Here is a 107,825-nt window from a genome sequence, read left to right as displayed (position 1 = left end):
AGAGTTACGGCGGCCATAGCGGAGGGGAAACGCCCGGTCCCATTCCGAACCCGGAAGCTAAGCCCTCCAGCGCCGATGGTACTGCACTCGACAGGGTGTGGGAGAGTAGGACACCGCCGAACACCTTTTCAGTGAGGGCCCCCACCAATAGGTGGGGGCCCTCACTGCTTTCTGTACCCCTTTTGTGGGGAGACGACCGGTCGACCGGATCGACCGAGGCATGTCCGATCCACTAGGGTGGGCCGAGTGCGTCTTGTGATTGCTCGTTGCCGTGTCGACTACGTCGGTCGTCTCACCTCCCATCTGCCGATGGCCCGACGACTCCTGCTGATCAAGGCGGACGGCTCGGTGAGCATTCATGCCGACGACCGCGCCTACAAGCCGCTCAACTGGATGAGCCCCCCGTGCTGGCTCGCCGAGACCACCACCGACGGCGCAGACAGTGCCGGTGACGGGGCGTCCGAGAACCAGCTGTGGGTCGTCACCAACAAGGCCGGCGAGGAACTGCGGATCACCATCGAGGAGATCGAGCACGACTCGAGCCATGAACTCGGCGTCGACCCGGGTCTTGTCAAGGACGGCGTCGAAGCGCACCTGCAGGAGCTCCTCGCCGAGCACGTCGAGACGCTGGGGGATGGCTACAGTCTCATCCGCCGCGAGTACATGACGGCGATCGGGCCCGTCGACCTGCTGTGTCGGGACGCCGACGGGGCGACCGTCGCCGTCGAGATCAAACGGCGCGGGGAGATCGACGGCGTCGAACAGCTCACCCGCTACCTGGAACTGTTGAACAGGGATCCGCTGCTGGCGCCGGTGGCCGGCGTGTTCGCCGCCCAGCAGATCAAGCCGCAGGCCAAGACTCTCGCCACCGATCGGGGCATCCGTTGCCTCGTTCTCGACTACGAGGCGTTGCGCGGCACCGAGAGCACCGAGTTCCGGCTGTTCTGATCGTCCTCGGGGTCGCCCCTAGACTGGACGTCGTGCCGCGTCGAAAACAGTCCAGCAGAACGCCCCGTCGTGCCGACCATTCGGTGGACGGGCCGACATACGGGAACGCGTTGGCCCGGGAGGAATCCGGTCCCGCCGGCTACGGCGACGAGCAGTACGTCGTCCGGCAGATTCCCGGGGCCCGGGCCGTCAAGACGTATCGGTGCCCGGGATGTGATCAGGATGTGCGGCCCGGCGTCGCGCATGTCGTCGCGTGGCCGTCCGATCCGGGTGGGGCCGACGATCGTCGGCACTGGCACACCGGATGCTGGGCCGGACGACGCACGCGTGGCATCACCCGACGCTGGTCGTGACCGTCAGGACCGGGCGGGAACCTCCGCGCCGTCGCTGACCGGGGTGGCGTCGTCGAGCAGTTCGCCCTCCTTGTCGACGGACGCGAGCATTGCCGGCACCGAATCGAGCTGACCGCGAATTCCCAGGAGCTGCTCCAGGATTCGGCTGCGCAGGACCCGCAGTTCCTCCGCGAGTTCCTTGGCGTGAGCGATTTTACGTTCGGAGACCTCGGTGGCGTCGGTGACGCGTCGGCGTGCCTCCGCGGTGGCGTCGCTGACCCGGCGGTGCGCCTCGGCCTTGCTGGTGTTTTCGCGGTGCTCGATCTCGGCGAGAGTCTTCGCGCGATGTTCGGACATCGTGATCTCGAAATCCTGGTGTTCCTGGGCGCGCTTGGCCTCGGCCTCGGTGGTGAGCCGGTCGCGTTCGGCGGTGGCGGCGTCGACGATGCGGGTGGCCTCGGCCCGCGCGGTCTCCATGGTGCGGGCGTGCTCGCGTTCGAGGGCGGTCCGGCGCCCCTCGAGTTCGGCGGTCTTCGCCTCGTATTCACGGCGCATGCGGGCGCTGTCCTGCTCGGCGAGGGACACCATCTCGGCGGCATCGGCCTCGGCCTTCGCGCGGACCTCGGAGGCCTCGTCGGACGCGAGCCGGAGCATGCGGGAGATACGTTCGCTCATGCCCTCGAGCGTTGTCGGCGGCACCGACAGCCGGTCGACGTCGCGTCGTAGCTCGTCGATCTCGTCGCGGGCGTCCTCGAGCTGAAGGGCCAGTTCACGGGCCTGAGCGGCCGCCGCGTCACGGTCGGTCGCCGTCAGACGCAACTCGGCGTCGAAACGGGAGAAGTAGCGTCGAACCTCGTCCTTGTCGTATCCCTTGCGGACGATGGTGAACGGCATGCCGCGGTCGTGATCGTAGGCCATGCCTGCCAATCTACCGGCGGCGACGCCGACACGACGCGTGTGGAGTGGGGCCGGGCTCGGCGCGTCGGCCCCACTCGGTCACATCGGACGAAGTCTGGCGAGAATCGCCGTCAGTGATCGCTGTTCGAAGCGGGCTCGACCAGCTCGACCAGGACGCCGCCGGCGTCCTTCGGGTGGATGAAGTTGATGCGCGAGTTCGCGGTGCCGCGGCGCGGGGCGTCGTACAGCAGACGGACGCCGTCGGCGCGCAGCTGGGCGCTGATCGCGTCGATGTCGGTGACCCGGTAGGCGAGCTGCTGCTGGCCGGGACCGTTGCGGTCGATGAACTTGGCGATCGTGGAGGTCTCGTCCAGAGGGGCGAGCAGCTGGATGGCGGGGGCGCCGGCGGGCGAGCCGACCACCGACAGCATGGCCTCACGCACACCCTGCTCCTCGTTGACCTCCTCGTGGGTGGAGACCATGCCGAGGTGCTTGCTGTACCAGGCGATGGCGACGTCGAGGTCCGGGACGGCGATGCCGACGTGGTCGATGGCGGTCACGAGCTGCGAGGACAGGCTGTTCGCGGCGGGGGTGGGGGACGAAGATGTCATGCCTACAGACGGTAGCGCTACCGTTTGAGGTGTTCTTTCCCGGCCACGGCAATGCGTGTGGCCCGGGCCAAGCTCGACCGCTGGAGGAATCTTGACCACTTCTGTGATCGTTGCCGGGGCGCGTACCCCGGTCGGACGACTGCTCGGCTCCCTGAAGGATCTGTCGGGTTCCGACCTCGGCGGAATCGCCATCAAGGGCGCCCTGGAAAAAGGTGGCGTCGCCCCCGAGCAGGTCGAGTACGTCATCATGGGCCAGGTCCTCACCGCGGGCGCCGGCCAGATCCCGGCCCGCCAGGCCGCCGTCGCCGCCGGCATCCCGATGGACGTGCCCGCCCTGACCGTCAACAAGGTGTGCCTGTCCGGCATCAACGCGATCGCGATGGCCGACCAGCTGATCCGCGCCGGCGAGTTCGACGTCGTCGTCGCCGGCGGCATGGAATCGATGTCACGGTCCCCGCACCTGCTCGAAAAGTCCCGGGAGGGCTTCAAGTACGGCGACGTCGCGATGCGCGACCACATGGCGTTCGACGGCCTGTACGACATCTTCACCGACCAGCCGATGGGCAACCTCACCGAGTCCGCCAACCACGGCGACCGGTTCGTCTCCCGCGAGGAGCAGGACGCGTTCTCCGCGGCATCGCACCAGCAGGCGGCCCGCGCCTGGAAGGACGGCCTGTTCGCCGACGAGGTCGTGTCGGTCAGCGTGCCGCAGCGCCGCGGCGAGCCGGTCGTAGTCACCACCGACGAGGGCATCCGCGCCGACACCACCGCCGAGACCCTCGCGAAGCTGCGTCCGTCGTTCAGCAAGGACGGCTCCGTCACCGCCGGTAACGCGTCGCAGATCTCCGACGGCGCGGCCGCGGTCGTTGTGATGTCCAAGACCAAGGCCGAGGCGCTCGGGCTCGAGTGGATCGCCGAGATCGGTGCCGCCGGCGTCGTCGCCGGACCGGATTCGACGCTGCAGTCGCAGCCGGCGAACGCGATCGTCAAGGCGTGCACGCGGGAGGGTATCGACCCGAAGGACCTCGACCTGGTCGAGATCAACGAGGCGTTCGCGGCCGTCGGAATCGCGTCGACCCGGGAACTGGGTATCGACCCGGCCAAGGTCAACGTCAACGGCGGCGCGATCGCGATCGGTCACCCGCTCGGCATGTCCGGCGCCCGGATCGTGCTGCACCTGGCGCTCGAGCTGCAGCGCCGCGGCGGCGGCATCGGTGCAGCCTCGCTGTGTGGCGGCGGCGGCCAGGGCGACGCCCTGATCGTGCGAGTGCCGAAGAAGTAGCCCGAAAGCGCGAACGACGCCCCGTGGTGGAGCCTGGTGTGACCAGGATCAACTACGGGGCGTCGTAGTTTCTCGGGCACAATGGCGGCCATGGCAAACATCTTCGACCTCAGCTCCTGGCCCAAGCGTTTCCGTTTCGTGGCCGTTCTGGAAGCCTTCAGCTGGGCCGGCCTGCTCATCGGCATGGCGTTCAAGCACCTGCCGGAGGAGGGCCCGGAGATCGGCGTGAAGATCTTCGGAGCTCTTCACGGCGCGATCTTCGTCGCCTACATCGTCATCGCGTTCGTCACTGCCCGCGTCCTGAAGTGGAACTTCACGACCCTCGCGTTGGCGATGGTGTCGAGCGTGCCGCCGTTCATGACCGTGTGGTTCGAGAAGTGGGCCGCCGGCAAGGGCCTGCTCGGGGAACTGTCGACGGGTGCCACCGCCGCCCCGCAGCCGGCCGTGACACACTAGACTCCGTGACTCGACCCGGTTCCCGTCCGTCCTCTGCCCTCGCCGCGGCCATGTCCGGTGCCGTCGATCTCTCCGGCCTCAAGGAGCGTGCGATGCAGCCGCCGGCCGCCCCGCCCGCACCCGCGGCCGACGGGTCGGCCCCGGTGAGCAGCACCGGCCTCGCACCCGTCGTCGACGTCACCGATGCGACGTTCCAGACCGAGGTGCTCGAGCGGTCCATGCAGGTCCTGGTCGTCGTCGACCTGTGGGCCACCTGGTGTGAGCCGTGCAAACAGCTGTCCCCGGTGCTCGAGAAGCTCGCGCACGAGGGCGGCGGGAACTGGGTACTCGCCAAGGTCGACGTCGACGCCAATCCGGGCATCGCGCAGGCGTTCGGGGTGCAGTCGGTGCCGACCGTCGTCGCACTGGCCGGCGGGCAGCCGCTCGCCGACTTCGCCGGCGCCCAGCCGGAGGCGCAGCTGCGGGAGTGGATCGCCGCGCTGCAGCAGGCCGTCGCCGGCAAACTGTCCGGTCCGCCGTCCGCGGGACCGGCCGAACCCGAGCCGGAGGATCCGCGGTTCGTGGCCGCCGAGACCGCGCTCGAGGAGGGCGACTTCGAGGGTGCGATGGCCGCCTACCGGCTGGTCCTCAACTCCGAACCCGGCAACACGCAGGCGCAGGCGGCACTGCGTCAGGTCACGTTCCTCGCCCGCGTCCAGGAACTGCCGCAGGACGTGTACGCGGCTGCCGAGGCGCAGCCCGACTCGATCGACGCGCAGTTCGCGGCCGCCGACGCCGAGATGTACTCACAGCGGCCCGAGGCCGCCTTCGATCGGCTCGTCGCGCTGGTGCGTCGCACCGCCGGCGACGACCGGACGCAGGTCCGGACGCGGCTGCTCGAACTGTTCGAACTGTTCGATCCGGCGGAACCGATCGTGATCGTGGCCCGCCGTAAACTCGCGTCCGCGCTGTACTGATTTTTTTCTACCGGTAGCGGCCGGCTCTGTCCTGACTTACACAGGTTTAGTGCCCCGGTCCGCGGGCCGTTAGGTCCAGTGCAGCGAGGACGGCTGCGGCATCCGGGGTGATGGGACTGCCCCACTTCAGTTGACTCATGGGGTGGAGAGGCTCAAGCCGCGTGTGCGGCCTGATTGATTGTCTCAAACTCGATCGGGGTGAGCTTCCCCAGGCGCCGCTGGCGGCGCTTGCGGTGGTAGGTCTTCTCGATCCAGGTCACGATTGCCAGTCGGAGTTCCGCTCGGGTCGACCAGCGTTGCCGGTCGAGGACGTTCTTCTGCAGGAGAGCGAAGAACGACTCCATCGCGGCATTGTCACCACATGCCCCAGGGCCCCGGAAAGGTCGGATGAGGTGGCTGTGACCTGCGGATTCGCAGAGACGGGGCCGAAGGTTTGACCTGACTTAGGACATTTCGGTTAGTGCCCCGAATCGCCGACTCGCGATCCCACTACCAGTGTAAACGCCAGCCGAAACCGGAAATCCCCGTCGACCTGTGCAAGTCAGGTCGAACTGTTCGATCCGGCGGAGCCGATCGTGATCGCGGCCCGCCGCAAACTCGCGTCCGCGCTGTACTGAGTTTTTACCGGTAGCGGCCGGTGCAGGCGTCCTGCCCGCCCAGGACGCCGGTGCGGAACGCGTCGACGCGGGAGAAGCCGCTGGGCACGGTGACCCCGTCGACGTCGCTGGCGGCGAGACCGTCGGACAGCAGCCCGGAGATGGCCTCGTCGAGGTCGCCGGGGGACAGCCACACCCGCGCCGCGATGTCGGCGGCCCGCGGGTTGCCGGGGCTCAGGGCGGCGGTGACGGCGCCGGACAGGCATGCGGCCCGCAACGCCGTCTGCGGCCCGGACAGCGACATCCCGGACGCCTTCTGCACCGCGAGCGTGTACCGGGACGCGAGCAGCACGTAGGCGCTGTAGTCGCCGGTGACGTCGACGTTGACGATGGCGTCCCGGGTGCCGTCGCCGGCGGCGGGGCGTCCACGTTCGGCCAGGGCGGGCAGGTCCACGCCGATCGTGTTCGTGGTGGGGCAGTACGACACGGGTGCGGTGGCGTCGGCGTCCGCGCAGCCGGTGTCGATGCCGGACAGGTCCAGCTGCGGCGGGTCTGCGAGCGCGAACACCGCGGCGAACGAGTCGACGATGGCGCGCACCGATTCCTCGGTGACGGGGAGTTCGCCGTCGTCGCTGCGTCCCTCGTAGTGCCGGGGCAGGTCGGTGCGGCGGGAGATGATCTCGTCGGCGTCGATGCCGGTGCAGGCGGCGGGGCCGTCGGTGAAGCCGATCTGCACGGCGGTGACCCGCTCGAACGCGGAGCCGTGGACGGAGTCGGCGGCGCCGGGTTCGGTGTCGCGGACAGCGACGGTGGCGGCGAGGACCGAGTTGAGGCCGTCGGCGGTGTTGAGGGTGAAGTGCGGGGCGTCGCCCTCGGCGACATGCCGGACGAAGGCGCCGGAGAAGCAGTCGGCCTGCTGTTCGAGGACGATGCCGGGGTCGTCGTCGCCGACGAGGCCCGCCTTCTGCTGGATGGCGTGCCCGTACTCGTGGGCGAGGACCATGACGACGGCCATCGGGCCGAACGCGTCGATCAGGGCGGGCAGCAGGTAGGTGCGATCCCAGCCGACGACGTCCTGCCGGGTGCAGTAGGCGGCGTTGACGAGGTCGTCGGTGCCGATGCCGCAGAAGCGGGGGCCGTCGGTGTCGTCGGGATCCCACGACATCAGCTCGGACACCGGCGTGAACGTGCCCGCGAAGATCGTCGGATACTGCTGCGCCCAATAGCTTTCGATGTCGGTGATCGCGTTGGCGGCGAGCCGGTCGACGGCGCCGCCGTCACTGCCGACGACGGCGCGGACGGCGTCGGGGGTGCCGGCGCGGGGGCCGCTGGGGCCGTCGCGGGCGGGCAGGCCGGCGACGGTGAACGGGTCGTCGTAGATGGAGACGGCGCGGCCGTCGGTCGTCGTCGCACATCCGGTGGCGGCGACGGCGACGAGAGCGAGCACCGCGGTGAGCAGGCGCGGCCGTCTCACCGCTCGAGCCTCAGCCAGATCGCCGCGTTCGCGGGCAGTGTCACCGCGGCGGACGCGGGACGTCCGTGCCACGGCGTGTCGAGGGCGGTCACGGCACCGAAGTTACCGACCCCGGTTCCGCGGTAGTCGCTCGCGTCGGTGTTGAGGATCTCGGACCAGACGCCGACCTCGGGCAGGCCGATCCGGTAGTCGGTGTGCACGGCGCCGGAGAAGTTGAACAGGCACGCCACCACGGAGTCGTCGCTGCCGTAGCGCAGGAAGCTGAGCACGTTGTGGGTGGTGTCGTCGGCGTCGATCCACGAGTAGCCGCCGGGGGAGGCGTCGAGCGTCCACAGGGCGGGGGCGGACCGGTAGACGGCGTTGAGGTCGCACACGAGGGCGTGGATGCCGCGGTGCAGGTCGCCGGTGACCGGATCCTCGAGGTCGTGCCAGTCCAGGCCGAACTGCTCGGACCATTCGGCGCGCTGCCCGAACTCCTGGCCCATGAACAGCAACTGCTTGCCGGGATGCGCCCACATGTAGGCGAGCAGCATCCGCACCCCGGCGGCCTTGGCGGTGTCGTCGCCCGGCATCCGCGTCCACGGGGTGCCCTTGCCGTGGACGACCTCGTCGTGGCTGATCGGCAGCAGGTACTGCTCGTTCCACGCGTACATGAGGGAGAACGTGACCTCGTCGTGGTGGAAGGCGCGGTGGGCGGGGTCGCGGCGCAGATAACCGAGGGTGTCGTGCATCCAGCCCATGTTCCATTTCATGGTGAACCCGAGGCCGCCGACGCCGGTGGAGCGGGTGACCCCGGGCCACGACGTGGACTCCTCGGCGATCGTGACGACCCCCGGATACCGCTGGTGGACGGTGGCGTTGAGTTCCTGCAGGAATTCGACGGCCTCGAGGTTCTCCCGGCCGCCGTGGACGTTGGGCGTCCACTGCCCGGGTGGGCGTGAGTAGTCGCGGTAGAGCATCGAGGCGACGGCGTCGACACGCAGGCCGTCGACGTGGAATTCGTCGCACCAGAACAGGGCGTTGGCGACGAGGAAGTTGCGGACCTCGCGGCGCCCGTAGTCGAAAACATATGTGCCCCAGTCGAGTTGCTCGCCGCGCTGCGGATCGGGGTGCTCGTAGAGGGCGGTGCCGTCGAACCGGGCCAGCGCCCAGTCGTCCTTGGGGAAGTGGGCGGGCACCCAGTCGACGATCACCCCGATACCGGCGTGGTGCAGGCGGTCGACGAACGCCCGGAACTCGTCGGGCGTCCCGAAACGGGCGGTGGGCGCGTAGTAGGAGGTCACCTGGTAGCCCCACGAGCCGCCGTACGGGTGCTCGGCGATCGGCAGCAGTTCGACGTGCGTGAACCCGGATTCGACGACGTAGCGGGACAACTCGTCGGCCAGTTCGAGATAGCCCAGGCCGGGCCGCCACGACCCGAGGTGCACCTCGTAGACGCTCATCGGCTCCCGGACCGGGTCGTGCCCGGCGCGGGCGGTGATCCAGTCGCTGTCGGTCCAGACGTGCTCGGACGCGGCGACGATCGACGCGGTCGCGGGCGGCACCTCGGTCGAGCGCGCCATCGGGTCGGCCTTGTCGCGGATGACGCCGTCGCGGCCGTGGACCCGGAACTTGTACAGGGCGCCGGGGTGGACGTCGGGCACGAACACCTCCCACACGCCGGTGGAGCCGAGGGCGCGCAGCGGGAACGTGCGTCCGCCCCACAGGTCGAAGTCGCCGAGCACGCTCACCCCGCGGGCGGCGGGCGCCCACACCGCGAACGACGTGCCCGTCACGATGCCGTCGGGGGTGTCGTAGCGGCGGGGGTGCCCGCCGAGGATCTCCCACAGCCGCTCGTGCCGACCCTCCGCGAACAGGTGCAGGTCCATCTCGCCGAGGGTGGGCCAGAACCGGTAGCCGTCGGCGGTGACCTCGACGTGGTCGTGCGGGTAGGCGACGACCAGCCGGTAGTCGGGCAGCTGCTCGAACGGCAGCAGCGCACTGAACACGTCGTGCCCGACCGGGTGCAGGTCGTGGTCGACGCCGTCGACCCGCACTGCCACCGACAGTGCGCCCGGCCGCAGTGCCCGCACGACGGTGCCGTCGGATCGCGGGTGCGCGCCGAGTACCGAGTGCGGATCGTGGTGGACGCCGTGCCGGAGCAGCGTCAGATCGTGCGGGTCCGGCGGGCAGGCCGGTGTCGTCACGGACGGTGCTCCCGGTCGGCGAGTCGGGCCCGCAGCTCCCGCGGCACCGTCGGCAACGCCAGGATGTGCGCGCACGCCCGCCACGGTTCGAGGCGGACGAAGTTGCGCTGCCCCCACTCGTAGTGTTCGCCGCTGACCGTGTCGTGCACCGTCATCCGGTCGTGCCAGTCGCGGCCGATCGCCGGCATGTCGATGGAGATGTGGCCCTGCTGCGCGTGGGACGGGTCGAGGTTGACGACGATCAGGACGGCGTCCCCGGTGACCGGGTCGATCTTCGAGTACGCGATGAGGGCGTCGTGGTCGACGTGGTGGAACCGCAGGTTCCGTAGCTGCTGCAGCGCCGGGTGCGCGCGGCGGATCCGGTTGAGCGTCGTCAGCCACGGTTCGAGGGATTCGCCGCGGGCCCGCGCCCCGGCGTAGTCGCGGGGACGTAGCTGGTACTTCTCCGAATCCAGGTATTCCTCGCTGCCGGGGGCGACGGCGACATGCTCGAACAGCTCGAACCCGGAGTAGACGCCCCACGTGGGGGCCAGGGTCGCGGCGAGCGCGGCCCGCACCGCGAACATGCCCGGCCCGCCGTGCTGCAGGCTCGCGTGCAGGATGTCGGGGGTGTTGACGAACAGGTTGGGGCGGGCCTCGTCGGCCTTCGCGGCCAGTTCGACACCGAACTCGGTGAGCTCCCACTTGTGCACCCGCCACGTGAAATACGTGTACGACTGCGTGAACCCGCGTTTGGCGAGCCCGTACATGGGGGCGGGCCGGGTGAACGCCTCCGACAGGAACAGCACGTCCGGGTCGGTGCGGGTGACCTCCGCGATCAGCCACTCCCACAGGTCGACCGGCTTGGTGTGTGGATTGTCGACCCGGAAGATGGTGACGCCCAACGTGATCCAGTGCCGCACGACGCGCAGCACCTCGGCGGACAGGCCGGCCGGGTCGGTGTCGAAGTTCAGCGGATAGATGTCCTGATACTTCTTCGGCGGATTCTCCGCGTACGCGATGGTGCCGTCCGGCAGGCGGGTGAACCATTCGGGATGCTCGCTCGCCCACGGATGGTCGGGAGCGCACTGCAACGCCAGATCGAGCGCCACCTCGAGCCCCAGCCGGGACGCCTCCGCCACGAACGCGACGAAGTCGGCCTCGGTGCCGAGCGCCGGATGGATCGCGTCGTGCCCGCCGTCGGCGGACCCGATCGCCCACGGGGAGCCGACGTCGTCGGGGCCGGCGGTGAGGGAGTTGTTGGGGCCCTTGCGGTTCACCACCCCGATCGGGTGGATCGGCGGCAGGTAGACGACGTCGAAGCCCATCGCCGCGATCCGCGGCAGCTCGGCCGCCGCCGTCGCGAACGTGCCGTGGACGGGGGCGCCGCGGGAATCGCGTCCGCCGGTGGAGCGGGGGAAGAACTCGTACCACGATCCGACCAGGGCGCGGCGCCGGTCGACGGTGACGTCGAAGCTGCGGGACGACGTCACCAGCTCACGTAGCGGACGCACCCGCAGGGCGTCGGCGATGTCGGTGGCGAACGCGGGTGCGACGCGGGCGGGGAGTTGCCGCCCCGAGCGCAGTGCGGTCGCGGCGGCGAGGAGACGTCCCCGATGGTGCGGGTCGGCGTCGGCGGCGGCGCGTTCGAACAGGCGGGCACCCACCTCGAGATCGTTGGCGAGATCCTCCGGGCCCTGCCCGACAGCCAGTTTCGCCTCCACCGCGTGCCGCCACGTGGACAGTGGATCGCCCCACGCCTCGATGCGGTACGTCCACCGGCCGACGCTCGTCGGGGCGAAGGAGGCATGGAACACGTCCAGTTCCGGGCCGGGACGCATCGGGATCGCGAGCGTGTCCGCCGGATGCCCCGCCCGTTCGACGACAAGGGTGGTGGCGACCGCGTCGTGGCCTTCCCGCCACACCGTCGCCGACACCGGGAACACCTCACCGACGACGGCCTTCGCCGGGAACCGGCCACCGTCGAGGCACGGCAGCACGTCGTCGATGGCGAGGCGACCTGACACGCGGGCTCCGTTCGTTGACCGGCTGATACGTCAACGGTAGTTCAGCGGTCGGCGGTGCCGGTGGAATCGTCGAGCACGAGTCCCGGTGCGGGCGGGATCGATCGGTACAGTGTCGAGATGGGGGAGACTCGAACACGAAGCCCGGAGCCCACCGAGATGGCGGCGCCGAACAAGGTGCCCGGCCCGGCCGTCCTGGCCGTGACGAGTATCGCGGTGGCTGTGCTCGTCTGTATCCACTACGACTGGTGGCCGTCCCGGTTCGGTGACCAGCGGTGGGCCGATCCGCTGCTGTTCGCCGGTGGCGCTCTCCTCGTCCTCGCGGTGACGGGTCTCGTCTGGGCGATCCGAAGCCTCTACGTCATCGGCCAGGATCGGCGATGGTCGTGGTGGATCGCCGCTGCGCCCGCCGTTGTCGGGGTGGCAGCGCCCGTCGCGGTGCTGTTCCCGCCCGCCGGGTTCGATGACCTGCGACCGGAGTTCGAGCGCATCGCGCTCGAGGTGCGCGCGTCACCCGAGCGGTCACGCACCAACGTCGAGATCGGGCGCTTCGACTTCCTCTACGCCCGCAAGGACACACGCGGTGCCGTCTACTTCGTCGAGGCGGGTGGCCTCGGGCTCATGGCGAGTTCGGGATGGGTCTACTCGCCGGACGGCCCGCCGGCCGGGTTCGACGACTTCTCCGCCACCCATATCGGTGGGGCGTGGTACGAGTTCACCGCGGTCTGGCGGGACTGACGCACCGTCGCGCGGCCTCGAATGTGGGTAGTGTTCGCGGCGTGAAAGCCCTGCGCCGGTTCACCGTCCGAGCCCATCTGCCCGAGCTGCTCGCCGCGCTGGGGCCGCTGTCGACGAATCTGCGGTGGTCGTGGCATCCGCAGACACAGGACCTGTTCGCGTCGATCGACCCCGACCGTTGGACGGCGGTGCGGCACGATCCGGTGCGGATGCTCGGCGAGGTGGATCCCTACAGGCTGGACGCGTTGGCCGCCGACGAGGGGTTCCTGGCGGCGCTGGCGACGGCGTCCGCCGACCTCGACGACCATCTGGCCCGACCGCGCTGGTATCAGGAGCAGGTGCGCCGCGGCGCCGACCTGCCGACCGGGATCGCGTACTTCTCGATGGAGTTCGGGGTCACCGAGGTGCTGCCGAACTATTCGGGTGGGCTCGGCATCCTGGCCGGGGACCATTTGAAGGCGGCGTCGGATCTGGGGTTGCCGCTGATCGGCGTCGGCCTGCTGTACCGGTCCGGGTATTTCCGGCAGTCGCTCACCGCGGACGGCTGGCAGGCCGAACACTATCCGTCGCACGATCCGCAGGGGCTGCCGCTGCGGCTGCTCACCGACGGCGGCGCGCCGGTGCTGGTGCACGTCGGGATGCCGGGCGGTCGGGTGCTGCGGGCGCGGGTGTGGATCGCGCAGGTGGGGCGGGTGCCGCTGCTGCTGCTCGACTCGGACATCGCGGAGAACGATCCGGATCTGCGGGCGGTGACGGACCGGCTGTACGGCGGCGACCAGGAGCATCGGATCGCGCAGGAGATCCTCGCCGGGATCGGCGGGGTGCGGGCGGTGCGCGCCTACACCCGCAGCCACGGCCTGCCCGACCCCGAGGTGTTCCACATGAACGAGGGGCATGCCGGGTTCCTCGGGCTCGAACGCATCCGCGAGTTCATCACCGGGGCGGGCGTCGACTTCGACACCGCGCTCGCCGCGGTGCGAGCCGGGACGGTGTTCACCACCCACACCCCGGTGCCGGCGGGCATCGACCGGTTCCCGATGGAGTTGGTGCGCCGCTACTTCGGGGGCGGGGAAGGTCAGACGGAGTCGACGCTGCTGCCCGGCCTGCCCGTCGACCGGATGCTGGGGCTGGGCGCCGAGAACGATCCGGGCGTGTTCAACATGGCGCACATGGGGTTGCGGCTGGGGCAGCGCGCCAACGGCGTCTCCCAGCTGCACGGTGAGGTGAGCCGCGGCATGTTCGAGTCGCTGTGGCCGGGATTCGATGTCGCGGAGGTGCCGATCGGGTCGGTCACCAACGGCGTCCACGCCCCGACGTGGGCGGCCCGCGAGTGGATGGATCTGGCGCGCAGCCTCGTCGGCCCCGATCTACTGGAGGAGGCCCGCGGCTGGGAGCGGCTGCGGGACGTGGCGCCGGCCCGGCTGTGGTCGACCCGCAACCGGTTGCGGGCACAACTGGTGGACGAGGTGCGACGGCGGGTGCGGGCGTCGTGGCTCGAACGCGGTGCGACGGACGCCGAATTGGGGTGGACGGCACAGGTGTTCGACCCGGACGTGCTGACGGTCGGGTTCGCGCGGCGGGTACCCACCTACAAGCGGTTGACGTTGATGCTGCGGGACGAGGAGCGCTTGCGGGCGCTGCTCCTCGATCCGGACCGGCCGGTGCAGTTGGTGGTGGCGGGTAAGAGTCATCCGGCGGACGAGGGCGGGAAGGCGCTGATCCAGCAGGTGGTGCGGTTCGCGGACCGCCACGATGTGCGGCATCGGATCGTGTTCCTGCCGGACTACGACATGTCGATGGCCCGCTACCTGTACTGGGGGTGCGATGTGTGGCTGAACAATCCGTTGCGTCCGTTGGAGGCGTGCGGGACGTCGGGGATGAAGTCGGCGCTCAACGGTGGCCTGAATCTGTCGATTCCGGACGGCTGGTGGGACGAGATGTTCGACGGCGAGAACGGCTGGTCGATCCCGACGGCGGGCGGGGTGGTGGACGAGGTGCGCCGCGACGACCTCGAGGCGGCCGCCCTGTACGAGTTGTTGGAACGCTCGGTGCTGCCCCGTTTCTACGAGCGGGACGACGCGGGGGTGCCGGGCCGGTGGATCGAGATGGTGCGGCACACTCTGCAGAGTTTGGGGCCGAAGGTGCTGGCGTCGCGGATGGTGCGCGACTATGCCGTCGAGTATTACGCGCCGGCGGCGGTGTCGGCCCGGAACATGCTGCCGGACAACTTCGCCGGGGCTCGGGAGGTGGCCGAGTATCGGCGGCGGGTGCAGGCGGCGTGGCCGGGTGTGCAGGTGGTGCAGGTGGACAGTGCCGGCCTGCCGGACGATCCGGAGATCGGTGCGGACCTGTCGCTGCGGGCGTTCGTCCGTCTCGGCGGCCTCGACCCGCAGGATGTGGTGGTGCAGGCGGTGCTGGGCCGGGTGGGGGAGGACGACGACCTCACCGACACGACCACGGTGCCGATGGTGCACACCGGCACCGACGGACTCGGCGACATGTTCGAGGCCGTCGCACCGCTACCCGTCTCGGGATCCGTCGGCTACACCGTCCGCGTCCTGCCACACCACCGACTGCTCGCCGGCGACACGGAACTGGGACTGGTGGCGGCGCCGTACGTGTGACGGCCTGGGCATAGCTGGCAAGAGTTTTGATGGACCGACGACCACGGTCGGCCCCGTCATCTAATTGCGATGACGGGGCCGACCGATTGGCACGTGTCAGCTCAGGCCGGCCATGAGGGACCCCATGACGGGCAAGGACGCGGCCATGTACAGCCAGTCGATGATACTGGTCGACATGTTCGTCAGCATCTAATTCAACCTTCTTTCAGGACAGTGCTCGTAGGAAGCCGTCAAATGCTTCGACGGTCGGTCCGGCCGACCCCGTAGCAAACTGCAGCAGAAACGCCTTGATTGCGTCAAGCATCGAGTTTCCCTTCTGATTAGACGTCGATTCCGATGAAGATCTTTGCGGGCAGCTGAACAAACAGCATGTAGATCGCATCGAACGTCATCGACACGACATCGCCGACTGATGTCATTCTGAACCTCTTTCTGTGTTTGTGTTACGAGTTCGATTCAGCGGATGCGGTGGCGGATCCGGTGGCGATACCCGCAATCTGTCGGTAGAACACGGCGAAGGCGTTGAGGAAGTCAACGGACATCGAGTTTTCCTTTCTCAGGAGACGAGGATGTTGAAGCCGGTCGCCTTGGTGGACAGGAGTCCGCCGACCTGATGGTTCGCGAACGCGGAGGAGTCGATGATGCCGGCGTGCGAGGTCGAAACGACCGTGGTGTAGGGACTCGGCAGAGTAGTCGCGGAGAACGCGACGTGACCGCCGTTGGCGATGATGGGCGGCATCGACAGGTTGCCGGTGAAGCAGAAGGCGCCGTTCGCGTCCGTGGTCGCGCTGTAGGTGGCAGCAGTTGCGCCACTGCTCCGGAAGAGCGTGCCCTCGACCTTCACGTTCTTGACGAGGGTGGCGGAGTCCGGGATTCCGCTGTCGGGTGCGGGGTGGCTGTCCGCGGCAGTGGTCGAGGTGGAGTCCGCGTAGACGGTTCCACACATCGTGAAGTTCGAACCGGGCGCAGGGTCGGCGATGACGGCGTTCGCGATGCCGGCGCCCATCAGCGCAAGCGTGCCTACCGATGCCGCGGCCCCGATAGCGAGCCTCTTGATTCCCATGGTGATTCCCTTCTTGACGCTTTGTGAGCGGAGATCTTCACCTGCATGTCTCGTCGTGTAGCCGCAGAGCTTCGTGGTTGATGGTTACCCGATCGAGTCAAGACGGGAGCCTATGGCACAGCAGTGTTGCGAATGGTGAAATTGCGAAAATTCTTTCGCGGAGATGCCAGTCCCAGCTGTGAGCGGATTGCTCCAGAGGGTGAGAGGGGGGTGAATTTTGTACTGCAGTACAAAATTGTACTGCAGTACAATTACCTAACGGTTGTTATAGTTGCATCGCGCTGACCTGGGGATAGCCGCCTTCAAGTGCGTGTGCCCGGCTTGCGTGGATGGTCGACTGCTCGAGGTGCAGCCAAGGTAATAAGTGGCGCTTACTATCGACTTTGCTTCGCGGCGAAGTCCGCGGATCTCGCGAGGCGACGCCCTGGGAACAGCTACCCGGTCCTGTAGTTCCGCCCCTCCGTACCGCACTGCCGCCACTGGCGGCATGAATGCGACAGCAGACTCGACCGTGACCGCAACCGGGAGAACCTCGACTCGATTGAAGCCGGCGCCGGCCTCGTCGCTGTTCACTCGATCTGCAGTGGCCCACCGCCTGCGTGACGACGCTGTGATCGTGGTCGTGACGCACTGCGGGACGCGTCGGTCTCGGGGTGGGGCAGGGTGGACGACAGCCGTCAGATCAGCGACAGGAGTCCCACGCCGTGAACATGCCTCCCATGAATCGTGCACCGCGCCGCCAACTCTCCGTCGACGAGATCGAACGGACGATCGCCGGTATCCGCGTCGGCCTCGAACTCGACGGACTACGGATGACCGGGACCGCCGAAGCCTGCGCCCGCGCCGTCCTCACCGGGGAAATGACCGCAGACGAAGCGGTCGCGCGTGCCGTTGCAGAGATTCAAGACCGAGCGGAGTCGTGACCCCGGCGACCGACCCGGGGCTGATGCGATGCTCGAACGGGCGGTTGTCCGACACACTTCTCGGTCGTTGCTCGGACAACCGCCCGTTCGGCGGCAGCACCACGCGTCAGACCGCGCGCACTGCGTCTTCCAGCGCATCGAGTCCTTCGAGGAGCAGCGCATCGGGCATCACGAGCGGCGGCAGCAGACGCACGACGTTGCCGTAGGTGCCGCACGTCAGCACGACGACGCCGCGGTGCAGGGCGTGGGCGGCAATCGCTTTCGTGGCCTCCGGGTTCGGTTCGCGGGTGCCGGGGCGGACGAACTCGATCGCCAGCATCGCGCCACGGCCCCGCACCTCCCCGACGATGTCGGAGGCGTCGGCCAGCGCCTGCAACCGCGGCCGTGCCACCTCCTCGATGTGCCGGGCCCGACCGCACAGGTTCAGATCCCACATCTGCTCGAGCGTCGCCGACGCCGCCGCACAGGCCACCGGATTCCCGCCGTACGTACCGCCCAGCCCGCCGGCATGCACGGCGTCGATCAACTCGGCGCGGCCCACCACCGCCGACAACGGCAACCCCGACGCGATCCCCTTCGCCACCGTCACCAGATCCGGCACCACACCCTCGTGCTCGCACGCGAACCAGTCACCCGTGCGGGCGAACCCCGTCTGGATCTCGTCGGCCACGAACACGATGCCGTGCGCGTGCGCCCACTCCACCAGCGTCGGCACGAAACCCGGTGCCGGAACGACGAAACCGCCCTCACCCTGGATCGGCTCGAGCACGATCGCCGCGATCCGATCCGCCCCCACCTGCTTGTCCATCATCGCGATCGCCCGCCGCGCCCCCTGCACACCCGTCACCGCGCTACCGTCCGGGTTGCGGCCCTCCCGGAACGGATACGACATCGGCGCCCGATACACCTCCGGCGCGAACGGCCCGAACCCGTCCCGATACGGCATGTTCTTCGCCGTCAACGCCATCGTCAGATTCGTCCGCCCGTGATAGCCGTGATCGAACGCCACCACCGCATCCCGGCCCGTCGCACGGCGGGCGATCTTCACCGCGTTCTCCACCGCCTCCGCACCACTGTTGAACAACACCGCCCGCTTGTCGTGGTCGCCCGGCGTCAACTCCACCAACCGCTCACACACCGCCACATACCCCTCGTACGGGGTCACCATGAAACACGTGTGCGTGAACCGGGCCGCCTGCTCGGCCACCGCCGCCGCCACCGCCGCATTCGAGCCGCCCGCCCCCGTCACCGCGATCCCCGACCCCAGATCGATCAACGTGTTGCCGTCCACGTCGACGATCACCCCGCCGTCCGCGTCCGCCGCATACACCGGAACCGTCGACGCCACACACGCCCCGACCGCCGCCGCGCGGCGTGCCGCCAACGCCCGCGAGCGGGGACCGGGCAACTCGGTGAGCAGTCGTCGTTGCTGGGGGAGTCGATAGTCGACGTCGGACACGGGGAACCTCCCAGAGCAGATCAGGACGGGACGTCACGGCGCCGGAACCCGGCCAGCGCCAGCGCATACAACACGACCGCGAGCACCGACAGCACGATCAGCGGGACCACGTCGAACGCGTCGGCCGGCATGTTCGGGGTGAAATGGAACGGTGACGCCCACCCCGTCCAATCCGGCAGCACCTCCAGGAACATACCGATCACCAGCAGATACCCGAGATACACCCACACGATCGCGAGGAACCGCGGCGCCCACGCGTAGACGACGGCCGCCACCCCGATCACCGTCAGCGTCGCCGGCAGCAGATTCGCGGCCGCCCCCACCAGTCGGCCGAACATCGACCCGTCGTGCAGTGTCGCCGCCGCCGTCGTCCCCATCGCCGCACCCGCCGCCACCACGATCAGCATCGTCGCGACCGTGAGCACTGCCAGTTGCGTGCCCAGCCACCGCCACCGCGACACCGGCGTCGACAACACGTCCTCGGCGCGACCCGACGTCTCCTCACCCCGCGCCGCCTGCACCGCCGTCGTCGCATACATGCACGCCATCACCGTCAGGAACACCAGATACAACGCGAACGCGCCCTGCGCGGCATTGCCCTCACCGCCCGGCAGCAGTCCCGACAGCCGCGGATCCTGGTCGACGAACTCGGCCACCTGCTGACCGAGCGCCCCGATCGGGAAGGCCAGCGCGATCACCCCGAGGGTCCACGCGAGCACCTGACCGCGCTGCATCCGCGCCGTCAACGCCGCCATCCCGGACAGCGCCCGCGTCGCCCGCGGCCGGCCGCCGCGTGGCGCGACCAGTCCGCCGCCCACATCGCGTCGGCCCACCACCGCATACGCCGCCGCCACCCCGATCACCGCCGCCGCGACACCGAGGAGCAGCGGACACCAGCGGTCGTCGACGTACGCGGCGGTCGCCTGCCCCCACCCGATCGGGGACAGCCACGACCACACACTGCCGTCCTCCTTCGCGACGACATCCCCGATCGCCCGCAGCAGATACGCGAACGCCACCGCCACCAGGCCGAGCCCGCTCGCGGCCCGCGCATGTTCGGTGAGCTGTGAGAACAGCGCCGATGTGGCCCCGAACGTCAGACCCACCGTGACCACCGCGGCCGCCAGAATCCACGATCCGGAGGCCGGCAACCCGACCGCCGTCAACCCCACACCCAGGACCAACCCGATCAGCACATTCGCCAGCAGCACCACCACCAGTCCCGACGTGATCGGCGCGAACCGGCCCACCACCGACGCCCGCAGCATCTCCGCGCGACCCGACTCCTCCTCCGTCCGCAGATGCAGTGTCACCAGCAGCACCGACATGATCGCGACCGCCACCATCGTCATGCCGGCGATCTCGTTCGCGACCATCGCGCCCAGCGAATAGTCCGACAGCCCGTAACCGGGGCCGGCCATCGCCGTCGCCGCCGGCGACTCGATCAGCGCGCCACGCGCCTGCCGCGCCTCCGCGGTGGGGTAGAGGGTCGAATAGCTCGACGCCAACAGCACCGTCGACCCGCCGACCGCGATCACCCACGCCGGCAACCGGACCCGGTCGATCCGCAACGCCAACCGGATCAACGTCCCCGTCCCCGCCAACGGATCGGCCGCCCCCGACTCGACGGGCCGCGGCACCACCCGATCCGTCGTGGCCGCCGTCATCGGCGCTCGATCCCCAGCGACGCGAACTCGTCGCTGTACTCGCGCAGGAACAGATCCTCCAGCGTCGGCGGATGCGCCGTGATCGTCACGACCCCCAACCCGGCCAACACCGACATCACCGCATCCAGACGGTCCGCGTCGACGTCGAACACGACACCGTTGTCCTGATCGTCGACCGGCTGCACATTGTGCACCCCCGGCACAGCCGCCAACCCGTCCGACGACTCCCGGGTCGTCACCGACACCGTCGTCCGCGTCAGATGCCGCAACTCGTCCAACGTGCCCGACTGCACCGTCCGGCCCGCCCGGATGATCGTCACCACGTCACACAGCGACTCCACCTCCGCCAGAATGTGACTCGACAGCAGGACCGTGCGGCCCTCCCGCGACACCTCGGTGATGCACTGCTGGAACACCGCCTCCATCAACGGATCCAGCCCCGACGTCGGCTCGTCCAGGATCAACAGTTCCGCATCGGTTGCGAGCGCGGCGACCAGCGCCACCTTCTGCCGATTGCCCTTCGAATACGTGCGACCCTTCCGCGTCGGATCGAGTTCGAAGCGTTCGAGCAGTTCGCGCCGCCGGGCCTCGTCGAGCCCGCCCCGCAACCGGCCGAACAGATCGATCGCCTCACCGCCCGTGAGATTCGGCCACAGATTCACGTCCCCCGGCACATACGCCAGCCGCCGATGCAGACCGACCGCGTCCCGCCACGGATCGGCGCCCAGCACCGTCGTCTCGCCGCCGTCCGACCGCAACAACCCCAGCAGCACCCGGATCGTCGTCGACTTCCCCGCCCCGTTCGGCCCCAGAAACCCGTGCACCCGCCCCCGCTCGACCTCCAGATCGAGGCCGTCGAGCGCCCGCACGTCACCGAAACACTTGACCAGCCCACGAACCGAGATCACCGGGTCCATCGCCCGAGCATAGGACCGGGCCGCGCGACGGGGCAGGGGATCGGGGCCAGGTGACGGGTTGGTCCGAAGGGTGAGGGTGGCGCTTCCGTGCGGCGCCGGCGGTCGGTAGAAACGAACCATGGATGCCACGACTACACGCCCGGCCGACGGCGGAACCGATGATCCCGTGCTGGCCCGCGCGCGGCTCGTATGGGGAGAACAAGCAGCCCGCACCTGGCTCGAAAGCGCCAACGCGCACCTCGCCGGCGCCAGGCCCATCGACGTCCTGCACACATGTGGGCCGGCGCCGGTGCTCGAGGCCTTGGACGCGGAAACCTGGGGCGGGGCGGCGTAATCGCTGTTGTGCGCGACTTCGCGGCACAGGGTGCGTCTTACGACTTCGCGGCGCACAGCGTTTTCAACGTGATCGGATCGCGCTCGTCCTCGGGGCGAGGATCGTAGGTCTCGAACCGTTGAGCAAGTTCGTCGGCGTGTGCGAGAACATCCTCGGTCGAACGGTGCATCGTCACCTCCCACGAATGTCGGGCACGGTCATCGCGTGGACTACTCCCCGCTAACCCGCCGCCCGCCCCGCCGCGATCCGCTCGAGCGCCTTGCGCACCACCTGCGGGTCGGCGGTTTCCCAGAACGGGGGCAGGGATGCGCGCAGGTAGCCGCCGTAGCGGGCCGTCGCCAGGCGGGAGTCGAGGACGGCGATCACCCCCTTGTCGTCGACGCTGCGCAGCAGTCGGCCCACCCCCTGCGCCAGCAGCAGCGCCGCATGATTCGCCGCGACCGACAGGAAGCCGTTGCCGCCGCGGGACTCCACCGCCTGCTGCCGCGCCATCAGTAGCGGATCGTCCGGGCGGGGGAACGGAATCCGATCCAGGATCACCAGACTCAGCGACGGCCCCGGCACGTCCACGCCCTGCCACAACGACAACGTCCCGAACAGCGTCGTCGGTTCGTCGGCAGCGAACTTCTTCACCAGCGTGCCCGTCGCATCGTCGCCCTGACACAGGATCGGCACGTCCAGGCGTTCCCGCATCGCCTCCGCCGCCGCCTTCGCCGCCCGCATCGACGAGAACAGTCCCAGCGTCCGGCCACCCGCCGCGGTCACCAGCTCCGCGATCTCGTCCAGGAACGCCGGCGACAACCCGTCCCGGCCCGGCGGCGGCAGATGCCGCGCCACATACATGATCCCCGACTTCGCATGATCGAACGGCGATCCCACGTCCACCGAATTCCAGTGCAGCGCACCCGTATCCGACGGCGCTTCCTTGCCGATCGCGGTCCCCGGATCGGTGCGCGACGACGATTGCGCCGGCAGCCCCCAGTTCACTGCCAGCCCGTCGAACGACCCGCCGACCGTCAACGTCGCCGACGTCAGCACCACCGTCGACTCCGCGAACAGGCTCGCCCGCAACAGCCCACCCACCGACAGCGGCGCCATCCGCACCACCCGGCGGACACTGCCGCGATTCTCCTCGACCGACAGCCACACCACGTCCGTGCGTTTCGCCGGATCCGGCTCGTCGAACGCCGTCAACACCCGCACCGCGCCGTCGTGGATCTCGTCGATCGCGTTGAGCGCCGCGCTGCGTGCCGCCGCCGCCTCCGGATCGGACGCCGCCATCCCCGGCGTCGCCGGACCGATCGCCGTCCGCACATGCCACGCCGCGTCCCGCACCGCCGCCAACGCCATCCCCACGCCGTCCGGCAGCGACTCCCACCGGCCCGCCGGCAACTGCTCGAGCAGATCCGCCCAGTTCTCGGCCGTCGCCTCCAACCGGTCCACGTCCCGCTCCTCGACCAGCTTCACCGCCCGCCGGGCCGCACCGCTGATCGCGGGCGCCGCCAACTCCGCGGTCGCCACCCCGGTGACCCGATCCACCAGCTCGTGCGCCTCGTCGATCACCACCACATCGTGCTCCGGCAGCACCTTGATCCCCGAGATCGCGTCGATCGCGAGCATCGCATGATTGGTGACCACCACATCCACCTGCGCCGCCTCTGCGCGGGCCCGCTCCGCGAAACAGTCCTCACCGACCGGGCAGCGCGACTTGCCCAGGCACTCGCGAGCACTGACACTCACCTGACGCCACGCCTGTTCGCTCACCCCCGGCACCAGATCGTCCCGGTCCCCGGTCTCGGTGTCCGACGACCACTTCGTCAGCCGCTGCACCTCCCGGCCCAGCCGGGAGATCGCGAACGCGTCGAACAGTTCCTCCTCCGGCGGCGTGTCCTGCGCCATCCCGGTGTGAATCTTGTTCATGCACAGATAGTTTCCGCGGCCCTTGAGGATCGCGAACCGCGGCAACCGGCCCAGCGCCGGTTTCAACGCCTCCGCGAGCCGCGGCAGATCCCGGTCCACCAACTGCCGCTGCAACGCGATCGTCGCCGTCGACACCACCACCGTGCGCCCCGACGCCACCGCATGCCGGATGCTCGGCACCAGATACGCCAGCGACTTACCGGTACCCGTACCGGCCTGCACCGCCAGATGCTCCCCGGTGTCGATCGAATGCGCCACCGCCGACGCCATCGTCAACTGGTTGCGGCGCTCCTTGCCGCCGAGCGAGCGGACCGCCAGAGACAGGAGATCGGGGACATTCGGCAGTTCACGCGCAGACACCGCAACAGGGTAGCGGCCGACAGTGACACCGCCGACGTCGTCATGGTCGGCACCGCCGACGTCGTCACGGCCGGCGCGGCCGCCGCGGCGCCGGAACCGCCGCAGACCCGACGAGGGTGACACCGAGGTCCTGCATCGCGCCGAGTGCGGTGCGCACGGTGTCCGGGGACACCGCGGCCGTGTAGTCCAGCAGCACGCGGGCGTCGAAGCCCTCACGGACGGCGTCCATCGCCGTCGCCCGCACACAGTGGTCGGTAGCGATCCCCACGATGTCGACGGCGTCGATACCGTGATCCTGCAGCCACTCCGACAGCGTGTCCCCGTCGTCGGAGACACCCTCGAACCCCGAATAGGCGGCCTCGAAGGTGCCCTTGCCGAACACCTCACGCACCTCGGACAGATCCAGCGCCGGATGGAACTCGGTGCCCGGCGTCCCCACCACACAGTGCGGCGGCCAGCTGCGCCGGAAATCGGGGGCGTCGGAGAAATGCGGGCCCGGATCGACGTGCCGGTCCGCGGTCGCGACGATCGCCGCATACTTCGGCCGGTACGGCGACGCCAGATACTCGCTGATCGCCTCCGCGACCGCCGCGCCGCCCGCGACGGCCAGCGACCCGCCCTCGCAGAAATCGTTCTGGACGTCGACGATCACCAGGGCCCTCTTACCGCTCATGACGCCATTCTTCCCGCCGCGACCCTCAGCCCGCGAACCGCGTCGGCACGGCCGCCTCGCCGCGGGACAGCTTGAGGCCCTCCCACGGCAGGCTCACCAGATTGCGGGCCAGCAGCGCGCGGGCGTCGTCGAGTGTCGGCAACCCGTCCACGACGTCGCCGCCGCGCACCATCGGCGTCAGCAACTCCCGCACCTCGAGACCGCCGCCGTCCGGGACGGGGGAGCCGGCCCGGTAGAGGACCTCCTCGACGATCGTGCCCGACGGCCGGCTCAGCCGGACCGCCCGCTTCGCGGCCCCCTGCGACTGCTTGTGGGTGCTGCGCTTGGCCACCGGCACCCCGTCGACCTCGACGAGCTTGTAGACCATCCCGGCCGTCGGGGCGCCCGACCCGGTGACCAGCGACGTGCCGACCCCGTACGTGTCGACCGGCTCGGCCCGCAGCGCCGCGATCGCATACTCGTCCAGATCTCCGGAGACCACGATCTTCGTGCTCGCCGCACCCAGCCCGTCCAGCTGATCGCGGACCTGCCGGGCCAGCACCCCCAGATCGCCCGAATCGATCCGCACCCCACCGAGTCCGGTGCCCGCCGCCGCGATCGCGTTCTCCACCCCGCGGCGGATGTCGTACGTGTCGACCAGCAGCGTCGTGCCCGCCCCCAACGCCGCCACCTGCGCCCGGAACGCCGCCACCTCGTCCGGGCCGGCCGCCGTCGTGTGCAGCAGCGTGAACGCGTGCGCGCTCGTCCCCGCACCCGGCACCCCGTGCCGGCGCACCGCCTCCAGATTCGACGTCGCATCGAACCCCGCCAGATACGCAGCGCGAGCCGCCGACACCGCCGACTCCTCGTGGGTCCGACGCGACCCCATCTCGATCATCCGGCGCCCGTCCGCGGCACTGACCATGCGGGCCGCCGCCGACGCGATCGCACTGTCGTGATTGAGGATCGACAACACCAACGTCTCGAGCAGGACACACTCGGCGAACGTGCCACGGACCGACAGGATCGGCGACCCCGGGAAATACAGTTCACCCTCCCGGTAGCCGTCGATGTCGCCGGAGAACCGGTACCCGCGCAGCCACTCCACCGTCGACGGCGCCAGGAACCGGGCGACGACGTCCAACTCCTCCTCACCGAACCGGAAGCGCGCCAACGCGTCCGGCAGCCGTCCCGTGCCGCCGGCCACCCCGTAGCGACGTCCGTCCGGCAGCCGCCGGGCGAACACCTCGAAGCTGCACGGCCGGTGCGCGGAGCCGTCCGCGAGGGCCGCCTCGAGCATCGTCAGTTCGTACTGGTCGGTGAACAGAGCCGTGCTCACGGGCATGCCGGTGTCCTTTTCGTCGGGGTCGACCACGTGGTCGACTTTACGATCCGGGCACCGGACGCGGGTGTCGAGTTCGAGGCCCAGGTCGTACTCTGGACCCATGGTGCCGTGCCCCACGATGACTCTCCCCACCGCCGTCCCGGTGGCCAAGATGCCTGCCGCGACGCCGCAGCTCTCGCCCGCCGAGGCCGAGATCGAGGAGAGTGTCGAGGCGCTGGACCGGCCGTGGGTGACCGTCGTCTGGGACGACCCCGTCAACCTCATGCACTACGTGACGTACATCTTCCAGAAGCTGTTCGGCTACAGCAAAGCCAAGGCGACGGACCTGATGATGCAGGTCCACAAGGAAGGCAAGGCCGTCGTCTCCAGCGGCTCCCGCGACAAGGTCGAGAACGACGTCCGCAAACTGCACGCCGCCGGCCTGTGGGCCACCATGCAGCGCGACAGCAGCTAGAACACCCCACCCACCCACTCATTCATCGCAACCGTAAGGAATACCGGGTACACGACGTGCGGACTTGGACGAGGAAGAACTCGCTCGGCGGAATGAAACTGCGCTCCGAGATGGACGCACACGAGGCGGCCGTCCTGCGGTCCCTCGTCACCTCGGTGACCGGACTGCTCGAGGAGCGGGCCGCCTCCGCCCCCACCGACGAACTCGCCGCCCTCACCGGCATGCGGACCGGCAACACCGAGACACCGGACGATGCGGTGCTGGCGCGGCTGCTGCCGGACTTCCAGCGCACCGACGGCGACACCCCCGCCGACCCCGAACAGGCCAACGTCAACAGCGGCCTGCGCAGCCTCCACGAACCGGACATCATCGACGACAAGGTCGCCGCCGGATCGGTGATCCTGCGGACCGTGCCCGTCGACGGCGGCAAGATCGCCCTCACCCCCGAACAGGCCGACGCGTGGCTCGCCGGACTCAACGACGTCCGCCTCGCCCTCGGCACCAACATCGGCATCGACGCCGACACCCCCGACGAACTCGAGGAGGACGACCCGCGCGCCCCGCACCTCGACGTCTACCACTGGTTGACGTGGATGCAGGACTCGCTCGTCCAGGCCCTCCTGTCGTGACGGCGTCCGCGACGGCGGTCGCCCCCGGGCCGACCGATTCGCTCGCCGACGTCCCCGGTGTCCTCGTCGGCCACCACCACGTGCTCGACGCCGACGCCACTCTCGGCTCCGGCGCCGCGACCGGCAGCACCGTCGTCCTCGTCCCCGCCGGGGCGACGGCCGGGGTGGACGTCCGCGGCGGCGGCCCCGGCACCCGCGAAACCGACCTCCTCGACCCCAGCCACTCCGTGCAGCAGGTCCACGCCGTCCTGCTCACCGGCGGCAGCGCCTACGGGCTCGCCGCCGCCGACGGCGTCATGCGCCGGCTCGAGGAACACGGACACGGCATCCCGATGGGCGCACCCGGGCAGGTGGTGCCCATCGTGCCCGGCGCGGTGATCTTCGACCTGCCCGTCGGGGACTGGACGACCCGGCCCACCGCCGACTTCGGCTACCGTGCCGCCGCGGACGCCGAGAACGCCGCCGCCGTCGCCACCGGGTCGGTGGGCGCCGGCACCGGCGCCCGCGCGGGCATCCTCAAGGGTGGTGTCGGCACCGCCAGCACCGTCATCGTGGGCGGGCCCGCCGACGGCGTCACCGTCGCCGCACTCATGGTCGCCAACCCCGTCGGCTCCGTGTGGGATCCCGACACCGGGCTGCCGTGGGGACTGACCCGCGCCGACGCCGAGCGTCGCGGCCTCCGCCCGCCGTCCGCCGCCGACCTGGCCGCCGCCCACACGCTCGGGCAGAAGGGCACCGTCCTCAACACCACGATCGGGGTCGTCGCCACCGACGCGCGCCTGTCCAAACCGTCGTGCCGCCGCGTCGCCGTCGCCGGACACGACGGACTGGCCCGCGCGATCCGGCCCGCGCACTCACCGCTCGACGGCGACACGATCTTCGCGCTCGCCACCGGCACCCGCGACACCCCGCCCGTCGACGGGATCCCGGCCGCGTTCCCGGCCGAACTGCCGATCCTCGACGCCGTCTGCACCGCCGCCGCCGTGTGCGTGCAGCGGGCGATCGTCGACGCGATCCTCTCGGCCACCACCGTCGCCGGCATCCCCACCTACCGGGACGTGTTCCCGTCCGCATTCGAGGAAGGCCGCGTGTGAGCACCCCGACCACCACCCCGACACCCGCGCCGCGGCCGCTGTGGCAGCGCGCCGGCCTCACCATCGGCGGGTTCGTCGCCGTCCTGTACGTGATCGAGGCGATCGACACCGTCACCCGCACCAGCCTCGACACGTGGGGCATCCAACCGCTCACGACGGACGGGCTGTGGGGGATCGCGTTCGCGCCGATGCTGCACTTCGGCTGGGGACACCTGCTCGCCAACACGCTCCCGCTGCTCGTGCTCGGCTACCTCGTCCTGCTGTCCGGGATCGGCCGCGGACTCGCCGCCACCGGCATCGTCTGGGTGATCGGCGGCCTCGGCACCTGGCTCACCGGCGGGCACGCCCTCCACGCCGGCGCGTCCATCCTCATCTTCGGCTGGCTCACCTACCTGCTGGTCCGCGGCATCTTCACCCGCCACTTCGGGCAGATCCTGATCGGGGTGATCGTCCTGTTCTTCTACGGCAGCATGCTGTGGGGGGTGCTGCCCGGCCGCTACGGCATCTCGTGGCAGGGACACCTGTTCGGGGCGATCGGTGGCGTCGTCGCGGCCTGGGTGCTGGCCCGGCCCTCCCGGCCCGCGCTGCGTCACAGTTCGGTGTCGGATGTGACGTGATCCGTCCCATCGGCGCGGACGCTTCGTCCGGGCCGGACCGGCATGGCAGCATGACGGACATGCGCATGACGGTCCTGGGATGTTCGGGCAGTGTCTCCGGACCCGACTCGGCTGCCTCGGGGTATCTACTGACCGCGCCGGGCACCCCGCCGGTCGTCCTCGACTTCGGCCCCGGCGTCCTCGGTGCCCTGCAACGCTACGCCGATCCCGGCGAGGCCACGATCCTGCTGTCGCACCTGCACGCCGACCACTGCCTCGACATGGCCGGCCTCCTCGTGTGGCGCCGCTACCATCCCACCCCGCCCACCGGACGCGCCCTCGTCTACGGGCCCAGCGACAGCGCATGCCGCATCGGCGTCGCATCCGCCGAATGCGGCGGCGACCTCGACGACGTCACCGACACCCTCGACCTGCGGCAGTGGACCGACCGACACACCGCCGAGATCGGGGAGATCACCGTGCAGGCGTTCCGGGTGAACCATCCACCCGAGTCGTACGGCTTCCGGGTCACCACCGCCACCGGCCGCGTCCTCGCCTACACCGGCGACACCGGCATGTGCGACGCCGTCGTCGACCTCGCCCGCGGCGCCGACATCCTCCTCGCGGAGGCGTCGTGGACCCACAGCCCCGACCGCCCCACAGGTATCCACCTGTCCGGCACCGAGGCCGGGCAGGTCGCCGCCCGCGCCGGCGTCGGGCAACTCCTCCTCACCCACATCCCGCCGTGGACGTCCCGCGAGGACGTCATCGCCGAGGCCAAGGCCGAATACTCCGGGCCCGTCACCGCCGTGTCCGCCGGGGACGTCTACACCGTCTGATCATCTCCTCGCCGCCGACTAGTGTGGGGGACCGTGACGACACGAGAAGACGGTAGGGCGGACGACGAGCTCCGCACGGTTCGCATCACACGCGGCTTCACGAGCCACCCCGCGGGTTCGGTGCTGGTCGAGTTCGGCAACACGCGGGTCATGTGCACCGCGAGCGTCGAAGAGGGCGTGCCGCGCTGGCGTCGCGGCTCCGGGCTCGGCTGGCTGACCGCCGAATACGCGATGCTCCCGGCCGCCACCCACACTCGCAACAGCCGCGAATCGGTCAAGGGCAAGGTCAGCGGACGCACCCAGGAAATCAGCCGGCTCGTCGGCCGATCGCTGCGCGCGTGCATCGACCTCGCCGCGATCGGCGAGAACACCATCGCCCTCGACTGCGACGTCCTGCAGGCCGACGGCGGCACCCGCACCGCCGCCATCACCGGCGCGTACGTCGCCCTCGTCGACGCCGTGACCTACCTGCGGGCCGCCGGCCGGCTCGCCGACCCGCAGCCCATCTCCTGCGCCATCGCCGCCGTCAGTGTCGGCGTCGTCGACGGCCGCGTCCGCCTCGACCTGCCGTACGAGGAGGACTCGCGTGCCGAGGTCGACATGAACATCGTCGCCACCGACACCGGCACCCTCGTCGAGGTCCAGGGCACCGGTGAGGGCGCCACCTTCCCGCGCACCACCCTCGACGCGATGCTCGACTCCGCGCTCGCCGGCTGCGAACAACTGTTCGCGATCCAGCAGGCCGCGCTCGCCGAGCCGTACCCGGGCGTGCTGCCCGAACCGGCGGAGCCGAAGAAGAAGGCGTTCGGCAGTTGAGCGGAAAAATCCTCGTCGCCAGCCGCAACGCCAAGAAACTCGCCGAACTACGCCGTGTCCTCGCCGCCGCCGGCATCGACGGCCTCGAGGTGATCGGACTCGACGAGGTCCGCGCGTTCCCGGAAACCCCCGAAACCGGGGCCACGTTCGAGGACAACGCGATCGTCAAGGCCGCCGACGGGGCCGCCGCCACCGGCCTGCCGTGCGTCGCCGACGACTCCGGCATCGAGGTCGACGCCCTCAACGGGATGCCCGGCGTGCTGTCCGCCCGCTGGAGCGGACGCCACGGCGACGACGACGCCAACACCGCACTGCTGCTCGCGCAACTGTCCGACACCCCTGACGAGCGTCGCGGCGGCGCCTTCGTGTCGGCGTGCGCCCTCGCGATCCCGGGCCACGACACCGTCGTCGTGCGGGGCGAGTGGCGGGGCCGGATCGTCCGGGAACCCCGCGGCGACAACGGCTTCGGCTACGACCCCGTCTTCGTGCCCGAAGGTGACGAGCGGACGTCGGCCGAGCTGACCCCGGCCGAGAAGGACGCCGCGTCGCACCGCGGCCGGGCCCTGGCCCAGCTGGTGCCGGCGCTGGCCGAACTCGCACGCGGGTAGCCACCGCAGGATGCACGAAGGCCCCGTCTCGGACGAGACGGGGCCTTCGCGTGTATCGGGTTCTCAGACGCCGAAGTCGCGCTTGACCTGCTGCGTGCGCCAGTGCTCGACGAAGAACGACAGGAACGGGACAGTGCCGGCGAGCAGCGTGCCGACCGTGCGGCCCGCGGGCCAGCGCACCTTGACCGCCAGATCCAGCGTCAGGATCAGGTACACGAAGTACACCCAGCCGTGCACGATCGCGATCCACGTCGGCAGATTGTCGACGCTGAAGATGTACTTCGCGACCATCTCCGCGGTCAGCACCAGCAGCCAGATACCGGTCGCGTACGCCAGGATGCGGTACCGCAACAGCGACGACGCGATCTTCTTGGTGTCCTGCGGCGACCGCACCGGAGTAGCCGGCTGCTCGGTGGTCTGCTGCGGTGAGTTCTCGGCGGCGCCGCTCACTTCTCGCTCCTATCGGGGCTGTCGGTCTCGCGAGCCGACAGCTCGGCGAGGTAGTCGTTGTACTCGAGCATCTGCCGGGCCTCCGGATCGTCCAGGCCGTCGAGATCCTCGGGGGACGCCGGGGCGGTCCGGCGCTCCGGGAGCAGTCCCTCGGGGACGTCCGTCGGGGCGTCCGGCGACGCGGTGGTCTCGTCGGGATCGTCCTCGAGTTGCACGAACCGCCGGTACGCGTAGACGACGAACGCCGCGAACAGCGGCCACTGGAACGCGTATCCGAGGTTCTGGCCGGTGCCACCGACAGCCTCGAACCGGGTCCACTGCCACCAGCCGAGCGCCAGACATCCGAGGGCGGCGACGACGACCAGCACGATCAGTGCGGGTCGACTCTTTCGACTGGTACGGGCCACAACTCGACGGTACCCGAGGTGCGGTGTGAGACCACCGGGGTGTCGGGTGGTTCCGGTCACCTGAGCTGCGGCGGAGACGGCCGGTGGCCTGCGTTTCGGATCCGCGGCCGTCGTCTGGCAGAATGAACCGCTGTTCGTCGCATCCGGTTCCGTACCGCGCGACGGTCACAGGAGAGAGGCAAAACCGGACTCGCCGCCCCGGCGGGTCGCTGAATTGCACGTGACGCGTGTGCACCGCTGTGCGCACCGAAGGAGATACGCAGCTCATGGCTGTCAAGATCAAGCTCACCCGCCTCGGCAAGATCCGCAACGCGCAGTACCGGATCATCGTCGCCGACTCGCGCACCCGCCGCGACGGCCGTGCGATCGAGACGATCGGCAAGTACCACCCGAAGGAAGAGCCGTCGCTGATCGAGATCGACTCGGAGCGCGCTCAGTACTGGCTGGGTGTCGGCGCGCAGCCGACCGAGCCGGTCGAGAACCTGCTGAAGATCACCGGTGACTGGCAGAAGTTCAAGGGCCTGCCGGGCGCCGAGGGCACCCTGAAGGTCAAGGAAGCCAAGCCCTCCAAGCTGGAGCTGTTCCAGGCTGCCCTCGCGCAGGCCGAGAACGAGCCGGCCGCCGAGGCCGTCACCCCCAAGAAGAAGAAGGCCGCCAAGGAAGAGGCTGCCGAGGCTCCGGCTGCTGACACCGAGGCTGCCGAGTAATGAGCGCCGTTGTCGCCGATGCCGTCGAGCATCTCGTCCGTGGGATCGTCGCCAACCCCGACGACGTGCGCGTCGAGCTGAACACGGGGCGTCGGGGACGCACCGTCGAGGTGCATGTGCACCCCGACGATCTCGGTAAGGTGATCGGTCGCGGTGGTCGTACCGCGACCGCCCTGCGGACCCTGGTCTCCGGGATCGGTGGCCGTGGCATCCGCGTCGACGTCGTCGACACCGACCAGTAGTACCGCAGTGGAACTCGTCACCGGCCGCGTCGCCAAGTCGCACGGCATCCGCGGAGAACTCGTCGTCGAGGTTCGCACCGACGAACCCGACGAGCGCTTCGCCGTCGGTACCGAACTGCGGGGCCGCAAGCCGCGCGAGACCACGCTGCGCACGTTCGTGGTGGAAGCCGCCCGGGAACATTCCGGGCGGCTTCTGCTGCGCCTGCGCGGCGTCGCCGACCGCACCACCGCCGACGAACTGCGCGGTGTGCTGTTCGTCGTCGACACCGCAGAACTCACCCCGTCCGACGACCCGGACGAATTCTACGATCACGAACTCGAGGGCCTGACCGTGCGGATGGTCGCCGGCCGCCCCGACGCGGGCGACGTCGTCGGCACCGTGATCGAGGTATTGCATTCCGCCGCAGGCGAATTGCTGTCGATCCGTCGGGAGGGTCAGACTTCCGGTGAGCTGCTGGTGCCGTTCGTCACCGCGATCGTCCCGACGGTGTCCGTCGCCGACCGGGTCATCGAGATCGACCCACCGGAAGGCCTGCTGGATCCGAACTTCGGGGACAGCACCAACGAGGAGTGACCGAAGCACAGTGCGTCTCGACGTCGTCACGATCTTTCCCGAATACCTCGAGCCGCTGCGTGCCGCGCTGCTCGGCAAGGCCATCGACAAGGGCCTGATCTCCGTCGACGTCCACGACCTGCGCCGCTGGACGCACGACGTCCACAAGTCCGTCGACGACTCCCCGTACGGCGGCGGACCCGGCATGGTCATGAAACCGACCGTGTGGGGGGACGCCCTCGACGAGGTCGTCACCGACGAGACCCTGCTGGTCGTCCCCACCCCGGCCGGGGTGCCGTTCACGCAGGCCACCGCGCACCGGTGGGCGCAGGAGAAGCACCTCGTGTTCGCGTGCGGCCGCTACGAGGGCATCGACCAGCGGGTGTTCGACGACGCCTCCCGCCGCGTCCGCGTCGAAGAGGTCTCCATCGGCGACTACGTCCTCATCGGCGGCGAGGCCGCGGTCCTCGTCATGGTCGAGGCCGTCGTCCGACTGCTGCCTGGTGTGCTCGGCAACCAGCTGTCCCACGAGGACGATTCGTTCTCCGACGGGCTCCTCGAAGGCCCCAGCTACACCCGTCCCGTCAGCTGGCGTGGACTCGACGTCCCGCCCGTGCTGCTGTCCGGCGACCACGCCAAGGTCGCGGCGTGGCGGCGCGCGCAGGCACTGCAGCGGACCGCGGAGCGTCGCCCCGACCTCCTTCCCTGATTCCGCGTTTTGCGCACTTGTCGCGCTGAATTCGGCGGCTCTGGACCCGCGACAAGTGCGCAAAACGCGAGGTGGCGGGGAACCCGGTAGGGTCGATCGCCGTGACGGTAGCCTCCAACACCCTCGAATCCGTGAACAAGCGCATCGCCGACGAACTCGACGTCCGCGAAGGGCAGGTGGCCGCCGCGGTCGACCTGCTCGACGGCGGTTCCACGGTCCCGTTCATCGCCCGGTACCGCAAGGAGGTCACCGGCGGCCTCGACGACGCCCAACTGCGCCAACTCGAGGAACGGCTGCGCTACCTGCGGGAACTCGACGACCGCCGCAGCGCGATCCTCGACTCGATCGACGCGCAGGGCAAGCTCGACGACCAGCTGCGCGGGCAGATCATGCTCGCCGACACCAAGGCCCGGCTCGAGGACATCTACCTGCCGTACAAGCCGAAGCGGCGCACCAAGGCGCAGATCGCCCGTGAGGCCGGACACGAACCCGTCGCCGACGCCCTGATCGGCGACCCGACCACCGATCCCGCGCAGTACACCGCCGAGCAGCTCGACGGTGCCCGCGCCATCCTCGTCGAACGGTTCGCCGAGGACGCCGACCTCGTCGGGGAACTGCGCGACAGCATGTGGGCGCGTGGACAGATCGAATCCGCGGTGCGCAAGGGCGTCGACGCCGGCAAGGCCGCCAAGTTCGCCGACTACTTCGAGTTCTCCGAGCCGTTCGACAAGCTGCCGTCGCACCGCATCCTCGCGCTGCTGCGCGGTGAGAAGGAAGAGGTCCTGTCGCTGACGCTGGCGTCGGACCGCGACCCGCTCGCGCCGGGGGAGACCAGCGTCTACGAGGGCCGGATCGCGACCCGCTTCGGCATCGCCGACCGTGGCCGTCCCTCCGACCGCTGGCTGCTCGACACCGTCCGCTGGGCGTGGAAGACCAAGCTGGCCGTCACCCTCGGCATCGACACCCGGATGCGGTTGCGGCAGTCCGCTGAGAAGGACGCCGTCGACGTGTTCGCCGCCAACCTCAAGGACCTGCTGCTCGCCGCCCCGGCCGGCACCCGCACCACGATGGGCCTCGACCCCGGCTTCCGCACCGGCACCAAGGTCGCCGTCGTCGACGCCACCGGCAAGGTCGTCGACCACGCCACCGTCTACCCGCACCAGCCGCACAACAAGCGGGACCAGGCCCTCGCGACCCTCGCCGGGCTCGCCGCGAAGCACGGCGTCGACCTGATCGCGATCGGCAACGGCACCGCGTCCCGCGAGACCGACGCCCTCGCCGCCGACCTGATCGCGAAGTTCCCCGACGCGAAGCTGACCAAGGTGATGGTGTCCGAGGCGGGTGCATCGGTGTACTCCGCGTCCGCGTACGCGTCCGCCGAACTGCCCGACCTCGACGTCTCCATCCGCGGCGCCGTGTCCATCGCCCGCCGCCTGCAGGACCCGCTCGCCGAACTCGTCAAGATCGACCCCAAGTCCATCGGCGTCGGCCAGTACCAACACGACGTGTCCGAGACCATGCTCGCCCGCTCCCTCGGCGGGGTCGTCGAGGACGCCGTCAACGCCGTCGGTGTCGACGTCAACACCGCGTCGGTGCCGCTGCTGTCGCGGGTGTCCGGTATCGCGGGCTCGCTCGCCGAGAGCATCGTCGCCCACCGCGACACGAACGGGCCGTTCCGCAGCCGCAAGGCGCTCAAGGATGTGCCGCGGCTCGGACCCAAGGCGTTCGAGCAGTGTGCCGGCTTCCTGCGCATCCCCGGCGGCGACGACCCGCTCGACGCGTCCGCCGTCCACCCCGAGGCGTACCCGGTGGTGCGCCGGATCGTGCAGGTGTCCGGCACGGGTGTGGGGGAGTTGATCGGCAACACCGCGGTGCTGTCGACCCTGAAAGCGGCCGACTTCGCCGACGAGCGGTTCGGTCTGCCCACCGTCACCGACATCATCGCCGAACTCGACAAGCCGGGCCGTGACCCGCGCCCCGAATTCGCGACCGCCACGTTCGCGGCCGGCATCGAGAAGGTCGCGCACCTCGAACCCGGCATGGTGCTCGAGGGGGTCGTCACCAACGTCGCCGCGTTCGGCGCGTTCGTCGACGTCGGCGTCCACCAGGACGGGCTCGTCCACGTGTCCGCGATGTCCCGCAACTTCGTCTCCGACCCCCGCGAGATCGTCAAGTCCGGTGACGTCGTCAAGGTCAAGGTTCTCGAGGTCGACGTCGACCGTCAGCGCATCGGATTGACCCTGCGCCTCGACGACGAGGTCGGCGCCGCGAAGGGCCCCAAGGGATCCGGCGGTCAGCGGGGGCCCAAGGGCGGCGGCCGGCCGCAGCAGCAGGGTTGGCAGCGTGCGTCCCGGGGCAGTGGTGGCCGGGACGGCCGGGACCGGCGCGACGAACGTCCGGCGGCCGGGTCGATGGCCGACGCGCTCCGCAAGGCCGGCTTCGGCAAGTGAACTGACTGATCTGACACCGCTGCGGGCGGTTACTGCGCGACGCTCTCGGGCGATGCCACAGCAACCGCCCGCGGCCGCGGTGGGGATGGGACACTCGGGGCGTGCAGCCGAAGAACATGGTGTGGATTCCGGGTGGGACGTTCTGGATGGGGTCGGAGGACTTCTATCCGGAGGAGCGTCCGGTCCACCAGGTGGGTGTCGACGGATTCTGGATGGACACCCATCAGGTGACGGTCGCCGAGTTCCGGCGGTTCGTGAAGGACACCGGGCATGTGACGACCGCCGAGATCGCCCCCGACCCCGCCGACTACCCGGACGCCGACCCGGCGCTGCTGGTGCCCGGCTCGCTCGTGTTCACCCCGCCGGACCACCCCGTCTCCCTCACCGACCATCAGCAGTGGTGGTCGTGGACGCCCGGCGCCGATTGGCGCCGCCCCGAGGGCCCCGGCAGCAACGTCGGCGGCCGCGAACGGCACCCCGTCACCCACGTGTCCTACACCGACGCGCTCGCGTACGCGGAGTGGGCCGGTAAGGAACTGGCCACCGAGGCCGAATGGGAGTTCGCGGCCCGCGGCGGACTCGACCGGAAAACCTACGTGTGGGGCGACGAGTTCACGCCGAACGGCAGGCATCAGGCCAACACGTGGCAGGGACAGTTCCCGTGGGAGAACCTCGCCGAGGACGGTTTCGTCGGCACCGCCCCCATCGGCAGCTATCGGCCCAACGGGTACGGACTGCTCGACATGGCCGGCAACGTGTGGGAATGGACGGGTGACTTCCACACCGCCGACCACAGCAGTTCCGGCAAGAACGTGGCACCGGCGTCGTCGTGCTGCATCCCGCGCAACCCGCGGATCGAGGTGGCGCAGGCGCGTGACGGCGAGGTGTATCCGCGACGCGTCATCAAGGGCGGCTCCCACCTGTGCGCCCCCAACTACTGTCTGCGCTACCGGCCCGCCGCCCGGCAGGGGGAGACGGAGGAGACGTCGACCTGCCACATCGGCTTCCGGTGCATCGTGCGCGGCGGTAGCCCGAACTGATGGAGGACTGGCTCGAACGGGAGATCATCGGCAACGGGCGGCTGCCGCTGCTGTTCTTCCTGATCGGGTTCCTGCTCGCGTTCCTGTTCATCCGGATCAGTGTCCGCATGATCCGCGCCGACGTGCGCTGGTGGCCCGGCAACGTCACCCCCGGCGGGCAGCACATCCACCACGTCGTGTTCGGGGTGGTGACGATGTTCGCGTCCGGGATCGCGCTGATCGCGGTGTACGACACCGCGACGCAGACCGCCGGCGCGGTGCTCGCGACGTTCTTCGGGATCGGGTCGGCGCTCGTCCTCGACGAGTTCGCGCTCATCTTCTACCTCAAGGACGTGTACTGGTCCGATCAGGGACGTGCATCGGTGGACGCGGTGTTCGTCGCGCTCGCGGTCACCGGTCTGCTGCTGCTCGGATTCCAGCCCCTCGACCTGCTCGACCTTGCCGAGTGGCGGAAATCCCCGCACATCGCGGTCCGGGCGACCGTCGTCGCACTGGTACTCGCGAACCTCGCGATCGCGGCCGTCGTCATCCTCAAGGGCAAGATCTGGACCGGGCTGGTCGGGCTGTTCGTGTTCCCGATCCTGCTGGTCGGCGCGATCCGGCTCAGCCGGCCCGGCGCACCGTGGGCGCGCTGGCGGTACGTGCGCAAACCCCGCCGGATGCGACGGGCGATCGAGCGGGAGAAACGATTCCGGCGCCCGATGATCCGGGCCAAGATCTACGTGCAGGACCTCGTCGCCGGCAAACCCAGCGTCGAACACGCGCTCACGGCCACCGAGGTGGTACTCGAGCGCACCGTGCACGCCGCACCACCACCGATTTCCACGCACCCCGGAGCGTCTGGCACAATGGTCGGGTTGCCTGGTGAAGGCGACACCACTCTGATCTGAGCACGAACCAGTCGAGCCACCGCCGCTCGGTTCCTCTGCTCCTGCGATGAACGCAAGGATGGCACAACCGATGAACAACTTGGACTTCCTGGACGCCAAGTCCCTCCGTGACGATATTCCGGAGTTCCGCGCCGGCGACACCCTGAACGTGCACGTCAAGGTTATCGAAGGCTCGAAGGAGCGCGTGCAGGTCTTCAAGGGCGTCGTGATCCGTCGCCAGGGTGGCGGCGTCCGCGAGACCTTCACCGTCCGCAAGGTTTCGTTCGGCATCGGCGTCGAGCGCACCTTCCCGGTCCACAGCCCCAACCTGGCGCAGGTCGAGGTCCTCACCCGCGGTGACGTCCGTCGCGCCAAGCTGTACTACCTGCGCGACCTGCGCGGCAAGGCTGCGAAGATCAAGGAAAAGCGCTGATCGTTGCGCACTGAGCGGTAACGCTCCGAATTCCACCGGTTGGCCCGGCACCGTTTTCACACGGTGTCGGGCTAATCTGTTTCGGTGGCAGATGCACCGCAGGACCCGGCCGTGACCCCGGACCCGAACACCGGTCCCGGACCCGAGACACACGGCAAGCACCGAGCCGACGGACAGACCGGGCACGACACCCCGGATACCGGTAAGGGCAAGAAGGACAAGAAGTCCCGCTCCCTGTGGCGGGAGATCCCGATCCTGATCCTCGTCGCCCTCGTGCTGAGCTTCCTGCTCCAGACGTTCATCGCCCGCGTCTATCTGATCCCGTCCGAGTCGATGGAGCCCACGCTGCACGGCTGTGAGGGCTGCACCGGCGACCGCATCGTCGTCGAGAAGATCAGCTACCGGTTCGGGGACCCGCAACCCGGCGACGTCGTCGTGTTCAAGGGCCCCGAGTCGTGGAACGGGACATGGACGTCGACGCGGTCGTCGAACACCGTGGTCCGCGGCCTCGAGGAACTCGGGTCGATGGCCGGGTTGGTGCCGCCGGACGAGAACGACCTCGTCAAGCGTGTCATCGCCACCGGCGGGCAGACCGTCGAATGCTGCGACGAGCAGGGTCGCGTCCTCGTCGACGGCAAACCGCTCGACGAGCCGTACATCCAGATGGACTTCCGGTTCACGCCTGGCGTCCAGACCTGCGACACCGCCGTGAAGTCCGGCCGCTGCTTCGGTCCGGTCACCGTCCCCGACGGCAACGTGTGGGTGATGGGCGACAACCGCAGCAACTCCGCCGACTCCCGCTACCACGTGTCCGACGAACTGCAGGGCACCATCCCGCTCGACAACGTCATCGGCAAGGCCACGTTCATCGTGCTGCCGCCCGGCCGGTGGGGCACCATCTCCTCACCCGACATCCAGCAGCGGTGAGCACCTGGCCCCCGAGAACGATCATTCGCAGAGCCTCCGGTCTGCGGACGATGGAGTCCGCCCTGCTGCGCTGCGGGCTCGGCCCGGTCGCGGGCGTCGACGAGGCCGGCCGCGGTGCCTGCGCGGGGCCGCTCGTGGTCGCCGCATGCGTGCTGGGGCCGAAACCGCAGGCCGCCCTGGCCGGGCTGGACGACTCGAAACGGTTGACGGAGAAGGTTCGGGAGGAACTGTTCCCGGTGATCCAGCGACTCGCGGTGGCGTGGAGCATCGTCGAGATCCCCGCCGCCGAGATCGACCGGATCGGCATCCACGTCGCCAACATCGAGGGCATGCGGCGCGCCGTCGCCGGACTGGCCGTGCCACCCGGCTACGTCCTCACCGACGGCTTCCGGGTACCGGGCCTGCCGGCACCGTCGCTGCCGGTGATCGGCGGCGACGCCGCGGCCGCGTGCATCGCCGCCGCCAGCGTCCTGGCCAAGGTGAGCCGCGACCGGACCATGACCGCCCTCGACGACACCCTGCCCGGCTACGGATTCGCCGGACACAAGGGCTACGGCACCGCGGTGCACACGGCGGCGATGCGGGAGTTGGGCCCGACCGCCGAACACCGGATGTCGTACGCCAATGTGACCACGGCGAGCCGTGAATTCGAGTCGATCGGGGTCGGTGCGCGATGATGGACATTCACAACAACGCAGGAGGACGTCGAGGCCGATGAGTGCCGAGGATCTCGAGAAGTACGAAACCGAGATGGAACTGTCGCTGTACCGCGAGTACCGGGACATCGTCGGGCAGTTCGCGTACGTCGTGGAGACCGAGCGCCGGTTCTATCTCGCGAATTCGGTGGAGCTGATCCCGCACAGCGCGGACGGTGAGATCTACTTCGAGGTGCGGATGTCCGACGCCTGGGTGTGGGACATGTACCGTCCGGCGCGTTTCGTGAAGTACGTGCGGGTGATCACGTTCAAGGACGTGAACATCGAGGAGCTCGAGAAGTCGGATCTGCGACTGCCGGACAACGGTCTGGGATAGGTTTCCGCCACGGCGGGCGATGCGGCCGCACACCACGAACGGTGGTGTGCGGCCGCATTTTTCGTGTTCCGGCGGCGAGTTGTCCACAGCCCCTCGTTCATCCACAGGGCAATGTGTTTCCCCAGGTCGCACCCGGTGTCGTCCGGTGTCGTTCCGGCACAGTGACTCTCGATCGGCGGGGTGTCCCGCCGCACGAGGGGAGGACTGGGGATGGGGCGGAACATCGCGTTGGGTGCGCTGGGGGAGGACCTGGCCGCGCAGTATCTGACGGAGGCGGGGCTGACGGTCGTCGACCGCAACTGGCGCTGCCGGTACGGCGAGCTGGATGTGATCGCGGTCGACTCGGGGGACGCATCCGGGGACGCGGTCGTGTTCGTGGAGGTCAAGACCCGGTCGGGGCTCGGGTACGGCAGCCCCGCCGAGGCGGTGACGGTCGCCAAGGCGCGACGCATCCGCCTGCTGGCGCAGCAGTGGCTGGCGCAGTCGGAGCGGCGCTGGCCGCACGTCCGGTTCGACGTCGTCGGCGTGCTGGTCGACCGGCACGACGAGTCCGCCGAACCGCAGATCACGCACCTGCCCGGGGCGTTCTGATGGCGCTCGGACGGGCCCACTCGGTGGCGGTGACCGGGGTGGACGGGCAGATCGTGGAGATCGAAGCCGATATCGGCCGCGGCCTGCCGGGGGTGCATCTGGTGGGGTTGCCGGACACGGCACTGCAGGAGTCCCGGGACCGGGTGCGGGCGGCGGTGACGAACTCGGGCGCCAAGTGGCCGGAGTCGCGGGTGACGCTCGCTCTGTCCCCGGCGACGCTGCCGAAGGTCGGCAGCGTCTACGACCTGGCGCTCGCGTGCGCGGTCCTGGACGCGGCCCGGCAGATTCCGCGGGCCCGGATCGCGACGACGGTGCTGCTGGGGGAGTTGGCGCTCGACGGTCGCATCCGCACGGTCCGCGGGGTGCTGCCCGCGGTGCTCGCGGCGAGGAACGCCGGCTGGTCGACGGTCGTCGTGCCGCTCGCGGCGCTCGCCGAGGCCGGGCTGGTCGACGGGATCGAGGTGCTCGGCGCCGACCGGCTCACCGCGGTCACCGACTGGCTGCAGGGCAAGGGCACACTCGCCGAACCCGCACCGTTCACGGCGGCGGCGTCGTCGGCCCGCGGCGACCTCAGCGAGGTGGTCGGCCAGACCGAGGCGCGGTGGGCGGTCGAGGTGGCCGCCGCCGGCGCCCACCACCTCATGCTGACCGGTCCGCCCGGGATCGGGAAGACGATGCTGGCGCAACGACTTCCGGGGATCCTGCCCGTACTGACGGACACCGAATCACTGGAGGTCACCGCGATCCACTCGGTCGCCGGCCTGCTGCCGCCGGATCGGCCGCTGGTCACCGAACCACCGTTCATCGCCCCGCACCACACGACGTCGGTCAGCGCCCTCGTCGGCGGCGGCACCGGGATGGCCAGACCCGGTGCGGTGAGCCGCGCCCACCGCGGCATCCTGTTCCTCGACGAGTGCGCCGAGATGGGCACCAAGGCTCTCGAAGCGCTGCGGACCCCGCTCGAGGACGGTGAGGTGCGCATCGCCCGCCGCGACGGGGTCGCCCGCTATCCGGCGCGCTTCCAACTGGTGCTCGCCGCGAACCCGTGCCCCTGCGCACCGGCCCGCGACGTCGACTGCGTGTGCGCGCCGACCGTGCGCCGCCGGTACCTGGGTCGGCTGTCCGGGCCGCTGCTCGACCGGGTGGATCTGCGGATCCGGATGCAGTCCGCGTCGAGTCAGGCGCTCATGGACGAGGTCGGCGAACCCACCGGTGACGTGCGTGCGCGGGTCGCCGCCGCCCGCGCCGCGGCGGCCGACCGCTGGCGTGAGTTCGGGTGGCGCACCAACGCCGAGGTGCCCGGTCCGGCGCTGCGGCAACGGTTCCGACTCGCCCGATCCGCCCTGCGGCCCGTCGAGCATGCGCTGCGACGCGGCGAGATCACCGCCCGCGGTGCCGACCGGGCGCTGCGCGTCGCCTGGACGCTCGCGGACCTGGCCGGCCGGGGCATGCCCGACGCGGACGATGTGACGACGGCACTCGGATTCCGGGACAAGGGAGCGGCATGAGCGCGCACGATCCGCGGCTGCTGGCGTGGGCGTACCTGTCGAAGGTGGTGCAGGGGTCGTGCCCGCCGCTCGCGCGACTCGTCGAGTCCGTCGGGCCGGAGGACGCCGCCCGGGCGGTGCGGGAACGGGACCTGTCGAGTTTCCTGGACCGGCGCACGTCGGCGCGGGCCCACCTGGACACCGCGGCCCGCGATCTCGACCTGCTGGCGGCGATGGGCGGACGGCTCGTCACCCCGGACGACGACGAGTGGCCGCGCTGGCGGCTCCTCGCGTTCGACCAGCTCGGCGACGGCCGCGACGACGGCGGCCCGCTCGCACTGTGGGTGCTGGGGGCGTCGGCGCTGGACGATCTGCTGGCGCGGGCGGTCGCGGTGGTCGGCACCCGCGCGGCCAGCGCGTACGGCGAGCACGTGACCGCGGAGATCGCCGGTGACCTGGCCGTCGACGGCTGGACGGTCGTGTCCGGGGCGGCATTCGGGATCGACGCGGCCGCACACCGGGCCGCGCTCGGTGTCGGGGGCCGCACCGTCGCGGTCCTCGCGTGCGGGGTGGACCGCGCCTACCCGGCGGGGCACGGCCGGCTGCTGCAGCAGATCGCCGGTGCCGGTGCCGTGATCAGCGAGTACCCGCCGGGCACCACCCCGGCCCGCTACCGGTTCCTGGCCCGCAACCGGCTGGTGGCCGGCCTGTCCGACGGGGTCCTGGTCGTCGAGGCAGGGTGGCGCAGCGGCGCCCGCAACACCGCGACGTGGGGGCGGCGGCTGGGCCGTCCGGTGCTCGCGGTGCCGGGGCCGGTGACGTCGGCGTCGTCCACCGGATGCCACCGCATGATTCGGGAAGGGGAGGCCGTCCTGGTGGCGAGCGCCGCCGACGTCACCGAGGAGGCCGGCCCGATCGGGGTGGACGGCGACACCGGCGGCCCGCCGCGGGATCTCGACGCCCTGACCGGTCCCGCGGCCGCGGTGTACGAGGCACTGCCCGCGAGCGGGGCCCGCAGTGTGAGGGAGTTGTCGGTGGCGTCGGGAACCCCGATCGAGAAGGTGCGGGCCGTGCTGCCGGCTCTCGAGATCGACGGCTTCGTCGGTGCCGACGACACCGGATGGTTCCGGGTGCGGTGAGTCAGGGGCCCGTCCCCGACCCGGAGCCGCGCATCATCACGTCCTGGATGCGCCGGATCCGGTCGGGGTCGGTCTCCCCGGCCCGCCCGACGAACGTCGTCAGGGTCGTCACCACGGGTGCGCCGCCGGTGTCGGTGACGACGGTCTCGGTGACGAAGATGTCGGTGCCCGCGGTGTGCCGGAACGATTCGAGGGAGACGTCGACGGTCAACCGGTCCCCGGCGTACATGGGACGGTGGAAGACGAGACGCTGATCGGTCTGCAGGATCTGGCTCAGATCGAAGCCGGCGATGATCTGCTCGAGCAGATACCGCTGGGCGATCAGCCCGATCACGGCGACGAACGTGAGCGGTGCGACGAGGGCCGGATGGCCGAGCGCGCACGCGGCCGACTCGTCGTAGTGCGCGCGGTGCGTGTTCTGCACGGCCGTCGCGTACTCGCGCACCTTCTCCCGGCCCACCTCGTAGTGGTCGGGCATGCGGTAGCGGAAGCCGACCATGCGCTGCAGGCGTGCGGTGCGGGCTTCCTGGGACTCGACGGATTCCACCGGTCGGGACACTCCCCGAGTGTGACGGAAAACATCCCGTCGCCGACCGGGAACCGGCAGATCGCGACCGGTCGGACACCGATCGTTTCCGTCCGGAAACATTTGCCCGGCCGGTCCCTGCGAGGCTCACCGCATGCGATGCGGCGATCACCTACAGTCACGTCATGGCTACCGTCTGGACCGTTCCCGAAGACATCACCCGCGTACTCCTGGCCGCTCCCGGCATTCGTGACTTCCTCACGGACGACGAGGGGCGTGGGGTGGCGAGTGATCCGAAGGCGCGGCTCGCGGAGTTCACCGCGGTGGTCACGTCGCTGCAGGCGAGTGCCGGACGGACCTTCACGTCCGTGCGGGACGCGTCCGGGGTGCTGTTCGACGGGCCGGCCACCGGCGGTGTCGCGATCTCGGACGCGTTGCGGCTCGCGGTGATGCGGGTGATCACCGCCGAGCCGCGGGAACGCAAGCCCGCACCGAACCCGTTGTCGCCGCGGGTGGTCGAGAACCTGGGTCTGTACCTGTACGCACTGCGCGATCCGCGGGACCGGTCGATCTTCTACGTCGGCGTCGGCCGCGGCAACAAGGTGTACTCGCACGATTGGGACGCGCTCGGCGAGGCCGGTACCCGGGACGGCGAGGGTGTGGGCGACGCCGACCGGGACGAGACCCGCAGCGCGTGGATCCAGCGGATCCGCGACATCTACGCGGCCGGGCATTCCGTCGACCACATCGTGCTGCGGCACAACGTGTCCGTCCCGCACGAGCCGGTGGCGGCGGCGAAGGAGTGCGCGCACCTGGTGATCGACGCGCTGCGGCTGCTCGAGGCCCGCCCCGACCTGCCGGTGCTGACGAATCTGGCCGGTGAGCCGGACGACCTCGAGAAGCACGCCCTGTCGGTGGCGGAGTTGGCCGTCCAGTACTCGGCGCTGCCTGCACCGGAGCTGCCGGTCCCGAGTGCCCTGGTGCGGGTGCCGGCGGCCGCCGATCCGCGGCTCACGCCGGAGGAACTGTATGCGGCCGCCCGCGGTCCGTGGCGGGCCGGCGGCGCCGCCCGCGGTGTCGCGAACCTGCCGGTGATCGTGTTCGCCGACAACATCGTCCGGGCCGTGTACCGGGTGGGGTCGTGGGAGTCGCTCGGGCCCGGACCGGATCAGGAGTTCCGGTTCGCGGGTGTCGTCGACGCGGAGCTCGAGGCCGCGTTCGTGGGCACCCGGGTGACGCCCGATCGGGCCGGGCTCAAGGCGTGGCCGACGCACGGCTGGGTGCAGCGGTTGACGCTGGCGCGCCCGCACAAGCGGTGAACCGCTACACCGTTCGGGCGGCGCGGGCCAGGACCTTCAGCGACACCAGCGCGACCGCACCCGACGCGAGGATCGCGACCGCCATCGGCACCGCGGTCCCGCCGATGCCGACGAGCGGCGTCACGATCGCGGCCAGGCCGAACTGGCACGCGCCCAGGAGCGCCGAGCCGGTGCCGGCGGCCTCGGTCACCTGACCCTGCGCGAGCGCGGTCGCGTTGCCCATGATGAAACCGATACTGGTGACGGAACTGAACATCAGCGGCAGCACGAACCAGATGCGGGTGCCGCCGACCGTGGTGGCCAGCGTCAGTAGCAGCCCCGACGACACGAGCAGCCCCACACCGAACGTGAGGAGCTGACGCGGCGTGTACGTGCCGATCAGCTTGGTGTTGACGATACTGCCGATCATGATGCCCAGTGAGTTGATCGCGAACACGACGGAGAACTGGCCGGGCGACAGACCCAGGATGTCCTGCATCACGAACGGGGACGCCGAGATGTACGCGAACAGGGCGCCGAACCCGAACGTGAACGTGAACGCGTACCCGAGGTAGATCCGGTTGGTCACGACGTAGCGGAGATTGCCGACGAGCGCGGACAGTCCGCCACCGTGCCGGCGCTGCGCGGGCAGCGTCTCCGGGACGAGGAACAGCACCCCGAGCAGCATCACGACGGCGGCACCGGACAGCACCCAGAAGATGCCGCGCCAGCCGATCGGGCCGAGCAGTGCACCACCCATGAGCGGTGCGACGACGGGGGCGACCCCGCCGATGATCATCATGACGCTGAACAGCCGGGCCGCGACGTCGCCCTTGGCGCGGTCGGCGATCACCGCACGCGCCAGCACGATCCCGGCGCCACCGCTGAAACCCTGCAGCAGTCGGGCCGCGATGAGGATCTCGATACTGGGGGCGACCGCACACAGTGCGCCACTGAGCGCGCACAGCACGGTGCCGACGATCAGCAGGTTGCGGCGGCCCATCCCGTCGGACAGTGGCCCGACGATCAACTGGCCGATGCCGAGGCCCGCCATGAACGTCGCGAGCGTCAACTGGACGGCCGTGTCGGACGTGCCCAGATGGTCGGTCATCGACGGCATCGCGGGCAGATACATGTCCGTGGCCAGGGGTGCGATCGCCGAGAGGAGAGCAAGAACGCAGAGCATGGGAATGGGAATCGCTCGTTTCACGCGAGAACACTACCGGCGCGGGAACTTGCACAATCCCGTGGCCACCGCGACGGTGGACGCCATGGACACCTCGGCTGCGGACCCGGAACTGTCGCCGGGACTGCGGGCACACCTCGACGCCTACGCCGACCATCTGCGTCTCGAACGCGGACGCTCCGGACACACCGTCCGCGCCTACACGGGGGACGTGACGAGCCTGCTCGCGTATCTGGACCGGGACCGGTCGGGTGCGACACTCGCCGACCTGGACCTGCGGGTGCTGCGCGGCTGGCTCGGCGAACAGGCGGCCGACGGGGTGGCGCGCACGACGCTCGCGCGGCGCACGTCGTCGGCCAAGGGGTTCACGGCGTGGGCGCAGCGCACCGGCCGCACCGACCTCGACCCCGGCATCCGGTTGGCCGCGCCGAGAGCGCACCGGACGCTACCGGCCGTGCTGCGGCAGGACCAGGCCGTCGACGCGATGGCTGCCGCCGAATCCGGTGCCGCGCAAGAGGATCCCGTCGCGCTGCGGGACCGGCTGATCGTGGAACTGCTGTACTCGACCGGCATCCGTGTCGGCGAACTGTGCGGACTCGACGTCGGCGACATCGACGACGGCCGCCGGGTCCTGCGGGTCCTCGGCAAGGGTGACAAGGAACGTGTCGTCCCCTACGGCCGGCCCGCCGAGGACGCGATCACGGCCTGGCTGCGGGCCGGACGCCCCGAGCTGGTGAACGAGCGATCCGGCGCCGCCCTGCTGCTCGGGCGCCGCGGTGGACGCCTCGACCCGCGCCAGGCCCGCAGCGTCGTCCACGACGTCGTACAGGCGGTCCCCGGCGCCCCCGACCTCGCCCCGCACGGTCTGCGGCACTCGGCCGCGACCCACCTGCTCGAAGGCGGCGCCGACCTACGCGTCGTCCAGGAAGTGCTGGGACATGCGAGTCTCGCGACGACCCAGCTGTACACGCACGTCTCCGTCGCCCGACTCCGCGCCGTCCACGACCAGGCTCACCCACGGGCATGACCGGGTCTTCCCTCGACCGGTAGCAGCCGGATCCGCACCGCCCGCACCAGCGGCAGCGGATCGAGGTAGTCGTCGCGGCCGCGCCTCGCCCCCCAGTGCAGGCACGCGGCCGCCGCGCACTCGGGGTGACCGGCGGCGACGGTGCCGAGCGGATCACCGCGGCCGATCCGGCTGCCCGCTGTGACCGCCGCATCGACGGGTTCGTAGGTGGTCCGCAGCCCGCTCGGATGCTCCACCGAGACAACGGGTCTACCGGCGACCGTCCCGGCGAACACCACCGTGCCCGCACCCGCCGCGTACACCGCCTGCCCGGGCGTCGCACCCAGGTCGACGCCGCGGTGGCCGGGCAGCCAGTCGTGTTCCGGCTCGTCGAACGGGCGCGTCACGTGCGGGCGGGGGCGGAGCGGCCACGTGAACGTCGCGCCGGGGTCCGGGGCGGCGCCGGCCGTCGGCCCGGACACGCATGCGGCCACGACCGACGACGCGACCACGATGCGGGTGAACAGGCGGGATGCGGGAGTCGTGACCATGCCGTCGACCCTGCCGACCCGGACGGGTGCGTGGACGGTCCACGGCACATCTGTGGACGGAGATTTTCGTTGTCCACAGATCCGGGTACCCCCTTGCCCGACGCGTTCACCTGTGCATTCGTCGGCGGTCCCGGCGAGGCCGTACACTTGTCGGGCGGTCTGTGTGTGCCCGAGTATCTCGATGTATGCGCAGACCGACTTCGCGCGTCCGTATCCATATCGGTCGTCGGCTGGTCCCGCACTCGTGCGGGTCCGACGTCGAACGGACGCCAGGACGAGGATCACCGATCCTCGCGACAACCGGCACACGAAAGACGAGGTACGCAGCCATGGCTGTTGTGACCATGCGCCAGCTGCTCGACAGCGGCGCCCACTTCGGGCACCAGACCCGCCGTTGGAACCCGAAGATGAAGCGGTTCATCCTCACCGACCGCAACGGCATCTACATCATCGACCTGCAGCAGACGCTGACGTACATCGACAAGGCGTACGAGTTCGTCAAGCAGACCGTCGCCCACGGCGGCACCGTGCTGTTCGTCGGCACCAAGAAGCAGGCCCAGGAGTCCATCGCTTCCGAGGCCACCCGCGTCGGCATGCCCTACGTCAACCAGCGTTGGCTCGGCGGCATGCTCACCAACTTCTCGACCGTCCACAAGCGCCTGCAGCGCCTGAAGGAGCTCGAGTCGATGGAGCAGACCGGTGGCTTCGAGGGTCGCACCAAGAAGGAAATCCTCATGCTCACGCGTGAGATGACCAAGCTGGATCGCACCCTCGGTGGTATCCGCGACATGGCCAAGGTTCCGTCGGCCGTCTGGGTCGTCGACACCAACAAGGAGCACATCGCCGTCGGCGAGGCCCGCAAGCTGAACATCCCGGTCATCGCGGTCCTCGACACCAACTGCGATCCGGACCTCGTCGACTACCCGATCCCGGGTAACGACGACGCGATCCGCAGCGCCGCCCTGCTGACCAAGGTCGTCGCCTCCGCCGTCGCCGAGGGCCTGCAGGCCCGCGCCGGTGCGAGCGCCGACAAGGACGCCAAGCCGGAGGCCGCAGCCGGCGAGCCGCTCGCCGAGTGGGAGCAGGAGCTCCTCTCGGAGGCAGCCCCGGCAGCCGAGACCGAGGCTCCGGCCGAGGCTCCGGCCGCAGCCGAGGGTGACGCCCCCGCCGCGGACGCCCCGCAGTCCTAAGCCGATGCGGCCCCGACCACTTACGGTCGGGGCCGCTTCACTCATCTGTTTCGCCAGACTCGGTGGGATCCGCCGGGGGACTGGCATCGAAACTCATCCGAGGAGGATCGCCCCATGGCGAACTACACCGCCGCCGACGTCAAGCGTCTCCGTGAGCTCACCGGCTCCGGCATGATGGACTGCAAGAACGCGCTCACCGAGACCGACGGCGACTTCGACAAGGCCGTCGAGTTGCTGCGTATCAAGGGCGCCAAGGACGTCGGCAAGCGTGCCGAGCGTTCCACCGCCGAGGGCCTGGTCATCGCCAAGGACGGCGTCATGATCGAGCTGAACGCCGAGACCGACTTCGTCGCCAAGAACGCCGAGTTCCAGGCGTTGGCCGACGCCGTCGTCACCGCTGCCGCCGCTGCGAAGCCGGCCGACCTCGAGGCCCTCAAGGCCGTCGACGTCGACGGCAAGACCGTCGACGCCCTGGTCCAGGAGCTGTCCGCCAAGATCGGCGAGAAGCTCGAGCTGCGTCGCGTCGTCACCTTCGACGGTGCCGTCGCGACCTACCTGCACAAGCGTGCTTCCGATCTGCCGCCGGCCGTCGGCGTCCTGATCGAGTACACCGGTGAGGGTGACGCGGCCGCCGAGGCTGCCCGCGCCGCCGGCATGCAGGTTGCCGCACTGAAGGCGAAGTACCTCAGCCGTGACGAGGTCCCCGCGGACATCGTCGAGGCCGAGCGTCGCGTCGCCGAGCAGACGGCGAAGGAGGAGGGCAAGCCCGAGGCTGCACTCCCGAAGATCGTCGAGGGTCGCGTCAACGGCTTCTTCAAGGACGTCGTCCTGCTGGAGCAGTCGTCGGTCACCGACTCCAAGAAGACCGTCAAGGCCCTCCTGGAGGAGGCCGGTGTCACCGTGACCCGCTTCGCGCGGTTCGAGGTCGGCGCCAGCTAGTCGCCCCACATCGGCCCCGTACGGACCGCTTTCGGTCGGTACGGGGCCGATTTGTGCGGCGAGGCGGGTCGACTGGGTCGAACCCGCCGAGATGGGGCAGGATGACGGTGTTCGCTGCCCGATCGCAAGACTTTTCCAGTATCGAACGATGTGCAGAACCGAGGGAGCACTATGACCGCACCGGCCGACGAACGTCCAGGATTCCGACGAGTACTGCTCAAGCTCGGTGGTGAAATGTTCGGCGGCGGCACGGTCGGTCTCGATCCGGACGTCGTGACGACCGTCGCGACCCAGATCGCCGAGGTGGTCCGCTCGGGTGTGCAGGTCGCTGTCGTCATCGGTGGCGGCAACTTCTTCCGCGGCGCCGAACTGCAGCAGCGAGGCATGGACCGGGCCCGCTCGGACTACATGGGCATGCTCGGAACCGTCATGAATTCCCTTGCGCTGCAGGATTTCCTGGAGAAGCAGGGTGTCGACACCCGAGTGCAGACCGCGATCACCATGGGGCAGGTCGCCGAACCGTACCTGCCGTTGCGCGCACGCCGCCACCTCGAGAAGGGGCGCGTCGTCATCTTCGGTGCCGGCATGGGCATGCCCTACTTCTCCACCGACACCACCGCCGCGCAGCGTGCCCTCGAGATCGGCGCCGAGGTGGTCCTCATGGCGAAGGCCGTCGACGGCGTCTACACCGCCGACCCGCGTCTGGACCCCGACGCGACCATGTTCACCGAGATCACCCACCGTGAGGTGATCGAGAAGGGGCTCCAGGTCGCCGACGCCACCGCGTTCAGTCTCTGCATGGACAACCGGATGCCGATCATGGTGTTCAACCTCCTCACCGAGGGAAATATCGCGCGCGCGGTGTCCGGTGAGAAGATCGGAACACTGGTCAAGTCGTGATGCCGTGCACCACGATCGAGATGGACAACGAGTTGGAGGAGAACAGCCGTGATCGATGAAGCCCTCTTCGAGGCCGAAGAGAAGATGGAGAAGGCCATCACGGTGGTGAAGGACGACCTCAGCTCCATCCGTACCGGCCGCGCGAACCCGGCCATGTTCAACCGGGTCGGCATCGAGTACTACGGGTCGTACACGCCGATCACGCAGCTCGCGAGCATCAACGTGCCCGAGGCGCGGCTCGTCGTCATCAAGCCGTACGAGGCGTCGCAGCTCGGTCCGATCGAGAACGCGATCCGCAACTCCGACCTGGGTGTCAACCCCAGCAACGACGGTTCGCTGATCCGCGTGTCGATCCCGCAGCTCACCGAGGAACGCCGCCGCGACTACGTCAAGCAGGCCAAGGGTAAGGGCGAGGACGCCAAGGTCTCGATCCGCAACGTGCGCCGCAAGACGATGGACGAGCTGTCGCGGATCCAGAAGGACGGCGAGGCCGGTGAGGACGAGGTCGGGCGGGCGGAGAAGGAGCTCGACAAGACCACCGCGCGGTACGTCGCCCAGATCGACGAGCTGGTGAAGCACAAGGAAGCCGAATTGATGGAGGTGTAGAGGTGGGGAAAGCTGACGGCGCCCCCGCTGCACCTGCTGCATCGAAGGCCGGACGCAACCTTCCCGCCGCGATCGCCGTCGGCGGTGGCCTCGGCGTCGCCCTGATCCTGATCCTGGTGTTCGCACCGCTGGTCTGGATCGGTGTCGTCGCGGTCGCCGCCGCGGTCGCGACGTGGGAGGTTGCCACCCGCCTGCGTGAGGCGGACATCAGTGTTCCGCTGATCCCCCTGCTGCTCGGTGGGCAGGCGATGGTGTGGCTCAGCTGGCCGCTCGGCCCGCAGGGTGTGCTGGCGGCGTTCGCCGCCACCGCGCTGGTGACCATGGTGTGGCGGCTGTTCGACCACGGTCTGCGGGCCACCCCGCGCAACTTCCTGCGCGACACCGCGGTCGCGGTGTTCGTGACGGCGTGGATTCCGCTGCTGGCGTCGTTCGCGACGCTGATGGTGCTGCAGGACGACGGCCCCGGCCGGGTCCTGTGTCTGATGATCGTCGTGGTGTGCTCGGACGTCGGCGGCTACGTGGCCGGCGTGTTCTTCGGCAAACATCCGATGGTGCCGGCGATCAGTCCGAAGAAGTCCTGGGAGGGCTTCGCCGGGTCGCTGCTGTTCTGCGTGATCGGTGGCGTCCTCACCGTCACGTTCATCCTCGACGCGAATCCGTTCGTCGGGGCCCTGCTCGGTGTCGCGCTGGTCTTCACCGCGACGCTGGGCGATCTGATCGAGTCCCAGGTCAAGCGGGAACTGGGGATCAAGGACATGGGCACGCTGCTGCCCGGCCACGGCGGCATCATGGATCGTCTCGATTCGCTGCTGCCGTCGGCGTTCGTCACGTGGCTCGTCCTCACCGCCCTGGTGTGAGTCGTGCCGGTGTGAGTCGCGGGCGGTCCGACCGGGTTCGGGCTCGGGGAGCGATCCCGAGCCCGAACATCTGGCACTGGCCGGACGTCTACGAGACGGAGAACCGCGCCCAGGACGTCGACGGCGACGTGTTCGGTGTGCTCGCCGAGGTGGCGGACTGGCGGGGGCGTGACGTCCTGGACGTCGGCTGCGGCGCCGGATTCCATCTGCCGCGGTTCGCGGCCGCCGCCCGCACGGTGGTCGGGGTGGAACCGCATCCGCCGCTCGTCGTCGCGGCCCGTGACCGGGTCGCCGGGCAGTCGTCGATCCGGGTCCTGCATGGGACGGCGGAGTCCCTGCCGCTTCCCGATTCCAGCGTCGACGTCGTGCACGCGCGCACCGCGTACTTCTTCGGCTCCGGCTGCGGCCCGGGCATTCTCGAGGCGATGCGGGTGCTGCGGCCCGGGGGCGTGCTCGCGGTCGTCGACCTCGACGCCACCGTCGCGGCGTACGGGGCGTGGATGTGTGCGGATCTGCCGCACTACGATCCGGCCGCCGTCGAGGCGTTCTTCGACGTCCAGGGTTTCACGATGCGCAAGGTCCGCACCCGCTGGCAGTTCGACGACCGGGCCGCGCTGCGCGCCGTGCTCGGCATCGAGTTCAGCGAGCGGATCGCGGCACGGGCCTTCGCGGAGACCCCCGGACTGAGCCTGGACGTCGGCTACCGCGTCCACACCCGCACCGCCCCGACGGGCCTCGTCCACTGACAGGTGCGTGTAACCGCGAGTATTGACAATCCTCGCGGGCATCGTGTGATGTGACAGACATGATCATCTCGAGGGGGAATCGCTGGGTGGCCGCGGTGGCGGGGGCGTGTCTGGCGGTGGCGGCCACCGCCACGGGTGCAGGCGTGGCCACGGCCGAGCCGGTCCCGAACCAGTTCTACGAGGCACCGGCACCGCTGCCGGCCGGGACGCCCGGGCAGGTGCTGAAGTCGGAGTCGTATCCGCCGGCACTGGCCGTGCCGAACCAGCAGGGGCCGTGGCCGTCGGGCGCGAACCGGTTCATGTACCGCAGCACCGACGCGCACGGGAATGCGGTCGCGACCACCGCCACGTTCTTCGACGCGAGCACCCCGTGGACCGGGGGCGGCCCGCGCCCGGTGGTGGTGCTGGCACCGGGCACGCAGGGCCAGGGTGACCAGTGTGCGCCGTCGAAGCTGTTCGCCGAGATGATCCACTACACGCCGCCGCTGGATTTCGCGGTCGAGTACGAGATCGCGCAGGCGGACGCGCTGCTGTCCCGTGGCATCGACGTGGTCGTCGTCGACTACCAGGGGCTCGGGACGGCCGGCATGCACACGTACGTCGACCGCCGCGCAGAGGGACATGCGGTGCTCGACGCGGCCCGCGCCGTGCAGCAGCTGCCCGGCAGCCGGGTCGGTGCGGACACCCCGATCGGGCTGTGGGGGTATTCGCAGGGCGGCGGCGCATCCGCATCCGCGGCCGAGATGCAGCCGCAGTACGCGCCCGAACTGAACATCGTCGGCACGTATGCGGGTGGCCCGCCCGCCGACCTGCGGGCGGTGGCCGGTGCCCTCGACGGCGGTCTGGGAGTGGGAATGCTGGCGTACGCGATCAACAGCATCTACGCCACCTACCCGGAGACCCGCACCGAGATCGACGGCGCGATCAACGACGCCGGCCGCGGCGCCCTCGACGAGATCGCCACCCAGTGCGTCCCGGAGACCATCGCCCGCTACGGGCTGCAGCACACGTCCGCGTGGACGCGGGACGGCCGCACGATCGGTGAGCTGATCGACACGCTGCCGGCGGTGCGGGCCGCGGTCGGCGAACAGCGCATCGGACGGTCGACGCCGTCGAGTCCGGTGCTGATCGTGCAGGGCCGCAACGACGACGTCATCCCGTACCCGCAGGCACGCACCCTCGCCGACGACTGGTGTGAACGCGGCGCCACCGTCGATTTCGTCACGACGGAGATCCCGCCGATCGTGCCGGGGTCGATCGTCGGGCACGGACTGCCGATGCTGGCCGGGCTGCCGCAGGCCCTGGACTGGATGGTCGACCGGTTCGAGGGGGTGCCGGCACCGTCGTCGTGCACGGCGTGACGGTCACACCAGCCCGAACACCTCGGCCAGATGTCGGATCTTCTTGGCTTTTGCGAGGCGCGGCAGATCGCTGCCGTCGCGGACACGTTCACCGTCCGGTCCGAGGTCGGCGATGACGTCCCGCGCCCACGTGATGTCGTGCGGGCCGGGGCTCAGGGCCCGGTCGATCGCGGCGGCCTGACCGGCGTGCAGGCACAGTTTCCCGGTCAGGCCGAGGGACACGGTGGCCGCGCAGTCGCGTTGCAGGATCGTCTCGTGCGGCGACAGGGTCGGCCCGTCGATGGGACCGCCGGGTAGCCGGGCGGCGCGGGACGCGATCACCAGCCGGGACCGCGGGTACGCCATCGCGGTGGGGTCGTCGCTCATCCCGGTGTCGCGGCGGAAGTCGCCGCTGCCGAACGCCAGCCGGAACGTGCCGTGGGCGCGGGCGATCTCGGGGGCGGCCTCGAGTCCGACGGCCGATTCGACGAGCGCGATGATCGGGGTGCCGGCGGGCAGCCGTTCGACGGTGGACTCGACCTGGCTGCCGCTCTCCGTCTTGGCGAGCATCACCCCGGACAGACCCGGGAGGCCGGTGATCGCGGCGAGGTCGTCGTCCCAGTGCGGTGTCGTCGCGTCGTTGACCCGGATCCAGGCCTCGTGCCCGCCGCCGAGCCAGTCGACGACGTGCCGTCGTGCGGCCGGTTTGTCGGCGGGGGTGACAGCGTCCTCGAGGTCGAGGACGATCGCGTCGACGCCGTCGGGGCGGACGAACGTGTCCGGTCTGCTGCCGGTGGTGAGCAGCCAGGAGCGGGCGAGATCGGCGCGGACACCGGTGCGGGCCGGTCGGGGTGCGTGCGTCGTCACGGGGCGGCTCCTTCTCGCGGACGCGTACTCGTGTCGTGTTCCCATCGTGCTCCTGAACTATGGCGTTGCGCACGTGCAGCGATGCGCGGGTCGCGGTGATGGGAGAATGGCGGCACTATGTCTGCCTCCCTGCCTCTCGTCTTCACCGCGCCGCGCCGCGGAATGCCGCCGCGCCACCTCGCCGACCTCGACGCCGACGAGCGCAAGGAGGCCGTCAAGGAACTGGGCCTGCCCGGGTTCCGGGCCGATCAGCTGGCCCGCCAGTACTACGGCCGGCTCGAGGCCGACCCGGACAAGATGACCGACCTGCCGGCCGGGATGCGTGAGAAGGTCGGTACGGCGCTGTTCCCGCAACTGCTGAGCGTCGTCAAGCACGTCGCGTGCGACGCCGGTCAGACCCGCAAGACGCTGTGGAAGGCCCACGACGGCACGCTGCTCGAGAGTGTCCTCATGCGGTACCCGGACCGGGCGACGCTGTGCATCTCCAGCCAGGCCGGCTGCGGCATGGCGTGCCCGTTCTGCGCGACCGGTCAGGCGGGGCTCACCCGCAACCTGTCGACCGCGGAGATCGTCGATCAGGTGCGGGCCGCGGCCGCGGCCCTGCGGGACGGGGAGGTCGAGGGCGGCGAGGGTCGCCTGTCGAACATCGTGTTCATGGGTATGGGGGAGCCGCTCGCCAACTACAAGCGGGTCGTCGCCGCGGTCCGGCGGATCACGTCCCCGGCCCCCGAGGGTCTCGGCATCTCGCAGCGGTCGGTCACCGTCTCGACGGTCGGCCTGGCGCCCGCGATCCGCAAGCTCGCCGACGAGGACATGTCGGTGCGGCTCGCGGTGTCGCTGCACACCCCCGACGACGAACTGCGCGACACCCTCGTTCCGGTCAACAACCGGTGGTCGGTCGCCGAGGTGCTCGACGCGGCCCGCTACTACGCCGACAAGTCCGGCCGGCGCGTGTCGATCGAGTACGCGCTGATCCGGGACATCAACGATCAGCCGTGGCGGGCGGACATGCTCGGCAAGAAGCTGCACAAGGCGCTCGGCCCGCTCGTGCACGTCAACCTGATCCCGCTCAACCCCACCCCGGGCAGCAAGTGGGATGCCAGCCCCAAGCCGGTCGAACGCGAATTCGTCCGCCGCGTCCAGGCGCAGGGGGTCTCGTGCACGGTCCGCGACACCCGCGGTCAGGAGATCGCCGCCGCGTGCGGGCAGTTGGCCGCCGAGAACTGAGAGCCTTCGGACACGGCGAAGGCCCCGCACCCATCATCGGGTGCGGGGCCTTCGCCGTGTAGTGCGGGTTCCGGTGAACTACCGGGGCTTGCGGCGCAGGATGATGTCGCGCACGAGGGCGAACACGATCGCGCCGGCGAAGCCGAGCAGGAACAGGTCTTCGACCTTTCCTTCGTGGTTGCCGATGAACATCAGCAGCAGGAACGCCGCGAAGAACCAGCCCGCGAAACGGAACAGACGGGGAGCCTCGCCGCTCCAACCCCATGCGGCCGACGGCACCTCGGCGGTGTCGACGTGCGCGGCGACGACCGGGTCGTTGGAAGTGGGGTCCAGCTGGGTACCGGCCACGGCACGATCCTCCTGATCTTGCGAAAGCAGTTTCCCGCATATCGTGGCATACGACCCGGTGTCGTAGCGACCGGGGTCCGCCCCGGGTGCCGGCCGGTCCTGTCAGGGTTCTCTCAGCGGCATCAGGAACAATGGTCGGGTGTCTGAACCCACACGCGTCCTCCTGCTCGGCAGCACCGGCTCCATCGGCACCCAGGCCCTCGAGGTCATCGCCGCCAATCCGGACAAGTTCACCGTCGTCGGTCTCGCGGCCGGGGGCGGCAACATCGACCTGCTGGCCCGTCAGATCCGGGCGACCGGGGTGACGCGGGTGGCGGTCGCCGACCCCGCGGCGGCGGCCCGCCTCGACCTGCCGGGTGTGCTGTCCGGCCCCGACGCGGTCACCGACCTGGTCCGCTCCACCGCAGCGGATGTCGTCCTCAACGCGCTCGTCGGGTCGCTCGGCCTGGCCCCGACCCTCGCGGCGCTCGAGTCCGGTGCCCGGCTCGCGCTGGCGAACAAGGAGTCCTTCGTCGCGGGCGGGCCGCTGGTGACCGCGGCGGCGGCGCCCGGCCAGATCGTGCCGGTGGATTCGGAGCATTCGGCGCTCGCGCAGTGCCTGCGCGGTGGCCGGGCCGACGAGGTGGCGCGGCTCGTGCTCACCGCGTCCGGCGGCCCGTTCCGCGGGTGGACCGCCGCCGCCCTCGAGGACGTCACCCCCGAGCAGGCCGGCGCGCATCCCACGTGGTCGATGGGCCCGATGAACACCCTCAACTCGGCGTCCCTGGTCAACAAGGGCCTCGAACTGATCGAGACGCACCTACTGTTCGGCATCGACTACGACCGCATCGACGTCACCGTGCACCCGCAGTCGATCGTGCACTCGATGGTGACGTTCGTCGACGGGTCGACGCTCGCGCAGGCCAGCCCACCGGACATGAAGCTGCCGATCGCCTTGGCCCTCGGCTGGCCGGACCGGGTGCCCGGCGCCGCCGCGGCCTGCGACTTCTCGGCCGCATCCACGTGGACGTTCGAACCCGTCGACAACGCGGTGTTCCCGGCGATCGACCTGGCCCGGCAGGCCGGGAAGGCCGGCGGGTGCATGACCGCCGTCTACAACGCGGCCAACGAGGTCGCCGCCGAGGCATTCCTGGGCGGGGCGCTGCATTTCCCCCGGATCGTGCGCACCGTCGAGCAGGTCCTCGCGGCCGGCGGCGAATGGTCGGCCCCGCCCGCTACCGTGGACGACGTCCTGGCCGCCGACGGGTGGGCCCGCGCGAAGGCGCGTGAACTGGTGACGCAGGAGGCTGGTCCGCGATGATCTTCGCTCTCGGGGTGGTGCTGTTCGCGCTCGGTATCGCACTGTCGATCGCGCTGCACGAGGCCGGTCACATGTGGACCGCGCAGGCGCTCGGCATGAAGGTGCGCCGCTACTACATCGGCTTCGGGCCGAAAATCTTCTCGTTCCGCCGCGGCGAGACCGAATACGGGCTCAAGGCGATCCCCGCCGGCGGCTTCTGCGACATCGCCGGCATGACCGCCGTCGACGAACTCGCCGACGACGAGGTCGACCGCGCCATGTACAAGCAGAAGGCGTGGAAGCGGATCGTCGTGATGTCCGGTGGCATCGCGATGAACTTCGTGCTCGGTCTGGTGCTGGTGTTCGTCCTCGCCGTCGGCTGGGGGTTGCCGAACCTGAACACCCCGCCCGCGACCGCACTCGGCAACATGGACTGTGTCGTCGAGCAGACGTCGCCGGAGCCGGAGGATGTGGTGCCGTGCGAGGGCACCGGTCCGGCGCAGCAGTCCGGTCTGCAGCGCGGCGACATCGTCACCGCGGTCGGCGGGCAACCGGTGACCACGTGGGAGCAGTTCCAGGCGGCGACACAGCAGTCGACCGGGCCCACCGAGTTCACCGTCGACCGCGACGGGCAGACCCTCACGATCACCGTCGTCCCGCAGCAGGTGACGCGGTACGTGAAGGACGACGCGACCGGTCAGCAGGCCGCCCGCACGGTCGGTGCGATCGGCGTCGGCCCGGACTTCTACGAGCCCGTGCAGTACGGGCCGCTCGCCGCGATCCCGGCGTCGGTCGCGTTCACGGGCGACATGTTCGTGATGACCGCCGAACGCCTCGTCCAGATGCCGAGCAAGGTCGTCGACCTGTGGAAGTCGATCACCGGCGGGGAACGGGACCAGGAGACGCCGATCAGTGTGGTCGGCGCCAGCGTGATCGGCGGCCAGGTCGCCGAACAGGGACTGTGGCAGGTGTTCGTCCTGCTGCTGGCGAGCCTCAACTTCTTCCTCGGCATGTTCAACCTGCTGCCGCTGTTGCCGCTGGACGGCGGGCACATCGCGGTGACGATCTACGAGAAGGTCCGCAACATGCTGCGGCGGGCGCGTGGGATGGCGGCCGGGGGACCGGTCGACTACATGAAGCTCATGCCGGTGACGTACGTGTTCGTCGTCCTCGGCGGCGCGTACATGCTGCTGACGCTCACCGCAGACATCGTCAATCCCATCAAGCTGTTCCCTTAGGCCCTGCCGAACGATCAGGCCCGGGAATCCGGCCGAACGATAGACTTGCCCCGTAGCTACGAAAGAAGGCAAAACGTGACCAGCCCCGTCGGTTTGGGTCTGCCCGAGGTTCCCGCTGTGCTCGCTCCGCGTCGTAAGACGCGTCAGCTGATGGTCGGCGGTGTCGGTGTCGGCAGCGACTACCCGGTGTCGGTGCAGTCGATGTGCACCACCAAGACGCACGACGTCAACGCGACACTGCAGCAGATCGCGGAGTTGACGGCGTCCGGCTGCGACATCGTCCGGGTGGCGTGCCCGCGGCAGGAGGATGCGGACGCGCTCGCGACGATCGCGAAGAAGAGCAAGATCCCGGTGATCGCGGACATCCACTTCCAGCCGCGGTACATCTTCGCGGCCATCGACGCCGGCTGTGCCGCGGTCCGAGTCAACCCCGGTAACATCAAGGAGTTCGACGGCCGCGTCGCGGAGGTCGCGAAGGCGGCCGGCGACGCGGGCATCCCGATCCGGATCGGCGTCAACGCCGGCTCCCTCGATCCGCGGCTGATGCAGAAGTACGGTAAGGCCACCCCGGAGGCGCTCGTCGAGTCGGCGCTGTGGGAGGCGGGCCTGTTCGAGGAGCACGGCTTCGGCGACATCAAGATCTCCGTCAAGCACAACGACCCCGTGATCATGGTCGAGGCGTACCGGCAGCTGGCCGCGAAGTGCGACTACCCGCTGCATCTCGGCGTGACCGAGGCCGGTCCGGCGTTCCAGGGCACCATCAAGTCGGCGGTCGCGTTCGGTGCGCTGCTGTCCGAGGGGATCGGCGATACGATCCGGGTGTCGCTGTCCGCACCGCCCGCCGAGGAGATCAAGGTCGGCACGCAGATCCTGCAGTCGCTGAACCTGCGTCCCCGCAAACTCGAGATCGTCTCGTGCCCGTCGTGCGGTCGCGCACAGGTCGACGTCTACAAGCTCGCCGACGCGGTCACCGCCGGGCTCGAGGGCCTGGAGGTGCCGCTGCGGGTCGCGGTGATGGGCTGCGTCGTCAACGGTCCCGGCGAGGCCCGCGAGGCCGATCTCGGTGTCGCGTCCGGCAACGGCAAGGGCCAGATCTTCGTCAAGGGCCAGGTCATCAAGACCGTCCCGGAGGCGCAGATCGTGGAGACCCTCATCGAGGAGGCGATGCGCATCGCCGAGGAGATGACGGACGACGGTCAGCCCAGCGGCGCGCCGTCGGTCACCGTCAGCTGAAACCTCCCGCGCCGCGCCCCTTCGTGGCAGTCTTGCTCTCGACGACACACGGTCGGCAGACACGGACACGAAGGGAGTGCGTCGGTGCTCAAGCTCCTCGGAGCGAGGCAGCTGGGCGGTCGGGACACCACCCAGGTGCTGCGTGTGCTCGAGGCCGACCCGGTCGCCGCGTGCATGGTGGCGGCCCGCGTCCAGCAGACCGGGCTGGATCCGCGGTCCCTGCACGGTGAGATGTGGAGCCGCGGCGGGCCCACCGAGTCGCTGTGTTTCGCCGGTGCCAACCTGATCCCGCTGCTCGGCGGTGCCGACGATCTGCGTTCGTTCGCCGATCGGGCCGGCCGGTTCCCGCGGATGTGTTCGTCGCTCGTCGGGCGAGCCGAGTTGACGCTGCCGCTGTGGGAGATGCTCGAACACGAGTGGGGGACCGCGCGGGAGGTCCGCGCCGAACAGCCGCTGCTCGTGCTCGACGAGGCGCCCACGGTGCGACCCGATCCGCGGGTGCGTCAGGTGCGGATGGACGAGATCGAGGCGTACCTGCCGGCGGCGATCGCGATGTTCGTCGAGGAGGTCGGCATCGATCCGCGCCTGCACGACGGCGGCCGCGGCTACCGGCGGCGGGTCGCGAACCTCATCGCGTCCGGGCGGGCATGGGCCCGGTTCGAGGACGACCGGGTGGTGTACAAGGCCGAGGTGGGGTCGATGTCGTCGGCCGTCGGGCAGATCCAGGGAGTGTGGGTCGATCCGTCCCGCCGCGGTGAGGGTCTCGGCGGCGCCGGGACGGCGGCGGTGGCCGCGGACATCGTGGCCCGCGGTCGTCGCGCGAGCCTGTACGTCAACAGCTTCAACCAGCCGGCGCGGCGCGCGTACGCCCGCGTCGGCTTCACCCAGGTGGCGACGTTCGCGACCGTGCTGCTCGACTGATCACGTGTACAGCACGGTCCGGGTGACCCGTCGGGTGCGCCGGTTCAGGTAGCAGAACAGCACGGCGTGGGCGCCGTCGACGGTGCAGGTCGCGGTGACGGTGTCCCCGGCCGCGATGATCTTCGTCAGATCCTGCACGGGCCGGCCGCCGAGCAGTTCGCGTGCGGCCCGGTCGCCGCGGTCGGCGTCGGCGACGAGGCGGCGGACGGACTGCTTGCCGCGTTCGCCGACGCTGCGGACCGCGAGCCCGAACGCGAGCGACCCGCCGAGTCCCTGCAGCCGCAGCATCCGGGTGCCCATCGCGGCGGCCACCCCGAGTTTCGCCCGGTCGACGCCCGCGACCTGCGCGAACATCGGCGCCAGCTCCCAGTGCGCGGCGATCCGGCGGATGCGGGGGGCACCGTCGTCGAGGGTCGTCTCGTACAGCAGGTGCATGGGTGCCGTCGCGACGACCCCGTCGCCGAGTCGCGTCTCGATCGTGACGTCCCGGACCACGTCGAGGCCGGAGACGATATCGTCGTGTTGGACGTGGAAACGGATGTCGTTGGGGGCGATGAACGTGTCCCAGAATCGGTTCAGTGGGGCGCCGCCGCGGGTACGGCTGCGCCGGTCGTACAGGCCGCCGAGGACGGGCCGGCCGCCGACCGGATCCTCCACCACGTGCCGCTGCGCGAACAGTCCCAGCCAGGCGTCCTTGTCGTGGACGGCGACCGCGGCGGGGGAGCCGAGGACGAGGTCGATCAGTTCCTGCCGGGCCGGTGTCGTGGTCATGCGCGCGAGTATGACACAGCAGTGGAACGTGTTTCAGAAAACTCCGGTGTCAGGGGAGCAGCCGCAGCCGCCGGGCCGCGACGACGGCCTCCCGGCGGGAATGGGCGTCGAGCTTGCTCATCGCGCTGCGCAGATAGCTCTTCACCGTCTCCGGTTTGACCGAGAGGCGTTCGGCGATCTCGATGTTGGTGCAGCCGAGGGCGGCGTGCGCGAGGACGTCGAGTTCCCGCGTCGACAGCACCACGGCCGGGTGGGCCGGGTGCGGCGGCTGCGGGGAGCCGAGACCGGCGAGCCGCCCGGACAGGGCCCGCAGCCGTTCCTGCAGGTCGGGGTCGCCGATCATCTGGGCGATGCTGCGCAGTTCGGCGTGCACGTCGCGGATCTCCTCGGCGTCGGCGGCCGTGTGCACGGTCTGTTCGGACATGGCCGCGTCGAGCATGCGGACCCGGCGGTCCACCTCGTCGCGGATGGTGATCTCGCTGGTGAGGCGGCGTCCGGTCTGGATCATGACGTCGGTGAGCCGATCGCCGATCGGGCTGTTCTCGCGGACCGCGGCGTACACGACGGCCCGCGACGTGCCCTGCACGACGACGGGCACGGCCAGCACCGACTGCAGGCCCTCGGCGATCACCTGACGGTCGTAGTGGTGGGTGATCGACAGGTCGCGGCTGTAGTCGTGGATCGCGATCGGATTCTTCCGTTCGACGACGCGTCCCCCGAGCCCGGAACTCTCGGCGACGGCCAACCCCCGCAGCCCGTCGGTGAGGGTGCCGACGAATTCGCCCAGGTGCAGGGTGTTGTCCCGGACCTCGCCCCCGAACAGGACGGGCACGATGCCGGTGGCGGCAACCCTGCGGAGTTCGGAGCGCAGCGCATCCCGGTCGCGGGGCCGGAGCAGGGCCGTGGCGTCGGCGGGCATCCTGGTCACCCCTTTCCGGGGGTAGTCGTTCGACTCTGTGTCACGAAGCATATAGGTCGAATTCAGGCCCGATTTGTCCCTGGGCCCCGACACGACGAGGAGTGACGATGACCGTCGACACCACCGCCCGCGTGAGCGAACTGCTGGCGCAGTACGAGTCCCCGGAGGCGTGCGCCGCCGACCTGCTGTGTGACGGCCACCCTGCCGACGCGGTGGCGTTCACCGTCGTCGAATCCGATCTGTCGTCGCACGATCTGACGTACGGCTGGCTGCGCGGGGAGTCGACGCGGTTCGCGGCCGCACTCGCCGATCTGGGTGTCGAACCGGGCGACTGTGTGGCCACGCTGATGGGCAAGTCGGCGGAGATCGTCGTCGCGCTGCTCGGCATCTGGCGTCGTGGCGCGGTCCACGTGCCGCTGTTCACGGCGTTCGCACCGCCGGCGATCGCGTTCCGTGTCGAGGCCAGCAAGACCAAGGTCGTCATCGCCGACGCCGGTCAGGTCGCCAAGCTCGCGCCGGGCGGCGACATGCCGGAGAACCCGTCGTGGCGCACGATCGTCGTCGGTGGTGGCGACGACGTCGCCGAGGGTGTCCTGCGCTTCGAGGACCTGCTCGCGCAGTACCCGGCCGACGATCCGCGCGGCGCCGCGGTCGCACTCGGCGGCGACGCCCCCATCGTGCGACTGTTCACGTCCGGCACCACCGGCACCCCGAAGGGTGTCCCGGTGCCGATCCGCGCGCTCGCCGCGTTCCGCTCGTACATCGAGTGGGGTCTGGACGTGCAGGAGGACGACATCTTCTGGAACGCCGCCGACCCGGGCTGGGCGTACGGCCTGTACTATGCGCTGCTCGGCCCGATGGCCGCCGGTGTCCGCAGCATCCTGCTGCACTCGGGTTTCTCGGCCCCGCTCACCTGGAAGGTGATCGAGAAGTTCGGTGTCACCAACTTCGCGGCCGCCCCCACCGTGTACCGCAGCCTGCGCGCCGACGAGACCCCGGTGCCGGAGTCGGTGAAGCTGCGTCGCGCATCGTCCGCCGGTGAGCCCCTGACCCCCGACGTCATCGCGTGGTCGCAGGAGCAGCTGGGTGTGAAGGTCCACGACCAGTACGGCCAGACCGAGCACGGCATGTTCATCATCAACGCGTGGGCCGACGGCCTGTACGAGGACGTCGTCGCCGGGTCGATGGGCCGTCCGCTGCCGGGCTGGAGCTGCGCCGTCCTCTCCGACGAGTCCGACGAGATCAACCCGCCGCGCACCCCCGGACGGGTCGCCATCGACACCCACGCCAGCCCGCTCATGTGGTTCACCGGCTACAGCGACGACGCCGAGAAGACCGCCGCCCGCTTCAGCGAGGACGGCCGCTGGTACATCACCGGTGACGCCGGCCAGACCGACGAGGACGGCCGCTTCTTCTTCTCGTCCCGCGACGACGACGTCATCATCATGGCCGGCTACCGCATCGGCCCCTTCGACGTCGAAAGCGTCCTCGTCATGCACGACGACGTCGACGAGGCCGCTGTCGTCGGCATGCCCGACGAACTGCGCGGCGAGGTCCTCGAGGCGTTCGTGGTTCTCCGGAACGGTGCCCTGGGCACCGACGAGCTCGAGAAGGACCTGCAGCAGCTCGTGAAGAAGAAGTTCGCCGCCCACGCCTACCCGCGGACCGTGCACTTCGTCGAGAACCTCCCCAAGACCCCGAGCGGCAAGATCCAGCGGTTCCTGCTGCGCCAGGGTCAGTAGATCCGACCTCCGCGTTTTGCGCACTTGTCGCGTGTTTCCGCCACGGCGGACTCGCGACAAGTGCGCAAAACGCGAGGGGTGGGGGCTCAGGTATGTGAAGGCCGTCCGGGGTGCGTCCGGCTGCGACGCCGGTCGATCAGCGCGCCCCGGATACTCATCAGCACGCTCAGGCCCAGACCCCAGCCGACCATCGAGAGCATGATGCCGACACCGGACAGCCCGGTCGTGTCGTATGTCGCGGCCACACAGAACGCGGCCGCGAACCCGGCGGTCGTCCCGGCCGCCGCGGCCAGCCCGCCGGACCTCGCCCACCGGGACAGCTGCGCCGCAACGAAACACGCCGCCACCACCGTCACCCCGCACGCCACCACCTGCCAGGTGGGGAACGCGTTCGGTGCGGGCAGTCCGGGGCCCGGACCGTAGGCCGACCAGCTCAGCCAGCCCGCGCACGCCCCGAACCCCAGGGCGAATGCCGTCGCCGCGGTCGCCCACAGCCCCAACCGGCCCGCGCGGGGCCGGCTGTCGGTCCGTTCGACCCGCAGCACCGAGCGGATCACACCCGCCGCCACCAGCATCGGTACGCCGACGAAGATCGTGACGAGCCACAGGTACTGCGGCCAGGAGAAAGTGATCATGGCATCACTCTGACACGGCACCGAGCGCCCATTCCTACGCCGCCGCCGCGGGAACCCGCGTGTCGAGGCAAGGAATGGGCGCTGCGGCCGAACATGGTCAGCGGGCGGTGCCGCGTCCGCGGATGCGTCCGAGCACCAGCAGGGCCACGAGGGTGACGAGCAGCAGCATGGTGGTGTTCGCGGCGGCCTGGAACACCTGGCCGCGGTCGGTGAGCCCGAAGATGGCCACCGGCAACGTCTTCCACGTGGCCGGGTACACCATGATCGTGGCGCCGAGTTCGCCCATCGACAGGGCGACGGACAGACCCGCGGCCGCGCCGAGGGCCGGTACCAGCAGCGGCAGCGTGATCCGCAGCAGGACCCGGGCCGGTCCGGCGCCGAGGGATTCGGCGGCCTGCCGGTAGGCGGGGTCGAGGCGGTCGAGTGCCGCGGAGACGGAACTGAACGCGAACGCCAGCACCAGCACGGCGTGCGCGAGGATGACGATCCACTTGGTGCCGCCGAGCAGCAGTGGCCGCTCGTTGAACGCGATGAGCAGGCCCAGGCCGATCGCCACCGACGGCAGTGCCACCGGCAGGTGGAACACGGCGTCGGTGATCTTGCGCAGCCACACCGGGGCCTCGCGGGCCGCGAGCGCCGCCCACGTACCGACGACCAGCGCCAGCCCGCCCGCGATGATCGCGGTCTGCAGGCTCACCGACATGCTGGCCAGATTCTCGTCGGACAGGGCCGTCGACAGGTTCTTCGTCCCCAGGTTCGACGGCAGCGGTCCGGTCCACGCCCCGGCCAGCGCGGCGGCGATCACCGTGGCGATCGGGGCGACGAACACGACCGTGACGACGGCCGCGAAGAAGCCGAGGGTGAGGTACCTAGCGCGTCGGGTCCACAGCAGCACGGCTGCCTCCCATCAGTCGGGCGAACAGGAATCGGTAGCCGCCGTACAGGGCGAGCGACAGCGCCACCTGGACGGTCGCGATCACCGCGGCGCCGGGCAGGTCGAACGTGACGATGCCGTGCGTGTAGATGAGGACGGGCAGCGTCATGACGTCCTTCGCGCCGGTGAACAGCACGATGCCGAACTCGTTGAGCGTCAACAGCAGTACCAGCGATCCGCCGGCCATCATCGCGGGCCACGCCTCGGGCAGCACCACCTGGCGCAGCACCCGTAGCGGGGACGCGCCCAGGCTCGCAGCGACGTCCAGTTGGTCGCGGGGGATCTGCGAGAACGCCGCCAGCAGGGGGCGCACCACGAACGGGGTGAAGAACGTGATCTCCGCGGCGATCACCCCCCACGGGGTGTTCAGGAAGTTCAGCGGCCCCTCGTCGGCGCCGGTGAACCGGGTGATCAGCGCGTTGACCGCGCCGGCCGTGCCGTACAGGAACGTGAACGCGAGCGTCACCAGGAATGACGGCAGCGACAGGACCGTGTCGATCAGCCGGCCCACCACCTTCGAACCCGGGAACGGCACGAACGCGAGGATCAGCGCCAGGAACGTGCCCAGAATCAGGCAGCCGAGCGTGGAGGTGACCGCGATCTGGACGGTGCGCCACAGCGCATTCCGGAACGACGTCGACCCGAGCACCTCGGACCAGGTGGACCAGCCGCGGCCGGTGTCGGTGACGGTGGACTCGGCGAGCACCCGCGCCATCGGGTAGACGGCGAACCCGACCACCAGCAGCAGCGGCGGCAGCACCCACAGGCCGGCCCGCCACCGGGGCGGCTCGGGCCGCGCGGGCGGTGCGACGGCGGTGGGGGCGTCGAGCACGGCGGTCACGGGGCCGCCTTCGGGACGGGCACCAGCACGGCGCCGCGTTCGGGGAAGCGCATGCCGACCTCGGTGCCGACAGGACGCTCGTCGTGGCCGGGAACATCCACGTCGATCGGGGTCTCGGGCAGGCTGGGCAGCGCGATCGTCACGCGGGTCGAGGAACCGCGCCACACGCTCGCGACGATCCGGCCCGGCAGCGCGCCGCGCTCGGCGGGGTTGGTGAGGGTGATCGCGTGCGGGCGCAGGCACAGCAGTGCGCCGGCGTCCGACTCCCAGTCGTTGTGGCCGATCTCCGGCTGCGGGGCGTGCGCGGTGACGGGGGTGCCGCCCACCGACACCAGTGCCGACGTGCCGATGACGCGGGTCACGGTGGCCGGCATCAGGTTCGCGCCGCCCAGGAATGCGGCGGTGAAGCTGCTCGGCGGCCGCTTCCACAGGTTCTCGGTGGTGTCGATGTCGACGAGACGGGCGTCGCGCATGACGGCAATCCGGTCGGCGAGGGCGAGGGCCTCCGACTGATCGTGGGTGACGTACAGCATCGCGGTGTCCGGCAGCGCCGCCCGCAGCTCCTGCAGTTCGGTGAGCATCGACTGACGCAGCTGTGCGTCGAGGGCGGCGAGGGGTTCGTCGAGCAGCAGCACCTTGGGGCGGATCGCCAGCGCGCGGGCGATCGCGACACGCTGCTGCTGGCCGCCGGACAGCTCCCGCGGATACCGCTTGCCGTACACGGACATGCCGACCATCGCGAGGGCGTCGGACACCCGGCCCGCGATCTCGGAGCGCGGAACCCGGTGGGCGCGTAGGCCGAACGCGACGTTCTCGGCGACCCGCAGGTGCGGGAACAGGGCGTACGACTGGACGACGACGCCGATGCCGCGTTCGGCGGGCGGCAGATCGGTGATGTCCTCGCCGGCGAGGCGGACGGTACCCGACGTGGGCCGGTTGAAACCGGCCAGCGCCTTGAGGGCCGTCGACTTGCCCGAGCCGCTGGGGCCGAGCAGGGCGACGGTCTCGCCGCGGGCGACCTTCAGATTGAAGTCGATCAGAGCCCGGGTGGCCCCGGCTCCGCGGCCGTAGGCGACGTTGACGCGGTCGAACGTGATGGCGGGAAGGAGAGTGTCACTGTTCGTGTCGGTGGAGACAGCGGAGCGGAGGGACCGCCCGGACTCGAATCGTGCCATGTCAGTTACCGGTTGCCTTCTGGTAGTCGGCGATGTCCGCGTCCAGGGTGGCGAGGACGTCGTTCCAGTTCGGGGTCCACACGTCGACGCCGCTCACGAGACCGGTCGGGGAGGACGGGTCGGTCGAGGTGCCGGCGGCCTCGCGGACGTCGGTGCGGACGGAGACGCCGCGGGCCTGGTCGGCGACGGTCTTCTGCGCCTTCTCCGACAGCAGGTACGCCATGAGCTGCTTGGCCTCGTCCGAGTTGGGGGCGCCGGCGGCCAGACCCATCACGTAGGGCAGCGCGACGGTGGTGCGCGTGCCGTCCGCGCCGGCCGGGAAGAAGACGTCGAACGTGGAGCCGTCGTCCTTGATCGACGACAGGTTCATCTGGACGTCGCCGTTGGCGACGAGCAGCTCCCCGTTGCTGACCTTCGGCTGCAGTTTGCCGGTCGACGACGACGGTCCGACGTTGTTGGTCTGCAGTTTCGCCAGGTAGTCCAGCGCACCCTGCTTGCCCATGAGGTGCTGGAGCAGCAGCAGTACCGCGGTGCCGTCACCGGCCTGGCCGGGGGTGGAGTACTGCAGCTTGCCCTCGAACTGCTCGGTGAGCAGGTCGTCCCACGTCTTCGGGGCCGGATTCGCGCCCGGGTTCGCGATGAACGACAGGAAGTTGTCCACCACCGGGACGTAGTTGCCGTCGGGATCCTTCACGGCGTCCGGCACCGCGGAGGTGTCGATGCCGCTGGGCTGCAGCAGGCCCTGCGCGTCTGCCTTCTGGACGAACGGCGGCAGCGTGACGACGACGTCGGCCTGCGGATTGGACTGTTCCTTCTCGACCCGCGAGACCACCTCACCGGAGCCGGCCTCGACGAGGTTCACGGCGATCCCGGTCTCGGCGGTGAACGCCTCGAACTGCGGCTTGTACCAGGCGGCGAGACCGTCGGAGCTGTAGACGGTGACGGTCTCCCCGGAGGCGCCCGCGGCGGCGCCGGTGCCGCCGCACGCGGTGAGGGTGAGGGCGGTGGCACTCAGGGCGATCGTGGCGATTCCGATGCGGAAACGCTTGGTGTTCCTGCTCATTCGGAGGTTCCTGTCTCGGTGAGGTGGTCGTACGGGGAGGGAGGATCAGCGGGTCGCGAGGATCAGGTCGGCGAACTCGCGGACCGACGGCACCACGTGCGTCGGATCGGCGGCCCGCAGCTGCGCCTCGTCGTGTGCGCCGGTCAGGGCGCCTGCGACGATGCTCGCGCCGGCGCGGCGGCCGGTCGTGACGTCGCTGGCCGTGTCGCCCAGGACGGCAACGGCTTTCACGTCGTCGACACCCAGGCGCAGCAGCGCGGTGAGGACCAGGTCCGGGTAGGGGCGGCCGCGTCCGGCGTCGGCGGGGCACAGGGTCAGGTCGGCGAGGGTGTGCCAGCCGAGGGCGGCGAGCAGCTTGTCCTGCGTGGTGCGGCTGAAGCCGGTGGTCAGCGCGACCTGGACGCCGGCGTCGCGCAGCGCGGTGATCGCTTCGGCCGCACCGGGAATCGCGGTGGCGCCGCCTTCGTCGACGAGCCGGTCGTACTCGGCCTCGAACGCACGGTTCGCGGCCTGGGCGCGGTCCTCGTCGCCTCCGGTGAGGGCGCGGAACACGACGATCTTCGACTGTCCCATGGTGTCCTGGACGTACTGCCGGGCCGCGTCGGCCTCGGGGCCCGACTCGGGCAGGCCCGCAGCGGCGCCGGCGGCGGCGAACGCGCGGAGGACGAGACCGTCGTCGGCGACGGTGGTGCCGGCCATGTCGAGGACGGCGAGATCGATGCTGGTCATGGTGTGCTCCTGTGGCTAGAGGCCGAGCTGGTCGGCGGTGTGTTCGGCGAGGGCGGGTCCGAGGGTCATGCCGCGGCCACCCGGTCCGGCGACCACCCACACGTTGTCGGCGGGCTGCGCACGGTGCACGAGCGCTCCGGTGTCGAGGCACTGGCTGTAGACGCCGGCCCAGCGCTTGACGACCGGCGGCAGGTGCCGGCCCAGGAACTCCTCGACGACGCTGGTCAGGTGCCGGTACGGGGCCTCGTCGACGTCGAAGTCGAACGGCTCGTCGTACTCGTGGGTGTCGCCGATGGTCAGGCCGCCGTGCAGGCGCTGCACGCACAGCAGCTGCATGCGGTGCTCGGCGGCGGTGGGCTCCTGCGGCTGCGCGGCCCGCAGCGCGTCGAGTGCCGTGCCGGCGAACGCCGGGTAGTAGCGCAGGCTGTCGCCGTCGGCGATCGCGGTGGTCAGGGCCTCGCCGAGCGGCGCGGTCTGCATCATCTGCAGGCGCACGCGGCGCAGCGGCAGCTCACCGGCCAGGTCGCGGGCCAGGCCACCCAGGGCGGCACCCGGGCACACGATGACCAGGTCGGCGTCGAACGTGCGCTCGTGGTCGTCGCGGATGCGCACCCCGTGCTCGGTGCTGGTGATCTCGCGGGCCTCGGTACCGGCGTGGAACGTGTAGCGTCCGGTCGCCTCGAGATGACGACGGATCGCGGGCAGTGCGACACGGGACTCGACGGCGCCGTCGCGGGAGCAGTGCAGGCCCGCCAGGTACTTGCCGCGCAGCGCCGGGTTGATCGCACGGACGGCGTCCGGCTCGAGGAGTGAGAAGCCGCGGACGTCGGCGTCGGCCCGCGAGACCATGTCCTCGGCGACCGCGACCTCCTCGGGGGTGCGTAGCAGGGTGGTGGATCCGGCTGCGCGGAAACCGATCTCGGGTACCCGCTTACCCAGATCGGCCCATAGTTCACGGGACCGCAGGGCGGCATCGAGTTCGTGTTCGGCCCGGCCGGACACCCACACCAGACCGAAGTTGCGTACGGTGGCGCCGCGCGCTTCGAGTTCACGTTCGAGCTGGACGACCTCGTGTCCGCGGCGGATCGCCTCGTCGGCGTGTGCCGTTCCGAGGATTCCTCCACCCACAATTGCAATTCGCATGGGACACACCATGACCATTGGTCTAGACCAACTGGGGGACGTCGGGGAAACGGAAAATGAACAGTTGGTACAGACCGGAATCTGTGTACGCTGACGACCGTGAGTATCCTCGAAACTGCTGTGGCACTACCCGATTCGGTGCCCGTCGCGGGTATGTCATGACCGCCGAGTCCCTGCCCAAGCACTATCTGGTGCGCACCCACGTCGAGGATCTGCTCGCCGACCTGACCGAGGGCGACTCGGTGCCGGCCGAGCGGGAACTCGCCGTGCGCTGCGGTGTCTCCCGGGAAACCGTCCGGCAGGCGCTGCACGAACTGCTCGTCGCCGGCCGCGTCGAACGCAAGGGCCGCGGCACCGTCGTAGCCCGCCCGAAACTGGTGCAACCTCTGTCGCTCGGCTCGTACACCGAGGGCGCGCTCAGTCAGGGGCGGGAGCCGGGCCGCATCCTGGTGCGCTGGGAGGAGGTGGACGCCCACCCGGCGCTCGCCGACATCCTCGAGATCGGTGTCGGCGATCCTGTCGTCCACCTCGAGCGTGTCCTGCTCGCCGACGGCGAACGCATCGGCCTCGAGAGCACGTATCTACCGCACTACCGGTTCCCGGACCTGATCGACACGTTCGATCCCGAGACGTCCCTGTACGCGGCGGTCCGGACCCGTGGGATCATCTTCACCACCGCCACCGAACGCATCGAGACGGCACTGCCCACGCCGCGGGAGGCCGGCCTGGTCGACTCGAGCACCGCGATGCCCATGTTGAAACTGCACCGTGTCTCCCGCGACGCCGACGGCGTCCCCATCGAACGCGTGCGCTCGCTCTACCGCGGCGATCGGATGGCGTTCGTGACCGAACTGGGGTGATCACCCGTGGTGTGTCACTGCCCGACGAGTTCGATGGCGAGTCGGATGTAGAGGTTGACCTCCTCGACGACGTACAGCACGGCCAACTCCGAGGCCTCGCGGTGGTCGCTGCGGGTTGTCAATGTGATGCGGGGTGACTTCTCCGTGTCGTGCAGGGTCAGGTTCAGGTTCCTGCCTGCGCTCATGTGGGCGAACGCGCGTGCCCACTCGGGACGGATGTTCCCGTCCAGTTCGATGTCGAGGCGGACGATGTCGTCCTCGACGGTCGGGACGACCTTGCTGACCTTGACCGGAGCCCACCGATGTGCGGTGGCCCGCGACTGCTGGCCCATTGTCACTCTCACTTCTGATCAGGTTGACCGCTCACCATACCGACTTTCCTGGCAAAAGCATCCGCGCAGGTAGAGGCGGTATTCGGCCCGGAGTCGCGGCCGCAATGCGGACGTGCCGCAGTGTGTGAAGGATTCCGGTCGGTAGGCGGCAGGAATCCTTGACGAAACGGCGTGTCGTGCCGTGCTCGGGGAGCGCTGTGCTGCCGTCTACCCTGGACGCATGTCTGTGCGTACCGCCCTCGTTCCCGGAACCGTCTCGCCCACACTCGCCGTCCCGAAGGACATCGAGCGTCCCGAGTACGTGTGGAAGGCGACGGCCCGCGAGGGGAGCGAACCGTGGGTGCAGACGCCGGAGACGATCGAGAAGATGCGGGTCGCGAGCCGGATCGCCGCCCAGGCATTGGCCGAGGCCGGCAAGGCCGTCGCCCCGGGTGTCACCACCGACGAGTTGGACCGCATCGCCCACGAGTACATGTGCGATCACGGCGCGTACCCGTCGACGCTCGGCTACCGCGGTTTCCCCAAGTCGTGCTGCACGTCGCTCAACGAGGTCATCTGCCACGGGATCCCCGACTCGACGGTGGTCCAGGACGGCGACATCGTCAACATCGACGTCACCGCGTTCATCGACGGCGTCCACGGCGACACCAACGCCACGTTCCTCGCGGGGGACGTGTCCGAGGAGAACCGGTTGCTCGTCGAACGCACCCGCGAGGCCACGATGCGCGCCATCAAGGCCGTCAAGCCGGGCCGCGAACTCAACGTCATCGGCCGGGTCATCGAGTCGTACGCGAATCGCTTCGGCTACAACGTGGTCCGCGACTTCACCGGTCACGGCATCGGCGAAACCTTCCACAACGGCCTGGTGATCCTGCACTACGACCAGCCCAACGTCGACACGATCATCGAACCGGGCATGGTGTTCACGATCGAGCCGATGATCAACCTCGGCACCATCGACTACGACATCTGGGACGACGGCTGGACCGTCGTCACGAAGGACCGCACCTGGACCGCCCAGTTCGAGCACACCCTCGTGGTCACCGACGACGGCGCCGAGATCCTCACGCTGCCGTGACAGCCCTGACGGGTGCCCTGCTGGTCGCCGGCACCACGTCCGACGCCGGCAAGAGCGTTCTCACCGCCGGCCTGTGCCGGATGCTCGCCCGGCGCGGGGTGAAGGTGGCGCCGTTCAAGGCGCAGAACATGTCGAACAACTCCGTCGTCACCCTCGACGGCGGGGAGATCGGCCGGGCGCAGGCGCTGCAGGCGCGGGCGTGCGGCCTCGAACCCAGCGTCCGGTTCAACCCGGTCCTCCTCAAGCCGGGCGGGGACCGCACGTCGCAGCTCGTGGTCCGCGGCCGGGCCGTCACCACCGTCGGCGCCCGCGACTACATCACCCACCGGCAGTGGCTGCGCGAGATCGTCGCCGACGAACTCGCCTCGCTGCGTGACGAATTCGACGTCGTCGTCTGCGAGGGTGCCGGGTCACCCGCCGAGATCAACCTGCGGGCCACCGACCTCGCGAACATGGGTCTCGCGCGGGCCGCGAACCTGCCGGTGATCGTGGTCGGCGACATCGACCGGGGGGGAGTGCTCGCGCACCTGTTCGGCACCGTCGCCGTCCTCGAACCCGAGGACCAGGCCTTGATCGCCGGATTCGTGATCAACAAGTTCCGCGGCGACGTGAGCCTGCTCGAACCCGGTCTCGAGCAACTCGAGAAGCTCACCGGACGCCCCACCCTCGGGGTGCTGCCGTTCGCCGAGGACCTGTGGCTCGACGCCGAGGACTCGCTCGGTGTGGTCGGCGATGCCCCCGTCGGCCGGCCCGGCCCGCCGATCGGCGACGAGTGGCTGCGGGTCGCCGCGATCCGGCTGCCGCGGATCTCCAACTCCACCGACGTCGAGGCCCTCGCGTGCGAGCCCGGCGTCGCGGTGCACTGGGTGAGCGAACCGTCCCGCCTGGCCGACGCCGACCTCGTCGTGCTGCCCGGCAGCAAGTCCACCGTCACCGACCTGGAGTGGTTGCGGCGCAGCGGAATCGCCGACGCCCTCACCGCCCGGGCCGCGAACGGCGGCGCGATCCTCGGTATCTGCGGCGGCTACCAGATGCTCGGCTCCGTGATCGACGACGGCGTCGAATCCGGGGCCGGCAGCGTTCCCGGGCTGGGCCTGCTCGACCTCGAGATCGAGTTCTCCCCCGACAAGGTCCTCGCCCAGGTGACCGGCGACGTGGACGGAATCCCGGTGCGCGGCTACGAGATCCACCACGGTCGCGTCCGTCGCACCGGTGATGCGCCGCTGCTGACAGCGTCCGACGGCACCAAGGAGGGCAGTGTCCGCGGCAGTGTCCGCGGCACCCACTGGCACGGCATCCTCGAGAACGACGCGTTCCGTCGACGATTCCTCACCGAGATCGCGGAGCGGTCCGGTCGCACCGGCTTCCGGGTCGCCCCCGGTACCGACGTCGCGGCCGTCCGGGAGGCGCAGTTGGACCTGCTCGCCGACCTCGTCGAAACCCACCTGGACGTGGACGCGATCGGCGCGCTGCTGTCCGGCAGTGCACCGATCGCTCGGCCCACGATCAGGTCGTCGACCGCCTGAGCACACCCCAGGCGGCGGCGAACACGGCCAGTGTCACCGCTACCGGGAGGCCGACGAGCACGACGGCCCGCGGCGTGTCGGCGAACCACGACGTCACCGCCGGCCACCACCGGGCCCAGGTCACCACGATCGCGGCGCCGCCGAACACGACGATCGACGCGATCCCCGCGATCGTCAGGCCGAGCGCCCGCCACCGCTGGAAGACGGCCCCGGCCGCCGTCGCGATCGCGGTGGTCAGCAGCAGTGTCGCGAAGTAGCCGAGGAACTGCAGCAACGACGAGTCCGTCACCCACCGGAGTACCCCGAACATCCGCAGGCGCACACCCCAGCCGTCGGTGGCGGCCTCGATCACCGACAGCACCTGGACCATCCCGGCGAACAGGGCGGACTGCGCGACCGCGACGAGGCCGGTGGCCACGAAGAACTCCCGCCGGGTCACCGACAATCCGAGGTAGAACGGGAACGTCTGCGTCACCGCCTGCACGTAGAACGCGACGACGAACCCGTACAGCGCGAGGATGGCGCCGGTGCCCTGCGTCGATCCGTCCGTGTCGATCAGGGCCTGGATCGTGTAGTTGATCGCGAACGTGACCGCGACGATCGCGACGGGGACCGCGATCAGCAGGGGCCACGCCACGACGTGGATGCGGGCGACGTCCAGGATGCGTGGCAGGCCGGACCGTCCGGGCCGGTGCGTCGTCGGGGGTGCCGCCGTGGAAGATGTCGTCGTCGGGATCATCGGTTCGTCTCCTTCGCGGGAGTGGTGTCGACGGCGTCACGAATGGTGATCTGCTGCAACGACACCGGAGCCAGTTCGACGCCGAGGCGGGCGGCCTCGGCGCGGGCCGTCCCGGTCACGTCACCGCGCAGCGTCGCCCGGGCGAACGGTCCCGACGCCTCCCGGTGCAGCACCGTCCACCCGTCGGCGAACGCGTCGACGGCGTCGGTGCGGCCGGTGGCCAGGACGTGCCGGCTCCGGAGTTCGTCGGTGTCGGAGTCGATCACCACCCGCCCGCGGTCCATCACGAGGACGTGTTCGAGGAGGTCGGCGACCTCGTCGACGAGATGGGTGGACAGCAGGATCGTGCGCGGATGCTCGGCGTAGTCGGCGAGCAGTCGGTCGTAGAACAGCTGCCGGGCCGCCGCGTCCAGGCCCAGGTACGGCTCGTCGAAGATGGTGAGCGGTGCCCGGGACGCGAGGCCGACGACGATGCCCAGCGCCGACGTCATACCGCGGGAGAGTTTCTTGACCCGGCGCCGGCCGGGGAGTTCGAAGTCGTCGAGCAGGCGTCCGGCGAACGCGGAATCCCAGTGCGGGAGCAGCAGTTCCGCGGCGGTGACGACGTGCGCTACGCGCAGGTCGTCCGGGTACCGCTGTGCCTCCTTGACGAAGCACACGTTCCGCAGGACGTCGGCGTTCTCGAACGGTGCGCCGCCGAACACCGAGACCTCTCCGGCCGTCGGAAAGTCCTGTCCCGTCAGGATCTTCATGAGCGTGGACTTGCCGGCACCGTTGCGGCCGAGCAGTCCGTAGATCGTGCCGGCCGCGAGGTCGAACGAGACGTCGTCGAGGGCGGTGACGTCGCCGTACCGGCGGCCGACGCCGCGTACCGACACGATCGGGTCGCGGCCCGGGCTGTGGCTGGTCATGTTCGGTCCTCCCAGGTGTCCAGCATGGATTTGAGTTCGGCGATGCTCATCCCGAGCTTGTCGGCTTCCCGGACGAGCGGTGCCAGATATTGCGCGGCGAACTGGTCGCGCCGACGTGCGCGGAGTGTGTCGCGTGCTCCGACGGTGACGAACATGCCGATGCCCCTTCGCTTGTGGAGAATCCCGTCGGCGACGAGTTGGTTGAGTCCCTTCGCCGCGGTGGCGGGGTTGATGCGGTGGAAGCCCGCGAGTTCGTTGGTGGACGGCGCCTGCGCATCTTCCGCGAGCGAACCGTCGACGATCGCGTTCTCGACCAGCTCGGCGACCTGCTGGAAGAGCGGTTTCCCGTCCTCGTTCAGCACTGCGGCACCACCACCCCGAGGCTGGTTGGTTCATTACTCATGTAATGAACCATAGAAGTCGGGGTGGGTGCGGTCAACAGGCGACCGACAGGTGCCGCCGATCGGGTTCGTTCGTTCCCGGTTCGCGGGCCTGCCCGGACGCATAGGCTGCGGGACGACGTCCGAGACTCGACGGCGAGGAGATACGACGTGCGCACCGACCCCCGTACATCCGTGACCGTCCGGTTCGTCGGGGGTGCCGCGGCCGCGGTACTCGTCCTCACCGGCTGCTCGTCGAACGAGCCGGCGACGGAGCCGTCGAGCGAGACCACCACGGCCACGTCGCAGAGCGTCGCCGCCACGACGACGGTCGCGTTGAACACGCTGGACGCCACCGCGCTCAACGACGTCGTCACCCGGGTCGCGAAGGATCTGCAGATTCCCGGTGCGGTCGCGATCCTCAAGACCCCGGACAGCAACCTGACGGTCACGTACGGCACCGGCACGATCGGGCAGAGTGTCCCGGTCGACACCGCCGAGCACATCCGGATCGGGTCGAACACCAAGACCATGACCGGCACCGTGATCCTGCAACTGGTGCAGGAGGGCAAACTCGCCCTCACCGACCCGGTGTCGACATACCGGCCGGACGTGCCGAACGGCGAGAACATCACGATCGAGCAGCTGCTGAACATGCGCAGTGGACTGTTCGACTACAGCGAGACCGCGGAACTCAACCAGACCCTCGACGACGATCCCGGCAAGCAGTGGACGCCCGACGAGCTGCTGGCGCTCGCGTTCGCGCACCCGCCGTACTTCCCGCCCGGCGAGGGCTACCACTACTCCAACACCAACACCGTGCTGCTCGGCCTCATCGCCGAGGATCTCGACGACAAACCGCTGCAGAAGATCTTCCAGGCCAGGCTGTTCGGTCCGGCCGGGTTGACGGGGACGTCGTTCCCGGACGCCGCCGACAGTTCGGTCCCGGCCCGGCATCCGCAGGGTTACGTGTTCGGCACCAACATGGACACGCTCACCGATCCGGCGTTGCCGGAGGCCATGCAGGCGGCGGCGAAGGACGGCACCCTGCAGCCCGCGGACGTCACCGACGTCAACCCGTCGTGGGCGTGGGCGGCGGGCGCCGCGATCTCCACCGCGACCGACCTCGTCACGTGGGTGCAGGCGCTCGTGGGCGGGCAACTGCTGAGCAAGGACATGCAGGAGCGTCGGCTCGCGAGCCTGCAGCCCACCGGACCCGATCCGGCGGCTGCCCAATACGGTTGGGGCATCGCGAAAATGGGTCCGATGCTCGGGCACACCGGGGAGCTGCCCGGCTTCAACTCGTTCATGGGCCACGACCCCGATGCCAAGGTGACGCTGGTGGTGTGGGCCAACCTCGCGCCCGCCGCGAACGGGCAGGATCCGGCGACCGCGATGGCCAAGGAGATCATCGGCAAGCTCTATCCCGCATAGGGATCCGGATTCGAGATGTGCATCGCGTACCGTTTCCGGTCATGGAGTCGACGAGCGTTGCTGTGGGAACCGGGTCCGTGACCGTCCGAATCGCGGGGCCGGAGAGCCGGCACACCGTGTTACTGCTGCCGGACGCCGGCGACCCGAGCGACGTGTTCGACGCCGTCTGCGCGCGCCTGCACGATTCGGATCTGCGGACCGTCGTCCCCGAGTCCGTCGACGGCCTGGACGTGCCGTCGGTGATCGCGCTGCTCGACGAGTTGAAGCTGCCGTGGGTCAACCTCGTCGGCGCCGGAACGGGCGCGGAGCTGGCGTGGCAGCTCGCGGCCCGCACGTTCGGACGGTTCGCGAGCCTGATCGTCGCCGACCGCGGGCATCCGGCGGCGCCGAGCGTCGACGGCACCGTCCTGGACGCGGTGTGCCCGGCCGTCGAACTGCCCACCACCCTCGTCGTCGGCAGTTCCCTGGGCCGCGCGTGCGCCGACGTCACCGGCCGCTACGTGTACTCCGACTTCCGGGTCGTGCAACTCGACGGCGTCGACAACGTGCCGGCGAAGGCCGCCGCCGAGCTGGCCACCGAGATCGTGTTGCGCACCGGCTCCTGGTAGCCCCGGCTTCCGGCAGTTCCCGTCCTTGCCACGCCAGGTCCGGGGGAGCACGCTGGGTGGAGACGCTCGAGGAGGCTCGAGATGGCTGACGTGAATCCGCGTGCCTACAACAGTGTGTGGCAGTTCCGGGCCGACGCCTGGTGTCGGCTCGAGGAGGCGAGTGCACATCTGGCCGGTGCCGCCGCCCGCGGCTCGCCCGTCGACGACCTGCGCGACGGTGTCGAGGGCCTGATCGGCAGGCTACGGCCCCTCGAACGGTACTGGGCGTTTCCGGGCACCCGCACGTTCGGTCAGGTCCAGCGGCTGTTCGCGGCCGGCGCCTACGAGCGGCTGGCCCGGACCGTCACCCGGATCAACCGGGCACTGGTCACCGGCGCCTACCGCAGCGGTGCCCTCGTCGTCCCGGTCGACGGGGACCACGACCTGCTCGGGACGGACACCCCACCGGGCCCCGAGGAACACGTCGAGCACCCCGACCGTCCGTACTTCGAGGTCCTCGTCGTCGGCGCGATGAACGATCGGCAGGAGCAGGCGTTGCGCCGCGAACTGCGATCGTGGCGGCGTCCCGACGACCAGTTCGTGTACGAGCTCGTCGTCGTCGGCAGCGGCGACGACGCCGTCATCGCCGCCCGGCTGAACGTGAACCTGCAGGCGTGCGTGATACGCCGCCGGTTCCACCACCGGTCCCGGCAGGACCTCACCGGTGTCGCCGACTTCATCTACTCGGGGGTCGCGGAGAAACTGGCGCACCACCCGCCGGAGGAACGGACCCGGATCCTCGCCGGTGAACTCACCGACACCCGCCCCGAACTCGACCTGTACCTGATGACGGAGATCGCCGTCGAGGACACCGCCGGGCGGCTCGGCCAGTACTTCCGACGCGTCTTCCACGCCGGGGAGGGTTCCCTCGACCTGCATCTGAGCCTGCTCGAGGGGGTCGACGCCCGCTACCGGACCCCGTTCTTCAGTGCGCTGCGCGAGTACAGCCACCGCCCGACCGGGGTGTTCCACGCGCTGCCGATCTCGCAGGGCAAGTCGATCGTCAACTCGCACTGGATCTCCGACATGGTCGACTTCTACGGGCTCGAGGTGTTCCTCGCCGAGACGTCCGCGACGTGCGGGGGACTGGACTCGCTGCTCGAGCCGACCGGTCCGCTGCGCGACGCGCAGGCGCTGGCGGCGAAGACGTTCGGGGCGCGGCAGACGTACTTCGTCACCAACGGCACCTCGACCGCCAACAAGATCGTCGTGCAGGCGCTCGTCGGCCCCGGCGACATCGTCCTCGTCGACCGGAACTGTCACCAGTCGCACCACTACGGGCTGATGCTCGCCGGCGCGCAGGTCACGTACCTGGACGCGTATCCGCTCAGCGGCTATTCGATGTACGGCGCGGTTCCGTTGCGGGAGATCAAGTCCCGGCTCCTCGCGTTGCGCGGCGCGGGCAAACTCGACCGCGTCAAACTGGTGATGCTCACCAACTGCACGTTCGACGGCATCATCTACGACGTCGAACGCGTCATGGAGGAATGCCTCGCGATCAAACCGGATCTGGTGTTCCTGTGGGACGAGGCGTGGTTCGCGTTCGCCCGTTTCCATCCGGTCTACCGCACCCGCACCGCGATGCACGCCGCCGGTGCCGTCCGGGAACGGCTGCGCGACCCCGACTACCGGGCCGCGTACGCCGACCACGCCGAGCGGATCCGCGGCGCCGACGACGACACCCTGCTCGGGACGCGACTGCTGCCCGACCCCGCCCGCACCCGCGTCCGGGTGTACGCCACCCAGTCCACCCACAAGACGTTGACGTCGCTGCGGCAGGGCTCGATGATCCACGTCTTCGACCAGGAGTTCGAGCAGAAGGTGGAGGAGACGTTCCACGAGGCGTACATGGCGCACACGTCCACCTCCCCGAACTACCAGATCCTCGCGTCCCTCGACATCGGCCGCCGCCAGGCCGACCTCGAGGGCGCCGAACTGGTGCAGAAGCAGGTCGAGAACGCGATGCAGTTGCGGGACGCCATCGACGGGCACCCGCTGCTCAGCAAGTACATGCACTGCCTGTCGACCGCCGAGATGATCCCGGACCGGTTCCGGCCCGCACACATCGACCAGCCGTTGCGCGGCGGCCTACGCGACATGGTCAGCGCGTGGGCGTGCGACGAGTTCGTGCTCGACCCGTCCCGCGTCACGCTGTACATCGGCGACACCGGCATCGACGGCGACACGTTCAAACGCGCCGAACTGATGGACCGGTACGGCGTCCAGATCAACAAGACGTCCCGCAACACGGTGCTGTTCATGACCAACATCGGCACCACCCGCAGTTCGGTCGCGTACCTCGTGGAGGTGCTGGTGAAGTTCGCGCACGAACTCGACGACCGGCTCGCCGACATGTCGATCACCGAACGGGCGCTGCACGAGGCGGCGGTGGCGCGGCTGACCAGCCCGGTGGCGCCGCTGCCGGACTTCAGCGGATTCCACCCGATCTTCCTCGAAGGGGGAAGCAGTGCAATGACTCTCGACGGTGACGTGCGGCGTGCGTTCTTCCTGGCGTACGACGAGACCCGCTGCGAGTACCTGACGTCCGACGACGTCGACGATGCCCTCGAGGCGGGCCGGTCGGTGGTGTCCGCGACGTTCGTCACCCCGTACCCGCCGGGGTTCCCGGTGCTGGTGCCCGGTCAGGTGTTCAGCCGGCAGATCCTGTCGTTCCTCCGCAGCCTCGACACCCCCGAGGTACACGGCTACCGCCCGCACCGCGGTTTCCGCGTCTACACGGCCAAGGCCCTCGAGATGGCCGAGCACCCGCAGTGACCGTTCGGCGCACCACCGTCGCCGTTCGTCGCCGTGCGTATACGCAAAATTCGACACCGACGGTGTCCACGCGTTAGCCTGCTTCCGGCGGTACGTCCGATTTCGGGTACCGGTTCACGATCTCGTCCGGGAAGGGCACCGATGCGCGGCTTCGCAGCAACCGACGCCACCATGCGAATGCATGGCCGGTGCTGTTGCATGCGCCGGCGCTGAGACGAGACGACGCGCGGCGGTCCATCCCGGATCGCCCCGCATCCGAAGTGTGAATCCTTCCCATCGGGCACCCACGTCGCAGCGCGAGAACACCTGACGGTGCCCGTGGGGAAAGGATCTCCAGTCATGTCCGCCCACGTACTCCCGATCATCGACCTGAAGAACCTCGACGTCGACGCCCTGCGCCGGGTCACCCACGAAATCGGGTTCTTCTACCTCACCGGTCACGGCATCGACCAGCAGCTCACCGACGACCTCATCGCCGCGGCCCGCGAATTCTTCGCGCTGCCCGCCGCCGACAAGCTCGAGATCGAGAACAGCAACTCCCCGCACTTCCGCGGCTACACCCGCGTCGGCGGCGAACGCACCCAGGGCTACATCGACTGGCGCGAACAACTCGACATCGGCCCCGAACGCGCCGCCGTCGACCCGATCGACCCGGCCCGCCCGTGGGACGTCCTGCACGGACCCAACCTGTGGCCGACGGCCGTCCCGCGGCTGCGGGAACTGGCCCTCGAGTGGTCGAGTCAGGCGCAGGACGCCGGTCTGCGGCTGATCAGCGGCTGGGCGCAGTCCCTCGGGGCGCCCGCCGACTTCTTCGCCGCCGCCTTCGCCGACCCCGACCCGCTGCTCAAGATCGCCCGCTACCCGGGTCACGACGGCTCCGTCACCGACCAGGGTGTCGGTAGCCACAAGGACGTCGGCGCGCTGACCCTGCTGTACCCGGAGCCCACCAGCGGTGGTTTCCAGGTGGAAACAACTGTTCCGGGAGGCGGCACGGCCTGGCTGGATGTCGCCCCGCTGCCCGGACATCTGCTCGTCAACATCGGCGAACTGCTCGAGGTCGCCACCGGCGGCTACCTCAAGGCCACCGTGCACCGTGTGCGCCCGCCGGCCGCCGGCACCGACCGGGTGTCGCTGCCGTTCTTCCTCAACCCCGGCTACGACCAGGCCCTGCCCGTCGTGCCGCTGCCGCCCGAACTCGCCGCCGAGGCCGCCGGCGTCGGACCCGACCAGCACGGCGGCACCCTGCACGCCCGCTACGGACTCAACGCCCTCAAGTCGCGGCTGCGCGCCCACCCCAACGTCACCGAGCGGTACCACCGCGACCTGCAGGGCCTCCCCGCCCTGCGCGGCTGACCGACACACCCCTCCCGGAAGGTATCTTTCGAATGATCCTGCGCCGCACCGCAATCCTGTCCGCCGCCGCCCTGCTCACCGCGGGCCTGGCCGCCTGCTCGTCGGGCAGCGACGCCGAGACTCTGGTGATCTCCGCGTCCAGCACCCCGCACGTCGAGATCCTCGAGCACATCGCCGACTCCGGCGCACTCGGTGACGTGAAGCTCGACATCAAGCCGGTCACCGGCGAGATCGACCCCAACGAACTCCTCGTCGCCGGTGACGTCGAGGCCAACTACTTCCAGCACGCCCCCTACCTGTCGGACTGGCAGAAGCAGAAGGGCGTCGACGACCTCGTCTCGGTCGCCGACGTGCACCTCGAGCCGATGGGCCTGTACTCGGAGAAGATCACTGCCGTCGACCAGCTCGCCGACGGCGCCACCATCGCCCTGCCCAAGGACACCACCAACTTCTCCCGCGGCCTCTACCTGCTCGAGTCCGCCGGCCTGATCCAGATGGACGTCCCGTTCGCCGACGCCAACCTGTCCGTCGTCACGCAGGCCAACATCAAGGCGAACCCGAAGAATCTGAAGTTCATCGAGATCGAACGCTCGCAGATCGCCCGCAACCTCGGCGACCCGCAGATCACCGCCGCCGTCATCAACTCCAACTACGCCCTCGAGGCCGGCCTGAACCCGACGAAGGACACGCTCATCGCGGAGAAGGCCGAGGGCAACCCGTTCGCGAACCTGCTCGTCGTCCGCGCCGCGCAGCAGAACGATCCCGGCGTCCAGGCCCTCGCCACGGCACTGCAGTCCCCGGAGACCGCCGCCTGGATCGAGGAGAACTACTCCGGCGCCGTCATCCCCGTGCACGCGGCCGGCTGATGATCACCGCCCGGAATCTGGTCAAGACCTTCCCCGCGGTCGGAGGCGCGGGGGAGGTCTCGGCCCTGCGCGGCATCGACCTCGACATCGCCGAGGGTGAGATCTTCGGCATCGTCGGGCCGTCCGGGGCGGGCAAGTCGACGCTGCTGCGGTGCCTGAACCTGCTCGAGCAGCCCACCAGCGGGCGCATCCTGCTCCGCGGTGACGACCTGTCGCAGCTCACCGGCGCCGGCCTGCGGGCCGCCCGCCGCCGCATCGGCACCGTGTTCCAGCAGTTCAACCTGCTGCACTCGCGGACCGTGCGCGCCAACGTCGAGTTCCCACTCGAACTCGCCGGGACGGGCCGGGCCGAGCGCCGCGCCCGCGCCGACGAACTGATCGAGCTCGTCGGCCTCGCCGGCAAGGAGAAGGCGTACCCGTCGCAGCTGTCCGGCGGCCAGCAGCAGCGCGTCGGCATCGCCCGCGCGCTCGCGTCGAATCCCGACGTACTGCTGTGCGACGAGGCGACCAGCGCCCTCGACCCCGACACCACCGGCCAGGTCCTCGACCTGCTCGCCGACCTCAACCGCACCATCGGCGTCACCGTCGTCCTCATCACCCACGAACTCGAGGTGCTGCGCCGCATCTGCACGTCCGCGGCCCGCCTCGACGACGGGCGCATCGCCGAGACCGGACGCATCCTCGACCTCGTCGCCACCCCCGGATCGATCCTCGGGTCGGCGATCGTCCCGGTCGGGGGCGACCCGGCCGACTCCGATGCGGTCGTCGACACGGCTGTCGTCACCACCATCGGCGACGACGCGCACGGCCCGTGGCTCTCGCAGCTCGTCCGCGCACTCGACGTCGACATCTCCGTCGTCGGCGGACGCGTCGAACAGGTCGCCGGGGTCACCGTCGGCCGGCTGCGCCTGTCCTTCGGACCCGACGTCCGCCGCGCCGACGTCGAGGCGTTCGTCGCCGCCCAGCCGAACACCACACTCGCGTGGGGTGCCGACGCCCGCCTGGAAGGGGTCCTCGCGTGAACAAGACGTCCTGGCAGAATTCGCTGCCCGAAGTCTGGGAAGCGACCCTCGAAACCCTGTACATGGTGGGCATCTCGTTCCTGTTCACCGTGGTCGGCGGCGTTCTCATCGGCGTGATCCTGCACATGACGTCGCCGTCCGGGCTGTGGCCGCAGCGGGCCCTGAACGCGATGCTCGGCGCGATCGTCAACGTGTTCCGGTCCCTGCCGTTCCTGGTCCTGATGATCGCGCTCATCGGCGTCACCCGACTGATCGTCGGCACCGCGATCGGCCCCACCGCCGCGATCGTGCCCCTGACGATCGGCGCCATCCCGTTCTACGCGCGGGTCGTCGAGGCCGCACTGCGCGAGGTCCCCGTCGGACGGGTCGAGGCCGCGCAGGCGATGGGCGCCGCCAACGGGCAGATCGTCCGCAAGGTGCTGCTGCCCGAATCGATGTCCGCGCTCGTCGCCGGCGCCACCCTCACCCTGGTACTGCTCGTCGGCTACTCCGCGATGGCCGGTGTCATCGGCGGCGGCGGCCTCGGCGACTTCGCGATCGTCTACGGCTACCAGCGGTTCAACACCCCGGTCCTGCTCGTGTCCGTCGTCGTCCTCATCGTGCTCGTCCAGATCATGCAGTCCATCGGCGACGGCATCGTCCGGGCCATGACGCACCGGAAGTAGTTCGTTCGACACCGATTCGGGAAGGATCGGCCCCGCACTCCGGGGCGGATCCTTCCCGAATCGCCGTATCAGGTGAGTGCGTCCGCCGGCACCTGCTCGACGACGTCGCCGACGCAGATCGCGCCGGCGGTCACGACCTCCGCGTACACGCCGAGGCTCGGCAGGTCCGCGGTGCCGTAGCCGACGGGTACCCGGTGCGCGGCCGCGAGGGCGCGCAGTGTGCCCCGGTCCGCCGGCAGACCCTGGTGTGCGAGATTGACCATGACGCAGCGGCCGGTGGGGGTCTGCACCCCGATCTCGACGGCCCCGATCCGGACCCGGCCGTCGACCCAGGCGTCCTCGATCCAGCCGGCATCCCAGTCGGGTCCGCCGACGAGCACGTTCGGCCGGTACCGGCGCACCACACTGCCCGCCGAACCGGGGGCCAGCGCGTTGAGACTCGACGTGGTCAGCACGTGCAGGTGTGCCAGATCGTAGAAGCGGTCGTTCGCCCCACCGGTCGGCACCGCACCGACCGGGACGTCGGAGCCGGCGTCCTGCTCGGCCCGCGCCGACGACGTCTCCACCGCCGCCTCCATCCCGATCCGGGACTCGGCGACCCACTCCATCTCCATCGTCCGCGACGCCTCGGCCGGTGACCGCAGCACCACCTCGCGTCCCGTCAGCTCCGACAATGCAGCCACGGTCCGGGGATCGTCGCCGCGCAGCACGGCACCGTCCGGCAGCGTGATCTCGAGCGCCGACGGATCCGTGAGGTCGACGTCGTCGACGAGCCGCGCCCGGCACCGCAACAGCTCACCCCACAGCTTGCTGCGCTTGGCGCTCGCGACATGCCCGGTGGCGCGGTCCACGACCGCCCACACGTGGTCGCCGCGCACCCCGTCGACCTCCACGACCACCGACTCCAGGCGTTCCCCGCCGAGCGACTTGACCGGATACCGCCACAGCTCCGACACGATCGTCACAGCTCAGAGCTCCAATCCGAGGAGCGCGTTCTCCACCACTTCCGGCAGCGCCGGATGGATCCAGTACTGGCCGGTCGCCATGTCGCGGGCGGACAGTCCGAAACTCATCGCCTGGATCAGCGGCTGGATCACCGTCGGGGCCTGCGCGCCGATCACGTGGGCGCCGAGAAGACGTCCGGTGCCGCGTTCGGCGATCACCTTGCAGAAGCCCTCGTCGTCCTCCATCGCCCACCCGTAGGCGACGTCGGAGTAGTTCTGCACCTTGACGGTGATGTCGAGGCCGGCCTCACGGGCCTGTTCCTCGGTCATACCGACGTCCGCGATCTGCGGGTCGGTGAACACCGCCGCCGGCACGAACCGGTGATCGGTGCGTCGGAGACGGTCGGTGGAACCCCACGCATCGTGGAGCAGATTGTGCTGCACCACCCGCATCTCGTGGTTCGCGACGTGCTTGAGCTGGTACGGCGACGACACGTCCCCGAGCGCGAACACACCCTCGGCGGTGGTGCGCTGGAACTCGTCGACGATCACCCGGCCCGACTCGTCGACCGCGATCCCACCGAGCTCGGCGGCCAACCGGTCCCCGTTGGGGGTGCGGCCGGTCGCGACCAGCAGTTCGTCGCCGGCGACGACGGTGCCGTCCGCCAACTCGAGCTCGACCCCGTCGCCGACGGTGCGGGCCGCGACCAGCGGATTGCCCAGGTGCACATCCCACTTGCGCTGCGCGAGCTCGGTGAACCACTCGGACACCTCGCGGTCGAGGTGCCGCAGCAGCCGTTCGCTGCGGCCGATGATCGACACCCGCACCCCGAGCGCGGAGAACACGTGCGCGAACTCGGCGGCCACGAACCCGGACCCGAGGATCACCAGACGCTCGGGCAACGCCTCGAGCCGCATGATGTCGTCGTTGGTGCGGTATTCGACGCCACTGTCGACGATCTCCTGCGGGATCGATGGGCGCGCCCCGGCCGCGATCACCACCTGGTCGGCGGTGATGGTCTCCCCGGTTCCGGTGTCGATGGTGCGCGGACCGGTGAACGTCGCATGCCCGCGGAACACCGTCACGTCCGCGCAGTCCTCGGTGCGGTAGCGTTCGCCGCCCGCCGCGATCGGATCGATCCGGCCGAACACCCGCTTGACGATGTCCGGCCAGCGGACGTCGTCGAGGCTCGCATCCACCCCGAGCTTCGACGACTCGGTGACCGTGCGCGCCACCTCCGCGGCGTACACGAACATCTTCGTCGGGATGCAGCCGACGTTCAGGCAGGTGCCGCCGAACGTGCTCTCCTCGAGGATCGCGATCTTCTTGCCGTCGAAGCGGTCGTCGAGGATCGAATTACCCGATCCGGTGCCGATGATCGCGATGTCGAAGTGGGTCACGCAGTTGCCTCTGTCTCTCGGGTGACGTTGTCGGTCAGGTGGTGTGCATCGAGCCGGCCCAGCCACAGATCCACCTCGTGCAGCGCTGCCGCCCGCGGTCCGGGAGTGGACAGGAACACGTCGTGGCGGGCGCCGTCGATCGGGACGATCGTGGTCCGGTTGCCGAGGCACCCGGCCCAGCGGGCGATCTGGTCGACGTCGAGGACCGCGTCGGCCGCGTCGACCGACGGGTTGTAGCGGGACGCGACCACCGACCGCGTCGACCGCAGGATCAGCGACGGCACCCCGATGTCGAGGCCACGGTGCAGTCGGGCGTGGCCGCGGCGGACGGCCCGCAGCCAGCCGAACCGGACCGGGAACCCGGTCAGCGGCTTCCACTCCAGGTCGTACTCCCATTCGCCGTGCGCACCGATGTGCAGGCTCGCGCCGTACGTGTCGAGTTTCTGTCCGGGAATCTCCGTCCGGCCCGACGCGCGGCCGAGCGCGTCGATCGCCGCGGACGTGCCCGCGCTGCGCAGCAACGACGGCCCCTGCAGGTCGAACCACGGGCTGTTGAGGATGAGACCCGCCACACCGGCGCCCGCCGAACCACCCGGCCGGCGCTCGAGCCGGTCGAGCCACAGCGGCAGGATCAGCCCGCCCGTCGAGTGCGCGGTGAGCAGCACCGGGCCGCCGACCTCGTCGCGCACCAGACGCAGCGCCTCGTCCAGTTCGGCGTCGTACAGCGTCAGGTCGGACGCGTAGTGCGGGGTCTGCCCGGCCCGCCGGGAGCGACCGCATTTCCGCAGGTCCAGGGCGTAGAATGCGTACCCTCGGGCGGTGAAATGCTCGGCGACGTGCCGCTGGAAGAAGTAGTCGGTGAACCCGTGCACGTACAGCACGGCACGGGTCGGAACCGTCGAGTCCGGCCGGTAGCGGACGAGGGTCGCCTCGACGTGACCCTCGCCGTCCGGATCGGTGCCCAGTGGAATCGTCAGCTGCTGGTATCCGTCACCGAGGACGTCGGGAGCCCAAGTAGTCACGATCACACTCTATTGGGCGAACGAAGTCGTTTGCGAGGGGCACAATTGGTGAAGGTGACGCACAGGTAACCTAAGCGCCACAGGCGCGCGAAATGCGGTCTGTGCACGTGAAGCGCCCGAGCGCGTGATGCGTGCGAAGGTCGTGTGTGAACAGACCGTGTGAACAGGTCGTGCGAACAGACAAGGAAGTCGATTCTCCAGTGTCAGACCAGAATGTAGTGGCGAAGACCGATGTAGTGCTCGTGGGTGCGGGCATCATGAGCGCAACGCTCGGCGCGATCCTGCGTCAGCTGCAGCCCGACTGGTCGATCACCACCTTCGAACGCCTCGATGCCGCCGCAGCCGAGAGCAGCGACCCGTGGAACAACGCGGGCACCGGCCACTCGGCGCTGTGTGAGCTCAACTACACCCCGGCGAGCGGTTCGGGCGTCGACATCACCAAGGCCGTCAACGTCAACGAGCAGTTCCAGGTGTCGCGCCAGTTCTGGTCGTACGCCGTGGACAACGGGATCCTCACCGAGCCGGGCGAGTTCATCAACCCGATCCCGCACGTGAGCTTCGTGCACGGCGCCGACAACGTGAAGTACCTGCGCGCCCGCTACGACGCCCTCGCCGGCCACACCCTGTTCCCGGGCATGGAGTACTCCGAGTCGGAGGACTTCCTCGCCGACCGGCTGCCGCTCATGGCCCAGGGCCGCGACTTCACCGACCCGGTCGCCCTCAACTGGACCGAGTCCGGCACCGACGTCGACTTCGGCGCCCTCACCAAGCAGCTCCTGGGTTACGTCGGTGCGTCCGGCGGCCAGGTGTACTTCGGTCACGAGGTCCGGAACCTCACCAAGCAGTCCGATGGCAGCTGGATCGTCAAGACCGAGAACCTGCGCACCGGTGTCACCAAGACCGTGCAGGCCAAGTTCGTGTTCATCGGCGCCGGCGGCGGTGCACTGCACCTGCTGCAGAAGGCCGGTATCAAGGAAGCCAAGGGCTTCGGCGGCTTCCCGGTCAGCGGCCAGTTCCTGCGCTGCACCAACCCCGAGATCATCGCCCAGCACCGCGCCAAGGCGTACGGCAAGGCCGCGGTCGGTGCCCCGCCGATGTCGGTGCCGCACCTCGACACCCGCGTCATCAACGGCCGTCGCGGCCTGCTGTTCGGTCCGTACGCCGGCTGGTCGCCGAAGTTCCTCAAGAACGGCAAGGTCACCGACCTGCCCGGGTCGGTCAAGCCCAACAACCTCATGTCGATGCTCGGTGTCGGCGTCACCGAACTCGGTCTCACCAAGTACCTCATCGGTGAGCTGATGCAGTCGCCGTCCGACCGCATCCGCACCCTGCGCGAGTTCGTCCCGCGCGCCACCGGCGGCGACTGGGAGCTCATCACCGCCGGCCAGCGCGTCCAGGTCATCCGCAAGAAGGGCAACGGCGGCGTCCTCGAGTTCGGCACCGCCGTCGTCAACGCCGAGGACGGCAGCATCGCCGGCCTGCTCGGCGCGTCCCCGGGCGCGTCCACCGCGGTTCCCGCGATGCTCGACGTCCTGAAGCGCTGCTTCCCGCGCGAGTTCGAGGCGTGGACCCCGAAGCTGCAGCAGATGGTGCCGTCGCTGGGCGTCAAGCTCGCCGACAACCCGGCCCTGTTCCAGCAGGTGTGGGACTGGAGCACCCGGTCGCTGCAGCTGGGCGGCGCCCCGGCGTCCGCCCCGGCCCACGCGGCCCCCGTCGCGGCGTCCGCGTCGGTCTAGGCTGGATCCGATCCACGAACCACTACCGCGGCCCGGAGCGTGCTCCGGGCCGCGGTAGTGTTCTGTCCGGCAGTACCGAAACGTCTGCGGGGAAGTCCTGTGCGAATCAGGCGCGGTCCCGCCACTGTGAGGGCGCTCGATCCGAGCGGTCCCGAGCCAGAATGCCGCAGCGTTTCACACCACCGAGCTCTCGGCGCGGAAACCGAGACGTGAAGGGATTCGATCGTTGCGTGACCGTCGACAGTCCAGCTCCGAACCTGCAGGGTTCCCGTTCAGTGCCGTCGTCGGCCAGGATCGGCTGCGCCTCGCGCTGACCCTGTGCGCCGTCCACCCCGGTATCGGGGGTGTCCTGGTGCGCGGCGAGAAGGGCACCGCCAAGTCCACCGTGGTGCGTGCACTCACCGCACTGCTGCCCGAGATCGAGACCGGCCGCCGCGCCCGCCTCGTCGAACTTCCCGTCGGCGCCACCGAGGACCGGGTCGTCGGCTCCATCGACCTCGAGAAGGTGCTGCGCGACGGCGAACGCGCCTTCGCGCCCGGCCTGCTCGCCGACGCCCACCAGGGTGTGCTGTACGTCGACGAGGTCAACCTGCTGCACGACCACCTGGTGGACGTGCTGCTCGACGCCGCCGCGATGGGTCGCGTCCACGTCGAACGCGACGGCGTCTCCCATTCGCATCCGGCGAAGTTCGTGCTCGTCGGCACCATGAACCCCGAGGAGGGGGAGCTGCGGCCGCAGCTGCTCGACCGGTTCGGTCTGGCCGTCGACGTCGCCGCGTCCCGCGACGTGGACGTGCGGATGGAGGTGGTGCGCCGCCGCCTCGACTACGAACGTGACCCGGACGCGTTCGCCGCCCGCTACGCCGACGCGGACGCCGACCTGGCCCGCCGCATCGCCGAGGCCCGCGCCGTCGTCGACGCCGTCGTGCTGCCGGACACCGAACTGCGCCGCATCGCATCGGTGTGCGCGTCGTTCGACGTCGAGGGCATGCGCGCCGACCTGGTCCTGGCCCGCACCGCCACCGCGCACGCCGCGTGGCGCGGCGCCGACGCCGTCACCGAGGAGGACGTGCGGATCGCCGCGGAACTGACGCTGCCGCACCGTCGTCGCCGCGACCCGTTCGACGAGCCCGGACTCGATCCGCAGCAACTCGACGACGCGATGGACAAGGCCGACGAGGACGCCCGCGCCCACACCGACGACGATCCGGAACCGGACCCCGACCCCGACGGTCCGGGTGGCGGCGCCCCGGACGACGCCCCGGACGACACCCCCGCCCCCGATGCGAACAGCGGTGACAGCGACCAGGATTCACCGCAGTCCGGTCCCGGTCGGGCCCCCGAACGGCCCGCCGGTGCCCCCGGCCCGCAGTTCACCGCCCGGCTGCTCGAGATTCCCGGCGTCGGCGACGGCGCCCCCGGACGCCGGTCCCGTTCCCGGTCGACGCGGGGCCGCACCGTCCGCGCCACCACCGAACCCGGCACCGGCCTGCACCTGGTGAGCACCCTGTTCGCGGCCGCCGAACACCAGCGGGATCGCGGCCGGACCACTGGCCCGATGCGGTTGGCGGCCACCGACATTCGCGGGGCGATCCGGGAGGGCCGCGAGGGCAACCTGGTGCTGTTCGTCGTCGACGCGTCCGGCTCGATGGCCGCCCGCGACCGGCTCACCGCCGTCACCGGCGCCGTCGTGTCGCTGCTGCGCGACGCCTACCAGCGCCGCGACAAGGTCGCTGTGATCACCGTGCGCGGCACCACCGCCGAGGTGGTGCTGCCGCCGACGTCGTCGGTGGATGTCGCGGTGCGGCGGCTGCGGTCGATGAAGACCGGCGGGAAGACCCCGCTCGCCGAGGGTTTCCTGCGGGCCCGGGAAGTGGTGCTGCGGGAGCGGATCCGCGACCCCAAGCGCCGGCCGCTGGTCGTCTCGCTCACCGATGGCCGCGCCACCGGCGGCGCCGACGCCGTCCCGCGGGCGAAGCGTGCCGCCGCGATGCTCGCCGGCACCGGTGCGGCGTCGATCGTCGTGGACTGCGAGACCGGCATGATCCGGCTCGGCCTGGCCGCCGAACTGGCGCACGACCTGCGCGGCGGCTGCGTCCGGCTGGCGGAACTGTCCGCGCAGCAGGTGGCCTCCGTCGTCCGCGCCGCCGCCTGAAACTTCCAGTACGAGACAAGGATTCGACATGCCTCAGGGTGTCCCCGAAAACGTGCCCGCCGACGGACTGACCACCCGGCAGCGCCGCAACCAGCCGGTCCTGGCCGTCCACACCGGCCCCGGCAAGGGCAAGTCGACGGCCGCGTTCGGGATGGCGCTGCGCGCCTGGAACCAGGGCTTCGACATCGGTGTCTTCCAGTTCGTCAAGAGCGCCAAGTGGAAGGTCGGTGAGGAGGCCACGTTCCGGACGCTCGGCGAACTGCACGAGACCAGCGGTGTCGGCGGCGCCGTCAGCTGGCACAAGATGGGGGAGGGCTGGTCCTGGACCCGCAAGGCGGGCACCGAGGAGGATCATGCCGCGGCCGCGCTCGAAGGGTGGCGGGAGATCACCCGCCGGCTCGCGGCGGAAACCCACCGCTTCTACGTGCTCGACGAGTTCACGTACCCGCTCAAGTGGGGCTGGGTGGACACCGACGAGGTCGTCGAGGTTCTCCGTGACCGCCCCGGCAACCAGCACGTCGTCATCACCGGCCGCGACGCCCCGCAGGCCCTGATCGACGCCGCCGACCTGGTCACCGAGATGACGAAGATCAAGCATCCGATGGACGCGGGCCGCAAGGGCCAGCGCGGTATCGAGTGGTGAGTACCCCCGCCGTCGTGATCGCGGCCCCCGCGTCGGGTAGCGGCAAGACGACGATCGCCACCGGACTCGTCGGGGCGTTGCGGGCGGCCGGGGATGCGGTGGCGCCGTTCAAGGTCGGCCCCGATTACATCGACCCCGGCTACCACGGGCTCGCCGCCGGCCGCCCCGGCCGCAACCTCGACACCGTCCTCGTCGGCGCCGAGCGGATCGGTCCGCTGTATCGCCACGGCAGCGATGACGCCGACATCGCCGTCGTCGAGGGCGTCATGGGCCTGTTCGACGGCAAGATCGATCCGGCGTCGACGGCCCCGTCGGCGGAGGGGTCGACCGCGTCGGTCGCGGCGATGCTCGGCGCCCCGGTGGCGCTGGTGATCGACGCCCGCGGCCACAGTCAGTCCCTCGCCGCTGTGCTGCACGGGTTCTCGACGTACGACCCGGCGGTGCGGATCGGCGGGGTGATCCTCAACCGGGTCGGCAGCGCCCGGCACGAGGCGGTGCTGCGGCAGGCGTGCGAGAGGGTGGGGTTGCCGGTCCTCGGCTCGGTGCCGCGGATGACGGAACTCGAGGTGCCGTCCCGGCATCTGGGCCTGGTGCCCGCCGTCGAACACGGCCGCGCCGCCGTCGACGCCGTCGCCGCGATGACGCAGCTGGCCGCCGCCCACCTGGATCTGGACGCGATCCGTTCCCTCGCCCGCTCGTCGGTGCAGGCTCCCACGTGGGATCCGGCCGCCGAGGTCGGCCGCGTCGCCGCCGGGCGGCGTCCGGTGATCGCGCTCGCCGGTGGGGTGGCGTTCACGTTCGGGTACACCGAACATCGGGAACTGCTCGAGGCCGCCGGCGCCGACGTCGTCACGTTCGACCCCCTGCACGACGAACTCCCGTCCGGCACAGCAGGGCTGGTGTTGCCCGGGGGGTTCCCCGAGGAGCATGCGGTGGCGCTGTCGGCGAACACCGCGCTGCACAAGCAGGTGCGGGACCTCGCCGCCGACGGTGTCCCGATCCACGCGGAATGCGCGGGCCTGCTGTACCTGACCCGCAGCCTCGACGGACATCCGATGGCCGGGGTCCTCGACGTCGACGCCCGTTTCGGGTCGCGGCTCACCCTCGGCTACCGGGAGGCCGTCGCCGTCACCGATTCGGTCCTGTTCGACGCCGGTACCCGCGTCGCCGGACACGAATTCCACCGCACCGCACTCGATTCCGACGTCACGGCCGGGTTCGGTCCGGCATGGGGCTGGCGGGCGTGGGATGCCGGCGCCGCCCGCGAAGGGTTCGTCGGCGGACCGGCCGGCGCGGTGCACGCGTCGTACCTGCACACCCACCCGGCCGGGAATCCCGGCGCGGTCCGGCGTTTCGTCGAGGCCGCCCGTGCCTGAGACGTGCGTCGGCGTCGGGGCGGGTTCCGCCGCGACCGCTGCCGACCTCGTCGCCGCCGTCCGCGCGGTGTGCGGCGACACGGTCCCCGCGGTGCTGGCCACGCTGGACCGCAAGACGGTGCTCCCGGCGTTCGTCGACGCGGCCACGGAACTCGGCGCCGTGCTGGTCGGCTACCCGGCCGAACACCTGGCCGCCGTCGTCGTCCCGCACCCGTCGCCGCACGCCGCGGCTGCCGTCGGCACCCCCAGCGTCGCCGAGGCCGCCGCGCTCCTCGCCTCGGGCGGCGGCCCGCTGACCGTCACCAAACGGGTGACGAACGGTGTGACCGTCGCGGTCAGTAGAGTTTCAGGGCCTGCCCGTCGGGTGGTCCGATCGAACGAGAAGAACGGGGAGACGAGAGTGTCTGCTTCCGCCGGTGCCGAGTCCAGCTACCTGGTCGGGCTCGACCTGACGAACCGTCGTGTCGTGGTCGTCGGCGGTGGCACCGTCGCGCAGCGCCGACTCGGGCTGCTGGTCGCGTCCGGTGCCGCCGTGCACGTCGTCAGCCGCGAGATCACCCCCGCGATCGAGGGGATGGTGACGGCCGGACAGATCACCGCCGACCTGCGCGACTACCTCGACGGCGACCTCGACGGCGCCTGGTACGCGATCGCGTGCACCGACGAACCCGCCACCAACGCGGCCGTCGTCGCCGAGGCCGACCGGCGGCGCGTGTTCTGCGTCCGCGCCGACAGCGCCCGCGACGGCAGCGCCGTCACCCCCGCCACCGGCACGTTCGACGGCCTCGACATCGGGGTCCTCGCGCGCGGCGCGCACCGCCGGTCCGCGGCCGTCCGCACCGCACTGATCGAAGCCCTGCAGGCCGGCACCGTCACCGACACCGGCGAGCGGCCGGCCGCCGGTGTCGCCCTCGTCGGCGGCGGACCCGGCGACCCCGACCTCATCACCGTCCGCGGCCGACGCCTGCTCGCCCGCGCCGACGTCGTCGTCGTCGACCGGCTGGCGCCGCCGGAACTGCTCGCCGAACTCGGCCCGCACGTCGAGGTGATCGACGCCGCCAAGATCCCGTACGGCCGCGCGATGGCGCAGGAGGCGATCAACGCCGCCCTCGTCGATCACGCGCAGGCCGGCAAGTTCGTCGTCCGGCTCAAGGGCGGCGACCCGTACGTGTTCGGCCGCGGCTTCGAGGAACTCGAGGCGTGCGCGGCGGCCGGTGTCCCGGTCACCGTCGTCCCCGGCATCACGAGCGCGATCTCGGTGCCGTCCGCGGCCGGGGTCCCCGTCACCCACCGCGGCGTCACCCACGAGTTCGTCGTCGTCTCCGGGCACGTCGCCCCCGGGCATCCGTCGTCGCTCACCGACTGGTCGGCGCTCGCCCGGCTGCGCGGCACGATCGTGGTGCTGATGGGGGTCGAGCGGATCGAGCAGATCGCCACCGCACTCCTCGACGGCGGCCGGCCCGCCGACACCCCGGTCACCGTCATCCAGGAGGGCACGCTGCGCACCCAGCGGGTGCTGCGCGCCGACCTGTCGACCGTCGCCGCCCGCCTGCGGGAGGAGGAGATCCGTCCGCCCGCGATCATCGTCGTCGGTCCGACGGCCGGGTTCTCCGTCGACGCCCTGTTTGCCGGAGACGGTCGGTAACGTGGACTCTCGTGTCTGACTCCACCGTCGTGAAGTACCCCGTGACCACCCGGGCGTTCGGTCTCGCGATCGTCGTCCTGAGCGGTATGCAGCTGATGATGGTGCTCGACGGCACCGTCGCGTCCCTCGCGCTCGCCAAGATCCAGGAGGATCTCGGGCTGAGCGACGCGGGCCGCAACTGGGTGATCACGTCGTACGCGCTCACGTTCGGTGGCCTCATGCTGCTCGGCGGCCGACTCGGTGACGCGTTCGGCCGCAAACGGGTGTTCATCGGCGGTGTCGCCCTGTTCACGATCGCGTCGCTGCTGTGCGGGCTCGCCGTGAACGAGGGCACCCTCGTGGCGGCCCGTGCCCTGCAGGGTGTCGGTGCGGCGATCGCGTCACCCACCGCACTCGCGCTGGTCGCGACGACGTTCGCACCCGGCCCGGTCCGCAACCAGGCCATCGCGATCTTCGCGGCCATGACCGGTGTCGGATCGGTGACCGGTCTCATCATCGGCGGCGCCCTCACCGAGGTGTCGTGGCGGTGGATCTTCCTCATCAACGTGCCCATCGGGCTCGTCATCCTGGTGCTCGCGTTCCGGGCGCTCACCGAGACCGGCAGCGAACGGCTCACCCTCGACGTGCCCGGCGCGATCCTGGCGACTCTCGGCTGCACCGCGGTGGTGTTCGGGTTCACCGAGGGCCCCGAGATGGGCTGGACCAGCCCGCTCGTCCTCGCCGGACTCATCGGTGGTCTCGCGTTGCTCGTCGCGTTCCTGACGGTCGAACGGCGCGCCGAGAACCCGTTGCTGCCGTTCTCGCTGTTCCGGAACCGCAGCCGGGTCGCCACGTTCGTCTCCCTCGCCCTCGTCGGCATGGTGATGTTCTCCCTCGCCCCGTTCGTCGCCCTGTTCGTGCAGGACGTTCTCGGCTACACGCCGCTGCACGCCGGTCTGGCGTTCGTGCCGTTCGCGTTCGGGCTCGGCGCGGCCGCGTTCGTCGCCTCCAAGCTGGCCGTCAAGGTGCAGGCCCGCTGGCTCGTCGTCGCCGGCACCGTCCTCACCGCGATCGGCCTGCTGTACGGGTCGACCCTCGACATGTCCGCCACCTACATGGGCAACCTGTTCGTACTCGTCGTCGGGGTCGGCTTCGGTGTCGGTCTCGCGGTCGTGCCGCTGCCGCTGTGCGCCATCGCCGGGGTCGGCCCGCAGGAGATCGGCCCGCTCACCGCGATCGCCCAGGTCGCCCAGGTACTGTTCGGGCCCGTCGGACTCGCGATCGTCGGTGCGATGGCCACCTCCAAGACCCTGTCACTCGGCGGCACGTCCGGGGTGGCCGCGACCATGACCCCCGAACAGTTGTCCGCGCTCAGCGAGGGCTACACGTTCGCGCTGCTCGGCTGCGCGATCCTCGCCGCCCTGGCCGCCGTCGCCGCCGTGTTCGTGCGGTTCACGCCCGCACAGGTCGCGCAGGCGCAGGAAGCGGAGAAGGCGGCGCAGGCGGCGTAGCCGCCTGTGCGCCTTTTTGGTAGCTGCAGCTACCAAAAAGGCGCACAGCTACCGGCGGGCCGCGGCGGGCGGGCGTTCCCGGACCGCCCCGTACCCGAAGAAGTACGCGGGCAGCCGGGACAGGCCGGGAGTCGAGGCCACGCGCTGCAGGATCGCCGACACCTCCGTGCGCGGCGCGCCCGCGAGGATCGGGGCGACGACCCGGTCGTGTGCGATCCGCTGCAGGGTCTGGGCGACAGCCGCCGTCGGCCACCGCCGCCACTGGATCCGGCGCAGCACCGACTCGGGGACGTCGTCGGACGGCAGTCGGCCGGCCAGGTACCGGGCCGCGGCGACCGCGTCCTGCACCGCCAGGTTGATGCCGATCCCGAAGATCGGGGACATCGCGTGCGCCGCGTCCCCGATGCACAACAGCCCCGGCAGATACCAGCGGCGCAGCCGGTCCAGGCGGACGTCCAGCAGCGGCACCTCGTCCCACGAGCGCAGGGCGTGCGCCCGCTCGCCGAGCCACGGCGCGGTGGCACCGAACCGGTCGGTGAACCGGTCGAGCCCCGCGGCCCGCCGTTCGGGATCCGACCCCTTGGGGATCATCGCCCCGCACTGCCAGTAGTCGCCGCGGTCGATCATCACCGTGATCATCCGTTCGCCGGCCGAGACGACCAGCCCCTCCGGGTCGGTGCGGTCGCGGGGCAGCCGGAACCACCACGCGTCCATCGGGCACCGGAAGGAACGCACCTCGAGGCCGGGGAGCGACCGGGCGAGGGAGCCGCGGCCGTCGCACGCCACGGTGAGCGTCGCCCGCAGCTCTCCGTCCCGGCCGTCGGCCGTCCGGTACCGCACCCCGGCGATCCGGCCGTGGTCGTCGAGGAAACCTGTGGCCGCGGTATCCATCCGCAGCGTGAACGCCGGTTCGGCGGCGGCCACCTCGGACAGCAGCGTCAGCAGATCCCACTGCGGCACCATCGCGATGTAGTCGTAGCGGCCGGGCAGGACGTCGAGGCGGCCGACAGTCAGGGGTCGGCCACCCTCACCGACCGGGAGCTCCACGGACTGCACGTGCCGCTGCGGGAGCCGGGCGAAGCGGCCGGCGAGCCCCAGATCGTCGAGCAGCGACAGCGTCGACGGGTGGACGGTGTCACCGCGGAAGTCGCGCAGGAAGTCGCCGTGCTTCTCGAGCACCGTCACCGGCACACCGCAGCGCGCCAGCAGCAGCCCCAGCACCATCCCGGCGGGGCCGCCACCCACGACACAGCACGTGGTCCGGTCCATCGGCGACGCTCCTCACCGTCCAGTGTGCACCTGTGCGCCTTTTTGGTAGCTGCAGCTACCAAAAAGGCGCACAGGTTAGGTGAGGACGACCAGTTCCGTCGCCGACGCGATCTCCACCCGCAGACCGGCCTTCGCCGCCACGCGGGCGACACCGCGGATGTCGGACGGTTCGGCGCGAGTGACGGTGAGGGCGCGGGCGAGCAGGCCCTTGTGATGCTTGTTGAAGTGGCTGACGACCTTGCGGGAGCCGTCGGGCTGTTCGGTGAGGACGGTCGCGGTCACCGCGCCCGGCACGGGGCCGAGTTGCTGGTAGGTGCCCGAGCGCAGGTCGACGACGAGTCCGCCGTCGGCCTCGGCGACCAGTGCGCCGGTCAGTTCCGGCTTCCACAGGGCCTGCAGGGTGCCGATGCCGGGCAGCTTCGATCCGCCGGACAGCCGGTACGCGGGGATCGGGTCACCGGCGCGGACCGCGCCGAACAGCGCCGACCCCATCGCGAGCCGACGCAGCGCCTTGTCCCGCTGGGTTTTCGTGAATGCCGTCGCGTCGAGGGCGTCGAACAGCACACCCGTGTACCGCTCGAGCGCGGGCCGGGTGGGGGACACCCACAGTTTCGCGTTGCGTTCGATCTCGTCGGCCTGCTTCGGTCCCAGACCCAACGCCAGATTCGACGCCTCGGTGTCGGCGGCGAGTTCGACGAGCGCCGACGCGAGCATCTCGCGGGTCTCGGTCAGTTGCGGCATCGACAGCTCGCCCAGATCGAGCGGCACCCCCGTGCCGCCGTCGGACTTGGTTTCGGAGGGAGGAAGCAGCACCAGCACGGTCGCCAACCGTACCGGCCGCCGACGGCCCACCGAAACGCGTCCGGCCCCCACCGGAAGTCGGTGAGGGCCGGACGGGTGTGACGAGCGCCGGGATCAGCCCGCGAAGGTCACCGGGGACTTGGTGTCCTGCGTGCGGTCGGCCGAACCGTGCGCGGCGACCGTGTAGATCGAGCACGTGTTCACCAGGCAGTTCGAGGTGCCCGTGACGGCGAGTGCGTCGACGTCGACCGTCCAGGCGCCGTCGACGATCTGCGCGGGCTTCAGCCACGCCGTCGTCATCCACGCGGACGAGTCGGTGGCCGAGTACTTGTCGTCCTGTACGAGTCCGATGTACAGGCCGGCGCCGGCGCCGGAGAAGTCGGTGCCGGTGACGGTGATCGTCTCACCGGCGGCCGCGATCCCGGTCGACTTCGACAGCGTGACGGTCGGGCCGGTCGGCTGCTCCGGGCCGGGGGTGTCGGTGCCGGGTTCGTCGGTGCCGGGGGTGCTCGGGCCGAGGCTGCCGAGCGAGCCGGCAGTGAGGAAGTCGAACGGTCCGGCGTGTGCGGCAGCGACGGGTGCTGCCGCGGCGAGCGCGGCGAGCGCGACGGTCGCGGCGACGAGAGCGGCCTTGTCGAAAATGCGCATGTTCCTGCTTTCCCTTGATCGGTGAACTGGTGTGTGGATCGCTGTGACGGCGATGCAGGCCCAAATTGACTTAGGTAAACCTAGCCTAAGAATTGTTGGGGCGCCAGGAGTTCCGGCGACGCAGTGCGAGCGTGGTGCCCACGGCGAACCCGGCACCGACGACGGCCCCGACGAGCAGCGGGACGATCCATGCGGTGCCGTCGGAGATCGCGTCGGCCAGATTCCGGATCGCCGAGGTCTCGGAAGTGGAATCGCTACCGCCGCTACCATTTTCATTGCCGGAGGTCAGTGCCACCGCGGAGGCCGCATCGGCGTTGGGGGCGTTCGGGTCGTCACCGAAACTGACCGGCGTCCGAGTGTCCTGGCTGCGATCCGACGAGCCGTGCGCGGCGATCGTGTAGATCGAGCACGGATTCTTCGTGCAGTCCGAGTCGCCCTTGACTGCCTGCAGCGGCATCGTCGTCGACCAGGCCCCGTCCGTGATGCGGGCCGGGGTGACGAACGCCGTCGTCATCCACGCCCCCGCATCGGTGGTGGAGAACTTGTCCTCCTGGATGAGACCCACGTAGATCCCCGGAGGCGCACCCGAGAACCCGGTGCCCGAGATCGTGATCTCCTCCCCGTCGACCTTCAGGCCCTTGGCCTTCGACAGCGTCACCGCCGGCCCGCCGGACTGGCCGGCTGCTGCGGCGGCAGCGGCAGCCCCGGCGCCCTGCGCGGGCGGCGGCGTGACCGTGCCCGGTGCGACGCCGCCGACGAACGACACCGGCGTCCTGGAATCCTGGCTGCGATCGGACGAGCCGTGCGCGGCGACGGTGTAGATCGAGCACGCGTTCGCGACACAGTCGTAGGCGCCCTGCTTCGCGACCAACTCCATCGGCAGCGACCACGAGCCACCCGAGATCTGATCCGGCTTCAGGAACGCCGTCGTGATCCACACCGACGCATCCGTCGACGAGAACACGTTGTCCTGCACCAGCCCCACGTACAGGCCCGGCGCGGCACCCGAGAACCCGGAACCGGAGATCGTCACCGTCTCACCCGCCGGATCGACACCCGACGCCTTCGACAACGACACCGACAGGGCACCGTTCGCGGTGAACGAGGCACCCGGCGTCGTGCCGCCACCGGCGCCCGGGGCGGCACCCGTTCCGCCGGTGCCGGTGCCGGTGCCGGGGTTGGTGCCGGTGCCGCTGGTTCCACCGGTGCCGCCACCCGGGGTGACCGGCGGCGCCTCCCCGACGAAACTGATCGGGGTCGTGGTGTCCTGGCTGCGGTCGGACGAGCCGTGCGCGGCGAGCGTGTAGATCGCGCACGCGTTCGCGACGCAGTCGCCGCCCGGGAACGCGCCGACCACGTCGAGCGTCACCGTGAACGATCCACCCGGCATGTCCGACGGCTTCACGAACTTCGGCTCGTGGAACACCGACGCATCCGTCGACGAGTACCGATCCGACTGCGCGACACCGATGTAGATGCCCGGCCCGCTCGTCGAGAACCCGCTGCCGCGCACCGTGACCGTGTCACCGGCAGCGTTCAGGCCGCTGGTCCGATCCGCCTCGACCCGCAGGCCGCCGGACGTCGGCGGGGCCGGAGGCTTCGTCGTGGTCACCGGAGGCTTCGTCGTGGTGGGTGGGGGCGTCGTGGTGGTGGGCTTGGTGGTGGGCTTGGTGGTGACCGGGGGCGTGGTCGTCGTCGGCGGTGGTGTGGTGGTGACCGGGGGCTTCGTCGTGGTGGGTGGGGGCGTCGTGGTCGTGGGTGGCACGGTCGTCGTGGGCGGCACCACGGCCGCGAACGTCACCGGTGTCACGGTGTCCTGGCTGCGGTCGCTCGACCCGTGGGCGGCGACGGTGTAGATCGAGCAACTGTTCTGCAGGCAGTTCGACGCCCCGCTGACCGCCATCACGTCGATCGTCGTCGACCATGCGCCGCCGCTGATCTGGGTGGGACGGATGAACGCGGTCGACATCCAGGCGCTCGCGTCGGTGGTGGAGAACAGGTCGTCCTGCGCGAGCCCGACGTAGATGCCGGGTCCGGACTCGGAGAATCCGGTGCCGGAGACGGTGACGGTCTCCCCGGCGGCTTTCAGCCCGGTGGTCTTGGCGACGGTCGTCACCGGTGTGCCGCCGGCGGGGGCGGCGGTGGAGACGACCGTCGGGGTCGCCCACGCCGCGGCGGTCATCGCGGCCGCGAGGGCGCCCCTGGTCAATGCGCGCATCTGTCTTCTTCCTGGTTACGGCCGCGGGCGCGGCAGGACGAATGTACGAATCGTGACGAAGGGTAGCCTATGTTTACAAAGGCGAGGCTAAGCTCAGTGAATCGTGTCGGATTTTCGGTGCCGGGGACGCGTCGCCCCAGTTCGACCGACTAGGCTGATGCCCCGTGATCACCCGCATGTCGCACCTGTTCCTCCGTACGCTCCGCGACGACCCGGCCGACGCCGAGGTCGCCAGCCACAAGCTGCTCGTCCGCGCCGGCTACGTGCGGCGCATCGCGCCGGGCGTGTACTCGTGGCTGCCACTGGGCCTGCGGGTGCTGCGCGAGGTCGAGCGGGTGGTCCGCGAGGAGATGAACTCGTTCGGCGCACAGGAGATTTCGCTGCCGGCGCTGCTGCCGCGCGACCCCTACGAGACCACCAACCGGTGGACCGAATACGGCGACGGCCTCTTCCGCCTGCAGGACCGCAAGGGCGCCGACTACCTGCTCGGTCCCACCCATGAGGAGATGTTCGCGCTCACCGTCAAGGGCGAATACAACTCGTACAAGGATTTCCCGGTCACCCTGTACCAGGTGCAGACCAAGTACCGCGACGAGGAGCGTCCCCGCGCCGGCATCCTGCGCGGCCGCGAGTTCGTCATGAAGGACTCGTACAGCTTCGACCTCACCGACGAGGGCCTCGCCCGGTCCTACCAGGCGCACCGCGACGCCTACGAGCGCATCTTCGCCCGTCTCGGCGTCACGTACGTGATCGTGTCCGCGACGTCCGGTGCGATGGGCGGCAGCGCGTCCGAGGAGTTCCTCGCCGAGTCGCCGATCGGTGAGGACACCTACGTCCGCTGCGTCGAATCCGGGTACGCCGCCAATGTCGAGGCCGTGAAGACCCTCGCCCCGGAACCGATCCCGTTCGACGGTCAGCCCGCCGCGCAGATCCACGACACCCCCGACGCCGCGACCATCGACGCGCTCGTCGACTGGGCCAACGGGGCGGGTCTCGGCCGCGAGATCACCGGCGCCGACACCCTCAAGAACATCATCGTCAAGACCCGGGTGCCGGGCGGCGAGTGGGAGCTGCTCGGCATCGGCCTGCCCGGTGACCGGGAGGTCGACGACAAGCGGCTCGAGGCGTCCCTCGAACCCGCCGAGGTCGCGCTGCTCACCGACGAGGACTTCACGAAGCACCCGTTCCTCGCGAAGGGCTACATCGGCCCGAAGGCGCTGCTGGACAACGAGGTCCGTTACCTCGTCGACCCGCGTGTCGTCGACGGCACGTCCTGGATCACCGGCGCCGACGTCGCGGGCAAGCACTACGTCGGCCTCGTCGCCGGCCGCGACTTCACCCCGGACGGCACCATCGAGGCTGCCGAGGTCCGCGACGGCGATCCGTCACCGGACGGTGCCGGCCCGCTGGTCGCCGCCCGCGGCATCGAGATCGGACACGTGTTCCAGCTCGGCCGTAAGTACACCGACGCGTTCGACGTGAACGTGCTCGGCGAGAACGGCAAGCCGGTGCGCCCCACGATGGGCTCGTACGGTGTCGGTGTCTCGCGCCTGGTCGCGGTCATCGCCGAACAGCACCACGACGACAAGGGTCTGCGCTGGCCCGCCGAGGTCGCCCCGTTCGCGGTGCACCTGGTGATCGCGAACAAGGACGAGGCCGCCCGCGAGGGCGCCGAGGCGCTGGCCGCCGAACTCGACTGCGCCGGCATCGAGGTCCTGTTCGACGACCGCAAGGCGTCGCCGGGCGTGAAGTTCAAGGATTCCGAGCTGATCGGTGTCCCGCTCGTGGTGGTCGTCGGACGCGGCTACGCCGACGGCAAGGTCGAACTGCGTGACCGGTTCACCGGTGAGGCCCGCGAGATCCCCGCCGACGGTGCGCTCGCCGAGATCGTGGCGGCTGTCCGCGGCTGACCGACCCCGCCCATCGCGTTTCGCGCACTTGTCGCGCCGTCCGCCCGCGGATCCGGCGCGACAAGTGCGCGGAACGCGGGGGCTGATGGGGTGCGGGGAGCCGTCGTAGGCTCGGGAGCATGGCTGACACCGAACGTTCCCGCTGGGCCGACGTCGACGACTACCTCGCCGGCACCCTCATCGGGGACGACCCGGCAGCGGCGGCGGCGCTCGACGCGAATGCTGCCGCCGCACTGCCGCCGATCGACGTGTCCCCGGTGCAGGGCAAGTTCCTGCACCTGCTGGCCCGCATGATCGGGGCGACGAGGGTGCTCGAGATCGGCACCCTCGGCGGCTACAGCACCTTGTGGCTGGCCCGCGCCGTCGGCGACACCGGCCGGGTCGTGACCCTCGAATACGAGCCGAGGCACGCCGGGATCGCCCGCACCAACCTCGACCGTGCCGGCGTCGGCGACCGGGTCGACATCCGGGTCGGTGCGGCCCTCGACACCCTGCCCGGTGTCGAGGCCGACGGGGTCGGCCCGTTCGACCTGGTGTTCGTCGACGCCGACAAGGTCAACAACTCCGAGTACGTGCGGTGGGCACTGCGACTGTCCCGCCCGGGCACCGTCATCGTGATCGACAACGTCGTCCGCGGCGGTGGGGTGTCCGACCCGGACCTCGACGACGAGGCCGTCCGGGCGAGTCGCGCGGTGCTCGGACTGCTCGCCGCCGAACCCCGGATCGATGCGACCGCGTTGCAGACCGTCGGCGTCAAGGGCTGGGACGGGTTCGCGCTCGCCCTCGTCACCGAGTGAGCGCGGGGACCGGGCGGCGGGTGCTGATCGACACCGACACCGGCGTCGACGACGCGCTCGCGATCCTCACGGTCCTCGCCGCCCCGGACACCGAGGTCGTCGGCGTCGGGACCGTGTTCGGGAACTGCGACGAGGGGCAGGCCGCCGCCAACGCGCTGCTCGTGCTCGCGACCGCCGGCCGCACCGACGTCCCGGTGTGCGTCGGCCGGCCCCGTCCCGGTCCGGCGCTGTCGGTGCCGAGTCCGCACGGTGTCGACGGTCTCGGCGACAGTGGACTACCGCGACCGGTCGGTTCGCGGCCGTCGCAGGAAACCGCTGTCGCACAGATGCTTCGGTGGTCCCGGCAGCATCCGGGGGAGGTCGACCTGCTGTGCCTGGGGCCGTTGACGAACGTCGCGGCGGCCCTCGACCGTGACCCCGGCCTGCTCACCCGGTTCCGGTCCGTGACCGTGATGGGCGGCATGGGCGCCGCCGGCCGCCGCGACCGCGTCGCCGCCGAACAGCTGTCGTTCCTGGGCAAGGGTGACACGAACACCGCGCACGATCCGGCGGCGACGGCGCGGGTCGCCGCCGCACCCGGGCCGGTGACGTGGGTGGGCATGGACGTCACGGCGCGGCTGCAGATCCTGTGGGCCGACGTCGAGTCCCGGGCGGCGTCGTCGGACATCGCCCGGTTCGTGCGGGTGATCAGCGCCGACTACCGGGTCCACTGCACGCGCACGTACGACGCGGACCGTCCGATGGTCACCAGCCACGACAGTGTCGCGGCCGCGGTCCTGCTCGAGCCCGCGGTGGTGCGGGCGTCCGCCGGCCTCGTCTGCCGCGTCGAACACGATCGCGACGGCCGGGCGAGTCTGTGGGGACACCCGCCCGATGCCGGCGATCCCCGGCACCGCGTCGTCACCGACCTCGACTACGCGGCTGTCCGGGCGGTCGTCGACCGCACGCTCGCGCCGACCTCCCGCGTTTCGCGCACGTAGCGCGCCGGAATGCCGCCCGGGACGCGCGCCAAGTGCGCGAAACGCGGGGGACAGGGCTGGCGGATTCATATGGTCACAGCAACAAGGTGATCGTGAGGAGGCTGGGATGGCGTTGGGATTGTTGAATCGGCGGCGGTTCGTCCGGCTGATCTGTGGTGGTGTGCCGCAAGGGAAAGC

104 protein-coding genes, 1 rRNA gene and 2 pseudogenes are annotated in these 107,825 nt (G+C 70.1%); 66 read left to right on the top strand and 41 right to left on the bottom strand.

Translation table 11 applies throughout. The features are described 5' to 3' along the window. Nucleotides 1–5 precede the first annotated feature (5 nt). From rrf to E0497_RS12780, 3 genes are all read left to right on the top strand, one after another. Nucleotides 6–122: ribosomal RNA gene (rrf, locus tag E0497_RS12790) — 5S ribosomal RNA — on the top strand. Nucleotides 123–246: 124 nt separating this feature from the next. After that, complete coding sequence (gene nucS, locus E0497_RS12785) at nucleotides 247–948, top strand: endonuclease NucS (protein WP_137725171.1); 702 nt, start codon at nucleotides 247–249, stop codon at nucleotides 946–948. A 32-nt stretch (nucleotides 949–980) separates the two neighbouring features. Further along, nucleotides 981–1,301 carry an ATP/GTP-binding protein gene (locus E0497_RS12780; RefSeq protein WP_137725170.1) on the top strand — a complete coding sequence of 107 codons (321 nt, stop codon included), beginning with the start codon at nucleotides 981–983 and terminating at the stop codon, nucleotides 1,299–1,301. A 3-nt stretch (nucleotides 1,302–1,304) separates the two neighbouring features. Here E0497_RS12780 and E0497_RS12775 read toward each other — a convergent pair whose 3' ends face one another. Together E0497_RS12775 and mce are read right to left on the bottom strand one after the other, a co-directional pair. Next, nucleotides 1,305–2,198, bottom strand: coding sequence for a coiled-coil domain-containing protein (locus E0497_RS12775; RefSeq protein ID WP_137725169.1), 894 nt, complete (start codon nucleotides 2,196–2,198; stop codon nucleotides 1,305–1,307). Nucleotides 2,199–2,308: 110 nt separating this feature from the next. Then, a complete protein-coding gene (mce, locus tag E0497_RS12770; RefSeq protein WP_137725168.1) occupies nucleotides 2,309–2,788 on the bottom strand; it encodes a methylmalonyl-CoA epimerase in 480 nt (159 codons plus the stop codon). A gap of 91 nt (nucleotides 2,789–2,879) precedes the next feature. On the opposite strand from mce, the gene E0497_RS12765 reads away from it, so the two are divergent. From E0497_RS12765 to E0497_RS12755, 3 genes are all read left to right on the top strand, one after another. Next, complete coding sequence (locus tag E0497_RS12765) at nucleotides 2,880–4,070, top strand: acetyl-CoA C-acetyltransferase (protein ID WP_137725167.1); 1,191 nt, start codon at nucleotides 2,880–2,882, stop codon at nucleotides 4,068–4,070. An 81-nt stretch (nucleotides 4,071–4,151) separates the two neighbouring features. Next, on the top strand, nucleotides 4,152–4,526 hold the full coding sequence (locus E0497_RS12760) for a DUF3817 domain-containing protein (protein ID WP_170312960.1): 375 nt from the start codon (nucleotides 4,152–4,154) through the stop codon (nucleotides 4,524–4,526). A gap of 50 nt (nucleotides 4,527–4,576) precedes the next feature. Continuing rightward, on the top strand, nucleotides 4,577–5,482 hold the full coding sequence (locus tag E0497_RS12755) for a tetratricopeptide repeat protein (RefSeq protein WP_137725184.1): 906 nt from the start codon (nucleotides 4,577–4,579) through the stop codon (nucleotides 5,480–5,482). Nucleotides 5,483–5,634: 152 nt separating this feature from the next. Here E0497_RS12755 and E0497_RS12750 read toward each other — a convergent pair. The 4 genes and pseudogenes from E0497_RS12750 to E0497_RS12735 all read right to left on the bottom strand — a co-directional run. Next, a pseudogene (locus tag E0497_RS12750) lies at nucleotides 5,635–5,850 on the bottom strand (IS3 family transposase); the annotation flags it as partial. A gap of 253 nt (nucleotides 5,851–6,103) precedes the next feature. Next, a complete protein-coding gene (locus E0497_RS12745; protein WP_137725165.1) occupies nucleotides 6,104–7,552 on the bottom strand; it encodes a neutral zinc metallopeptidase in 1,449 nt (482 codons plus the stop codon). Next, nucleotides 7,549–9,738 carry a 1,4-alpha-glucan branching protein GlgB gene (gene glgB, locus E0497_RS12740; RefSeq protein ID WP_137725164.1) on the bottom strand — a complete coding sequence of 730 codons (2,190 nt, stop codon included), beginning with the start codon at nucleotides 9,736–9,738 and terminating at the stop codon, nucleotides 7,549–7,551. Before glgB ends, E0497_RS12745 begins: the two co-directional genes overlap by 4 nt. Further along, nucleotides 9,735–11,744: an alpha-1,4-glucan--maltose-1-phosphate maltosyltransferase gene (locus E0497_RS12735; RefSeq protein ID WP_137725163.1), complete on the bottom strand. Its 2,010-nt coding sequence runs from the start codon at nucleotides 11,742–11,744 to the stop codon at nucleotides 9,735–9,737. The genes glgB and E0497_RS12735 overlap by 4 nt, the downstream gene beginning before the upstream one ends. A 117-nt stretch (nucleotides 11,745–11,861) precedes the next feature. Between E0497_RS12735 and E0497_RS12730 the strand changes: the two genes are divergently transcribed. Together E0497_RS12730 and glgP are read left to right on the top strand one after the other, a co-directional pair. Continuing rightward, the gene (locus tag E0497_RS12730; protein WP_137725162.1) at nucleotides 11,862–12,479 is read left to right on the top strand and encodes a DUF1109 domain-containing protein; all 618 of its coding nucleotides are present in this window, start codon (nucleotides 11,862–11,864) and stop codon (nucleotides 12,477–12,479) included. 41 nt (nucleotides 12,480–12,520) lie between these two features. Continuing rightward, nucleotides 12,521–15,103 (top strand): alpha-glucan family phosphorylase, encoded by a 2,583-nt coding sequence (gene glgP / locus E0497_RS12725; protein ID WP_137725161.1) that lies wholly within the window; start codon nucleotides 12,521–12,523, stop codon nucleotides 15,101–15,103. Nucleotides 15,104–15,659: 556 nt separating this feature from the next. On the opposite strand, the gene E0497_RS12720 is transcribed toward glgP, so the two are convergent. Further along, on the bottom strand, nucleotides 15,660–16,166 hold the full coding sequence (locus E0497_RS12720) for a hypothetical protein (protein ID WP_137725160.1): 507 nt from the start codon (nucleotides 16,164–16,166) through the stop codon (nucleotides 15,660–15,662). Between the two features lie 719 nt (nucleotides 16,167–16,885). Here E0497_RS12720 and E0497_RS12715 point away from each other — a divergent pair. Further along, nucleotides 16,886–17,089 carry a hypothetical protein gene (locus E0497_RS12715; RefSeq protein ID WP_137725159.1) on the top strand — a complete coding sequence of 68 codons (204 nt, stop codon included), beginning with the start codon at nucleotides 16,886–16,888 and terminating at the stop codon, nucleotides 17,087–17,089. A 106-nt stretch (nucleotides 17,090–17,195) separates the two neighbouring features. On the opposite strand, the gene gabT is transcribed toward E0497_RS12715, so the two are convergent. From gabT to E0497_RS12700, 3 genes are read right to left on the bottom strand one after another with little or no spacing between them, the layout of a single operon-like run. Next, nucleotides 17,196–18,548, bottom strand: a complete 1,353-nt coding sequence (gene gabT / locus E0497_RS12710; protein WP_137725158.1) for a 4-aminobutyrate--2-oxoglutarate transaminase — start codon at nucleotides 18,546–18,548, stop codon at nucleotides 17,196–17,198. Between the two features lie 20 nt (nucleotides 18,549–18,568). Beyond that, complete coding sequence (locus E0497_RS12705) at nucleotides 18,569–20,215, bottom strand: ABC transporter permease (RefSeq protein WP_137725157.1); 1,647 nt, start codon at nucleotides 20,213–20,215, stop codon at nucleotides 18,569–18,571. Further along, complete coding sequence (locus E0497_RS12700; RefSeq protein WP_137725156.1) at nucleotides 20,212–21,132, bottom strand: ABC transporter ATP-binding protein; 921 nt, start codon at nucleotides 21,130–21,132, stop codon at nucleotides 20,212–20,214. Before E0497_RS12700 ends, E0497_RS12705 begins: the two co-directional genes overlap by 4 nt. Nucleotides 21,133–21,250: 118 nt before the next feature. Between E0497_RS12700 and E0497_RS12695 the strand changes: the two genes are divergently transcribed. Beyond that, a complete protein-coding gene (locus E0497_RS12695; protein ID WP_137725155.1) occupies nucleotides 21,251–21,466 on the top strand; it encodes an antitoxin Xre/MbcA/ParS toxin-binding domain-containing protein in 216 nt (71 codons plus the stop codon). Between the two features lie 37 nt (nucleotides 21,467–21,503). Here E0497_RS12695 and E0497_RS20995 read toward each other — a convergent pair whose 3' ends face one another. The 4 genes from E0497_RS20995 to E0497_RS12680 form a co-directional block, all read right to left on the bottom strand. After that, a complete protein-coding gene (locus E0497_RS20995) occupies nucleotides 21,504–21,635 on the bottom strand; it encodes a hypothetical protein (RefSeq protein WP_277751685.1) in 132 nt (43 codons plus the stop codon). Nucleotides 21,636–21,685: 50 nt separating this feature from the next. Beyond that, entirely contained in the window at nucleotides 21,686–23,746 is a 2,061-nt protein-coding gene (locus E0497_RS12690; RefSeq protein WP_137725183.1) for an ATP-dependent DNA helicase, read from the bottom strand. Between the two features lie 64 nt (nucleotides 23,747–23,810). Then, nucleotides 23,811–24,419 (bottom strand): isochorismatase family protein, encoded by a 609-nt coding sequence (locus tag E0497_RS12685; RefSeq protein WP_137725154.1) that lies wholly within the window; start codon nucleotides 24,417–24,419, stop codon nucleotides 23,811–23,813. 25 nt (nucleotides 24,420–24,444) lie between these two features. Next, on the bottom strand, nucleotides 24,445–25,743 hold the full coding sequence (locus tag E0497_RS12680) for a nicotinate phosphoribosyltransferase (RefSeq protein ID WP_194150318.1): 1,299 nt from the start codon (nucleotides 25,741–25,743) through the stop codon (nucleotides 24,445–24,447). Nucleotides 25,744–25,843: 100 nt separating this feature from the next. On the opposite strand from E0497_RS12680, the gene clpS reads away from it, so the two are divergent. From clpS to rdgB, 7 genes are read left to right on the top strand one after another with little or no spacing between them, the layout of a single operon-like run. Then, the gene (gene clpS, locus E0497_RS12675) at nucleotides 25,844–26,197 is read left to right on the top strand and encodes an ATP-dependent Clp protease adapter ClpS (RefSeq protein ID WP_137725153.1); all 354 of its coding nucleotides are present in this window, start codon (nucleotides 25,844–25,846) and stop codon (nucleotides 26,195–26,197) included. A gap of 56 nt (nucleotides 26,198–26,253) precedes the next feature. After that, on the top strand, nucleotides 26,254–26,826 hold the full coding sequence (aosR, locus tag E0497_RS12670) for an oxidative stress transcriptional regulator AosR (RefSeq protein ID WP_137725152.1): 573 nt from the start codon (nucleotides 26,254–26,256) through the stop codon (nucleotides 26,824–26,826). Next, nucleotides 26,823–27,920 carry a P1 family peptidase gene (locus E0497_RS12665; RefSeq protein ID WP_137725151.1) on the top strand — a complete coding sequence of 366 codons (1,098 nt, stop codon included), beginning with the start codon at nucleotides 26,823–26,825 and terminating at the stop codon, nucleotides 27,918–27,920. Before aosR ends, E0497_RS12665 begins: the two co-directional genes overlap by 4 nt. Next, nucleotides 27,917–28,537 (top strand): rhomboid family intramembrane serine protease, encoded by a 621-nt coding sequence (locus E0497_RS12660; RefSeq protein WP_137725150.1) that lies wholly within the window; start codon nucleotides 27,917–27,919, stop codon nucleotides 28,535–28,537. The genes E0497_RS12665 and E0497_RS12660 overlap by 4 nt, the downstream gene beginning before the upstream one ends. A 59-nt stretch (nucleotides 28,538–28,596) precedes the next feature. Next, a complete protein-coding gene (locus tag E0497_RS12655; RefSeq protein WP_137725181.1) occupies nucleotides 28,597–29,355 on the top strand; it encodes a cyclic nucleotide-degrading phosphodiesterase in 759 nt (252 codons plus the stop codon). 33 nt (nucleotides 29,356–29,388) lie between these two features. Beyond that, a complete protein-coding gene (gene rph / locus E0497_RS12650; RefSeq protein ID WP_137725149.1) occupies nucleotides 29,389–30,171 on the top strand; it encodes a ribonuclease PH in 783 nt (260 codons plus the stop codon). Continuing rightward, nucleotides 30,168–30,779 (top strand): RdgB/HAM1 family non-canonical purine NTP pyrophosphatase, encoded by a 612-nt coding sequence (gene rdgB, locus E0497_RS12645; RefSeq protein ID WP_137725148.1) that lies wholly within the window; start codon nucleotides 30,168–30,170, stop codon nucleotides 30,777–30,779. The genes rph and rdgB overlap by 4 nt, the downstream gene beginning before the upstream one ends. Nucleotides 30,780–30,842: 63 nt before the next feature. Here rdgB and E0497_RS12640 read toward each other — a convergent pair whose 3' ends face one another. Together E0497_RS12640 and E0497_RS12635 are read right to left on the bottom strand one after the other, a co-directional pair. Beyond that, nucleotides 30,843–31,172 carry a DUF3817 domain-containing protein gene (locus E0497_RS12640; RefSeq protein ID WP_137725180.1) on the bottom strand — a complete coding sequence of 110 codons (330 nt, stop codon included), beginning with the start codon at nucleotides 31,170–31,172 and terminating at the stop codon, nucleotides 30,843–30,845. 53 nt (nucleotides 31,173–31,225) lie between these two features. Next, nucleotides 31,226–31,636: a transcriptional regulator gene (locus tag E0497_RS12635; protein ID WP_137725147.1), complete on the bottom strand. Its 411-nt coding sequence runs from the start codon at nucleotides 31,634–31,636 to the stop codon at nucleotides 31,226–31,228. 266 nt (nucleotides 31,637–31,902) lie between these two features. Here E0497_RS12635 and rpsP point away from each other — a divergent pair, with 266 nt between their 5' ends. From rpsP to dprA, 14 genes are all read left to right on the top strand, one after another. Then, on the top strand, nucleotides 31,903–32,343 hold the full coding sequence (gene rpsP / locus E0497_RS12630; protein ID WP_137725146.1) for a 30S ribosomal protein S16: 441 nt from the start codon (nucleotides 31,903–31,905) through the stop codon (nucleotides 32,341–32,343). After that, nucleotides 32,343–32,585, top strand: coding sequence for an RNA-binding protein (locus E0497_RS12625; protein WP_137725145.1), 243 nt, complete (start codon nucleotides 32,343–32,345; stop codon nucleotides 32,583–32,585). Before rpsP ends, E0497_RS12625 begins: the two co-directional genes overlap by 1 nt. A 7-nt stretch (nucleotides 32,586–32,592) precedes the next feature. After that, nucleotides 32,593–33,159 carry a ribosome maturation factor RimM gene (gene rimM, locus E0497_RS12620; RefSeq protein ID WP_137725144.1) on the top strand — a complete coding sequence of 189 codons (567 nt, stop codon included), beginning with the start codon at nucleotides 32,593–32,595 and terminating at the stop codon, nucleotides 33,157–33,159. Between the two features lie 10 nt (nucleotides 33,160–33,169). After that, complete coding sequence (trmD, locus tag E0497_RS12615; RefSeq protein WP_137725143.1) at nucleotides 33,170–33,847, top strand: tRNA (guanosine(37)-N1)-methyltransferase TrmD; 678 nt, start codon at nucleotides 33,170–33,172, stop codon at nucleotides 33,845–33,847. Between the two features lie 101 nt (nucleotides 33,848–33,948). Then, complete coding sequence (locus E0497_RS12610; protein ID WP_137725142.1) at nucleotides 33,949–36,297, top strand: Tex family protein; 2,349 nt, start codon at nucleotides 33,949–33,951, stop codon at nucleotides 36,295–36,297. A gap of 116 nt (nucleotides 36,298–36,413) precedes the next feature. Then, a complete protein-coding gene (locus tag E0497_RS12605) occupies nucleotides 36,414–37,337 on the top strand; it encodes a formylglycine-generating enzyme family protein (RefSeq protein WP_137725179.1) in 924 nt (307 codons plus the stop codon). Then, nucleotides 37,337–38,227: a hypothetical protein gene (locus tag E0497_RS12600; protein ID WP_137725141.1), complete on the top strand. Its 891-nt coding sequence runs from the start codon at nucleotides 37,337–37,339 to the stop codon at nucleotides 38,225–38,227. The genes E0497_RS12605 and E0497_RS12600 overlap by 1 nt, the downstream gene beginning before the upstream one ends. Nucleotides 38,228–38,297: 70 nt before the next feature. Next, entirely contained in the window at nucleotides 38,298–38,639 is a 342-nt protein-coding gene (gene rplS / locus E0497_RS12595; protein WP_137725140.1) for a 50S ribosomal protein L19, read from the top strand. A 234-nt stretch (nucleotides 38,640–38,873) separates the two neighbouring features. Continuing rightward, nucleotides 38,874–39,566 (top strand): signal peptidase I, encoded by a 693-nt coding sequence (gene lepB, locus E0497_RS12590; RefSeq protein ID WP_241665852.1) that lies wholly within the window; start codon nucleotides 38,874–38,876, stop codon nucleotides 39,564–39,566. Further along, nucleotides 39,563–40,243 carry a ribonuclease HII gene (locus tag E0497_RS12585; protein ID WP_137725139.1) on the top strand — a complete coding sequence of 227 codons (681 nt, stop codon included), beginning with the start codon at nucleotides 39,563–39,565 and terminating at the stop codon, nucleotides 40,241–40,243. Before lepB ends, E0497_RS12585 begins: the two co-directional genes overlap by 4 nt. A 37-nt stretch (nucleotides 40,244–40,280) precedes the next feature. Further along, entirely contained in the window at nucleotides 40,281–40,598 is a 318-nt protein-coding gene (locus E0497_RS12580) for a DUF2469 domain-containing protein (protein ID WP_137725138.1), read from the top strand. 210 nt (nucleotides 40,599–40,808) lie between these two features. Continuing rightward, the gene (locus tag E0497_RS12575; protein ID WP_137725137.1) at nucleotides 40,809–41,189 is read left to right on the top strand and encodes a YraN family protein; all 381 of its coding nucleotides are present in this window, start codon (nucleotides 40,809–40,811) and stop codon (nucleotides 41,187–41,189) included. Next, nucleotides 41,189–42,697: a YifB family Mg chelatase-like AAA ATPase gene (locus tag E0497_RS12570; protein WP_137725136.1), complete on the top strand. Its 1,509-nt coding sequence runs from the start codon at nucleotides 41,189–41,191 to the stop codon at nucleotides 42,695–42,697. The genes E0497_RS12575 and E0497_RS12570 overlap by 1 nt, the downstream gene beginning before the upstream one ends. Then, nucleotides 42,694–43,815 (top strand): DNA-processing protein DprA, encoded by a 1,122-nt coding sequence (gene dprA, locus E0497_RS12565; RefSeq protein ID WP_137725135.1) that lies wholly within the window; start codon nucleotides 42,694–42,696, stop codon nucleotides 43,813–43,815. Before E0497_RS12570 ends, dprA begins: the two co-directional genes overlap by 4 nt. Nucleotide 43,816: 1 nt before the next feature. Here dprA and hadA read toward each other — a convergent pair whose 3' ends face one another. Beyond that, nucleotides 43,817–44,374, bottom strand: a complete 558-nt coding sequence (gene hadA, locus E0497_RS12560; protein WP_137725134.1) for a (3R)-hydroxyacyl-ACP dehydratase subunit HadA — start codon at nucleotides 44,372–44,374, stop codon at nucleotides 43,817–43,819. Nucleotides 44,375–44,526: 152 nt separating this feature from the next. Between hadA and E0497_RS12555 the strand changes: the two genes are divergently transcribed. Further along, entirely contained in the window at nucleotides 44,527–45,660 is a 1,134-nt protein-coding gene (locus tag E0497_RS12555) for a GIY-YIG nuclease family protein (RefSeq protein WP_137725133.1), read from the top strand. A 4-nt stretch (nucleotides 45,661–45,664) separates the two neighbouring features. Here the strand turns inward: E0497_RS12555 and E0497_RS12550 are convergent, their stop codons facing one another. Further along, nucleotides 45,665–46,825: a multidrug effflux MFS transporter gene (locus E0497_RS12550; protein WP_137725177.1), complete on the bottom strand. Its 1,161-nt coding sequence runs from the start codon at nucleotides 46,823–46,825 to the stop codon at nucleotides 45,665–45,667. Nucleotides 46,826–46,937: 112 nt separating this feature from the next. Between E0497_RS12550 and E0497_RS12545 the strand changes: the two genes are divergently transcribed. Beyond that, entirely contained in the window at nucleotides 46,938–47,852 is a 915-nt protein-coding gene (locus E0497_RS12545; RefSeq protein ID WP_170312964.1) for a tyrosine recombinase XerC, read from the top strand. On the opposite strand, the gene E0497_RS12540 is transcribed toward E0497_RS12545, so the two are convergent. Further along, nucleotides 47,837–48,382, bottom strand: coding sequence for a M23 family metallopeptidase (locus E0497_RS12540; RefSeq protein ID WP_137725131.1), 546 nt, complete (start codon nucleotides 48,380–48,382; stop codon nucleotides 47,837–47,839). The two genes, E0497_RS12545 and E0497_RS12540, sit on opposite strands and share 16 nt — an antisense overlap. Before the next feature lie 329 nt (nucleotides 48,383–48,711). Here E0497_RS12540 and rpsB point away from each other — a divergent pair, with 329 nt between their 5' ends. The 7 genes from rpsB (at nucleotide 48,712) to E0497_RS12505 (ending at nucleotide 54,981) form a co-directional block, all read left to right on the top strand. Continuing rightward, nucleotides 48,712–49,572, top strand: a complete 861-nt coding sequence (rpsB, locus tag E0497_RS12535; protein ID WP_137725130.1) for a 30S ribosomal protein S2 — start codon at nucleotides 48,712–48,714, stop codon at nucleotides 49,570–49,572. A 114-nt stretch (nucleotides 49,573–49,686) separates the two neighbouring features. Continuing rightward, nucleotides 49,687–50,511, top strand: a complete 825-nt coding sequence (tsf, locus tag E0497_RS12530) for a translation elongation factor Ts (RefSeq protein WP_137725129.1) — start codon at nucleotides 49,687–49,689, stop codon at nucleotides 50,509–50,511. Nucleotides 50,512–50,682: 171 nt separating this feature from the next. Then, complete coding sequence (gene pyrH, locus E0497_RS12525; protein WP_137725128.1) at nucleotides 50,683–51,411, top strand: UMP kinase; 729 nt, start codon at nucleotides 50,683–50,685, stop codon at nucleotides 51,409–51,411. 48 nt (nucleotides 51,412–51,459) lie between these two features. Then, nucleotides 51,460–52,017, top strand: a complete 558-nt coding sequence (gene frr, locus E0497_RS12520; protein ID WP_137725127.1) for a ribosome recycling factor — start codon at nucleotides 51,460–51,462, stop codon at nucleotides 52,015–52,017. A 2-nt stretch (nucleotides 52,018–52,019) separates the two neighbouring features. Then, nucleotides 52,020–52,874: a phosphatidate cytidylyltransferase gene (locus E0497_RS12515; protein ID WP_137725126.1), complete on the top strand. Its 855-nt coding sequence runs from the start codon at nucleotides 52,020–52,022 to the stop codon at nucleotides 52,872–52,874. Nucleotides 52,875–52,885: 11 nt separating this feature from the next. Further along, the gene (locus tag E0497_RS12510; RefSeq protein ID WP_137725176.1) at nucleotides 52,886–53,620 is read left to right on the top strand and encodes a class I SAM-dependent methyltransferase; all 735 of its coding nucleotides are present in this window, start codon (nucleotides 52,886–52,888) and stop codon (nucleotides 53,618–53,620) included. Nucleotides 53,621–53,679: 59 nt separating this feature from the next. Next, nucleotides 53,680–54,981 carry a lipase family protein gene (locus E0497_RS12505; protein ID WP_137725125.1) on the top strand — a complete coding sequence of 434 codons (1,302 nt, stop codon included), beginning with the start codon at nucleotides 53,680–53,682 and terminating at the stop codon, nucleotides 54,979–54,981. A gap of 3 nt (nucleotides 54,982–54,984) precedes the next feature. Here E0497_RS12505 and E0497_RS12500 read toward each other — a convergent pair whose 3' ends face one another. Then, nucleotides 54,985–55,827: an HpcH/HpaI aldolase/citrate lyase family protein gene (locus E0497_RS12500; RefSeq protein WP_137725124.1), complete on the bottom strand. Its 843-nt coding sequence runs from the start codon at nucleotides 55,825–55,827 to the stop codon at nucleotides 54,985–54,987. Between the two features lie 117 nt (nucleotides 55,828–55,944). Here E0497_RS12500 and rlmN point away from each other — a divergent pair, with 117 nt between their 5' ends. Continuing rightward, complete coding sequence (gene rlmN / locus E0497_RS12495; protein WP_137725123.1) at nucleotides 55,945–57,054, top strand: dual-specificity RNA methyltransferase RlmN; 1,110 nt, start codon at nucleotides 55,945–55,947, stop codon at nucleotides 57,052–57,054. Nucleotides 57,055–57,132: 78 nt separating this feature from the next. Here the strand turns inward: rlmN and E0497_RS12490 are convergent, their stop codons facing one another. Further along, on the bottom strand, nucleotides 57,133–57,402 hold the full coding sequence (locus E0497_RS12490) for a DUF2631 domain-containing protein (protein WP_137725122.1): 270 nt from the start codon (nucleotides 57,400–57,402) through the stop codon (nucleotides 57,133–57,135). 139 nt (nucleotides 57,403–57,541) lie between these two features. Here E0497_RS12490 and dxr point away from each other — a divergent pair, with 139 nt between their 5' ends. The 4 genes from dxr to E0497_RS12470 all read left to right on the top strand — a co-directional run bounded on the left by dxr (nucleotide 57,542) and on the right by E0497_RS12470 (nucleotide 62,073). Further along, nucleotides 57,542–58,702, top strand: coding sequence for a 1-deoxy-D-xylulose-5-phosphate reductoisomerase (gene dxr, locus E0497_RS12485; RefSeq protein WP_137725121.1), 1,161 nt, complete (start codon nucleotides 57,542–57,544; stop codon nucleotides 58,700–58,702). Further along, on the top strand, nucleotides 58,699–59,919 hold the full coding sequence (locus tag E0497_RS12480; protein ID WP_137725120.1) for a M50 family metallopeptidase: 1,221 nt from the start codon (nucleotides 58,699–58,701) through the stop codon (nucleotides 59,917–59,919). Before dxr ends, E0497_RS12480 begins: the two co-directional genes overlap by 4 nt. A gap of 75 nt (nucleotides 59,920–59,994) precedes the next feature. Continuing rightward, nucleotides 59,995–61,152, top strand: a complete 1,158-nt coding sequence (gene ispG / locus E0497_RS12475; protein WP_137725119.1) for a flavodoxin-dependent (E)-4-hydroxy-3-methylbut-2-enyl-diphosphate synthase — start codon at nucleotides 59,995–59,997, stop codon at nucleotides 61,150–61,152. A gap of 84 nt (nucleotides 61,153–61,236) precedes the next feature. After that, nucleotides 61,237–62,073 (top strand): GNAT family N-acetyltransferase, encoded by an 837-nt coding sequence (locus E0497_RS12470; protein WP_137725118.1) that lies wholly within the window; start codon nucleotides 61,237–61,239, stop codon nucleotides 62,071–62,073. Here E0497_RS12470 and E0497_RS12465 read toward each other — a convergent pair whose 3' ends face one another. Further along, complete coding sequence (locus E0497_RS12465) at nucleotides 62,074–62,844, bottom strand: nuclear transport factor 2-like protein (RefSeq protein ID WP_137725117.1); 771 nt, start codon at nucleotides 62,842–62,844, stop codon at nucleotides 62,074–62,076. It lies immediately after the preceding gene. Between the two features lie 49 nt (nucleotides 62,845–62,893). Next, nucleotides 62,894–63,763, bottom strand: coding sequence for a LuxR C-terminal-related transcriptional regulator (locus E0497_RS12460; RefSeq protein WP_137725116.1), 870 nt, complete (start codon nucleotides 63,761–63,763; stop codon nucleotides 62,894–62,896). 107 nt (nucleotides 63,764–63,870) lie between these two features. On the opposite strand from E0497_RS12460, the gene E0497_RS12455 reads away from it, so the two are divergent. Next, nucleotides 63,871–65,505 carry an AMP-binding protein gene (locus E0497_RS12455; RefSeq protein WP_137725115.1) on the top strand — a complete coding sequence of 545 codons (1,635 nt, stop codon included), beginning with the start codon at nucleotides 63,871–63,873 and terminating at the stop codon, nucleotides 65,503–65,505. An 86-nt stretch (nucleotides 65,506–65,591) separates the two neighbouring features. On the opposite strand, the gene E0497_RS12450 is transcribed toward E0497_RS12455, so the two are convergent. The 7 genes from E0497_RS12450 to E0497_RS12420 form a co-directional block, all read right to left on the bottom strand. Then, complete coding sequence (locus tag E0497_RS12450; RefSeq protein ID WP_137725114.1) at nucleotides 65,592–66,140, bottom strand: hypothetical protein; 549 nt, start codon at nucleotides 66,138–66,140, stop codon at nucleotides 65,592–65,594. Nucleotides 66,141–66,237: 97 nt separating this feature from the next. Then, complete coding sequence (locus E0497_RS12445) at nucleotides 66,238–67,035, bottom strand: ABC transporter permease (protein ID WP_137725113.1); 798 nt, start codon at nucleotides 67,033–67,035, stop codon at nucleotides 66,238–66,240. Next, a complete protein-coding gene (locus E0497_RS12440) occupies nucleotides 67,010–67,915 on the bottom strand; it encodes a 2-aminoethylphosphonate ABC transporter permease subunit (protein WP_137725112.1) in 906 nt (301 codons plus the stop codon). The genes E0497_RS12445 and E0497_RS12440 overlap by 26 nt, the downstream gene beginning before the upstream one ends. Then, the gene (locus E0497_RS12435) at nucleotides 67,912–69,090 is read right to left on the bottom strand and encodes an ABC transporter ATP-binding protein (protein ID WP_137725111.1); all 1,179 of its coding nucleotides are present in this window, start codon (nucleotides 69,088–69,090) and stop codon (nucleotides 67,912–67,914) included. The genes E0497_RS12440 and E0497_RS12435 overlap by 4 nt, the downstream gene beginning before the upstream one ends. A 1-nt stretch (nucleotide 69,091) precedes the next feature. Beyond that, nucleotides 69,092–70,153 carry a 2-aminoethylphosphonate ABC transporter substrate-binding protein gene (locus tag E0497_RS12430; RefSeq protein WP_137725110.1) on the bottom strand — a complete coding sequence of 354 codons (1,062 nt, stop codon included), beginning with the start codon at nucleotides 70,151–70,153 and terminating at the stop codon, nucleotides 69,092–69,094. A gap of 45 nt (nucleotides 70,154–70,198) precedes the next feature. Continuing rightward, a complete protein-coding gene (locus E0497_RS12425) occupies nucleotides 70,199–70,882 on the bottom strand; it encodes a phosphonatase-like hydrolase (protein WP_137725109.1) in 684 nt (227 codons plus the stop codon). A 15-nt stretch (nucleotides 70,883–70,897) separates the two neighbouring features. Then, complete coding sequence (locus E0497_RS12420; RefSeq protein ID WP_137725108.1) at nucleotides 70,898–72,025, bottom strand: TIGR03364 family FAD-dependent oxidoreductase; 1,128 nt, start codon at nucleotides 72,023–72,025, stop codon at nucleotides 70,898–70,900. A gap of 158 nt (nucleotides 72,026–72,183) precedes the next feature. On the opposite strand from E0497_RS12420, the gene E0497_RS12415 reads away from it, so the two are divergent. After that, entirely contained in the window at nucleotides 72,184–72,885 is a 702-nt protein-coding gene (locus tag E0497_RS12415) for a GntR family transcriptional regulator (protein WP_137725107.1), read from the top strand. Between the two features lie 14 nt (nucleotides 72,886–72,899). Here the strand turns inward: E0497_RS12415 and E0497_RS12410 are convergent, their stop codons facing one another. Continuing rightward, on the bottom strand, nucleotides 72,900–73,217 hold the full coding sequence (locus E0497_RS12410) for a hypothetical protein (protein ID WP_137725175.1): 318 nt from the start codon (nucleotides 73,215–73,217) through the stop codon (nucleotides 72,900–72,902). Between the two features lie 220 nt (nucleotides 73,218–73,437). On the opposite strand from E0497_RS12410, the gene map reads away from it, so the two are divergent. After that, nucleotides 73,438–74,295, top strand: a complete 858-nt coding sequence (gene map / locus E0497_RS12405; RefSeq protein ID WP_137725106.1) for a type I methionyl aminopeptidase — start codon at nucleotides 73,438–73,440, stop codon at nucleotides 74,293–74,295. 5 nt (nucleotides 74,296–74,300) lie between these two features. After that, complete coding sequence (locus tag E0497_RS12400; RefSeq protein WP_137725174.1) at nucleotides 74,301–75,821, top strand: cobyric acid synthase; 1,521 nt, start codon at nucleotides 74,301–74,303, stop codon at nucleotides 75,819–75,821. On the opposite strand, the gene E0497_RS12395 is transcribed toward E0497_RS12400, so the two are convergent. The 3 genes from E0497_RS12395 to E0497_RS12385 are packed head-to-tail and all read right to left on the bottom strand — an operon-like array spanning nucleotide 75,802 to nucleotide 77,833. Then, complete coding sequence (locus E0497_RS12395) at nucleotides 75,802–76,560, bottom strand: ABC transporter permease (RefSeq protein WP_137725105.1); 759 nt, start codon at nucleotides 76,558–76,560, stop codon at nucleotides 75,802–75,804. The genes E0497_RS12400 and E0497_RS12395 overlap by 20 nt on opposite strands. Beyond that, nucleotides 76,557–77,471 (bottom strand): ABC transporter ATP-binding protein, encoded by a 915-nt coding sequence (locus E0497_RS12390; RefSeq protein ID WP_137725104.1) that lies wholly within the window; start codon nucleotides 77,469–77,471, stop codon nucleotides 76,557–76,559. The genes E0497_RS12395 and E0497_RS12390 overlap by 4 nt, the downstream gene beginning before the upstream one ends. Then, nucleotides 77,468–77,833: a GntR family transcriptional regulator gene (locus tag E0497_RS12385; RefSeq protein ID WP_421958341.1), complete on the bottom strand. Its 366-nt coding sequence runs from the start codon at nucleotides 77,831–77,833 to the stop codon at nucleotides 77,468–77,470. The genes E0497_RS12390 and E0497_RS12385 overlap by 4 nt, the downstream gene beginning before the upstream one ends. Nucleotides 77,834–78,022: 189 nt before the next feature. On the opposite strand from E0497_RS12385, the gene E0497_RS12380 reads away from it, so the two are divergent. The 7 genes from E0497_RS12380 (at nucleotide 78,023) to E0497_RS12350 (ending at nucleotide 86,613) form a co-directional block, all read left to right on the top strand. Next, a complete protein-coding gene (locus tag E0497_RS12380; protein ID WP_137725103.1) occupies nucleotides 78,023–79,285 on the top strand; it encodes a serine hydrolase domain-containing protein in 1,263 nt (420 codons plus the stop codon). A 41-nt stretch (nucleotides 79,286–79,326) separates the two neighbouring features. Continuing rightward, nucleotides 79,327–79,893 carry an alpha/beta fold hydrolase gene (locus E0497_RS12375; RefSeq protein WP_137725102.1) on the top strand — a complete coding sequence of 189 codons (567 nt, stop codon included), beginning with the start codon at nucleotides 79,327–79,329 and terminating at the stop codon, nucleotides 79,891–79,893. 81 nt (nucleotides 79,894–79,974) lie between these two features. After that, nucleotides 79,975–82,707, top strand: coding sequence for an aminotransferase class I/II-fold pyridoxal phosphate-dependent enzyme (locus tag E0497_RS12370; RefSeq protein WP_137725101.1), 2,733 nt, complete (start codon nucleotides 79,975–79,977; stop codon nucleotides 82,705–82,707). A 339-nt stretch (nucleotides 82,708–83,046) separates the two neighbouring features. Then, the gene (locus tag E0497_RS12365; protein ID WP_137725100.1) at nucleotides 83,047–84,060 is read left to right on the top strand and encodes an isopenicillin N synthase family dioxygenase; all 1,014 of its coding nucleotides are present in this window, start codon (nucleotides 83,047–83,049) and stop codon (nucleotides 84,058–84,060) included. A 32-nt stretch (nucleotides 84,061–84,092) separates the two neighbouring features. Next, entirely contained in the window at nucleotides 84,093–84,926 is an 834-nt protein-coding gene (locus E0497_RS12360) for a MetQ/NlpA family ABC transporter substrate-binding protein (RefSeq protein WP_137725099.1), read from the top strand. Next, a complete protein-coding gene (locus E0497_RS12355) occupies nucleotides 84,926–85,948 on the top strand; it encodes a methionine ABC transporter ATP-binding protein (protein ID WP_137725098.1) in 1,023 nt (340 codons plus the stop codon). Before E0497_RS12360 ends, E0497_RS12355 begins: the two co-directional genes overlap by 1 nt. Then, complete coding sequence (locus E0497_RS12350) at nucleotides 85,945–86,613, top strand: methionine ABC transporter permease (protein WP_137725097.1); 669 nt, start codon at nucleotides 85,945–85,947, stop codon at nucleotides 86,611–86,613. The genes E0497_RS12355 and E0497_RS12350 overlap by 4 nt, the downstream gene beginning before the upstream one ends. A gap of 68 nt (nucleotides 86,614–86,681) precedes the next feature. On the opposite strand, the gene E0497_RS20990 is transcribed toward E0497_RS12350, so the two are convergent. From E0497_RS20990 to E0497_RS12335, 3 genes are read right to left on the bottom strand one after another with little or no spacing between them, the layout of a single operon-like run. Beyond that, entirely contained in the window at nucleotides 86,682–87,578 is an 897-nt protein-coding gene (locus E0497_RS20990) for an MOSC domain-containing protein (RefSeq protein WP_137725096.1), read from the bottom strand. 3 nt (nucleotides 87,579–87,581) lie between these two features. After that, entirely contained in the window at nucleotides 87,582–88,958 is a 1,377-nt protein-coding gene (gene mtr / locus E0497_RS12340) for a mycothione reductase (RefSeq protein ID WP_137725095.1), read from the bottom strand. Beyond that, nucleotides 88,955–89,980 carry an alpha/beta hydrolase gene (locus E0497_RS12335; protein ID WP_137725094.1) on the bottom strand — a complete coding sequence of 342 codons (1,026 nt, stop codon included), beginning with the start codon at nucleotides 89,978–89,980 and terminating at the stop codon, nucleotides 88,955–88,957. The genes mtr and E0497_RS12335 overlap by 4 nt, the downstream gene beginning before the upstream one ends. A 200-nt stretch (nucleotides 89,981–90,180) precedes the next feature. Between E0497_RS12335 and mqo the strand changes: the two genes are divergently transcribed. From mqo to E0497_RS12305, 7 genes and pseudogenes are all read left to right on the top strand, one after another. After that, nucleotides 90,181–91,716, top strand: coding sequence for a malate dehydrogenase (quinone) (gene mqo / locus E0497_RS12330; protein ID WP_170312956.1), 1,536 nt, complete (start codon nucleotides 90,181–90,183; stop codon nucleotides 91,714–91,716). A 226-nt stretch (nucleotides 91,717–91,942) separates the two neighbouring features. Continuing rightward, nucleotides 91,943–93,871, top strand: a complete 1,929-nt coding sequence (locus E0497_RS12325; RefSeq protein WP_137725092.1) for a VWA domain-containing protein — start codon at nucleotides 91,943–91,945, stop codon at nucleotides 93,869–93,871. A 28-nt stretch (nucleotides 93,872–93,899) separates the two neighbouring features. Then, nucleotides 93,900–94,514, top strand: coding sequence for a cob(I)yrinic acid a,c-diamide adenosyltransferase (gene cobO, locus E0497_RS12320; protein WP_137725091.1), 615 nt, complete (start codon nucleotides 93,900–93,902; stop codon nucleotides 94,512–94,514). Then, nucleotides 94,511–95,890 carry a cobyrinic acid a,c-diamide synthase CobB gene (locus E0497_RS12315; RefSeq protein ID WP_421958340.1) on the top strand — a complete coding sequence of 460 codons (1,380 nt, stop codon included), beginning with the start codon at nucleotides 94,511–94,513 and terminating at the stop codon, nucleotides 95,888–95,890. Before cobO ends, E0497_RS12315 begins: the two co-directional genes overlap by 4 nt. Then, a pseudogene (locus E0497_RS20820) lies at nucleotides 95,883–96,215 on the top strand (cobalamin biosynthesis protein); the annotation flags it as partial. The gene E0497_RS12315 and the pseudogene E0497_RS20820, both read left to right, overlap by 8 nt. Before the next feature lie 75 nt (nucleotides 96,216–96,290). Then, nucleotides 96,291–97,535 (top strand): uroporphyrinogen-III C-methyltransferase, encoded by a 1,245-nt coding sequence (gene cobA / locus E0497_RS12310; RefSeq protein WP_170312961.1) that lies wholly within the window; start codon nucleotides 96,291–96,293, stop codon nucleotides 97,533–97,535. A gap of 86 nt (nucleotides 97,536–97,621) precedes the next feature. After that, entirely contained in the window at nucleotides 97,622–99,025 is a 1,404-nt protein-coding gene (locus E0497_RS12305) for an MFS transporter (protein ID WP_137725172.1), read from the top strand. A gap of 48 nt (nucleotides 99,026–99,073) precedes the next feature. On the opposite strand, the gene E0497_RS12300 is transcribed toward E0497_RS12305, so the two are convergent. The 4 genes from E0497_RS12300 to E0497_RS12285 form a co-directional block, all read right to left on the bottom strand. Then, nucleotides 99,074–100,294 (bottom strand): FAD-dependent oxidoreductase, encoded by a 1,221-nt coding sequence (locus E0497_RS12300; protein ID WP_137725088.1) that lies wholly within the window; start codon nucleotides 100,292–100,294, stop codon nucleotides 99,074–99,076. Between the two features lie 75 nt (nucleotides 100,295–100,369). Beyond that, nucleotides 100,370–101,113: a peroxide stress protein YaaA gene (gene yaaA, locus E0497_RS12295; RefSeq protein WP_137725087.1), complete on the bottom strand. Its 744-nt coding sequence runs from the start codon at nucleotides 101,111–101,113 to the stop codon at nucleotides 100,370–100,372. A gap of 96 nt (nucleotides 101,114–101,209) precedes the next feature. After that, entirely contained in the window at nucleotides 101,210–101,743 is a 534-nt protein-coding gene (locus E0497_RS12290) for a hypothetical protein (protein WP_137725086.1), read from the bottom strand. Between the two features lie 85 nt (nucleotides 101,744–101,828). Next, nucleotides 101,829–103,961: an IPT/TIG domain-containing protein gene (locus tag E0497_RS12285; protein WP_161987416.1), complete on the bottom strand. Its 2,133-nt coding sequence runs from the start codon at nucleotides 103,959–103,961 to the stop codon at nucleotides 101,829–101,831. A 164-nt stretch (nucleotides 103,962–104,125) separates the two neighbouring features. Between E0497_RS12285 and E0497_RS12275 the strand changes: the two genes are divergently transcribed. The 3 genes from E0497_RS12275 to E0497_RS12265 all read left to right on the top strand — a co-directional run bounded on the left by E0497_RS12275 (nucleotide 104,126) and on the right by E0497_RS12265 (nucleotide 107,648). Beyond that, nucleotides 104,126–105,871, top strand: a complete 1,746-nt coding sequence (locus tag E0497_RS12275) for a proline--tRNA ligase (RefSeq protein WP_137725083.1) — start codon at nucleotides 104,126–104,128, stop codon at nucleotides 105,869–105,871. A gap of 119 nt (nucleotides 105,872–105,990) precedes the next feature. After that, nucleotides 105,991–106,668, top strand: a complete 678-nt coding sequence (locus E0497_RS12270; RefSeq protein ID WP_137725082.1) for an O-methyltransferase — start codon at nucleotides 105,991–105,993, stop codon at nucleotides 106,666–106,668. Next, nucleotides 106,665–107,648, top strand: a complete 984-nt coding sequence (locus tag E0497_RS12265; protein WP_137725081.1) for a nucleoside hydrolase — start codon at nucleotides 106,665–106,667, stop codon at nucleotides 107,646–107,648. The genes E0497_RS12270 and E0497_RS12265 overlap by 4 nt, the downstream gene beginning before the upstream one ends. Nucleotides 107,649–107,825 lie beyond the last annotated feature (177 nt).

Source organism: Prescottella subtropica (assembly GCF_005434945.1).
In the GTDB taxonomy this organism is placed as follows: Bacteria; Actinomycetota; Actinomycetes; order Mycobacteriales; family Mycobacteriaceae; genus Prescottella; species Prescottella subtropica.
Note: the sequence above shows the minus strand (reverse complement) of the source record. Positions and strands in the feature narration are given on the sequence as shown.

What these genes read in the sequence shown, in the direction of transcription:
- E0497_RS12480 (WP_137725120.1), top strand. Translation starts at nt 58,699, where the DNA reads ATGATCTTCGCTCTCGGGGTGGTGCTGTTCGCGCTCGGTATCGCACTG.
- E0497_RS12430 (WP_137725110.1), bottom strand. Translation starts at nt 70,153, where the DNA reads ATGAGCAGGAACACCAAGCGTTTCCGCATCGGAATCGCCACGATCGCC.
- E0497_RS12505 (WP_137725125.1), top strand. Translation starts at nt 53,680, where the DNA reads ATGATCATCTCGAGGGGGAATCGCTGGGTGGCCGCGGTGGCGGGGGCG.
- rpsB (WP_137725130.1), top strand. Translation starts at nt 48,712, where the DNA reads ATGGCTGTTGTGACCATGCGCCAGCTGCTCGACAGCGGCGCCCACTTC.
- E0497_RS12625 (WP_137725145.1), top strand. Translation starts at nt 32,343, where the DNA reads ATGAGCGCCGTTGTCGCCGATGCCGTCGAGCATCTCGTCCGTGGGATC.
- E0497_RS12720 (WP_137725160.1), bottom strand. Translation starts at nt 16,166, where the DNA reads ATGGGAATCAAGAGGCTCGCTATCGGGGCCGCGGCATCGGTAGGCACG.
- E0497_RS12420 (WP_137725108.1), bottom strand. Translation starts at nt 72,025, where the DNA reads ATGCGAATTGCAATTGTGGGTGGAGGAATCCTCGGAACGGCACACGCC.
- E0497_RS12375 (WP_137725102.1), top strand. Translation starts at nt 79,327, where the DNA reads ATGGAGTCGACGAGCGTTGCTGTGGGAACCGGGTCCGTGACCGTCCGA.
- E0497_RS12425 (WP_137725109.1), bottom strand. Translation starts at nt 70,882, where the DNA reads ATGACCAGCATCGATCTCGCCGTCCTCGACATGGCCGGCACCACCGTC.
- E0497_RS12435 (WP_137725111.1), bottom strand. Translation starts at nt 69,090, where the DNA reads ATGGCACGATTCGAGTCCGGGCGGTCCCTCCGCTCCGCTGTCTCCACC.
- E0497_RS12600 (WP_137725141.1), top strand. Translation starts at nt 37,337, where the DNA reads ATGGAGGACTGGCTCGAACGGGAGATCATCGGCAACGGGCGGCTGCCG.
- E0497_RS12365 (WP_137725100.1), top strand. Translation starts at nt 83,047, where the DNA reads ATGTCCGCCCACGTACTCCCGATCATCGACCTGAAGAACCTCGACGTC.
- E0497_RS12390 (WP_137725104.1), bottom strand. Translation starts at nt 77,471, where the DNA reads ATGACCAGCCACAGCCCGGGCCGCGACCCGATCGTGTCGGTACGCGGC.
- E0497_RS12395 (WP_137725105.1), bottom strand. Translation starts at nt 76,560, where the DNA reads ATGATCCCGACGACGACATCTTCCACGGCGGCACCCCCGACGACGCAC.
- E0497_RS12685 (WP_137725154.1), bottom strand. Translation starts at nt 24,419, where the DNA reads ATGAGCGGTAAGAGGGCCCTGGTGATCGTCGACGTCCAGAACGATTTC.
- E0497_RS12580 (WP_137725138.1), top strand. Translation starts at nt 40,281, where the DNA reads ATGAGTGCCGAGGATCTCGAGAAGTACGAAACCGAGATGGAACTGTCG.
- cobO (WP_137725091.1), top strand. Translation starts at nt 93,900, where the DNA reads ATGCCTCAGGGTGTCCCCGAAAACGTGCCCGCCGACGGACTGACCACC.
- E0497_RS12270 (WP_137725082.1), top strand. Translation starts at nt 105,991, where the DNA reads ATGGCTGACACCGAACGTTCCCGCTGGGCCGACGTCGACGACTACCTC.
- E0497_RS12715 (WP_137725159.1), top strand. Translation starts at nt 16,886, where the DNA reads ATGAATCGTGCACCGCGCCGCCAACTCTCCGTCGACGAGATCGAACGG.
- E0497_RS12460 (WP_137725116.1), bottom strand. Translation starts at nt 63,763, where the DNA reads ATGCCCGCCGACGCCACGGCCCTGCTCCGGCCCCGCGACCGGGATGCG.
- E0497_RS12290 (WP_137725086.1), bottom strand. Translation starts at nt 101,743, where the DNA reads ATGCGCATTTTCGACAAGGCCGCTCTCGTCGCCGCGACCGTCGCGCTC.
- E0497_RS12550 (WP_137725177.1), bottom strand. Translation starts at nt 46,825, where the DNA reads ATGCTCTGCGTTCTTGCTCTCCTCTCGGCGATCGCACCCCTGGCCACG.
- E0497_RS12465 (WP_137725117.1), bottom strand. Translation starts at nt 62,844, where the DNA reads ATGACCACGACACCGGCCCGGCAGGAACTGATCGACCTCGTCCTCGGC.
- tsf (WP_137725129.1), top strand. Translation starts at nt 49,687, where the DNA reads ATGGCGAACTACACCGCCGCCGACGTCAAGCGTCTCCGTGAGCTCACC.
- E0497_RS12540 (WP_137725131.1), bottom strand. Translation starts at nt 48,382, where the DNA reads ATGGTCACGACTCCCGCATCCCGCCTGTTCACCCGCATCGTGGTCGCG.
- E0497_RS12415 (WP_137725107.1), top strand. Translation starts at nt 72,184, where the DNA reads ATGACCGCCGAGTCCCTGCCCAAGCACTATCTGGTGCGCACCCACGTC.
- E0497_RS12605 (WP_137725179.1), top strand. Translation starts at nt 36,414, where the DNA reads ATGGTGTGGATTCCGGGTGGGACGTTCTGGATGGGGTCGGAGGACTTC.
- E0497_RS12450 (WP_137725114.1), bottom strand. Translation starts at nt 66,140, where the DNA reads ATGATCACTTTCTCCTGGCCGCAGTACCTGTGGCTCGTCACGATCTTC.
- E0497_RS12575 (WP_137725137.1), top strand. Translation starts at nt 40,809, where the DNA reads ATGGGGCGGAACATCGCGTTGGGTGCGCTGGGGGAGGACCTGGCCGCG.
- E0497_RS12570 (WP_137725136.1), top strand. Translation starts at nt 41,189, where the DNA reads ATGGCGCTCGGACGGGCCCACTCGGTGGCGGTGACCGGGGTGGACGGG.
- E0497_RS12300 (WP_137725088.1), bottom strand. Translation starts at nt 100,294, where the DNA reads ATGGACCGGACCACGTGCTGTGTCGTGGGTGGCGGCCCCGCCGGGATG.
- E0497_RS12730 (WP_137725162.1), top strand. Translation starts at nt 11,862, where the DNA reads ATGGGGGAGACTCGAACACGAAGCCCGGAGCCCACCGAGATGGCGGCG.
- rlmN (WP_137725123.1), top strand. Translation starts at nt 55,945, where the DNA reads ATGTCTGCCTCCCTGCCTCTCGTCTTCACCGCGCCGCGCCGCGGAATG.
- E0497_RS12775 (WP_137725169.1), bottom strand. Translation starts at nt 2,198, where the DNA reads ATGGCCTACGATCACGACCGCGGCATGCCGTTCACCATCGTCCGCAAG.
- E0497_RS12370 (WP_137725101.1), top strand. Translation starts at nt 79,975, where the DNA reads ATGGCTGACGTGAATCCGCGTGCCTACAACAGTGTGTGGCAGTTCCGG.
- E0497_RS12305 (WP_137725172.1), top strand. Translation starts at nt 97,622, where the DNA reads ATGCAGCTGATGATGGTGCTCGACGGCACCGTCGCGTCCCTCGCGCTC.
- E0497_RS20995 (WP_277751685.1), bottom strand. Translation starts at nt 21,635, where the DNA reads ATGCACCGTTCGACCGAGGATGTTCTCGCACACGCCGACGAACTTGCT.
- E0497_RS12680 (WP_194150318.1), bottom strand. Translation starts at nt 25,743, where the DNA reads ATGCCCGTGAGCACGGCTCTGTTCACCGACCAGTACGAACTGACGATG.
- E0497_RS12655 (WP_137725181.1), top strand. Translation starts at nt 28,597, where the DNA reads ATGCGCATGACGGTCCTGGGATGTTCGGGCAGTGTCTCCGGACCCGAC.
- E0497_RS12355 (WP_137725098.1), top strand. Translation starts at nt 84,926, where the DNA reads ATGATCACCGCCCGGAATCTGGTCAAGACCTTCCCCGCGGTCGGAGGC.
- rplS (WP_137725140.1), top strand. Translation starts at nt 38,298, where the DNA reads ATGAACAACTTGGACTTCCTGGACGCCAAGTCCCTCCGTGACGATATT.
- E0497_RS12755 (WP_137725184.1), top strand. Translation starts at nt 4,577, where the DNA reads ATGTCCGGTGCCGTCGATCTCTCCGGCCTCAAGGAGCGTGCGATGCAG.
- E0497_RS12760 (WP_170312960.1), top strand. Translation starts at nt 4,152, where the DNA reads ATGGCGGCCATGGCAAACATCTTCGACCTCAGCTCCTGGCCCAAGCGT.
- E0497_RS12555 (WP_137725133.1), top strand. Translation starts at nt 44,527, where the DNA reads ATGGCTACCGTCTGGACCGTTCCCGAAGACATCACCCGCGTACTCCTG.
- clpS (WP_137725153.1), top strand. Translation starts at nt 25,844, where the DNA reads ATGGTGCCGTGCCCCACGATGACTCTCCCCACCGCCGTCCCGGTGGCC.
- E0497_RS12360 (WP_137725099.1), top strand. Translation starts at nt 84,093, where the DNA reads ATGATCCTGCGCCGCACCGCAATCCTGTCCGCCGCCGCCCTGCTCACC.
- E0497_RS12705 (WP_137725157.1), bottom strand. Translation starts at nt 20,215, where the DNA reads ATGACGGCGGCCACGACGGATCGGGTGGTGCCGCGGCCCGTCGAGTCG.
- rpsP (WP_137725146.1), top strand. Translation starts at nt 31,903, where the DNA reads ATGGCTGTCAAGATCAAGCTCACCCGCCTCGGCAAGATCCGCAACGCG.
- map (WP_137725106.1), top strand. Translation starts at nt 73,438, where the DNA reads ATGTCTGTGCGTACCGCCCTCGTTCCCGGAACCGTCTCGCCCACACTC.
- E0497_RS12695 (WP_137725155.1), top strand. Translation starts at nt 21,251, where the DNA reads ATGGATGCCACGACTACACGCCCGGCCGACGGCGGAACCGATGATCCC.
- E0497_RS12455 (WP_137725115.1), top strand. Translation starts at nt 63,871, where the DNA reads ATGACCGTCGACACCACCGCCCGCGTGAGCGAACTGCTGGCGCAGTAC.
- E0497_RS12700 (WP_137725156.1), bottom strand. Translation starts at nt 21,132, where the DNA reads ATGGACCCGGTGATCTCGGTTCGTGGGCTGGTCAAGTGTTTCGGTGAC.
- E0497_RS12285 (WP_161987416.1), bottom strand. Translation starts at nt 103,961, where the DNA reads ATGCGCGCATTGACCAGGGGCGCCCTCGCGGCCGCGATGACCGCCGCG.
- dprA (WP_137725135.1), top strand. Translation starts at nt 42,694, where the DNA reads ATGAGCGCGCACGATCCGCGGCTGCTGGCGTGGGCGTACCTGTCGAAG.
- mce (WP_137725168.1), bottom strand. Translation starts at nt 2,788, where the DNA reads ATGACATCTTCGTCCCCCACCCCCGCCGCGAACAGCCTGTCCTCGCAG.
- E0497_RS12410 (WP_137725175.1), bottom strand. Translation starts at nt 73,217, where the DNA reads ATGGGCCAGCAGTCGCGGGCCACCGCACATCGGTGGGCTCCGGTCAAG.
- pyrH (WP_137725128.1), top strand. Translation starts at nt 50,683, where the DNA reads ATGACCGCACCGGCCGACGAACGTCCAGGATTCCGACGAGTACTGCTC.